Consider the following 114416-nt stretch of genomic DNA (forward strand, 5'->3'; position numbering starts at 1 on the left):
TGCTTTCATTGCCAAGGATTGAGTTTTATTCTTTGCAAAAAGGCAAGCCACTGGAAGACCTGAAAAACCTGCCGCCCGACATGACTCTCCATAATCTGGGCGACGACTGCAAAGACTTCGCCGATACCGCTGCAGCCATCAGCGCACTGGATCTAGTCATCAGCGTCGACACCTCGGTGGTCCACCTGGCCGGGGCCCTCGGCCACCCCACCTGGACGCTACTGGCGTACACCCCCGACTGGCGCTGGCTAATGGATCGGGAAGACTCCCCTTGGTATCCAAGCATGCGATTATTCCGCCAACCGGCAGCCGGCGACTGGGATTCCGTCATGCAAAAAATGGCTGGCGAATTACTTGCCTTGCAAAAACAAAAAGAAAGTTAATAAAAAAGAAACCCACTCCAATCCATGAAGCTGCTTACCTACGTATGCGGCTTCATTTTTTTGTCCAACATTTTCCTCATAACAATAAAAAATCTCTAAAGTTTTCTTAAATAGGGTCGAAAAAGGATTTGCTTGGATTTTCAAAGCACGTAGTTTTAGTTCGGAAAGCCTTGAAAAAGATTTTTTGCGACAGCCCTAAACTTTTTCCAAGACTGCCCGATAACGCATACAACAGAGGTTGAAACGCCTGGGGCTCATGGGTAGAAGACCAAAGTTAAGCACTGAAACTCGGATCATCGGTCTCAAATCTTAGGAGAATTAACATGGCATCAGTCATCAATACCAACATTGCGTCGCTTAACACGCAACGCAATTTGAACATGTCGCAGTCGTCGTTGAACACCTCGATCCAGCGCCTGTCTTCCGGCCTGCGCGTCAACAGCGCCAAGGACGACGCCGCCGGCCTGGCAATTGCCGACCGCATGAACGCCCAGGTCAAGGGCCTGGCAGTCGCGCAACGCAACGCCAACGACGGTATCTCGATGGCGCAAACCGCTGAAGGCGCACTGTCGACCGTGACCGACAACCTGCAGCGTATGCGTGAACTGGCTGTGCAGGCCGCCAACGGCACCAACAGCGCCCAGGACCGCAAGACCCTGAACGACGAATACTCGCAACTGTCGCAAGAAGTCTTCCGCGTGCTGAACGGCACCAACTTCAACGGCCAAAACCTGTTCACTGGCGTTGGCCAAGGCGCATCGGCCGGTGTCGGCTCGAGCTCCGCCAACGTTTCGGCTTCGCTGACCTTGTCGTTCCAGGTTGGCGCCAACGTCGTCGACAACAAGCTCAACGACCAGATCACCATCACCCTGGATGACCTGTCGAACAACAGCACCATTGCCAACGTGATCGGCACCAGCGCCAAGGGCCTGATCGGCCTGGGCGACACCACCGGTGTGACCACTGCTCAAAACGCCTATACTTCGGCCAAGGCTGCCCTGGACAACCTGTTCGCTACAGGCTCGACCCTGAGCGCCTCGGCCCTGGCATCGTCGGCCGTGAGCCTGCAAGCAACCATCGACAGCGCCAAGCTGACCCTGGATGCAGCCGTTGCCAACCCGACCGCTCAAAGCGATGCGCAAAACGCGATCAAGAACCTGGATACCGCTATCAGCCTGATCTCGTCCAAGCGCGCCGAGTTCGGTGCGGTTCAGAACCGCTTCAGCGCCGTCATCAGCAACCTGCAAGTGTCGAGCGAGAACATCACCGCGTCGCGCAGCCGTATCATGGACACCGACTATGCTTCGGAAACTGCAAACCTGACCCGTGCGCAGATCCTGCAACAAGCCGGTACCGCGATGCTGTCGCAAGCGAACTCCTCGCCGCAAAGCGTCCTGTCGCTGTTGAAGTAAGCTTAAGAGCTAGGTAGGATGACGTGCGGAGGATAGGCAATATTCTCCGCACGTCCATTTAGGAAGGGAGTAACACCATGTCGATTGCCCCACTCAATATTACGGCCGCTGGCGATTCCGGTGCTGCATACGTGCTGCCGCAGGCTGCCTCAAAACCAGACCCAGTGGTGTCGACCGTTGCACCTGCTGCAACCCCGGAAGCGCGCCGCGCGACAGAAAGCGAAGTAGATCAGGCCGTCGGCAAGCTCAATGATTTCGCCGCCGCCAATGCCTCTGCCCTGAATTTTTCCAAGGACCAGGACACCGGCAAGACCATCATCAAGGTTGTCGATACGGCAACGGACACCGTAATTCGCCAGATTCCCAGCGAAGAAGCGATCTCGATTGCGAAATCGATCGACAAGATGCAAGGCCTGCTGATCAACCACAAGGTTTGAGTCCGGTACGAACTGCAGTGGCACGCAAGGCATCACTGGTCAATAAAGCCACGTTGGCGTGATAATTTCGTACACATCAGTTCATAACGGATTCATGTATTTACCCGCACAGCGTCAATACTGCACCGACGCCGTACTTGAGAGCCAGTGATCGTCCTCTTGACTGCGTCGTAGCCCGCGCGATGCCGTGCACAACGCCCAAGATTCAGGAGTGAACAATGGCGACTTCCACCGGCACCATTTCCACCTCGGCAGGCCCTCTCGACGTTTCCACGCTGGTCAGCCAGTTGATTGCCGCCGAAAGCCAATCGCAACTGACGCCGCTGACCACCCAGGCCAGCAGCTACAACACCCTCATTTCCGCCTACGGCAACCTCAAGGGCGCGTTGTCGACTTACCAAAACGCCATCAAGGCCCTGACCTCGGCCAGTTTCAGCGCGCAGAAAAGCTCGGTCAGCAATGCGGGCACCGGCGCCAACCTCACCACCGATCCGTTCACCGCAGACATCAACTCCGACGCCTCGACCAAGGCTCTCGCCCAACGGATCCAGTCGGCTGGCTTTGCCAGCGGGACGACCTTCAACGCCGGCGATACGATCGCAATCAAGATCGGCGCCAACTCGCCGACTTTCGTCACGCTTCAGGCCAATGCCACCCTGGCCGGCGTGCGCGACGCCATCAACGCCGCCAAGACCGGTGCGACCGCCTCCATCGTCACCGACGGCAGCGGCGACCACCTGATACTGGAGTCCAATACCGCCGGTACCGCCAACACGCTCAAGGTCACCGCCAACAACAGCCTGTCCAGCCTGGCTTACGACCCCTCAAGCTCGACGCCCAGCACAGTGACCCAGATTCAAGCCCCTCGCGATGCCACCCAAGCCGCTTCGGGTACCTATAACGTCGCCATTTCCCAACTGGCGCAGACCCAGAAAGTCAGTTCAGCCAGCATCGCTCCGAGCAGCACCTTCAGCAGCGGCATTCTGGCGATCAAAACCGGCACCGGTTCGACCACCATCATCCAGCCGACCACCAATAGCCTGGCCGGCGTGCGCGATGCCATTAATGCCAGCAGTGCCGGCGTGAATGCGACCATCGTCAGCGACGGCACCAACAATCACCTAGTCATCACCACCAAGGACAGCGGCGCAACCAATACGTTGCGCATCACCGGCACCGGCGACTACTCGGTATTCTCATTCGACCCCAGCGGCACCGTCATCTCGCCCAATGTCGCCACCGGCCAGACCTATGCGTCCGGCGCCCTGAGCCTGAAGGTCGGCGACAACACCGTCGCCATTACCCCGACCGACCTCAACAGCAGCGGCGCGATCGATCTCAACGACGTCATGACGTCGATCAACAACGCCAATGCCGGCGTCACCGCCAGCATCACCAATGACGGCACCAACGATCATCTGGTGCTCACTCCCACCGGCGCCAACGCCACCAGCGCCGTTTCGCTGACCGGAAGCGGCGACTATGCCGGCCTGACCAGCAGCGGCATGGGACAATTGCTCAAGGCGCAAGACGCCAAGCTGTCGATCGACGGCGTCACCGTCACCAGCCCCAGCAACAAGGTCGAAAACGTGATTTCCGGGGTAACACTGAACCTGGCCAAAGTCACCACTTCGGCGGACAGCTTCAACCTGAACATCAACAACGACACCAGCGGCGTCACCTCGGCCGCCAACAGCTTCGTTTCGGCCTACAATACCCTGGCCAAGGCGATCGCCGGCATGACCCAGCAAACCCCGTCGACCACACTGGGAAAAGCGACGACATCCTCTCCGCTGGCCAGCGAATCGTCGGTGCAAAACATCATGAGCCAGTTGCGCAGCACGCTGTTCTCTTCGGTCGACGGCGGCAACGGCATCAGCACCCTGTCCGACATCGGCATTTCCTTCCAAAAGGACGGTACGCTGGCGCTTAACGCCACCAAGCTATCGACGGCGACCACCAACAATTTTGCCGGGATTGCCAACCTTTTCAACGCTACCGATCCGGACCCCACCAACACCACCTCGTCCAAAAATGGTATCGTCACCAAGTTGCAAGGTCTCTTGACCGGCATCCTGGGCGACAACGGCATCATCGCCAGCAAGACCAATGGCCTGCAGGCCAGCCTGAAAATCAACCAGGATCGCCAGACAGCGGTGCAGACCCGCCTGTCGAACCTGAAGGATGCCTATACCAACCAGTTCAACCAGCTCAACATTACCCTGGCCAGCATGTCGGCGACGCAAAGCTACCTGACCCAGCAACTGGCGAACCTGCCCAAGGTTGGCTGACACAGCGAACAGAGGAGAACGTCATGTTCGGAAGCATGAAACGCGGGGCCAATGCCTACGCCAATATCGGCATGGAAACCGGCGTAGTCGCCGCCAGCCCGCACAAACTCATCAGCATGCTGTTCGATGGCGCGCTGGTGGCTATTGCGATGGCCAAGAAGTACATGGCCGAAGGCGATATCAAGAACAAGGGCGAGTCCATCACCAAAGCCATCCTGATCATCGACAACGGCCTGCGCGCCAGCCTGAACAAGAATGTCGGCGGCGACCTGGTGCTGAACCTGGACGCGCTGTACGAATACATGAGCCGCCGCCTGTTCGAAGCCAATACCAGCAACAACCAGGCCATCCTGAGCGAAGTCCACACGCTGCTTGACGAGATCCGCTCAGCCTGGGAACAGATTGGACCGGAAGCGGCCGGCAATGCCGCACCGCAGATGCCGGCGGCTTATGACGCCGGCGCTTCCCACAACAGCTTTGCGAAAGCCTGAACCTATGAACGGTGACCATGTCATCGCCATCTATGAGTCGATCGCCGGATTGACCGACGAGATGCTGGCCGCCGCGCGCGCCAGCGACTGGGAATTGCTGGCCTCGCTCGAGACCCGGTGCGGCAAGCACATTGCCACCCTCAAGGACTTCGAAGACACCGTCACCCTTTCCGAGCAGCACCGCAACCGCAAGATCGACATCATCCGCAAGATCCTGGAGGATGACCGCGATATCCGCAACCTGACGGAGCCGGGCCTGCGCCGCTTGTCGGCGCTGATTCAAAGCAACCAGACCGAACAAAAACTGATCAACACCTACGGCATAGGTAGCTGACCATGCTGCCGCGGGCCGACATCGCCAGCGCCGTCCAGCCTGTCCAGCCCGTCGAGGCTGCGACCGCCATCATTGCGGTCGCGGATACCAAGCAGGAAGCCTTCAGCCGCCTGGCGCAAATCGCCATCGGGCAGCAGATGCCGGGGCGCATCCTTTCCAATTTCAATGACGGCACCTACCTGGTGCGCATCGCCAACACGGCCGCGCGCATGGTGCTGCCCGTCAATGCGCGCACAGGCGATTCGCTGATCCTGACGCTGGTCTCCAAGGATCCGCGCCCCACCTTCGCTATCAAGGAAGACAGCTTCCATGCCGACGAAGAGAGCGCGGCCGTCACGCTCAGCACCGCCGGGCGCGCCATGCAGAAAGACCTGCAATCGCTGCAAGCGGTCACCCGCGACGGGGCCGGCCAGGTCGCCGAAAACGAGGAAATCCCGCTCAATGCAGATGCCAAGGGCGGCCGCCAGGCGCAATCCAATGCCCCGGCCAGCAGCACGACCACCCTCAGCAGCGCCGGCAAACTGATCGACAGCCTGCTCCAGGCATCGCAGCAAGGCAGCGTCGCCAACCATGTGTCGTCTCCCGCCCCTCTGGTAGCGCAAGCCGGGGCGCCTCCGGGCCAGGTCGCAACGGCGCTGCACGACGCCATCGCCTACAGCGGCGTATTCTACGAATCCCATGTTTCGGCCTGGGCCGAAGGCCGGCGGCCGGCGGAAGAACTGCTCAAGGAGCCCCAGTCCCAAGTCGCCCTCCAGAACGCCGGCGACGTCAAGCTGCTTAGCCAGAACGACCCCGCCCAAAGCCAACTGGGCCAGATCATCAACCAGCAGCTCAACGCCCTGGAACAGCAGCGCGTCGTCTGGCATGGCGAAGTCTGGCCGGGACAGCACATGGAATGGGAAATCAACCAGGAACATCAGGGCGACAATGCCCAGCAGCAAGACGGGAAAGCGGAAACGCCCAGCTGGCACAGCATGGTGCGCTTCAATTTCGCGCACCTGGGCGGCGTGTCCGCATCGATCCGCCTGATCGGCGAGCAGATCCACGTGCAGGTCAAGACCGACAACGCGCAGACGGCCGCCGCCCTGCGCAGCAACAGCGCCATGTTCGCCGACGCGATGTCGGCCGCCGGCACCTCCCTGGACTCCCTGGTCGTCAAGCAAGATGGAGAAGCCTAATATCCCCCTGCAAAATGCGGTCGCGCTCGCCTATAACGCCAGCAAGGCCGCTCCCACCGTCGTCGCCAAGGGCAGCGGGCTGGTGGCCGAGGCGATCATCGCCCGCGCCCGCGAGAGCGGCGTCTATGTCCACGAATCCAAAGAACTGGTTTCGCTGCTGATGCAGGTCGAGCTGGACCAGCAAATTCCTCCGGCGTTATATCGCACCGTCGCCGAACTGCTGGCGTGGTTATATCGTCTTGAAAATATGCAATTAAATGGGTCAGTGATGTATGATACGGGGTTGATTTATACCGAAAATACCCCAGGGGAAGGCGATCCCATTCGCTGAATCCAGACGTACAAGACGCACAGATGGCCAACAACGACGAGATCGATGACGACAGCCCATACCGGGTTCACTCACGGAGGGAGATCGTTTCCCTTCTCAACAGCATGCTGGAAAAAAACCAGCTATTGAGCCTGCTGATCAAAGGCGGGTCGGAGTCCATCATCACATCGATACTCGAGATCGATGAAGATGCCGATGCCTTGATCATCGACGCCGCCCCCAGCGCATCGCTCAATGAAAGTATCGTTTCCAGCAACCGCATCGGGTTCGAAGCGCTCTACAACAGCATCCGCATCACCTTCACCGTCGACAAGGCTTCCCGCGTCGAATACCAGAACCGGCCGGCGCTGAAAATCGGCATCCCGACCAGCCTGGTGCGCCTGCAGCGCCGCGAATATTTCCGCATCGCAACCCCGATCGCAAAACCGCTGCGCTGCACCTTCCGCGTCACCCAGCCGGACGGCAACTTCACCACCGTCGTCACCCTGCTCAACAACATCAGCGCGGGCGGCGTGGGCATCACTGATGAGAAAAAGATCCTGCCGACCGCCATCGGCGCGACCTATGAAGACTGCCAGCTGGAACTGGCCGACAACACACTGGTTTCGGTCAAGCTGCAAATCCGCGACTGCAAGGAGTTCAAGCTGACCACCGGCAAGACGGTCAACCGTTTCGGCTGCGAATTCGTCAGCCTCTCGCGCGCGGTCGAAGCCGCAATCCAACGCTTCATCACCAAGCTGGAACGCGAACAGAACGCCAAGGCATCCGGCATGATATGAAGATTGGCACAAATGCCGCCCAATAAAAAAAACCCGCATCTGCGGGTTTTTTTATTGCAGTTACAGCAACAAACTTGTTTGACGGAAAAGCCGGACGCCAATAGAAACAAATCCTTCACACCTGCATCGTCATGATATCGCGGTAAGCCGACACCAGCTTGTTACGCACCTGGATGCTGGTCTGGAACGAAATGCTGGCCTTCTGCGAGGCGATCATGACATCGGACAGGTTGACATTATCGTCGCCCAGCGCGAATGCCTGGGACATCTTGGCAGCCTGCTGCTGCGAATCGTTGACCTGGTCGATCGCGCCCTTGAGCACCTCGGAAAAATCCACGCGCGGCGCGGCTTTTTCGGCCTTGACGACGGATTCCACCGGCGCCACGGCGCCCTGCGCCCGGGCCGCGGCCGCCTTCAGTTGGGCCACCATCGCCTCAATCCTGCTGGTATCAATTACACTATCGACTGCCATATCCCACCTCGCGGTTTCAATCTTTACCTTTGCTTCGGGCACCCTGCCCGCAATGCGGCTTTCTATACCAGCACCTTAACATCATTGCATTTACAACTCGCAACAATAAGCGGGGAATTTGCCATTCTGTTCGGGCGATCAAATTCCGGCGCGCAACGGACAATCCAGACTAAGCAAAAATCCTATTCAAGGACACATAAGCAGTGAACAAAGTCATTATCAACCCGGCAACCAAGGGAACGCCAGAGGGGAAATCATGGCGGTAGCAGCCGATGGTACGATGACCAACGACGCAAACACCCCGGCAGACGAACACGGCGCCGCAGGCAGCGCCCTGCCCGACCAGCCTGCCGCCGGCACGGGCGGCGTGCTGGGCTATGCGCGCTCGCAGCAAGGCAAGCGGGTATTGCTGATCGTCGCCGCGGCCGCCACCGTCGCCCTGATGATCGGCATCTGGATGTGGAGCCAGAAAGTCGAATACCGGGTCCTGTTCTCCAACTTCAATGACCGCGACGGCGGTGCCATCGTGGCCTCGCTGCAGCAGATGAATGTGCCCTACAAATATTCAGAAGGCGGCACGGCCATCCTCGTCCCCGAAAACATGGTGCATGACGCGCGCCTGAAACTGGCGTCGCAAGGCCTGCCCAAGGGCGGCAACGTCGGCTTCGAGCTGATGGAAAACCAGAAGCTCGGCATCTCCCAATTCCTCGAACAGGTCAACTTCCAGCGCGCCCTCGAGGGCGAGCTGGCGCGTTCGGTGCAGTCGCTGTCGTCGGTGCAGACCGCCCGCGTCCACCTGGCGCTGCCCAAGGCGTCGGTCTTCGTGCGCGACCAGCAAAAGCCGACCGCCTCGATCGTCCTGAGCCTGTATCCCGGCCGTTTCCTGGACGAGCAGCAAGTCAGCGCCATCGTCCACCTGGTGGCCAGCAGCGTGCCGGAACTCTCGCCCAAGGCCGTCACCATCGTCGACCAGAACGGCAACCTGCTCTCCGACACCAGCAAGAAAGCGCAAAACAACACCCTGGACCCGACCCAGCTGAAATACGTCCAGGATCTGCAGCAAGATATCGTCAAGCGCGTCGAATCGATCATCTCCCCCATCGTCGGCAACGGCAACGTGCGTGCCGAAGCGACCGCGGACGTCGATTTCTCGCGCAGCGAACAGGCTTCCGAAGCCTACAAGCCCAACCAGACGCAAGACACGGCGGCGGTGCGCAGCAAGCAAAGCAGCGAAGCCAACAACTCTTCCACCGGCACCTCCGGCGTCCCGGGCGCGCTGACCAACCAGCCCCCGGCCCCGGCCACCGCCCAGATCGTCAATCCGGCCGCCGGCCAGGCCGGCGCCGCCACGCCCAACGGCGCGGCCCCCGCTCCGGCCGCCACCGGCAATTCGCGCAAGGACGAGACGGTCAACTACGAAGTCGACAAGACAGTCCGCTATACCCAGCAGCCCATGGGCGGCATACGCCGCCTGACTGTGGCCGTCGTGGTCAACTACCGGCGCGCCGTGGACAATACCGGCAAGATCGTCATGCGCCCGCTGACCGAAGCCGAGCGCAACCAGATCAGCGACCTGGTCAAGGAGGCGATGGGCTACAACAAGGATCGAGGCGACTCGCTCAACGTGGTCAACACCCAGTTCAACGCCAACCTGGAACAGGAAACCCCGCTGTGGAAACAGCCGGACATGATCAACCTGGCCAAGGAAATCGGCAAGTACGTCCTGCTGGGCGCCGTGCTGCTGTACCTCTACTTCGGCGTGCTGCGCCCGATCATCTGGAAGCTGTCGGGCCGCGAGGAACGCGAACGCCTGGCCAAGGAAAAGGCCGAGGCGGAAGCCGCCGCGGCGGCAGCGGCGGCTGCCGCCAGCTTCGATCCGGACGATCCGGACGCCATCGTCAGCCTCTCGGGCGAAGAAGCCGAAATCGATGAGCGCGCCCAGTACAAGGCCAACCTCGAAACCGCCAAGCAGTGGGCCAAGAATGATCCCAAACTGGTGGCAAGCATCATTAAGGGCTGGGTGAACAATGAGTAACGACGGCGTTCAAAAAGGTGCCATCCTGATGCTGGCGCTGGGCGAAGACGAGGCGGCCGAAGTCATGAAGTACCTCGGCCCCAAGGAAGTTCAGAAGCTGGGCGCGGCCATGTCCGCCCTGAAAAACGTCAGCTTCGAGGATATCAACGAAGTGCTGGAAGCGTTCGTGGCCGAAACCGGTCAGGCCTCCTCGCTGGGCCTGGATTCGGATGAATACATCCGCAGCGTGCTGACCAAGGCGCTGGGCGACGACAAGGCGACCTCCCTGCTCAACCGCATCCTGGGCGGGCGCGATGCCTCCGGCATCGAAGCCCTCAAGTGGATGGATTCGCAGTCGGTGGCCGAACTCATCCGCAACGAACACCCGCAGATCATCGCCACCATCCTGGTGCACCTGGAGCGCGACCAGGCTTGCGGCATCCTCAACAACTTCACGGAGCGCCTGCGCAACGACGTGATCCTGCGTATTGCCACCCTGGACGGCGTGCAGCCGGCGGCGCTGCGCGAACTGAACGACGTGCTGACCAAGCTGCTGACCGGCAACGAAAGCCTGAAGAAGCAGCAGATGGGCGGCATCCGCACCGCGGCCGAGATCCTGAACTTCATGTCCGGCGAGAATGAGACCTCGGTCATGAACAACCTGCGCTCCTACGACGAGGACATGGCGCAGAAGATCATGGACGAGATGTTCGTCTTCGAGAACATCATCGACATCGACGGCCGCGGCATCCAGCTGCTGCTGCGCGAAGTGCAGTCGGAATCGCTCATCGTGGCGCTCAAAGGCGCCTCGCAAGGCCTGCGCGACAAGATTTTCGCCAATATGTCGCAACGCGCCGCCGAGATGATGAAGGAAGACCTGGAATCCAAGGGCCCCGTGCGCCTGTCCGAAGTGGATGCGCAGCAAAAGGCGATCCTGCAGATCGTGCGCCGCCTGGCCGACGAAGGCCAGATCGTGCTGGGCGCCAAGGGCGAGGATGCGTTCATCTGATGCGGTTTGGCCAGTTGTCGCACCGCCCCGGCTGCCGGTTTGATTTGGAGTTAATGTAAAGCCATGCGTGCGAAGATCATTCCCAAGGAAGAAATGACGCCCTACCAGCGCTGGGAGCTGGCGTCTTTCGAGCCGCAACCCGAGCCGGAGCCCGAACCCGAGCCGGAACCCTACGAGGATCCGCTCGACGAAGAGCCTCCCCCGCCGCCGCAACTGACCGCCGAGCAGCTCGACGCCATCCGTGAGGCGGCCCGCCAGGAAGGCTTCGCCGAAGGCCGCCAGCACGGCCTGGAAGCGGGCCGCGCCGAAGGCTACATGGCCGGCCTGCAGCAAGGCCAGAAAGAGATCAACGAAGTCATCCAGCACTTCCGCCAGATCGCCGTGAACTTCGGCACCGAAGTCGCGCAATGCAGCGAAAGCATGGCGCCGGAACTGCTCGACCTGGCGCTGGACCTGTCCAAGGCGATACTCAAGACCGCGCTCAACGTGCGCCCGGAACTGGTGCTGCCCACCATCAGCGCCGCCATCCATTCGCTGCCGGTGCTGCAACTGCCGGCCACGCTCACCCTCAACCCCGAAGATGCCGCGCTGGTGCGCGAACACATGGGCGACGAACTCGCCAAGCACCAGTGGAAGATCGAGGAAGACGCCGACATCGAGCGCGGCGGCTGCCGCGTCGAGACCCGCAGCAACCAGATCGACGCCACCATGCAGACGCGCTGGAAACGCATCGCGGAGTCGCTCTCCAAGCAGCTTGACTGGCTGGATTGATGCCATGCCGCCCGTCCGCCCGGCCCGACTCGACCGTCTGCAAGGGGGATTCGCATGAATTCCCCGATGCCTTCCCACAGCAGCCTGTGGCAAGCCTACCTGCATAACTGCCGCAGCCTGGTCGGCATGGCCGAACCCACCCAGACCGCAGGGCGCATCACGCGCGTGGCCGGCCTGGTGATGGAAGCGGTCGGCCTGAAGCTGCCGGTCGGCAGCCCCTGCAACGTCCCGCTGCCCAACGGCACCATGATCGAAGCCGAAGTGGTCGGCTTCCAGGACGATCGCCTGTTCCTGATGCCGCAAAGCGATGTCGAAGGCATCGTGCCGGGCACCCGCGTCTTCCCCGTCGAGCCGGTCAATCCGCCGCCGCGCACCGGCCCCATCAGTTTCACGCCGCGCCGCATCGACGAGCACAGCCGCCGCCTGCCGGTCGGCAACGAACTGCTGGGCCGCGTGCTGGACGGCGCCGGCCGCCCGCTCGACAACCTCGGCCCCCTGCACACCGAACGCTCGGCGCCGCTCGCCGTGCGCGCAGCCAACCCGCTCAACCGTGCGCCTATCCGCGACATCCTGGACACCGGGGTACGCGCCATCAATACTATGCTCACCGTCGGCCGCGGCCAGCGCATGGGCCTGTTTGCGGGCTCAGGCGTAGGCAAGAGCGTCCTGCTGGGGATGATGGCGCGCTACACCAGCGCCGACGTGATCGTGGTCGGCCTGATCGGCGAACGCGGCCGCGAAGTCAAGGAATTCATCGAGCAGATCCTCGGCGCCGAAGGCTTGGCGCGCTCGGTGGTGGTGGCCGCCCCGGCCGACACCCCGCCGCTGATGCGCCTGCAAGGCGCCGCCTACTGCACCGCCATCGCCGAACATTTCCGCGACCAGGGCAAGGATGTGCTGCTGATCATGGACTCGCTCACGCGCTACGCGATGGCCCAGCGCGAGATCGCCCTGGCCATCGGCGAGCCGCCGGCCACCAAGGGCTATCCGCCCTCCGTGTTCGCCAAGCTGCCGGCCCTGGTCGAACGCGCCGGCAACGGCGAGGAAGGCGGCGGTTCGATCACCGCCTTCTACACCGTGCTGACCGAAGGCGACGACCAGCAGGATCCGATCGCCGACGCCGCGCGCGCCATCCTGGACGGCCACATCGTGCTCAACCGGCAACTGGCCGAGGCCGGGCATTACCCCGCCATCGATATCGAGCAATCGATCAGCCGGGCCATGCACAGCATCACCGGCGAAGACCACCAGCTCCGCGCACGCCACCTGAAGCAGCTGTACTCGCGCTACCAGCGCAACCGCGACCTTATCAGCGTGGGCGCCTATGCCTCCGGCAGCGACCCGGTCCTGGACGAAGCCATTGCCTTATTGCCAAGAATCGAAGCGTTTTTGCAGCAAGGGATTCAGGAGCGTGCCGATGTATCAGAGAGCTTGAGGCAACTTACCGCTCTATTCGGTTGATTGAGCGCGGGCCTGGAAAAATATAATCAGGGCTATCATGGCTACTCCCTCCGCACTCGAGACGCTGATCGAATTGGCGACCAAAGAGACCGACGAAGCGACCAAGCGCCTCGGTCGGGCGATTCGCGTGAGCGAGGAAGCGCAGCAGAAACTTGCCATCCTGCAACAATACCGCGACGACTACGCGGCGAGGTTCCAGGAGACCCTGACGACCGGCCTGACGGCGCTGAGCTACCGCAATTTCCAGCTCTTCATCGAAAAGATCGATACCGCCATCACCGGCCAGCAGGATGTGGTGCGCAGCACCCAGCAAAAGGTGGCCGATGCGCGGATGGCATGGCAAGCCTGCGAACGCAAGCGCATGTCCTACGACACGCTGGCGGCGCGCGCCAAGGAAAAGGAATTGCGGAAGGAAAACCGGCGCGACCAGAAGGCAATGGATGAGCATGCCTCGCGCATTACCTTCTACAAACGATAGAAGACGAACGACGAAACAACGATCAGCAAGTTACCGGACAGGCCTCCCATGAATACATCCCTGCCACTGTTGAATGTGATCACCGGCTCGCAAAGCGCCGCCACCGGTTCGCGTTCGTCCAATCCGGCCGACAGCTTCACGGCCGACGTCCCGTTCAACCAGGTGCTCAACAGCCAGGTCGGCAACCGCAATACCGACAGCCAGCAGCAAAGCCAGCCGCGCGCCGCCGCGCCCGCGCAGCCGAGCCAGCCCGCGCAATCCGCGGCCGCCGGCAATGGCGCCGCCGCGTCCTCCACAGCTTCCGCCGACAAGAAGTCCGATGCCGGCAAGGACGATGACCAGGCCGACGACAGCACCGCCCCCGCTTCGGCCGAGCTGCTGGCGCTGGTCGCCAACCTGGCGCAAAACGCGGTTCAACCGGTCGCCGGCGGCAAAGGCGACGGCGCCGATGCCAAGTCCAATGCCCAAGACGACCTTCTGACCCAATCCAAGCGCAGCGCGCCGGCCTTGTCCCTGCAGGACGACGACCATGCCCTGGCACAGCAAAACGGCAAGGATCAGAAAATCGACTTCGCCGCCCTGCAAGGCAGCATCACGGCCAACAACGGCAAGAAAGAAGCTGCCGCGGAATCCGCTCAAAACAACGCCGATGCCGGCGCGCACCGCGCCGCCAAGGACGACAAGCCGGCCATCGACCTGAACGCCAAGGCCGCGCCCAAGGACGATGCCGGCAGCGCATCGCGCGCCCAGGCCGCCAAGCTGGCGGCGGATGCGGCCTCGATGAAGCCGGACGCGCCGCAGGCTGCGCCGGCGCCCGTCGCGCTGCCGGCCATGCAGCAGGCGATCGCCGCGAACCAGCCGCAAGCCGTGTTCGGCGCCGCCTACACCGACAAGATCCAGCCCAATGTCGGCAGCGCCGGCTGGGACCAGGCGGTCGGCCAGAAAATCACCTGGATGGTCAGCGGCGGCATCCAAAGCGCATCGCTGACACTGAACCCGCCCGACCTCGGCCCGATGCAGGTGGTGCTGAACGTGCACAACGCGCAAGCCGACGCCACCTTCATCACCGCCCAGCCAGAAGTCAAGCAGGCGCTGGAAGCGGCAATGCCAAAACTGCGCGAAATGATGGACCAGGCCGGCATCCAGCTGGGCCAGGCCACGGTCAACACCGGCATGTCCAACCAGCAGCAAGGGGCGCACAGCCAGCAAGCGCGCAATGCCTCCTCTTCCGGCAGCTTCGGCAATGGGCAGGAGAGCGACGCGGTGGCCGCCGCAGGCAGTGCCGCCGTCAGCAGCGGCCTGGGCCTGGTAGACACCTTCGCCTGAGGCCAACCGCCGGAAAACAGGCAACATATACATGGCAGTACCGGGGGAATCGCATTATCGTCTGCGCCGGACTCAACAATAAGAATTCTTTGCCGATAAGCACACATCAAGCAATACGCGCTGACGACCAGAAAGGAAAGTAGATGGCGACAAAAGGAAAGGCCCCGGCCAAGGGCGCTGAAGCAGAAGCGGCTCCGGCGAAGTCCAGCAAGAAAATGCTGTTCATCATCGTCGGCGTCGTGCTGGTGGTGGTGATCGGCGCCGGCGCATTCTTCATGCTCGGCGGTAAGGGCAAGAAAGGCGAAGACCACGCCGAAGAGAAAGTCGAAGCCAAGACCCCGACCTTTGTGGTCATCGAACCTTTCGTCGTCAACCTGCAGCAGGAAAACGGCGATCACTACCTGCAAGTGGCCATGACCCTGCAAGTACCCAATGCCCCGACTGCCGAAATGCTCAAGCTGTACATGCCGCAAGTGCGCAGCCGCCTGCTGATGGTACTGTCGAGCAAGAAAGCATCCGAACTGCTTACCAACGAAGGCAAGCGCGCGCTGACCGACGAAATCATCGACCAGTTGGGCGAACCCTTCTCCGGCAGCGGCAAGGGTCCCGTGATCAACGACGTGTTCTACACGTCCTTCGTGATCCAACAGCAGTAAGAGCGTAAGAGAAGTCAAACACCATGGCCGAGCACTTTCTATCGCAGGAAGAAGTCGATGCCCTGTTGAAGGGCGTGACGGGAGATGAAGACGAAGAAAAAGTCGTCGAAGAAGCTCCTGGTACGGTACGTACCTACAACCTGGCAACGCAGGAACGCATCGTCCGCGGGCGCATGCCCACGCTCGAAATCATCAACGAGCGCTTCGCCCGCCTGTTCCGCATCGGCCTGTTCAACTTCATCCACCGCACCGCCGAGATCTCGGTCGGCCCGGTGAAGGTGTCCAAGTACAGCGAATTCATCCGCAATCTGGTGGTGCCGACCAACCTGAACCTGGTCCACATCAAGCCCTTCCGCGGGATCGGCCTGGTGGTGTTCGACCCGCAGTTCGTGTTCATGCTGGTGGACAACATGTTCGGCGGCGACGGCCGTTTCCACACCCGCATCGAAGGCCGCGAATTCACGCCCACCGAGCAGCGCATCATCATGCGCGTGCTGGAAATCACCTTCGAGAACTACGCCAAGTCGTGGGAACCGATCTACCCGATCGAATTCGAATTCATTCGCTCGGAAATGAACACCCAGTTCGCCAACATCGCCACGCCCAACGAAGTGGTCGTGTCCACCACCTTCACCATCGAACTTGGCCCGGTCAGCGGAGAAATCCATATCTGCACGCCCTACTCGATGATCGAGCCGGTGCGTGACCGCCTCACCAGCAGCATGCAAGGCGAAGCGCTGGAAGTCGACAAGCGCTGGATCCGCCTGATGAAGCAGCAGATCCAGACCGCGGAGGTCGAGCTGATCGCCAATTTCGGCACTGCCCGCCTCACCTTTACCGACCTGCTCAACATGCAGGTCGGCGATGTTATCGCGCTGCAAACCGCGCAGACCGTCAATGCAGAAGTCGACGGCGTGCCAGTGATGGAATGCAGCTACGGCCAATTTCATGGCCAATACGCCCTGCGCGTCGAAAAGCTGCTTTCCATCACCCAAAATGAACCACCGGAAAGCTTTCAAGGAGAGTAGCAATGGCTGATGAGAACGTAGAAGGTCAAACCGCGGCGGAGGACGATCCGTGGGGCGCGGCCATGGCCGAACAGTCGCAAGCCGAGGCAGAGCAGAAAAAAGGGCAGATGGAAGATGAAAAAGGTATCGATGCCCAGGCGGCAACGGCTACCGTGTTCAAGGACCTCAGCGCGGCCGACATCCAGACCAATACCCCCAACGACATCGATTTCATCCTCGATATCCCGGTTCAGCTGACGGTCGAACTGGGCCGCACCAAGATCGCCATCAAGAACCTGCTGCAACTGGCCCAGGGTTCGGTGGTCGAGCTCGACGGCATGGCCGGCGAGCCGATGGACGTGCTGGTCAACGGCTGCCTGATCGCCCAGGGCGAAGTGGTGGTGGTCAACGACAAATTCGGTATCCGCCTGACCGACATCATCACGCCGGCCGAACGCATCCGCAAGCTGAACCGCTAACGCCTTTCGATGAATCGCTTCTTCGCAGCATCCCCCACCCACTTTTCGCGTAGCCCGAGGCGGACTTCCAAAGGTTTCAAAACCTTGTCCGCCCGCTTCCTCCTGTGCGCCTGCAGCCTATTCCACCTCAGCCAGGCATGGGCCGACAACACCGGCACGGCAGGCGCAGGCGCGACCGTGCCGGCAGCGCCGCCGCTGCCGTCCTCCGGCGGCAGCGTGCTGACCATGCTGCTCGGCCTGATTGCAGTGCTGGCGCTGATGGCCGGCATCGCCTGGCTCTTCAAACGCTTCGGCCTGGCGCAGAACCTGGCCGGCAATGCGGCTGCCAGGGTAATCGGCGGCGTCAGCGTAGGCACGCGCGAACGGGTGATGGTGATCGAGGTGGGCGACCAGTGGATCGTGGTCGGCGTCGCCCCCGGCCGCGTCAATGCGCTGGCCACGATGCCGCGCCAGGAGCATGTCGCGGCCCAGCCCGCCAAGGCGAATGGCCCGGCCTTCTCTTCCTGGCTCAAGCAAACCATGGACAAACGTAACAACGGCCCCGCCAGCGGCGGCCGCACAGGCAATGATGGCAGCACAACCTGACCCGCAAGGGATCCGGTCCGGACACGCTTTCCGGCACCGCCCATGGATCGCCGGCGCAGCATCGCTGCTGCGCTCCGGCCGCTTCTGGATTCTTCTCCTGCTGTGCCTGCCGCTGGCGGCATCGGCCCAGCAAGGCATTCCCGCACTGAACAGCACCCCTGCGCCTGGCGGCGGCACGAATTACTCGCTGCCGATCCAGACGATGCTGCTGCTGACGTCGCTGTCGTTCATCCCGGCCGCGCTGCTGATGATGACGTGCTTCACCCGCATCGTGATCGTGCTGTCGCTGCTGCGCCAGGCCCTGGGCACGCAATCGACGCCGCCTACCCAGGTGCTGGTGGGCCTGTCGCTGTTCCTGACGTTCTTCGTCATGGGGCCGGTGTTCGACCGCATCTACACCGAGGCCTACCAGCCCTTCTCGGAAAACAAGATCCAGATGATGGAAGCGCTGGACAAGGGCGCCGCGCCGCTCAAGGAATTCATGCTCAAGCAGACCCGCCAGTCCGACCTGGCCCTGTACGTCAAGCTGTCGCGCGGCCCCGCGCTGCAAGGCCCGGAAGACGTGCCGCTGCGCCTGTTGATCCCGGCCTTCGTCACCAGCGAGCTCAAGACCGCATTCCAGATCGGCTTCGCCATCTTCATTCCCTTCCTCATCATCGACATGGTGGTGGCCAGTATCCTGATGTCCATGGGGATGATGATGATGTCGCCTGCCATCGTTTCATTGCCGTTCAAACTGATGCTGTTCGTGCTGGTCGACGGCTGGCAATTGCTGATCGGCTCCCTGGCCCAAAGTTTTTACTAGGATGAGGAGCGCCGCGATATGACTCCCGAAAGCGTCATGACCATGGGCCGCCAGGCCATCGAAGTTACCCTGCTGATCGCCGCGCCGATGCTGCTGACGTCGCTGATCATCGGTTTGTTCGTCAGCATCTTCCAGGCCGCCACCCAGATCAACGAGCAAACCTTGTCGTTCATTCCCAAGCTGGTCGGCGTATTCCTGGCGCTCATCATCGCCGGCCCGTGGATGCTCACCGTCATCCTGGACTATATGCGCACCATGTTCGGCGGCATTCCCGCCATGGTCCAGTAACGCCGCCGCGGCGCCCTTCTTTCGCGGGCGGCGTCGCGGCCGCCCTGCGGCACAGCTTCACATGATCAACTTCACCAGCCAGCAGCTCTATACGTGGGTCGCCATGTTCATCTGGCCGACTACCCGCATCCTCGGCCTGCTGGCGATCGCCCCGCCGTTCGGCAGCGCCAGCGTGCCGATGCTGGTCAAGGTCATGCTGGGCATCGCGATAGCGCTGCTGATCGCCCCCGACGTGCCGATACCGGCCGCGCTCGAGCCGATGTCGATGGCCGGGCTGCTGATCCTGGCGCAGCAACTGGTCATCGGCCTGTCGATGGGTTTTGCCATGCGCATCGTATTCGCCGCCGTCGAAGCGGCGGGCGAACTGACCAGTTCCACCATGGGCCTGTCATTCGCCGCCTTCTTCGATCCGCAGACCCAGGGCCGCACCTCGGCGGTCAGCCAGGTGTTCTCGCTGCTGGCGACCATGGTGTTCCTGAGCCTGAACGGCCACCTGATCCTGCTGTCGGTGATGGCCGAAAGCTTCCATACCCTGCCCATCACCGCCCTGCCCGTCACCGCCGAAGGCTTCCATGGCGTCGCGCTGTGGGGCGCGCGCGTGTTCAGCATGGGGCTGCAATTGTCGCTGCCGCTGCTGATCGCGCTGCTGATCACCAACTTCGCACTGGGCATCCTGACGCGTGCGGCGCCGCAGCTGAACCTGTTCGGCATCGGCTTTTCGATCACCATGCTGGCCGGCTTCATCCTGATCGGTGTCAGCCTGCCCTACATGCTCACGCCGCTGCAGCATTTCCTCTCGGACGGCATCGAGATGGTGCGCAAGCTGGGCAGCATGCCGACCATCGGCGCGCCGCCGCCCAAACCTTGACGGATGCGATGCGAGGAAAAGAAAAAGGCGAACCGCAGTTCGCCTTTTTCTTTGGTTGCGCGCCCGACAGGCGCCGCCCAATTGCCGTCTTGCCTTACTTGAGATAGTTCAGCAACGTCAGGCTGCTGGTCGACACGAACACCTTTTGCGCCGCCGACAGGTAGGTCTGCTTCAGCGTCAGGTCGCTGATCAGTTCGGACACGTCGGAAGTATTGCGGCCCAGCAGGTTGTTGACCGTCGCCGTGTAGTTCTCATTCTTGACCAGACCGGCAGCATCAAGGTTATCCAGTTCATTCTGGCGAGAGCCGACCGCTGCACTGACGGAGCCGACATTGTTGAGCATGGTGTCGAACTGGCCATTGAAACTAGCCAGTTGGCGCGTCAGGTAAGCTTGGCTACCGGTCACCGGGGTACGCGCCGCCTCGGCAGCATCAGCCTGTAATTTAGCCGCTGCGGTAGCGGCAAATTGGGCGGCATAGCCTGGATTGGAGGGATCCATTGCATCCAGCGCCGCCTGTGCATTTTTATAGTTCAAGATCGGTTTATTGCCTGAACCCGCTGGAACTTGATAGTTAAGCGCTGCGGTATTATCAGCCTGATTGGCAGCCTCTGTCACCGGCACCGACAACACACTGATCAGATTGGTCATGGACTGGAAGATGTCCTGGCCGTTGCCCTGGAAGATGGCTTGACCGGAGGCGCTGATCTCCATCTGGCGGGACGAGTCGACCTGCAAGGTCATCGTACCCTGGTCGCCGTTATAGATCACATTGCCGTTGCCATCCTGCGTGAATGGCTGGGTGGTACTCTTGAAGCCGGAGAACAGGTAGTTGCCCTGGCCATCCTTGGCATTGGCATAGCCCAGCACTTCCTGGAAGTTGCTTTTCAGTTCGGAAGCCAGGTTGGCGCGTTCGGCATTGCTGAATGACTGGTTGCCGGCCTTGATCACATCCGACTTCAGCTTGGTCAGCATGTCGGTGAAGCTGGTGAGCGTGCTGGAAACCTGCGCCAGCGCGCTGTTTGCGTTCTGGCGATTGATCTTGTACTGGTCGTTCAGCGCCTGGCTCTGGGACAGGTCCAGCGCGCGCGCGGAAGCCACCGGATCGTCCGACGGCACCAGTACCTTCTGGCCGGCCGAAACCTGCTGGTTCAGCTTGAGAAGCTGACCTTGCATGGTGGTCAGATCGTTATTGCTGATCTGATACAGCATCTGGGTGCTAATACGCATGTCAGTCGTCCTTCAACTCTTCGATTAATGGCCCAACGTGAACAGCACGTTGAGCATGTCGCTGGCCGCCTGGATGATCTTTGCCGCAGCCTGGTACTGCTGCTGGTTCTTGATCATGTTAGCCAGCTCTTCGTCCTGGTTCACCCCCGACTCCGATTGCAGCTCGGTCGTGATCGCTTGCAGGCGCGCCTTTTCGGCGGTATTGGTGACGTTGATCTCGTTGGTCTTGTTGCCGACAGTAGCCACCAGTTGCGAATACGATCCCTGGTAACTGGTATTTCCGATGGTGTTCTTGGTCTGCAGGCCTGCCAGCAGCAAGGCGTTGCGGTTGTCCGAGGCACCATTGGTATTGGGCGAGATAGTAAATTGGTCACCATTAGCCGGCTGCCCCGAGATGGCAAATGTCATACCACCAAAAGTGTACGAATCTCCTACGACATATGGCAAGCTGGTTGCACCGCCGGCGATCGGGGTCGTGGTGCCATCCTTATGCGTAATGACGCCACCAGTTGCTGGCACCGCTGGAGAAATAGCAAAACCAACCGGGGCCGTGGTCGAATAAGTCATCTTCATCGGAGCCGCCAGCGGTGCGGCCAGATAATTCGAGTCAACTGAACCCGCACTGATAGAGGCCGTCCCTTTGTTGCCCGCAACCGGGGCAAAGGCAAAATTGTCACCGACGGCCGGCGCTCCTGACAGCGTAAAGCTGATGCCACCACCACTGTAAGTTCCGCCTGCAACATACGGTATTGTCGTGAAAGGCGGATTGTAAGGAGTGGAAACGCCACTTGGATCTGTTATGGTAATCGACGGTGGAGGCGCCCCCGCATTGGTCCAATTCACCGATAAGGTCGTCGCGCTTGCAGCCGTCAATGTCAAGGAAGAACCTTGCTTGAAGATAGACGTATCCAGCGACGCATTGGAGACGATGCCGCTGCCTGTATTGCCGGTGGTAGTCAATCCGATAGAGTTGGCAGCATTGCCGCCGGTCACGATCGGCGCTGCTGCCGCGATCAATTGGGTATTGCTGATCGCCATCGTCAACTGCGCGGCGCCATCGACCGTCGGCTTGATCTTGAAACTGTCGCCGGCGGCCATCGTCACAGCGGAATACGACACCCCGTCCACCACCGGCGACGGCACGGCGGCCGGATTGATCACGGTCTTGGTATTGTCCGACAAGCGGGTGACGGTATAGTTGGTGCCGTCATACGACAAGGTGTAGTCGCTGGTGGTCAATGCCGAAGCATTGGTGATGGTCGCCGTCATCGCGGCGGTGGCGCTGTTGGTCGACTTGCCCGACACCGCCGGATTGGCGACGTTGAAGAAATTGGTGCCGGCAACGCCGTTCTGGTCCAGGCCGAGCTTTTGCTGGTCGTTGAAGGTGGAGCCGAGAATGGTGGCGATTCGCCCCAGCGAGTTCTGCGCCGGATCCAGGCTTTCGGTACGATATTTCAGCAACCCGCCCAGGCTGCCGCCTTCGTAGAAGAAGCTGTCCGGAATGATGGCGTTGCCCCCGTTGACCGGATAACCGATCTGCAGACGCGTCAGATCATCAGGAGAAGGCGTCGCCACCAGCGTAGTCACCTGGTCGCCAATCACCAGCGGTTGGCCGGAACCGATGAACACGCTGGACGAACCGTTGTCCTGCGGCACGATGCTGACCTTGGCGTATTTGTTGATGTTGGCGATCACCTGGTCGCGCTGGTCCAGCAGGTCATTCGGCGCCTGGCCGCCGCCGGCGCCCTGGGCCTTGACGATGGCCTTGTTCAGTTCGGCCAACTGGGTCGCGTACGAATTGAGCGTATCGACGGTCGATGTGATCTGGTTGTTGACGCTGGTGCGGCTTTGCGCCAACTGGTCGTTCAGGCTCTGGAAGCGCGCCACCAGGCTGGAACCCATCGACAGCACCGACTGCCGCGACGCATCGGTATTCGGGTTGGAGGCCAGGTTCTGGACGGCCTTGAAGAAATCCTGCAGAGCCGGCGACAGGCCGGCATCCTTATCGGCCAGCAGGTTGTCGATCTGGGAAATCTGCGAATAGTAAGAGTCCAGCGAGCTGGCCGACGTCTGCGACGCCAATTGCTGCTTGACCAGGAAATCGTTATAGACGCGCTTGATCTCGGCAACCTGGGTGCCCTGCCCGAGAAAACCGTAGCCGTAGTTGATGCCGCCGGCAGTGCTCTGCACGGCAACCTGGCGGTTGTAGCCGGGAGTGGTTGCATTCGAGATGTTGTGGCTGGTGGTGGCTTGCGCCGCCATCGCCGCCTGCAACGCGCTCTGACCGATGCTAAAGATATTGGTTGCCATGCTGGATCTGGATCTTCTTTAACGGAATAACCAAGTCTACGGCACGCTTTACAAAAACTTTAGATCGGGCCGGCCATTTTGTTTCCGGGCGGCACCGATCAGCTTGTGCATGCGTGCCGGGAACTTGCATTTTGGGCCCTGTCTGGAACCTGGCAGTTCCCGGCAAGGCAAACTGAACAGGCTCTTATGCCGACAAGGATTGGCGAATGATGCGGGAGAGCTTTTCCGCATAATGCGGGTCGGTCGCATAGCCTGCACGCTGCAGGCCGTAGGCGAACCCGTGGGCGTCTTGCGCGCTGGCTAGCACCTTCTCGTAGCGCGGATTGCTGCGCAGCAGGTTCGCATAGTCGCGGAACGCGTCGGCATACGAATCGTAGGCGCGGAATTTTTCCACGCGCTTTTGCGGCTTGCCGTTGATGTATTCGATCGTGGTCGCTTCGACAACCTTGCCGGTCCAGTTGCCGGTGGCCTTGATGCCGAACAGGTTGTGCGCCGAACGGCCGTCGCGGGTGACGATTTCCTTCTTGCCCCAGCCGGTCTCCAGCGCGGCCTGCGCCAGCATGAACTTGGCCGGAATACCGGTCATCTTGCTGGCGATTTCGGCATCGGCCTGCAAACGGTTCTGGAAGGCCTCGACGTGGGCCGGCTTGCTGGAGGAGGAGCGCCGCTGCTTGTTGCGCCCTTGCCCATCCGGATCGGCGGCCTGCTGGTTGGCGAAGCTCTGGATGAACTTGGCGCGGTCAGCCTCGCTCATTTCCCTGACCAGCGGGATGTTCATCGGCAAACCGTCCTCCAGCTGCTGTTGCTGCAGCTCCAGATCCTGCGCATCCGGCAGCTTCTTCGGCAACGAGGCGGACAATTGGCGCGTGAGCACATCGGCCAGGCCGATACCGCGCTGCGCCAGGTTCTGGCTCATCTGCTGGTCCAGCATGGAGGTGAACATCTTGGTCTGCTCGTTATCAAAGGGACTGTTGTGCGGCGTGGCGTCGCGCATGCTCTTCATCATCATGTTCAGGAACAGCGCCTCGAACTGCTTGGCCGCGCCCTTGATCGCCTCCGGCGAATTGCCGTTCTGGCGTGCGGCTTCGCGCAGGCTGTTCAGCCCATTCGCATCGACGGCCAGATTGTCGGTCGGATTGGATGGGTTGATCTTGTTGAGCATGAAATACCTTGGTTGGCGATCAGTTATTCTTTGGCCAGGCCGACCGCAGTTTCGGTCCCGGCGGCATAAACGCGGTTAAATCACTTCCAGCTCGGCGCGCAACGAACCGGCCGCCTTCATGGCCTGCAGGATCGCCAGCAGATCCTGCGGCGTCGCGCCGATGGCGTTGAGCGCCTTGACCACATCGGCCAGCGAGGCGCCGCCCTTGAGCAGCATCACCTTGCCGGGCTCCTTGTTGATCGAGATCTGCGCATTCTGGACCGCCGCCGTCTGGCCGCCGGCCAGGGCATTGGGCTGGCTGACGGCGTTGTCGGCCTGGATCACCACGGACAGGTTGCCGTGCGAGACGGCGCAGGTGTCCAGCATCACGCTCTGGTTCATCACCACCGAACCGGTGCGGGCGTTGAGGATGACCTTGGCCGACAGCTTGCCCGGCGTCACATCGATATTTTCCAGCGCGCCCAGGAAGGCCACGCGGTCGCCGCTGGAGATCGGCGCGCGGATCCGGATCACTCGGCCATCCTGCGCCACCGCGGTATCCATGCCGAAGCGCTTGTTGACCGCATCGACCACCCGGCTGGCAGTCGAGAAATCGTTGTCGTTGAGTTCCAGCATGACCATGTCGCCGCCGCCCAATGCGCTGGGCACCGAACGTTCCACCGTGGCGCCGCCGGAGATGCGGCCGGCCGAGAGCTGGTTGATGGTCGTGCTGCTGCCGGCAGCCGATGCGCCGGCGCCGCCGACGACGATGTTGCCCTGGGCGATCGCGTAGATCTGGCCGTCGGCGCCCTTGAGCGGCGCCATCAGCAGCGTGCCGCCACGGATGCTCTTGGCGTTGCCGATGGAAGACACGGTCACGTCGATCAGTTGGCCCGGCTGGGCGAAGGCCGGCAGGGTCGCCGTCACCATCGCCGCGGCCACGTTCTTCAACTGCATATTGTTGCTGGTGCCGGTGGGCACGTTCACGCCCAGTTGCTGCAGCATGCTGATCACGCTTTGCACGGTAAACGGCGTCTGTGTGGTCTGGTCGCCGCTGCCGTCGAGGCCGACCACGAGACCGTAGCCGACCAGCTGGTTCTGGCGCACGCCCTGGATGCTGGCGAGATCCTTCAAGCGCTCCGCCTGGGCCGGCATGGTTGCGGCCAGGCATACCCCGGCCGCAACCATCGCCGCCAGCGCCTTGCGCGTCAAATGCATCATGTCCATCGCGGTGAATCCTTTCCTAAACATTGCCCTGCTGCTCCATCAGAAAGGAGAAACGCTGAAGAAGAAACGCCCCAGCGAAGACATGAAATCGGCCATGTCGACACGGGTGTTGGTACGGTATTCGACCTTGGCATCGGCCACCAGGGTCGAGGAAACGGTGTTGCCGGTCTGGATATTGTCCGGGCTGACGGTCCCCGAGAAACGCACGTATTCCACGCCCTTGTCGAGCGAAATCTGTTTCTCGCCGCTGACCACCAGGTTGCCGTTGGGGAGCACTTCGATCACGGTCACGCCGATGGTGCCGGTGAAGGTGTTGCTGGAGGTTGTGGCGCCCTTGTCTTCGAACTTGTTGGACGAACTTCCGCTGGCGGACAGTTCCTTGATCGAGGTGCCGAAGAAGGTCGGCGCAGGCGAATTGACCGAACCGGTCTTGCTGGCCGAACTGCCGGCCGACTTGCCGGCGCTGGTCTTCTCGTTGATCACGATGGTGATGGTATCGCCGACCAGCCGCGCGCGGCGGTCTTCCAGCAGCGGACGATAGACGGCCGACTGGAAGATCGCACCGGAAGTCGGGGGCGCGTAGGAAGCTGGCTGCGGACGCGCCGTCGTCGGCCCCTTGACGATGGTGTCGGGCACCGTGGTGCAGCCGGCAACGGCGAATACACCCGCGATGGCGGCCAATTTCAGCAAGCTGTTCATATCTGCCCTGTCCTTCTTCAAACGCACACTGCGCACTGCCAATTCAAATACCCCACGCCAGCTTACAACTGCGAAATCTTGGCCAGCATCTGGTCGGACGTGGTGATCGCCTTGCTATTGATTTCATAGGCGCGCTGGGTCTGGATCATGTTGACCAGTTCTTCCACCACGTTCACGTTCGAGGTTTCCACATAGCCTTGCCACAGCGCGCCGGCGCCGTTGGTGCCCGGCGTGTTGGGGTTGGGCGTGCCCGAGGCGGAAGTTTCCACGTACAGGTTTTCGCCGCGGCTTTCCAGGCCGGCCGGATTGATGAAGGTCGCCACCTGGATCTGGCCGATCTGGGTGGTGGCGGTGGAACCGGCCTGCATGATCGACACGGTGCCGTCGCGGCCCACGGACAGCTTGGTGGTATTGAGGGGAATGGTGATGGGCGGCTGCAGCGTGTAGCCGCTGGAGGTCACCAGTTGGCCCTGGTTGTCGGTCTGGAAGGAGCCGTCGCGGGTATAGGCGGTGGTGCCGTCCGGCAGCAGGATCTGGAAGAAGCCCGCGCCCTGGATGGCCAGGTCCTTGTCATTGTTGGTCTGGTTGACGTTGCCCTGCGTGAAGATGCGCTCGGTCGCCACCGGACGCACGCCGGTGCCGATCTGCAGGCCCGACGGCAGCTGCGTCTGCTGCGACGATTGCGCGCCCGGCTGGCGCACGGTCTGGTACAGCAGGTCTTCGAACACGGCGCGCGAACGCTTGAAGCCATTGGTGCTGACGTTGGCAAGGTTGTTCGAAATCACGTCCAGTTGCGTCTGTTGCGCATCCAGGCCGGTCTTGGAAATCCACAGGGAACGAATCATTTATTTCTCCGGTAATCGGCGATTACATCAGTTGCATCGATCAGGACAGCGACAGGATCTGGGTCGCCTTGCTCGCATCGCTTTCGGCGGTCTGGATCATCTTCATGTTCATTTCGAACTGGCGCGAGAGGTTGATCATGTTGACCATCGCCTCCACCACGTTCACGTTGCTGCCCTCGACCGCGCCGCTGGCCAGGCGCACATTGGCGTCGGGCTGGGCGGCGCCGGTGATGGTTCGGAACATGCCGTCATCGCCGCGCTTCAGGTTCTTTTCGTCAGGATTGACCAGCTTGATGCGGCCCAGGATATTGACCGCATTAGGAATGCCATTGGTCGGGATCGACGACACCGTGCCGTCGGAAGCGATCGCCACCGTCACATCGGGCGGAATGGTGATCGGGCCGCCATCACCCAGCACCGGCTGGCCCGACTGGGTCTGCAGGATGCCGTTCTCGTTGATCTTGAAACTGCCGTTGCGGGTATAGGCCTCGCCACCATCGGCGGTCTGCACGGCGATCCAGCCCTTGCCCTGCACCGCCACGTCGAGCGCGCGACCGGTATCCTGGATCGGGCCTTGCGAAAAATCGTTGCCGGCCGTGGAATCGACCACGAAGGCGCGCGTGGGCAAGCCATCGCCGACCACCGGCGCCGAACGGAAAGTATTGAGCTGGGCGCGAAAGCCCGTCGTCGTGGCGTTGGCCAGGTTGTTGCTGGCGGTGGCCTGCTGCTCAAGCGTATGCTTGGCGCCCGACATCGCTGTGTAGACCAGACGATCCATAGAACCCCTCTGTGCGGCGCCGCCCTGCCGCGCCGCTGGTTGAAACCGGCCGCCGGCGACGCCGGCGGCCTTGAAGCATGCGCGCCTCGCGGCGCGCGCCCATCACGCGGTCAGCGCATGCTGACCAGGGTCTGCAGGACGGTGTCCTGCACCTTGATGGTTTGCGAGTTGGCCTGGTAGACGCGCTGGGCCACGATCATGTTGACCAGCTCGGCGGTCAGGTCGACGTTGGAGTCTTCCACCGCGCGCGCCTGCAACGTACCGAAAGTGCCGGTAGTCGGTTTGCCGAGCAGCGGCACGCCGGCGTCGGCACTAGCCTGGTACAGGTTGTTGCCCAGCGGCTGCAGGCCGTTCGGGTTGGCGAAGTTCACCAGCACGATGCTGCCCAGATTCTTGGTTTGCTGATTGCTGTAGGAACCGACGATAGTGCCGTCCTTGCTGATCGAGAAGCTCGACAGTGTGCCCGGCGCCATGCCGTTCTGCGATTGCGCCAGGTTGACGAAGGCCGAACCGGTCTGGGTGGAGCCGGCGTAGTCGACGGTCATGCTCGACAGGGTGCCGCCCGCCTTGGCGAAAGGAGTGCTGGTAGCGTTATTGTTCCCGGTAAGATTCAGGGTTATCGTCGTGGGAACGCTGATCAATGTACCGGTCGAACTAAACTGCATTGAACCGATCTTCAGGGGCGTAGTGCTGCCGGCCGCGGTAGTCACGGTCGTGCCATCGACGGTCGCATACACGTCCCAAGTAGTTGTCGGCGGCGGCCCGGCAACCGGAGCATTCTTGACGTAATAGGTCTGCACGCTGTACGGATTGCCCAGGCTGTCATAGACAGTGACGCCGGTGGAGTTGTTGTAGGACGTCGGATCGGCGGCGTTGAAGGGCGTAGTAGTTGGAACGCCGTTCGTCGGGAAGGCAGCGGTCGGCCGCGAATCCAGGTTGATCTTGGTGCTGATAGTGGTCGTCGAGGTCGCCGGCATGGCCGAAGTATTGATCTGCAACGGCACCGGATCACCGCCCGACACACCTGCGGCATACCCCATCAGGATGGCGCCGCCCATGCTGGGATTGACGATATAGCCATTTTTATCCAGCTGGAACTGGCCATTACGGCCATACAGCGGCGACTGGTTGGTCAGGCTGCCGGCCAGCTGGAAGAAACCGTCGCCGTTGATGGCGACATCCAGCGGATTGTTGGACGAAGTGATGTTGCCCTGGGTGAACGATTGGGACACATCGGCCACCGTCACGCCAATGCCGACCGGCGAATTGCCGGAACGGTTCATCGAATTGGCGTACATGTCGGCGAACTGCGCCTGCGACTGCTTGAAGCCGACCGTACTGGCGTTGGCCACGTTATTACCGATGACGTCCAGGCTCTTTGCTGCGCCGTTGATACCGCTCAGACCTTGTTGAAAACCCATGTGATACTCCCTTGACCCGATAGATGTCGGTAATGACGATTAAAGGATTTGCACAACGTCGGTCGGCTTGATGGTGCCGATGTTCGAGACGTTGAGCTTGATGCTGCCGTCGCTGGCGGTGCTGACGCTGGAAACGGTGCCGAATGCGAGTGCCGCCGCATTGACGGGCACGCCGGCGTTGGACGCGGTCACGGTAAAGGTATATTTGCCATCGGCAGCCTTGGTGCCGGCGTCGTTGGTGCCGTCCCAGATCACCGGCACGGCGCCGGCCGCTTGCGAGCCCAGATCCATCGTGCGCACCACGGCGCCGCTGGAATCCTTGACGGTGACGATGACCGAAGATGCCGTCGAGTCCAGTTGCACGCCGAACACTGCCTTTTGCGTGGTGGTTTCGGTGCCGTCTGCAGCCTTGGTCGTATCCGACGTCAGTTGGATATTGTTGCCCGGCGCCAGCACGCTGTGGCCGATCATGTTGGCCGACTGCAGCGCCTGCGAGGAATTCAGGTTGCCCATCAGGGTCGACAGCGTGGTGTTGAGCTGGGTGATGCCCGATACTGTCGACAGTTGCGCCATCTGCGTGGTCAGCTGCGAGTTGTCCATCGGATTGCTGGGATCCTGGTTCTTCATCTGCGCGATCAGCAGCGTCAGGAAGCGGTTCTGGATCGCATCGGCACTGTTGTTGTTGAGGCTGCTGGAGCTGCTGGCAGAGCTGGTGCCGCTCGTGCCGTTCATGGCCGTCAGCAGGTCGGAAGATACGGTGGTCATGAGCTAGGCTCCTATTGGCCGATGGTGAGGGTTTTGACCAGCATGGACTTGGCGGTATTCATCGTTTCCACGTTGGTCTGGTAAGAGCGCGAGGCGGAGATCATGTTGACCATTTCCTCGACCGGATTGACATTGGGCATCGCCACGTAGCCGTTGGCGTCGGCCATCGGGTGCTTGGGATCGTAGACCAGCTTGGGCGGTGCCTGGTCTTCGACCACGGCGGCCACCTTCACACCGCTGTCCTTGACGCCGCCCACAGGAATGGCCTGGAACACCACCTGCTTGGCTTTGTAAGGCTTGCCGTCGGGGCTGGTGGCGCTGTCGGCGTTGGCGATGTTGCTGGCGACCGTGTTCAGGCGCTGCGACTGCGCGCTCATGGCCGAACCGGCGACATTGAAGATATTGGAAAGGGACATGGCTTATCAACCCGGTTGGATAGCGTTAATCATGGCCTTGATCTGGCTGTTGACTGCGGTGACGCCGGCTTCGTAGCGGATGCCGTTGTCGACGAACTCGTTGCGCTCGACGTCCATGTCGACGGTGTTGCCGTCAACGCTGCCCTGGGTCACGGTGCGGTACAGCAGCGGCGAACCGGCAATGCTGCCCTCACCGGAACCGGCGGCCTCGCCGGTGACGTGCGCAGCTGCCGTACGCGCCAGCTGGAGCGGCGGCATGGCGGCCGTCTTGTTGTCCAGGGCGTTCTTGAGCGTATCGGCGAAATTGATGTCGCGCGCCTTGTAGTTCGGCGTGTCGGCATTGGCGATATTGGACGCCAGCAACTGCTGGCGCTGCGACCGCAGGTTCAGCGCCAGTTCATTGAAGCGGAAATAATCGTCGAGCTTTGAGACCATCGGGCCCTCCTGGAATACCGGCGCCGCTCAAGTTATCGCGGACTACGCCGATGATGGATTTACATAGGCTCGATCATACGTTTGGGCCCGGAAGTTTAATGGGCGATAAGCAGAGAAAAGCCTCTCTTGTTCCTGCTTTTGACCTCGCGCGCGCGAAGTAACATTGCTGCCAAGATTCGCCAGTTCCCCCGCCCGGGAAAAGTTTCAAAAAATGAAATATCCCTTTCGCGTATTGCGCCATGCCGCAGCCGCCCTTGCCTTGCTGGCATGCGGCCTGCAAGGCGCATCCGCCCAGACCGCACCGGATACCCCCCAGCGCCAGGACTTGCCGGCCTTGAAACAAGTCGCCGAGCAATTTCTCAAGACCCAGACTTCCGGCTTGCCCGGCAGCATTACCATCGATGTCGATCCGGTCGACTCCCGCCTCAGCCTGGCCGCCTGCGTGGAACCGCAAGCCTTCATGCCGAACGGCGCGCGCCTGTGGGGCAAGACGACCATCGGCATCAAATGCGTGGCCCCCTCGCCCTGGACGATTTACGTCCGCGCCAACGTCCAGGTGATCTCGGACTACCTGGTCGCGGCCGTGCCGCTGGCGCAAGGGCAAACCATCGGCGCAGCCGACGTTACGCGCGTACGCGGCGACCTGTCGGCATTGCCCAATGGCATCATCACCAACGAATCCCAGGCCGTGGGACGAGTGGCCGCCATGTCGGTACGCGCCGGCACCCCCTTGCGCATGGATAGCCTGCGCAACCAGCGCGTGGTGCAGCAAGGGCAACCGGTGCGCGTCATTTCCAACGGCCCCGGCTTCCAGATTTCGACCGAAGCGCGCGCGCTGACCAACGCCTCCGAAGGGCAAATGGCGCAAGCACGCACCGCCGCCGGGCAAGTCGTCAGCGGGATAGCCAAGGCCGGCGGAATTCTGGAAATCAACTATTAGCCCACTATATTTATATAGGGCAATTTATTTCCCCCGAGGAATTTACCTGGCCAGGTCAAAGAAAAATGGCGGCAGGACTGAAATCGCCTCCCCAAAGACTAAAGTTTGCGGGAAAATCACCGATAATCTAAGCGACAGGCGGGGCGAAAGCCCCCTCACCCTACAAGGAATACTGCCGTGAACGTTAATGACGCCCTGAAATCCGCCGCCGGACGCGCCACCGAACAAACCCAGGCCCAGCCTCGCCCGGGCGCGCAAGCCGGCAACAGCGCCGCCGCTACGGCAGCCGCGTCGGACAGCGTGCGCCTGTCGGCCACCTACCAGTCGCTGGAAACCAAGGTCGGCAACAGCGGCAGCTTCGACGCCAAGAAGGTCGCCGAGATCAAGGCCGCCATCGCCAACGGCACGTTCCAGGTGGATCCGGAAAAAGTCGCCAGCGGCCTGCTCGATACTGTCAAGACGCTGATCGGCGCCCGCAAGGCCTGATCAGATTCGCACACACCCATCGACAATGAGCAACCCGGCACAAAGTCTGGCACAGGAACAAGCGGCATTGGCCCGGCTGGTTGAAAAACTGCGCCAGGAACAGGCATTGCTGTCCGAGACCGCCTCGGAAGGCATGACCGACCTGATCGGCGAAAAAGCCGCCATCGTTGCCGAAATGACCACCCTCGCCGGCCACCGCCATCAGCACCTGGCCAGCCTCGGCTATGCCGACGATGAAGGCGGAATGCAACAGTGGATGGACGAACACGGCTCGGACGGCGACAAGGCAATCTGGGCCGCCCTATTCGACCTGGCGCAAGACGCCAAGGAATTGAACCGCCTCAACGGCATCCTGATCGGCAAGAAGCTGTCGGTCAACCAAAGCGCATTGACCATCCTGCAAGGCAAGACCAATTCCGGCAACTTCTACGGCCCGGATGGCCAGAGCAGCATCAAGTCGGTCGGCCGCCGTCTCGGCGTGGTGTAACCGGACGGGAATTCTCCCACAGCCCCATGAAAAAAGCCCGGCACTTGCCGGGCTTTGCTTTTGTCGGATCACCCGCCGCGCCCTGGTTCAGGACACGCCGGACCAGGAATGCTCGCGCAGGTAGGAACGCATGCGCGAGATCGCCTGGCTATGCAACTGGCAGACGCGCGACTCGGATACCCCCATGACGGCGCCAATTTCCTTGAGGTTCATTTCCTGCTCGTAATACAGGCCCATCAGGATCTGCTCGCGCTCGGGCAAGGCCCGGATCGAATCGACCACCGCCTCGCGGAAACCGCCGTTGATCAGGTTCTGCAACGGATCGTCGGTTTCGGTCGACTGGTAGCGGTCCAGGAAGTGCTCATGGCCGCTGTCGTCGTCGTGGAAGTCTTCGTAATAGATCAGCTGGTGGCCGCCGCAATCGGCCAACATGGACTGGTACTCCTCCAGGCTGATCTTCATGTGCCGCGCGACCTCGTTCTCTTGCGGCTGGCGCCCCAACTGCTGCAGCAACGCCTGCATCGCGTCTTCCACCTTGCGCGCATTCTGGCGGATGCTGCGCGGCAGCCAGTCGCTGTTGCGCAGCTCGTCGAGCATGGCGCCGCGGATGCGCTGCACGGCATAGGTCTCGAACTGCGCGCCGTGCGTTTCCTCATAACGGTTGACCGCGTCCAGCAGGCCTATCATGCCGGCCTGGATCAGGTCGTCCACTTCGACGCTAGGGGGCAACTTCGCCTTGAGCTGATGCGCCAGCTTCTTGACCAGCGGCGCATGCAGCTCCAGCAAACCATTCTTGCCTGTTTTTCCCTTGACGTTATACATGCACGTCACACTCCGAGACTCGCACCGTCGGTTGCCATGCCGTAAGCGCTCCTGGCCGCGTCCTGCTCGACAAACCGCTTGGCCAGGCGGTGGAAGGCCAGTGTCGCGCCGGCGAACGGAAACACGTCCATCACCGCCCGCCCTTGCCCGCAGGCCCGCCGGATATGGTCGTCGGCCGGGATCGCCCCGAGGAAGTTCAACTGCGCCGCCAGGTAGCGGCTGGCCGCCTGCGCCATGTTGGCGTAGACGGTCTGCGCTTCGGCATCGGTCGCATCGTTGACGATCAGGCTGAACGGACGGCGCCCGATCTTGTCGGTCAGGCTCTTCAACAGCACATAAGCGGACTTGATCGACGATGCCGTGGTCGACACCTGGATCACGATCTCGCCCATTTCCATGGTCGGCACCGGGAACGAGTGGTCCTCCGCCAGCACGCCGTTGACCAGCGTGATTTCAGCCTGTTCGATCAGGGTATCGAAGATTGCCGCCAACTGGCCGGCTTGCGGATGGCTGGCCGGGGGCACCGTGCGGCGCGCGATACGGGCCATCGAGAAACCTTCCGGCAACATGCGCATCGCCTCGCGCAACGGCCGTTCCTTCTGCGCGACTTCCTGCAGCGTGGCGACGTCGTGGCGCAGGCCGATGCGGGTCAGCAAACCCGACGAAGCGACGCCGCCGTCGATCAGCAACACGCTATGGCTGGCCTGGCTCAGCGATGCCGCCAGGTTGATCAGCATCGCGCTTTTCTCTTCTTCGCCCAACACCGAGAAAAAGGTAAACAGGCGCGGCACCGGACGCTCCAGCATCCGGCGCAATCCTGCCGCCTGGTCGACGTCGTAACTAGCCAAAGCTCACCTCGCGCAAGCCTTTGTCATTCATGGAAAGTGCCGTCGGCCCCACGACCACCGGTAACTCGCCCTCCTGGAATTCGAACGGCGCGGTCTCGCGCTTTTGCTTGAAGGCGCGGTCGGCCAGGTAGAGCTTGTTGGCCACGTGCAAGTCTTCCGGCACGCGCTGGCCGTTGGCCACATAGTGCAGGTTCAGCTTGTGGCGGATCACCACGTCGAGCACATTGCCGATGGTCGCCGCTTCGTCCAGCTTGGTGACGATGCAGCCCGCCAGGCCGGAGCCCGAGTAGGCATGCACCACTTCGTTCAGGGTACCGCCGGTGGCGGTGGCGTTCAGGCACAGCAGGCGCTTGATGTCGACGCCGGCGCCGGCCAGCATCGCCTCCTGCTCGGCCACCATCTGGTCGCGCTGGCCCACGCCGGCGGTATCGATCAGCACGGTATGCTTTCCCTTGAGTTCTTCCAGCGCAATGCGCAGGTCGGTTTCGTCCTTGACCGAGTGCACCATCACCCCCAGGATCTTGCCGTAGATACGCAGTTGTTCGTAGCCGCCGATACGGTAGCCGTCGGTCGTGATCAGCGCCAGCTTGCCGGAACCGTGGCGCATCACGCAACGCGCCGCCAACTTGGCGGTGGTGGTGGTCTTGCCCACGCCGGTCGGGCCGACCAGGGCGAACACGCCGCCGTTTTCCAGCAATTCGCTTTCGCTGGCCAGTGTATTCAGGTTGCGCGCCAGCACCGACTTGACCCAGTACATGATGTCCTGCGACTTGGAATTGCCGGGCAGGTTCTCGGTAATCAGGCGCGACAGGCTGGCGCTGAAACCGGCCGCCAGCATTTCCTTCATGACAATAGCCTTGAGCGGCTCGCGCTTTTGCGTGCCGCCCCAGGAGATCTCTGCCAGTTGCGTTTCCAGCACACCGCGCATGGAACGGATTTCGGTCATGACCTCAGACAGGATTTCATCATAGTCCTTGCCGTCGAATTCCGGTAGCGAAGAACGCGCACGCTGGTCCTGCTCGTGCGCTTGCGCCACAACGCGCTCGCGACGACCGTCCCGGTTATCGCTGCCGCGGCTGCGCCAGACGCGCGCATCGGCCTGCGCGGCCTGTTCAGCTTCCTTGGGCGCGGAACGGCCCGCCGGCTGCTGGTCCAGCAACGGGCCTGATTCGGTTCGCTGCACCCGCGGCGGCTGCTGCGCGATCGGCGAGGACAGCAAGGCCGGACGCTTGGACTGCGGCGCCGGCGGCAAGCCCGACTGCTGCTGCAGCGACGCCGCCTGGGGCCGCGCGACCGCTTTGCGCGCCGCGCCGGGGGCCACCAGCGTGGTCATGTCCTCATTGGCCATCGCCAGGATTTCCACCCCATCGGGAATGTTGCGGTTGGAGAGGATGACTGCGTCCGGACCCAATGCTTCACGCACCTGGCGCCACGCTTCGCGCGACGAATTGGCGATAAATTTCTTGACGTTCATGCTTGCCCTCCAACTAGGCTGGTAACTTTAATCGTTTTCGAATCAGGAATTTCAGAGTGAGACAGTACCCGCAACTGCGGCATGGCGCGCCGCAGGAAACGCGACAGCAATGCCCGCAGCGGCGCGGGGACCAGCAATACCGGCGTCAGGCCCATCTGCTCCTGGCGCTGCGCAGCCTGCTCGGTCTGCATGACCAGCGAATCGGCCAGGCCGGGCTCGATGCCGCCGCTGTCGCCGCCGGCCTGCAGGGCCTGCATCAACAGGCGCTCGAGCTTGGCGTCCAGGGTCATGACGGACAATTCGTTCTCGCCCGGGAAAATCTGCTGCACGATCGCGCGGCCCAGCGCGATGCGCACGATGGCGGTGAGCTCGTTGGGTTCCTGGGTGCGCGCCGCGTTCTCGGCCAGCGCTTCGATGATGGTGCGCATGTCGCGGATATGTACGCCTTCCAGCAGCAGGTTTTGCAGCACCTTCTGCAGGGTTCCCAGCGGCAGCATCTTCGGCACCAGGTCCTCCACCAGCTTGGGCGCTTCCTTGGCCAGGTGATCCAGCAGGCTTTGCACTTCCTGGCGCCCCAGCAACTCGGCCGCATGCGTGGTGATCAGGTGGTTCAGGTGGGTCGCCACCACGGTGCCGGCATCGACCACGGTGTAGCCCATCGTCGAAGCCTGCTCGCGCAGGCTGTTGTCGATCCACACCGCCGGCAGGCCGAACGCCGGGTCGGTGGTCATCATGCCGGGCAGCGGCCCGGTGACCATGCCGGGGTTGATCGCCAGGTATTGCCCGGCATGCGCCTCGCCCTTGCCCACGTCCACCCCCTTGAGGGTGATGCGGTAAGCCGAGGGCTTCAATTCCAGGTTGTCGCGGATATGGATCGGCGGCGACAGGAACCCGACTTCCTGCGCGAACTTCTTGCGGATGCCCTTGATGCGCTTGAGCAGTTCGCCGCCCTGCCCCTTGTCGACCAGCGGGATCAGGCGGTAACCGACTTCCAGGCCCAGCGTATCGACCGGCATGACGTCTTGCCAGGAGGCCTCTTCCATTTCCTGGGCCGGCGCCGTCGTCACCGATTCCGGCTGCGCGGCCGCCGTCTGGGCCTGCTCCTTGCGCTTGCTGATGGCGTAAGCGCCGCCGCCCATGGCGGCCGCCAGCAGGAGGAAGGCGATGTGCGGCATGCCCGGGATCAGGCCCATGCCGCCGATGATCACGGCGGTGATGTAGAGCACCTCCGGCTTGGCGAACAACTGGTTGATCAGCTGCCCGCCCACGTCCTGGTCGTTGGCCACGCGCGAGACCACCACGCCGGCCGCGGTCGAAATGATCAGTGAGGGAATCTGCGCCACCAGGCCGTCGCCGATGGCCAGCAGGGTGTAGTTCTTCAAGGCGGCGTCGAAGGCCAGGTCGTGCTGCACCATGCCCACCACCAGGCCGCCGACGATGTTGACCACCGTCACGATGATGCCGGCCACGGCGTCGCCGCGCACGTATTTGGAGGCACCGTCCATGGCGCCGTAGAACTCGGACTCCTGCGCCACTTCCTTGCGGCGGGCGCGGGCTTCCGGCTCGCCGATCAGGCCGGCGTTGAGGTCGGCGTCGATCGCCATCTGCTTGCCGGGCATCGCATCCAGGGTGAAGCGCGCGCCCACTTCGGCGATACGGCCGGCGCCCTTGGTCACCACCATGAAGTTGATGATGGTCAGGATGACGAACACGACGATACCGACCGTGTAATTGCCGCCGATCAGGAAGTGGCCGAAGGCTTCGATCACCTTGCCGGCCGCGTCAGGCCCGGTATGGCCTTCGGTCAGCACCACGCGGGTGGAGGCGACGTTGAGCGACAGGCGCAGCATGGTGGACACCAGCAACACCGCCGGGAAGGCGATGAAGTCCAGCGGCTTGACGGTATAGAGCGCCGTCATCAGCACGATCACCGACAACGAGATGTTGAAGCTGAACAGCAGGTCCAGCATGAACGCCGGCAGCGGCAGCACCATCATCGCCAGCATCATGACGATCAGGACCGGGGCGGCCATCGCGCGGGAGTTTTTCAGCGGCACCCAGGCCGGCAGCTTCATGGTATCGAGTTTCGCCATAGTTATTGCATCGTTCTACGCTGCGCCGCCCGCGACTTGGTCGCCGTGGCGGGATCCAGCTCCTTGGGCACCTGCAGCTCGGTCGGCTCGATCGGCCGCTGGCCGCCGAACTGGCCGTAGGTGCGCAATTGGAAGACATAGGCCAGCACTTCGGCCACGGCGGTATAGAGCGCTTCCGGAATCTCGTCGCCGATTTCGGTATGGGTGTGCAAGGCGCGTGCCAGCGGCGGCGCCTCCAGCAACGGCACCTTGTTCTCGCGCGCCAGCTCGCGGATCTTGGCGGCGATGTCGTCGGCGCCCTTGGCCACCACCTTGGGGGCGCCCATCTTGCCTTCGGTGTACTTCAGCGCGACCGCGTAGTGGGTCGGGTTGGTCACCACCACATCGGCGGTCGGCACTTCGGCCATCATCCGGCGGCGCGCCATAGCGCGCTGCATCGCCCGGATCTTGCCCTTGATGTGCGGATCGCCTTCCGATTCCTTGTGCTCCTGCTTGACCTCCTGGCGCGTCATGCGCAGCTTCTTGCCGTAGTTCCAGATCTGGTACGGCACGTCCAGGATGGCGATGAAAATCAGCGAGGACACGGTGATGATGAAGCTGGTCCACAACAGTTGCGCGGAATGCCGGCTGCTGGTCTTGAGCGACTCGAGGCCCAGCCCCATCACCGCGTCGATCTGGCTCTTGATCGCCAGCCAGGCGACGGTGCCGACCAGCAAGGTCTTGAGCACGGCCTTGAGCAGTTCGGCCAGCGAGTTGAGGGAAAACATGTTGGTGAAGCCGTTGACCGGGTTCAGCTTGCTGAACTTGGGCATCAGGGACTGGGTGTTGAACAGCCAGCCGCCGAGGATCAGCGGGGAAGCGACCGCCGCCAGGGTCATCAGGAAGGCGATCGGGATGATGGCGACGGCGATATCGAGGAAGTGCGCGCTGAGCAAGTTGAACAGCACGACTGGGTCATACGCGGCAGCGCGTTCGAAGGAAAACGTGGCGACCATGATGCGGTCCAGGCTGGTCACCAGCGGGCCACTGAACATCCACACGCAGCAACCGCCGACCAGCAACAGCACACACGTCGCCATTTCGCGCGAACGCGGCACATCGCCCTGCTCACGAGCACGCTCAAGGCGTTTACTCGTGGCGGGTTCGGTCCGCTCCATGTCGCTGTCGTCGGCCATCTGCCGAATCCCCCTGCATTAACTCCGTTCCCGATTAATAGACGGATTTCGAGAACAATAGGCAGAATTATTGGCGAGCCAAGGCCCGGATCATCAGGGGAATAGGGGCAAAAAGGACCCCCATTTCGGACTAGGCAAAAACGCAAGGCTCTGCCTGTCGCAAAACGAATCGTATCGAAAAGGAAAGAAAAAAATGATGAAAGCGACAATATCCGGCCAGGGGCGGCCGAATTTCCCACAGGCATCATGCCTCTTCAAACCAGCGCATTGAAGAAGCCCTTGCCGCATTGCCGTGCGGCTACGGAAAAACCAGCCATTGCCATTGCAGCAATAGCCGGCCGTATTTCTCAGAAACCGAGGCTTTCCAGCAGATCGTCCACCTGCCCCTGGTTGGCAATCACATCCTTGCCGGTCGGGTCGATCTGGGGCCCGTTCAACAGGCCGGTGTCTTCCCGCTTGGCGTCGCTTGGCGAATAATCCACCAGCAGCTGCACCAGTTGCGACTCCAGGTCATGCGCCAACTGGGTGACGCGCTTGATCACCTGCCCGGTCAGGTCCTGGAAATCCTGCGCCATCATGATATCCAGCAGTTGCTGCTTGGTAGCGTTGCTGTCCTCGCCGGCCTGCGCCAGGAAAGCCGACGTCTTCGCTCCCAAGGCCCGGTAATCGGCCTCGGAAAATCCCGATGCCGCGGCGGCATCCCACTGCGCCTTGAGCTCGGCGGCGCCGTCCTTGATGCGTTCCTGCAACGGGCTGGCCAGCTCGGTGGCGTTGAGCACGCGCTGCGCCGCCTGCTCGGTCATGCGCGCCACATACTCCAGGCGGTCGCGCGCATCCGGCATGTCGCTGGCGGCCCGCTCCAGCAAGCGGTCGAATCCCAAGCCGCGCAAGCTGTCGTGCAGATTGCGCGTCATGTGACCGATGCGGGACAGCACCTCCTCGTTGAGGACGCCGGCGGTTTCGGCGTTTGCGCCCCCGCTCACGTCAGCCACCTGCTGCCATCTTTTCGAAGATCTTGCCCAGCTTCTCGTCCAGCGTCGCCGCGGTGAAAGGCTTGACCACATAGCCGTTGGCGCCGGCCTGGGCTGCGGCCACGATGTTTTCCTTCTTGGCTTCGGCGGTGACCATCAGCACCGGCAGCTTGGACAGCGCCGGGTCCTTGCGGATTTCCTGCAGCATGGTCAGGCCGTCCATGTTGGGCATGTTCCAGTCGGAAACGACGAAATCGAACTGGTCGCTGCGCAGCTTTTGCAGCGCCTGCACGCCGTCTTCAGCCTCGTCCACGTTGGTGTAGCCCAATTCCTTGAGCAGGTTGCGCACGATGCGGCGCATAGTCGAAAAGTCGTCGACGACTAAGAACTTGGTATTGGGACCCGACATGCTAAGACTCCATCTAATCAATTGATTTCTTGGTTAACGGCCAGCCCGGATGCGAACTTGAACCGCCTCACCTTCTTATTTCGTACGCACGATACCCCGTCCATACGCCCCTGCAGCATCGCCACGGCATTGTAGTGCAGCGACCGCCAAAATGGCAGCGGAATTGGCGCTGCCGCCGTGTTTCACATACAACCCGTTACACGCGCAACGCCCGGCTGCCATGCTCGGCCAGCCATGCCAGCACCCGGCCCGGCATCGCCTGCAGCGACAGCACTTCATGGGCGGCGCCGATGGCGATGGCTTCGCGCGGCATGCCGAACACCACGCAGGAGGCTTCATCCTGGGCGAAATTGTAGGCGCCGGCCCCTTTCATCTCCAGCATGCCCTGTGCGCCGTCCTTGCCCATGCCGGTCAGGATCACGCCGACGGCATTCTTGCCGGCGCAAGCCGCAGCCGACTGGAACAGCACGTCCACCGACGGCCGGTGGCGGTTGACCGGCGGCCCCTGGTCGAGCTGGGTCATGTAGTTGGCGCCGCTGCGCACCAGTTTCAGGTGGGAATGCCCGGGGGCGATGTAGGCATGGCCGGGCAACACCCGTTCGTTTCCGGCGGCCTCGACCACCGAGATCTTGCACAGGTTGTTCAGGCGCTGTGCGAACGAGCGGGTAAAGCCTTCCGGCATGTGCTGGGTGATCAGGATGCCCGGGCAGTCCGAGGGCATGCGGATCAGGAATTCCTTGATGGCTTCGGTGCCGCCGGTGGAAGCGCCGATGATGATCAGTTTTTCGCTACTGGTCAGCGGATTGCGGATCTGCGGCAAGGCCTCGCCCGGCACGTGCCCCTGTTCCGCCGCGCGCGGCGCGCGGGCCTTCACGCGCGCCTTGGCGGCGGCGCGGATCTTGTCGGCGATCATGTCGGCATATTCCTGCATGCCGCTCTGGATCGAGATTTTCGGCTTGGTGACGAAATCGATCGCCCCCAGTTCTAGGGCGCGCAAGGTGATCTCCGAACCGCGCTCGGTCAGGGTCGACACCATCACCACCGGCATAGGCCGCAGGCGCATCAGCTTTTCCAGGAAATCCAGGCCATCCATGCGCGGCATTTCCACGTCCAGCGTCAGCACGTCGGGGTTGGTCTGCTTGATCAGTTCGCGGGCGATGATCGGATCGGGCGCTACGCCCACCACTTCCATGTCCGGCTGGCTGCCGATAATTTCGCGCATCACGCTGCGGATCAGCGCGGAGTCGTCGACGATAAGTACTTTGATTTTCATAACCCTATTTCCGTATTGCCCGCCGCGTCCCCTGCCTTACCAGGCGCGGCCACATCCAAATCAGAACAGATCGACCGCGCCGCCCACCGGCTTGGTGACCAGTTTGCTTGCGTAATCCTTTTCCCGCACCGCCAATGTATCGTTGTGCAGTTGCTTCAGTTTCTTGACCAGCACCTTGCCGGTCCGCGGAAAAAAATACACCTTGCGCGGCCAGACGTCGTTCAGGTCTTCCGCCACCACACGGATGTTTTCCGCCTTGAGATAGCGCCGCACGAATTCGGCATTGCGTTCGCCGACGTTGATGGCGGAAAACCCGCGCAACACGTTGCCGCCGCCGAACACCTTGGCCTCCAGGTTGTCGCGGCGCGCGCCGGCCTTGAGCACGTCGTTGATCAGCACTTCCATGGCATACGTGCCGTAGCGGGCCGAGGCCGACACCGGGCTGCCGTCGTCGCCGCCGCCATCGGGCAGCATGAAGTGGTTCATGCCGCCGATGCCCGATACCCGGTCACGGATACAGGCCGAGACGCAAGACCCCAGCACGGTGACGATCATCATGTCCTTATGGGTAAAGTAATACTCCCCCGGCAGGATCTTGGCCGCATCGCAATCGAAGGTGCGGTCGTAATATAAGTTGGTAGCAACCTGCTCCGGGGCTTGGCTCATGTCTTGTTCCTTGCGCCACGTTGCGCCGCATTCAGTTCATAGACCGTCTTGCCTTTGAGCTTGAGGGCGTCGGAAACGTACAGGAAGTTTTCCGAGTGTCCGGCAAACAGCAAGGCATGGGGCTTCATCAATGGCACAAACCTCGACAGGATCTTGCTCTGGGTCGGCTTGTCGAAGTAGATCATCACATTCCGGCAAAAAATGACATCGAACTGCCCGCTGATCGGCCAACCGTCGGCCAGCAGGTTCAGTTGCTTGAAGGTGATCAGCTTGCGCAGCTCCGGCCGCACGCGCACATAGCCTTCATGGCTGCCCTTGCCGCGCAGGAAAAACTTCTTCACCCGCTCCGGCGACAGCTTGTCGATGCGCTCCATCGGATAGACGCCGTTGGCGCCGGTGGCCAGCACATTGGTGTCGATGTCGGTGGCGATGATCTGCACCGGCGGCGTCAGCGTTCCGTAAGCCTCGCACACCGTCATGGCAATGGTATAGGGTTCTTCGCCGGTCGAAGCGGCGGAACACCATATGGTAGCCGGCTCTTTTAGCGTCTTGACAAAATCGGCGAGGATCGGGAAGTGGTGCGACTCCCGGAAAAACGAAGTCAGGTTGGTGGTCAGCGCATTGGTGAACGCCTCCCATTCGTCGGAGTCGTGGGTACGCTCGAGCATGTCGAGGTACTGGTTGAACGAGGTGATGCCGGTGGCGCGCAAGCGGCGCGCCAGGCGGCTATAGACCATCTCCTGCTTGCTGTCGGCCAAGGCGATGCCCGCACGCTGGTAGATAAGCCCACGGACACGCTCGAAATCGCGGCCGGTGAAATCGAACTCTTTCCCGGACTCGCCCTTGCTTGGCACAGTAGGCTTCACTGATTTTCCTTCACTGGCAAATCGCGCCTGCGGCGCGAATGCATATGCTCTCTACTCCCCGTCGTCTTACGGGCGGGGTACCCCTTGTCGAATAATCTATCAGCAGCCCAGCGGGGTCAAGCGAATCAGCCGTGGAAATGAAGTGGATTTACCCCCCTATTGCGCGAGGTCAAGCAGGCGCTCAAACCTTCGCAATCCTCGCGGTGCCGGCTTGCCGCGCCGGCGCCGCCTGGACTGCCGCCCCGGAAGATGCCGCCGCCGGCGCATGGCCGGAACGGTAGCCGACGCGGAAACCGCCCCAATGCTTGCCGTTGACATAGATCGGCACCGACAGGTCGTGCATCACCTCCCCGGTATCGCGCTTGTATGTCTGCAGCAGGAAAGGCTTGGTATTGGCCCCGCAGCGCTTGCCGGTACGGTCGCTGAAGATGCGTTTGGTGCGGTTGTTGACCAGGTCGATGTCATAGTTGCCCGTCAGCGGCTGCGAAAACTTCTTGTTATGCGTCGGGAAATAGCCGTTGTTGTCGACCGCGCCGGCATAGGCCAGTTGCGGCATCTGTTCCAGGAGGGCCTCCTGGATCTGCGGCAAGACACGGTCGGTAAAGCCGTCAAACTGCGTGGAATGCTTTTGCGGGGAGGTGTTCGGGATCGGCTTGTAAGTGCGGTCGAACAGCGCCGCTTCAGAGATGCGGCCGGCGGCGATCGACTCCTCGAACAGCCGCCCGACCCGATGCGCCCCGTCCGCCGCCGCGATACGGATCGCATCATGGACCGTTTGCGCGCCGCTCTCGGCGATCGCCTCGAACACGATTTCGGCGCGCTCAGACAATGCCATCGCCGACGCCGCCACGCGCGGCAGTTCGGCATCGGTTTGCAGCATGCCGTTGCGGATGGCCGAGATGGATTCGGCGATATTCTGCGTGGTCTGCACGTGCTCGCGCGAAGCCAGCGCGATCTCCTCGATCTGCTCCTGCGACTGGCCGGCCGAACGCTCGATGCCATTGAGCAGCGCATGCACCTTCTCGACATTCCGGGCCGCCTCGAGGACACGCCCGCTCAAGGCATTCATGCCCGACGCGGCGCGCTCGGCCTCTTCGTTGATGGCGCGCACCATCACGCCGATATCGTCGGTGGCCTCCTTGGTGCGCTGCGCCAGCTGGCGCACCTCGCCCGCCACCACGGCAAACCCCCGCCCCTGCTCCCCCGCGCGCGCGGCCTCGATGGCGGCATTGAGCGCCAGCAGGTTGGTGCGGGCTGCGATCTCGCTGATGACTTCGGTGATGCCATGGATGCGGCGCGACTTTTCCTGCAACTGCGCCATCATGCCGGACGCCGCCTGCGCATCGGTGCGCGCCTGGCCGATCTGTTGCAAGCCACGATCGACCTCGGTACGGCCGCTGACGCTTTCCGAGCGCACTTCGGCGGCGATGGCCGAAGCGCGTTCGGCATTGGCGGCGATCTGCTCGGTGGTGGCCGCATTCTGCTCGGCGCTGGCCGCGATGTTGTTGGCGGCGTCGACATCCTTGCTGATCTTGCCCTTGATGGAATCGACGAAGAAGGAAGTTTCGGCCGCGCCGATCATGATGTGGTCGATCTCGTTGCCGATCTTCTCGACCAGTTGCGCGCCGCCCGGCTGGCGCCGTCGCTGCGCGAGGGAAAAACATACCAGGGCAACGAATACCGCCAGGCAAGCCCGCAATGGAGCCCCGAGCGCCTCGCCGATACGCAATGCATCCAGCGCGAAAGCCAGTCCGCATCCGGCTACCAGCCCCGCCAGCCAGGGCAGCGATGCGATGCCCCAATACCTCACACGGCCCTCCGAGGCCCCAGCCTTCAACTTTGCCATCGATTGTCTCCCCGCGGATATTCCGCTTTTATATGCATGCCAGCTTCAAGGTCAAGGCGGGCATGGCTGCGCGCACAACGAGCCGCATTGTCCAAAATGTAGAGCGGATAACTTACGCATAGCTTATAAAGTACATGGCTGACCGGATGTTTTTTCAGGCGCCCGGAGGATTTTTCATTGCTGAAACGACATCATTCGTGGACTTGGAGATAACGAAAGAGGAAAAAGAGCATAAAAAAACAGCGGCGCTGGGCCGCTGTTTTTTACTATATCTCCGAGACTCCTGCCGTATCCTCAGCGCCAGCCCCGATGCCAGCCATACTGCGGATGGTGCCATCCCCACCCATAGTACGAATGGTATTGCCATACATAACCTGGGCCTGGAGATACATAGGTAGGTTCAACGTACACCACGCCGGGCGGCGCGACATAAGCCGGCCGCACGGTCGGCGGCGTCACGACGCAACCGCCCAGGGCGAATGCCGCGGCGACGGCCGGAATCAATGCGAGGATTTTCATTTTTGCGCTCCTGATCTTGTTTGGCGAATTTATTTTCCGGAGAGTCTGGCCCGGGTTCCACATATCATTCGTGGTGATCAGATAACGCCCAAGGCGGGAGCGATGTGGACGTGAAATTGTGTGTTTGTGTAACGCTTGCGGGAATGAAAAACCAAACGACCTAACGAAAAAGCCGTCGACAGAACATATCTGACGACGGCTTTTTTATTTGCATCAACTGCATGCAAACATTCATTTTTTGGTCGGGACGGAGTGATTCGAACACTCGACCCCTTGCACCCCATGCAAGTACGCTACCAGGCTGCGCTACGCCCCGACTGAGTCAGCAATTATAACAGGCCAAGTGTTTTCTGTTCAACTATTTCTCAAGGCCATCAATATTCTTTTGATGCGCACTTGGGAATCCGAAGCAAATCATCCCTTCCCCCGCAGGTTACCGCCCTAACGAACCCTGGAGCGGATGATGTGCATCTCCTCATCCTCTTCATACTCCAGGAAGCCTTGCGGAGTGCGGCGGAACACTTCCCTGCCGGCGCGCGTCAGGTTGAAGGCGCCGCCCAGGTTGGGAATGCCCAGCCCCTTGGAAATCACGCTCTTGACGATACGCCGCGGGACAATGCGAAATTCGCCTTTGAATACGCTGTACATCCAGCGCAATTCTTCACCAGTCAGTTCCATGTTCATGTGAATGCCCCCTTTGCCTTGCGGAAACAATATAAATCCTAGCATGAAACATTTTGATTTTCCGCAAGGAAACGTCCATTCCCCTCGAAAAGCCTTGCCATTCTTAGCACGGTATAAATGAAACGCTGGGGAAACGTTGGAATTTGGAGGAAGCTTGCCGTTACGCCATGCCTGGCAGGCAATGAAGAAAGCGGCCAGGGGGCTGCGCCGCCATGGCGGAATTCAGCCGCCGGTGCTGAAGAATTCCTTCATCAGGAATGCCTGCAGCCCTTTCGTGTCGGTCTGGCGCGCAGACAGCACGACCACCCGCCCCAGGCGCTGCGAATCCCAATTGAAATCGCCGGAATAGTATTTCCGGATCAGCGCGATCATGCTGTCCACCACCGCCAGCTCGACATTGCCGCCGGGGCCGGCATCGACCTCGATCAATTGCCGCTGGCTGTTGCGCTGGTCGGTGGTCCAGCCGCGGAAAGAATACTGGGCCACGCGCGGCCCCTTGCTGACGATCTCGAACACGCCGTTGGTGCCGCGTCCGCGCCGCTCCTGGAAAGCGATATTGGCCTTGGCGATATCGTTGGCGGAAGGGTTTTCCGCCGCGCGCGCCGCCGCGTTCTCCTTCGCCGCCGCATCCTCCAGCGCCTGCCTGCGCTCGCGGTTGCGGTTGATCATCGAACTGAAATCCATTTCAGGCGCCGTCTGCGCCACCGGCGGCGTCGTGCCCTCGGGAGTGGCCGGCGCCTGCGTGGCACGCGCCGGTTCAGTCTTGCGCGGGGCCGCCGCGCTGCGTTTGGGCGCGGCCTTGGACGCCTGTTTCTTCGGCGGCGCCGGGGTTTTCTGCGGTGGAGGCGATGCCGTCGGCGGTTCGGGCTTGGGGATTGGCGCGGGCGGCCTGAGGAAGGTCACTTGCAGCGGCGCATCCGGCTTGCCGGAAATGTCGGTGCGGGGAGGCTCATTCAGCTTTGCCCGCAGCACCATGAACACGCCGGCGTGGATCAGCACCGACAGCACGAGGCCGAGCACGGTTCGGCGCCGTGCGCGAGAAGCTGTGTCGGTATCGGTGAACGGACTGAAAAAACTCATACCTTGCGGCAGCGGTTCCTGATATTCGGTGCAATGGAGGCAAAAACGGCAACGGGCTCGGACTGGAGCCGGCCCGCAGCGCCCCACGCGCCATCAGCCATGTGCCATTTTGAAGACGCAATATTTTAACGTTTTGTGCGTCCCAATGCGCCCGGGTTCCTTGCTTTTTTCAGTGCCGGAACCGCAAGGCGCCGCCAGCTCATCAGTGGCGCCAATGTCCCCGGCCGCCCCATCCGCTGCTGTAACCGAAGTAGATGGATGTCGAGGGATAGGAATAGTAATACGGATACGGCGCCTCATACACCGGCTGCGCCGGATAAGCATAATAAGAATCGTATGGCACCGCCACACAGCCGCTCAGCAGCAACATGGCGAGTGCCGCAAGCAGGTAAAGAAAACGCTTCATGGCTGTACTCCTCCGGCACGCAAAGCCGGTAACTGATCCAATATGCCGCAGCAGCCCAGCGGCATCCATTGCCTTTACCTTTTGTTACGCAGCCCTTGCACCGGCCGGCATTTCCCGCGAGAAAACCGCATCTGCACTCTCTAGTGCTTATACCCTGGGTTCAATAATCGGATACGGCTCTGCTTATATAATTGCCCGGTATGCCGCACGCTTGCCATCCGGGCCAACCCGCTGCGACACGCAACCAGAACAAACAGAGAGACTCCCGCAATCCAGGCAACCGCGACGGCAACGCCGCCATGGGGCCGTTTTCAAACAAGACATCATGACCACCAGCACATCGCCACGCCCCCCCATCGTCGTCATCGCCCCCGATTCCTTCAAAGGATCGCTGAGCGCTGAAGAGGTCGCAGCCGCCATCGGCGCCGGCATACAGGCCGCCATTCCCGGCGCGCAGGTACGCCTGAAACCGATCGCCGACGGCGGCGAAGGCACGCTGGATGCGCTGATGCATGCCGGCGGCGAACGCCTGGCCGTCGCCTGCCGCAACGCGGCGGGACAAGTGGCCGACAGCCCGGTCGGCATCCTCAAGGACGGCAGCGCGGTGATCGAATCGGCCGCCATCGTCGGCCTGACCGATGCCGCGGGCGTCGCCGTACCGGTGGAACAGCGCAGCACGCTGGGTGTGGGCGATGCCATGCTCAAGCTGCTGGACCGCGGCGCGCGCCATTTCCTGGTCGCCCTGGGCGGCAGCAGCACCAACGACGGCGGCGCCGGCCTGTTGTGCGCGCTCGGCCTCAAGCTCTACGATGCGGCCGGCGAAGCCGTGCCGCCGGTGCCGGCGCAATTGCACAAGGTCGCGCGCATCGATGCCTCCGGTATCGACGCCCGCGTCAGGGAGGCGAAGATCGTCGCCATGTCCGACGTCGACAATCCCTTGTGCGGAGAGGAAGGCGCCACCGCGGTGTTCGGCCCGCAAAAAGGCGTCACGCCGGAACAAGTCGGCGTGCTGGATCGCGCGCTGGGCCACTTCGCCGCGGTGCTGGAACAGGCGCTGGGACGTTCGGCCAGCGGCAACCCCGGCGCCGGCGCGGCCGGCGGCCTGGGCTACGCGTTGCTGATGCTGGGCGCGGAATTCCGCTCCGGCGCCGAAACGGTGGCCGACCACATCGGCCTGGACGAAGCGCTGGCCGGCGCCGACTGGCTCATCACCGGCGAAGGACGCAGCGACGCGCAGACCCTGCACGGCAAGGCCCCCTTCATCGCCAGCCAGCGGGCGCGCAGCAAAGGCGTGCCGACCACGCTGCTCTCCGGCGGCATCGACCGCAAATCGCTGGGCGAACTCCAGGGCAGCTTCTCGGGATGCTTCTCGATCGTCTTCGGCCCCGGCTCCCTGCAGGAGGCGATCGCCAACGCCCCGCATCTGCTGCAAGACAGCGCCGGGCAAATCGCCCGGCTCTGGCAAACCGCCGCCGGCGCGAAGCGATAGGCGCGAGCAAGCATCTTGCATTTCCCACAGGCGGGGTTCCCTTTAGCCGTTGCCGCCAAAGTTGTTCACACAATTCGGGGACAGGCCTGTGGAAAAGCTGAGGAAAATTCACCCAAGCCATTGATTGGCAAACGTTTTCCCACAGCGGCGCAAAGGCGTGCAAAACGCCGGTTGCGCCATCCGCCGCAATCGAAAATGCCTCCTCCGGCAGCCTCTTGCGGCAATTTTCCCCTCCTGTAGCCGCTTCCCTCCACTTATCCCCAGAAAATGGGGGCAAGCCTGTGGAAAACTTTTGGAAGAGCAACTTAAGCGATTGATATCAATCGTTTTTCTGTTTCTGTACGCAGTGCATGCATCAATGCGGCGAACAGGCGGATTACTCAAAGGCAAGAAGGTCGCCGCCAGCTGAATTTCTACACGCGCCGGAAATTTTCCCGAGCGATACCGGTCTGTCCATGAGCCCCTGTGCAATACGGCCAAGACCGTGCCGGCACACAGGAAACCTCTTCCAACCATAAGGCTGATGCATGACGATCCTGTACTACCCCTCGGTCGAGGGTAATCCTTATTGGGAAATGATCCGCTCCCGCATGGAAGCGCGAGGACATGAAACACGCCTGTGGAATCCCTGGGATTTCCCGCAACAGGCGCAACCGATCCTGCATCTGCACTGGATCGAATCCATCGGCATGGACCGCCTGACCCGGCGCAGCCTGCTGGCGACCCGCCTCGCCTTCTGGCGCCTGGAAAACCAGATCAGGCTGGTGCAGCGCGCCGGCGGCAAAGTGCTCTGGACCGCCCACAACGCCCAGCCGCATGAGCAGCGCAGCGACCCGCGCAGCCGGCTCGTGGCGGACTGGATCGCGCGCATCGTCGGGCAGGTGGATGTGATCGTCAGCCTCTCGGCCATCGGCGTGGACGCCGTCCATCGCGCGCAGCCCAAGGCCCGGGCCCCGGTCGTGGTCATCCCGCACCAGAACTATATCGGCCAATATCCGGCTGGCGATGGCGCAGCCTATCGTCAGTCCATAAGCATCCCGGCCGATGCCAAAGTGATGGGCATGATCGGCCTGATCCGCCCCTACAAGGAAATCGAGCGCGGCATCGCGCTCTTTCAGGAAGTCGCTGATGACAACGCCTGGCTGCTGGTGGCCGGCAATTGCTTCGATCCCGCCTTGCGCGAGCGCCTGGCCCAGCTCGCGGCGTGCACGCCGCGCGTGGTGCTGGCGGTGAGCCACCTGAGCGACCGGCAATTCGCCGATGCCCATGCCGCCTGCGACCTGATCCTCGTGGCCCAGCGCAAGATGCTCAACTCCGGTTCCGTGATCTCGGCCTTGTCATTGGGCGCGCCGGTGCTGTCCAGCCCGATCGGAGCCTTGCCCGAACTGCAGGAAATGGTGGGCGGCGAGTGGCTGGCATTGAAGGACGACATCACCGCCGGCGATATCGCCGGCCTGCTTGAACGGGGACGCCCGGCAGGCGCGCCCGACCTCTCGGCGCTGGACATCGACCGCATCGTCGATGCCCACCTCGATGCCTACGGACTGGCGCGGTAAACAATAACGGCCCGCGCTCCGCAAAGGAGCACGAGCCGCAGCCTTGCAGGCGATTCAGACGCGCTTGTAGATATCCTCGAAGCGCACGATGTCATCTTCCCCCAGATAGCTGCCCGACTGCACCTCGATCAGGTGCAGCGGCAACTTGCCCGGATTTTCCAGGCGATGGGTAATGCCGACGGGCAGGTAGACCGATTCGTTTTCGCTCAGCAGCTTGGTCTCTTCCCCGCGCGTCACCAAGGCGGTGCCGCTGACCACCACCCAGTGCTCGGCGCGGTGATGGTGCATCTGCAGCGAGAGTTTTTCGCCCGGCTTGACGATGATGCGCTTGACCTGGAAACGATCGCCCTCGGCCACGCTCTCATAACTGCCCCACGGGCGGAACACGCGCTTGTGGTGGAGGTGCTCGCTGCGCCCGGACGACTTCAGGGTATCGACGATCTTCTTGACGTCCTGCACCTTGTCCTTGTGCGCGACCAGCACCGCGTCGTCGGTCTCGACGATGATCAGGTCTTCCACACCCAGCGCGGCCACCATGCGGCTTTCCGCGCGCACCAGGGTATTGGAGACATCCTGCAGCAGCACGTCGCCGCGCGCCACGTTGCCGTTGCCGTCGCTTTCCTGCACGGCCCACAGCGCGCTCCATGAGCCGACGTCGCTCCAGCCGATATCGGCCAGCACGACCACCGCCTTGCGGGTCTTTTCCATGACCGCGTAGTCGATCGATTCGGAAGGCGTGGCTTCGAAGCTGGCCTGGTCCAGGCGGCAGAAATCGAGGTCTTCGTAGCCTTTGGCGACCGCCTGTTCGACCGGCGCGGCGATATCCGGGCGATGCGCCTTCAGTTCTTCCAGGTAATCGGCGGCCTTGAACAGGAACATGCCGCTGTTCCAGGAATAGCTGCCCTCTTCCAGGAAGCCCCTTGCGGTGGCCAGGTCCGGCTTCTCGACGAATTTGTCCACCACGAAGGCGTCGCCGACGCCGGCCACCGGCTTGCCCCGGCGGATATAGCCGTAGCCGGTCTCGGGCACGGAAGGCAGGATGCCGAACGTCGCCAGGGCGCCCCCGGCGACCGCTTCCGAGGCACGCGACACGGCATCCTGGAAGGCTTCGACGTCATTGATCACATGGTCGGCCGGCAACACCAGCATGACGGCATCCGGATCTTGCCTGAGCAGCAGATGGGCCGCGGCGGCCACCGCCGGCGCAGTGTTCTTGCCGACCGGTTCGAGCATGATGCCCAGCGGCTTGACGCCGATCTCGCGCATCTGCTCCGCCACCATGAAGCGGTGGTCGTTGCCGCACACGAACAGCGGCGGCATGATCTCCGGCCAGCCGCTCACGCGGGCCACGGTGTCCTGCAGCATGGTGCGCTGGCCCACCACCGATATCAGTTGCTTGGGCAAGGCCGCGCGCGACAAGGGCCACAGACGGGTGCCGGAACCGCCGGAAAGGATGACGGGATAAATTTTCATAACGTCCTCATAAAATCAGGTGTTGCACGCTTGTTTCCGTAGCTCGGGCACAGGTTGCGGCGTCGTTCCAATGGTCATTGGCGCCAATACTACACCGGCCCTTCGATTCCAAACCGACAATATCAACGGCGGCCGATGGCAAAGTATTCGATCCCGCGCTTGCGCATCTGCTCCGGCGCATACAGGTTGCGGCCGTCGAAAATCACCGGGCGCCTGAGGCTGCGCTTGATCGCATCGAAATTGGGCACGCGGAATTCCTTCCACTCCGTCACGATCACCAGGGCGTCCGCCCCTGACAAGGCCTCCTGCGGCGAGCCGGCATAAGACAGCCGGTCATCGTTGCCATAGATGCGGCGCGCCTCGTCCATCGCCACCGGGTCGTAGGCGCGCACGCGCGCGCCCATCCGCCACAGCCCTTCGATCACGACCCGGCTCGATGCCTCGCGCATATCGTCGGTATTGGGCTTGAACGCCAGGCCCCAGAGCGCGAAGGTCTTGCCGCCAAGGTCACTGCCGAACTGCGCACGGATCTTGTCCAGCAGGACATGCTTCTGCGCCGCGTTGGCCTCCTCCACCGCATGCAGCACCTTCAGCTTGCGCCCGCCTTCGTCGGCCGTGCGGATCAGCGCCTGCACATCCTTGGGAAAGCAGGAGCCGCCATAGCCGCAGCCCGGATACAGGAAATGGAAACCGATGCGCGGGTCCGAACCGATGCCGATGCGGATCTGCTCGATGTCTGCCCCCAGGTCGTCGGCCAGATTGGCCAGTTCGTTCATGAAAGAGATGCGCGTGGCCAGCATGGCGTTGGCCGCATACTTGGTCAATTCCGCCGAACGCACATCCATCACGATCACGCGGTCGTGGTTGCGGATGAACGGCGCGTAAAGCTCGCGCATGATGCCGATGGCCCGGTCGCTGTCGGCGCCGATGACAATGCGGTCGGGACGCATGAAGTCTTCCACCGCCGCCCCCTCCTTCAGGAATTCGGGATTCGACACCACGTCGAACGGCATCGACGACACCTCCAGGCCGCGCCCGGCCAGCTCCTCGCGGATCGCCGCACGCACCTTGTCGCCGGTACCCACCGGCACGGTCGACTTGTCGATTACCACCTTGTAACCGTCCATGTGCCGGCCGATATTGCGCGCCGCCGACAGCACGTACTGGAGGTCGGCCGAACCGTCCTCGTCCGGCGGCGTGCCGACGGCGATGAACTGCAGTTCGCCGAAAGCCACCGAGGCCTCGATGTCGGTGGTGAAATTCAGGCGACCGGATGCGACATTGCGTTGCACCATCACCTGCAAGCCGGGTTCATGGATGGGAATGCCGCCCTCGCGCAGGATGCGGATCTTGCCTTCATCCAGATCGAGGCAAAGCACGTCGTTGCCCATTTCCGCCAGGCATGCGCCGGTGACCAAGCCGACATAACCGGTACCGATAACAGTAATCTTCATTCACTTTCCTTCATCAACATAAATTGTGTTCGCCGGCGCAATCCCGTCGGGGACGTCCTTGCACCGGAACGCCGCCCCCCACAGGATCGCCGCCAGCAGGAATTGGGCGAATACGAAGGCGCCGATCAGCCCCGGCACGCCCTTGAGCCAGACGCCCGCCACCAGCACGAAACCGAAACCGACCGCCGCCACGCCGTAAATGACGGCGCGTATGCCTTGCCGGCCGGCGCCGGTCAACGCATCGGCCGCCGGATACTGCAAGGCGATGAACGGCAAGGACAAGGCCAGCCCGGCGGTCACCTCCACGCTGCCGGCGAAATCGCGGCCCAGCACATGCGGCGCCAGCAAGGCCGCGCAGGCGACCATGGCGCCGGACAGCACGCCGGCGCCGAACAAGGCTGGCGCCACGCGCAGTGCATACGCCCGGCTGGCGGCCATGCCGTTGGCGCCGTGCTGGAAAAATTTCGGATAGAAAATGCGCGTCATCACCTGCATCGGGAACAAGCCCAACTGCAGGATGCGGGATGCGGCGCCGTACACGCCCAGGGAATAGGCATCGGCGAAGCGCGACAGCACCATCCGGTCCAGGTTGCTTTGCATCGCGCGCGCGCCCTGGTTGGCGCAGAACAGGAAACCGCTCTTCATTTCCCCTCCAAGCAGGACCCAGCGCGGCGCGCCGTACAAGCGCGCCCCCAGCCAGGCATAGAACGCCATCATCGCCACCGACTGCACCGACAGGCAGACGATCCACTCGTCCAGCGCATGGCGTTCCAATACGATGAAAAACAGCAGCGCCGCCACCAGGCGTGCCACCACGGTAGCCACCCGCACCCAGCCGGCGCGCGCGGTCTGCGCATGCGCCACCATCGCCAGCTCGGTCGATGCCGACACGCGCGCCAGGCCGATCTCCGCGAACAGTGCCAGCGCGATGAACGGCAGCGCCACCTCCACCCGCAGGATGCCGGCGGCCACCAGCGTGCCGGCCAGCACCGCGACCGGCAAGGTGAGGGCGATGCCGAGCAGCATGTTGCCGTAATAGGTGCCGAACGCTTCCTTGTTGCGCGATACCGCCCGCACCAGCAGGTCGGCGCCGCCCATGCCGATCGCTTCGACGCCGACCGCCACCACCGCCAGCAAGGCGGTGTAGCGGCCGAACTGTTCCACGCCCAGGCCGCGCGCGGTCAGCGCGAAGGTGACCAGTTGCAGGCCCAGCGCCCCCATGGTCGGCACCATGGTCGACGCGATGGTCCAGATCCTGAAACGGCTCTCCAGCCCGGAGAGCCGGGATGCCAGGACGGCCGGCATTAGCGGCATGTCTTTTGCCCCGGCTCTTCCGGGCGCGCGTATTCGACGAATACATCGCCGAAATGCGAAGCCCAGCGTCCGCGCACCTTGTCGTATTCCAGCAGCCAGCCGACCAGGGGCGATTCCGGTTCGCGCCGGAACAAGGGATAGAACGGCAGGCGTGCCGTGATGCCCAGCGTCTTGACGAAGGAGCGCGCCGACTTGCCGCCGATGCTTTCCCAGCGCACCGCATGGTTGCCGACACGGTAGCGGCGCTGGCGCATCCACTTGAAACCGGCGCGCGATTGCGGCACTTCCTCGTTGATCCAGGCGGCATCCGACCATGCCATCGGATGGCCACGATAGAACAGCTTGCGGAAAAACACCGTATCGCCGCCGCCGGACAAGCCGAATTTGTCATCGAACAAGGGGCGCGGTTCCCCGGCGATTGCCTGCATGTCGATCAGGAAATTGCAGGAGCAAAACACGAACGGCTTGCCCTCCAGGAACTGCTTCTCCACCGACCAGTAGCGCGCATATTTCTGCAGGTGCCGGGCCTCGTCCGGAAACACCGGCCGCACCGGCCCGCCCACCACGGCGGCCTGCTGCGCGGCCTGGGTCTTGAGCAGCTCGGCCAGCCATTGCGGCGACGGCCATTCGTCGTCGTCGATCATCGCCATGAAGCGCACGCCCAGGCGGGCCGCCTCATCGAACACCGCGTTGCGCGCGGCGGAAATGCCGGGCGTGGTTTCGACCAGGTAGCTGGCGGCGATGCCGCTCCTGGCGGAAAAGGCCGCCACCGACTTACCGACCTCGGGATCGCTGCCGTCGTTGTCGGCGACGATGACCGTCGCCGGCCGCCCCAGCGCGGCGACGGAAATCGCAATATGTTCAAGCAGGCGCTCCAGCGACGGGCGGCGCTTGTAGGTGCACAGGCCAATGGCCAGCGAGGCACTGGGATTCGTGTTGTGGACCGTCGTCATGATCAGTCATCTCCATTGGAAAATGGTTGAAGGAAGGATGGGGAGGATTGCGGCCGGTGGCCGCGCTTACCTCTTCATCACCGTTGCGCGATGAGCTTGCGCGGCGCGCTTCCCCTTCCCGGCTGCAGCATCGGCTGCAATACCGGCTGCGGCGCTCTCTTCTTCCTGCTTCATCGAGAGCGCGCGCAGGAAGATCATCAGGAACCAGCCGAAGCCCGCGATGAACACCTCGTGCGTTTCGACCAGGCCGTGCGCCATGTTGAAAAATGCGATCCCGGCGCACACCAGGGTCATGCGGTCCTGCCTCAGGAAAGGCGAGACGATGCCCAGATAGATCAGCACGCCGGCAAAGGCGAAGACGCCGAAGATCCCGCCATCCCCGAATGCGCCCAGGAAGGCGTTGTGGGGCGTGACGATCGCCCCCAGTTCGGTGAGCCGTATCGCCATCGGCGTCGTCAGTTCCGACAAGGCCGTATAGGCGCCCGGCCCTTCCCCGAGGAAAGGGGTGTTGAGCATCGAATTGAAGTACAGGGACCAGACGAACGTGCGCCCGGTAAAGGTGGCATCGCGCCCCAGGGCGGCCAGGATCTCGGGCATCACGAAAAACCCGAATACCAGCATGCAGCCCAGCGCCAGCAGCACCGTCGTCACCCCCAGGGCGGGCGTGACCTTCGAGCGCAGCAGTTTCACCAGCCCCAGGTAGCCCAGGGTGAGGATGCCGGCCACCAGCGCGCCTTTCGAACCGGATTTCCAGACGCAGACCGCGGACAGGAGAATCATCAGCACCGGCCACACCCAGTTCTTCCTGGTGCACATCCCGGCGGAGACCAGGAGGATCAGCGTGGCGATCCATCCCAATTGGTTCTTGTTGGTGAATACGCCTCGCCAGACCGAGCCTGTCGTCCCGTAATCGACCGCGCCGATCTTGGGCACCAGCACCGACAGCAACACCGACAGCACGATCAGGATGACCGACATGCGGAACAGCCACTTCACCGATTGCCGCGCCGGCAGTTCAAACGGGATCACCGCGGCGGCCAATGCGCAAAACGTCCACAGGATCAGGCTGCGGATCGACGTGAACGGCGCGATGCCCAGCACGGAAGCGAACAAGCCGACCAGGAAGAACGGCAGGAAAGGCAGCAGCGCCTTGGCCAGGAAGTCGAAACCGGCCCGCGCGACATGCAGGCACAAGGCCAGCAGCACCAGCAGCCACAACAGGTACTGGAACGGGATGCCCATGGCCTTTTCGTTGATCATGGTGTCGACGCCGCCGAAGGTGCTGGCCGGATACAGCCATGCCGAGGAGAACTGCACGATCGACATGACCAGCAGCAAGGTCCAGAACGGCCCTCTGCCGCGGCTGTGCGTGGCCGCAGCCCGCTCGCGCCGGGGCTTGGCGGCATTGATGGTCTCTGTATGGCTCATTGTCCCTGGCATGTCATCACTCCATTGGCCGCCGTAGTGCAGGCGGCCGGGTCACCCATCGTGTAGGCGGCGATATGCTTCACGTCGAACTTGACCGGCATCGGCGCATCGGGCGTCGCCATGCCGACCCAACTGCCGCCGACGGCCAGATTGACGATCATGTACATCGGCCGGTCGAATCCCGGCGGCGTGGAAATCTGCGCCACCGGCTTGCGGTCGATGTAGTACACGATGCGCTCCGGCGTCCACAGCGCGCCATAGGTATGGAATTCGTTGCCGAACCCGGCCAGCGCGGTGCGGCAGCCGGATGCCTTCAACTGGCCGCCGGGTTCCTTCCAGTGGACGGTCGAGACGATCTTGTCCGGCACATGGCCGGGCGCTTCCATGATGTCCAGTTCAGGCGGCCAGCTCTTGTCCCAGGGGAGCATCCAGAAGGCGGGCAGCAGGTTCTTTCCTTCCGGGACCTTGCCGCGCATTTCGAAATACCCGTACAGCTGCAGGAAGGATTTGCGCGTGGTCAGCAAGCCCGACGTAAACAGGAACCCCGGCAAGGCATTGGCCAGCTCCGCCGGGACGCGGTCGGCCGTGATGGTCAAGCCGTTGCCGGCGCGGAAAGGATTCAGGCGCAACGGGATGGGGGCCGTCCCCTTGTAATTCTGGTCGACATAGATCTGCTGCTCGTGCGCAGCCGGCGCGGTGCGCTTGACCACCCAGTCGTAACCCAGCCAGCGCTGGTTCGCGTCGTCATAGCCACCGTCGTAATGGGGAGTCCAGCGGCCCGAGTCCAGGTCCAGTTTGGCGAAATCGTCGAAGAAGGTGCGCCGCAGCGACACCGTCGCGCCGCCTGTTGCGGACACGGGGACGCAGCCCGGTACGGCGGCCTGGGTCGGCACCGGCAGGCTGATGGCTTGCTGCGCCTGGCCGGGAGCGGCCTCGAACAAGGCGACGCATGCCGCGAATGCGGTGCCGGCAGGATGCATACGGAAGAAAAGGGTAAATGGTTTCATGGAAAAGTCCGTCCATTCATGGCGCTTCATGTTGATCTTGTCTGATCGCCGCCTGCCGGCGGATTTGCCCGCCCTGCCGCTGCGTCAGCCTTCGGTTTAGATATCGGGTCATCGGTTTTTCAATCAAAACGTGAGTTGCGCAACCGACGAGCAAAGAAAAGACGCAACTCAGTGCCACATAGAGATAAGGATCGCCAAGCCCGCTCCGCTTCCAGAACACCGCCACCAGGTTCAGCGCAAAAGGGTGAGAGAGATACAGGGCATACGAGGCATCGCCCAGGAACACCAGCGGCTTGCCGATTCCTGTCGCATGCGGCGGCTGTTCGGGCAATACCGCGCCGGCGCAGATCGCCAGCGCCGGCAGCCCCATCCACAGGAAACGCACCGCCCAGTGGTGGTTGGCGATGCCCATTTGCATCAGCGCGAACATGGCCGCGAACCCCGCGGCGATGAGCGCGACCGAGGCCGCCGTGGAACAACGCGCGCCCTTTTCCCGCGCCATCGCCAGGCCGATGCCGAGCAGGAATTCCAGCATGATCGGATTGCTCCAGAACGACATCGGCAGGCTGGCAAACGTATCGAACAGACCGAGGACGGCAAGGCCGCCGATGGCCACCGCCACGAACAGCAGGCCGGCCCTGCGCGAAAACAGCAAGGCCAGCGCGAACACCACATAGAAGAAGAATTCGTAATTCAGGGTCCAGCCCAGCATCAGCATTGGATAAGGCTTGCCATACGGATTGGCGTACGGCAGGAACACCAGCGAAGCCAGGATATGGTCCAGCGACATCAGCGGATGCTGGATATGGTCCGAAAAAATGAAGGCGGCCACCACCATGGCCGCGGTAAACAGCCAGTACGGCGGGACGATGCGCACCAGGCGCCGGGTGAAGAACTTCCCGGCGGCGCCGGCGCGGCCGAAGTCGCCGCTGGAGATGGAATACATGATGAAGCCGCTGATGACGAAGAAGATATCCACCCCGCCCGCCAGGTAAATGCCGTTCCAGGGAACGTAATCCGCGCCGACGAAGCGCATGTTCCCCGCCTGGTGCTGCACATGGCTGAGCAGCACCATGGCGGCGGCAAGGAAACGCAGGATTTGCAGGTTGGGAAGCATCGTCTTCATTTGCATCGCTTTCGGTATCGGCTCAGGCTCGCGCCACGGCATCGCTTCGTTTCATCAGCCAGCGGCGGGCCGGTTCTTCCAGCCAGCGCCAGGCGACATATCCCAACGCCAGCGCCAGCACGACGCCGGCCAGCCACAAGCCGAAGGAGACGGCCAGCCCGGCGTTGAGTTCGGCATGCAGGTAGCGGGACGCCGCGCGCAGCGTCGCCTCCACGAAAAACATCTCCACCAGGGCATGCGTCATGTACAGGCTGTACGAGATCTTTCCCAGGAACAGCAGCGGCTTGCTGCGCAGGAGCGACTGGAACCAGTTCTTCGACAAGGCCGACAGCACCAGGCAAGGCGCCAGCAGCACCGCCGCCGGCGCCGCATCGGAGCACAGCAGCGCGACGGTGGCCGCCACGCACACGGCCGCCGCGCCGCCGCGCCACCGGATACGGTTCAGGTGGTGCAGGCGGTACAGCAGCATGCCGCCGAAGAACAGGGGAATCGCCCGCGCCAGTAGGACGACTCCATTGGTCGGGTAACGCTCCGACGGGGCATCCATCAGATACACGGCGAACGGGATCAAGGTGCAGCACGCCAGCAGCAGTACCGCCCTGGCTCCCGCGGCGCGGCGCGCGAGCAGCCACATCGCCGGGAACAGCAGGTAGGCGTGCCATTCCGCGCTGATCGACCAGGCCGGATAATTCCATGAGCGGTATTCCACCCAGGGACCGTGCAGCATCAGCAGCGATGCCGCGAATGCGCCGAGGCTGTACCGACCGTGCCAGGAAAACAGCCCGGCCGTATGCGCAAGAAACGGCAGCATCACGATCAGCATGAGCGTCAGCGCCGCCAGATGGACCGGATACAACCTGGCGAAGCGGGCCCGCATGAACAGCCGGAACGTGGCCAGCGATGGCCGCTCCTCGAAGGTTTTCCCGTAGACGTGCATCATCACGAATCCGCTCATCAGGAAAAACACATCCACCGCATACCACGCCTGGGTGAGGATCGCCGCATGCCCGGCAAATGCCGCATGCACCAGCGGCAGCGGCCCATACATGTGGTACGAGACCACCAGCAAGGCAAGGATGCCGCGCAGCCCGTCCAGCTCATGCAGGCGCATCACCGACGGATGCGCGGCCATCGGCGCCGCCAGACGGCCGCTAACGGAACGCATCGCCACCTGGGGCTGAACCTGTTCCATCACTGCCCTCCTTCGATAACCGGGGCAATGGCGCGACGCCAGAGCGGCTTCATCAGGATCGCCCCGGAACGCGACAGGTGGTTGTCGTCGGCATACATCAGCACGCCGTCGCGCGCCACGGCGCAGGACTTGTCGCCGCACATGGCCGCACCGACATCGATGACCTCGAACGCGGCCGGCGACACTTGCGCCAGGCGCCGGAAAGCCTCGCGCAAGTCGCGCTGGCGGCGCTCGTGCTCGTCCCGCGCCAGTTCCACTGAACGCGGCCAGCCGAAGGTGCGTTGCAGCGCCATCGCCCGCGGGACGTCATAGCGCTGCTCGGGAATGTAGGCCAGCACGGTGATGCGGCGGCCCTCCAGGGCATGCAAGGTACGCAGCATTCCGCGCTGGAATACCTGGCGGTTTTCCGCATACCCGGTCTGCCGCGTTTCGTCGTCGCGCAGGAACCAGCCATCCTGCGCGAATTGGCCGAAGCGCGTGCCCAGCAAGGCCGAGGTCCAGCGCGCGGCGATCACCACATTCCCGATCTCGGGATGCCGGGCGAGCAGCTTCAGCGTCGCATCGGCCACGCCGTCGCAGGAATGGTTGTCGGACTGCCGCACGCCGGCCAGCGGGAAGCAGCCGCTGTGCGTGAGCAGCAGGCCACGTTTGCCGGCATCCCTGGCTGCCTGGTCGACGCCAGCCGCCAACGCATCGCCGAAACTGTCGCCCAGCAAGGCGAACGACAACGGCGCATCGGGCGCGCCGATGGTGCATGCGTCGCCTGCCGCCAAGCGTTGGCGCGAAGGGCTGTCGCAACGGCTGCGCATGGGGTTGGTATCGAATGCGACGGCCGCATATTGCTGCGCCTCGGGGGAGAAACGCCCCGGCATGCCGTCCATGACATGGATGCCCACGGCGAAAGCGATGCCTGCCGCGGTGACGCCCGCCGTCACGCCAAAAATCCGGGAACGGCTCAGGGCGATAAGCTTGGCGTCGCGCCAGGGCTGTTCGATCCATTTCCAGCTGGCCCAGGCCAGGACATAGGCAAGTGCAAGGTAAAGCGGCACTTCCCAGCCACGCAGCTTGCGCAGCAGCACATACTGCGCCACCACGATCAGCGGCCAGTGCCACAGGTAAAGCGAATAGGAAATGCGGCCGGTGAACACCATCGGGCGGGTCGACAGCAAAGCGTTGGCGCCCGCACTGCCGCCCTGCCCGGCATGAATCAGCAGCGCCGCCCCCAGGCATGGCAGGAGCGCCCGCTCGCCGGGGAACACGTCATGCGGCGAAAACAGGAAGACCGCCGCCAGCATCGCGGCCAAGCCGACGCAACCGAGCAGCGTGCGCAATGCCGCGCTGCGCGCCGGCGGCACCGCGCCCGATGCCAGCAAGGCTCCGGCCAGCAATTCCCATACCCGGTCGAACGGCAGGTAGAACGCCGCGGTCGGGGCCGCGCGCGCCTGCCACACCGAAAACGCGAAAGATGCCAACGCCAGCGCCGCCAGCACGCCCGCCAGATGGCGCCGCGCATGGCGCCACAGCAATAGCGCCAGCAAGGGGAACAACAGGTAATACTGCTCCTCCACCGCCAGCGACCAGGTATGCAGCAACGGCTTGGTCTCCGCCAGCGGGTCGAAATAGCCGCTCTTCAGATAGAAATAAATGTTCGACGAAAACAGCACCGTCGCCCCCACGCTCTGCGCGAAGAGCTTGAAATCCATCGGCACGAAGGCCACCGCGCAAAGCCCCGCCGTCAGGAGCGCCATGACGACCAGCGCCGGCTGGATACGGCGGATGCGGCGCTCATAGAAGCGGCCCAGCGAAAACTTCCCGGTTTCCAGGTCGTGGAAAATGATGGTCGAGATCAGGTAGCCGGAAATCACGAAAAAGATATCCACCCCGACGAATCCGCCCGGCACCGCGCCGATACCCGCGTGGTAAAGCACCACCGACAGCACGGCGACCGCGCGCAAGCCATCGATGTCGCGGCGATAGGCCAGCGGCTTCACCTGCGTTGCGACCGGAATCGGCTGATGGAGGTTGTCGAAAGGCATGCTTCATGCCTCCCAGGTCTTGGTGAACGTATGCTTGTCGTCCTCGGCCCGCGCCTTGATGACGCGGGCCGGCACGCCGCCGACGATGACCCGGTCGTCCGGGATGCGCTTGGTGACCACCGCGCCCATGGCCACGATCACCTTGTCCCCCACGCCGCTGCCCGGCGCGAAACGCACCGCCGACCCGAGGAAGGATTCGCCGCCGATGGCGATATCGCGGTTCATGGTGCCGGCGCCGTGGGTCAGGAACTGGGAGCCGAAGCCGGCCACCCAGGTGTCGTCGCCGATCCGGATCTCGCCCAGCACATCGAACAGGTGTGATTCGTTGATCAGGCAGTCGTTGCCGACGATGAAGCGCCGGGCGTAGTTCATATGGCTGACGTTGCCATGCGCGGCGCCGTCGCCGCATTCGATCTTGTTGTAGCGGCCGATGAAGGCGCGGTCGCCCAGGCGCACCGAGATCGGACCGATGAAGGTGGTGCCGCGCCGGATCGTCACACCGGCGCCGGCCTCGAAGCTGTCGACGGCGATCTGCACCTGCCATCCCAGGCGCGTCCCGGCGCCGAAGCGGTAGCCCAGCAGCCACACATAACCCAGCTTGCGCCAGCCGCCCAGCGGCAGGTGCGCGATAGCCAGGGCCAGCAGGCGACGCAGCCTGACATTGCCTACCCGCGCCGGGCGCGCTTGCTCCCGGGTGAAAACCAGGTCCTGTTCGCTCCTCATGCCCGCGCCCCTTGCATCCGGATCACCTGCGCCAGCGTCTGCTTGCGCTTGTCCAGGCTCATCGGAATGGTTGACTGGATATGCAGGGCGACATGCTGCGGCAGGACATTGCCGGCCATCGCTTCGGCCTTGAAGCCGGCCTCCGGGGTCCAGTACGAGCAGGTCAGGCCGGCCGGATCGAATGCGTGGCGATGTTCCTGCCGCGACAGCAGGGTTTCGACGAAGACGCCGTAGAGGATGTATTCGGAAATGTCGCGCTTGCGCGCCAGCGCCAGCATCCAGTGCTCGCCGGCGACTTCGGTGATGCGTTCCTGCAGCCTGGCCAGGACGTCGCGCCGCCAGCAGATCAGTTGCCCGATGTAATTGGACAAGGCGCCGTCGAAACCCCTGGCGCCGATCAGCTCTAGGGCATTGCGGTGCCAGGCGATGTGCGAAGCCATGCCCGCATGGATGGGCTTTTGCGTCAGCTTCAGGGCGCCGTCGATGTACAGGTCGCCGGCGGCCAGCTCGCGGAACAGGAACACGTCGCTGTCGACGAACACCATCACCTCGGCATCCGTATAGTCGGGCGCGGCCAGCTTGACCAGTTGCTGCACCAGCCAGCCGCTCAGGCGGCCGACGCCGGGCTTGTACCACTGCTCCTTGAAGCGGCGGTCGACCAGGCCGGGGATATGCAGCCGCTTGGGCAGCGGCAGCCTGAAGAAGCCGTGCGGCTTGAGCACGGATTCCTTGGACATGACGATGCGCCGTCCCGAGCTCAGCACCGAGAACATCTCCAGGTCGGACTCCGGCACGATCAGGATGTGCCGGAACGGGATCGAGCAATGCGCATCGAGGCTCGTGCTGAGGTCCTTGACGTATTCAAAGTCGTTACGGTAGGACGGCGTAACGATGGCAATGGATGGATGGGACATCGGATGCGGCCCTCTGGTAAGAAAAATGGATAGGCTGGTTCCGGATCGGCCGGCCCTGCTTCACTGCGCCAGCGCCGCCAGCAAGGCCTGCCCGCGGTCGCTCCAGCGGAACAGGCTGCGCGCCGCATCGAAGGCGGCGTTTTGCATGCGCTCCAGCGCGGCGACATCGTCGATGCCGCGCACCACCGCCTGCGCCAATGCGGCGTGGTCGGGCGACTGGATCATCTGCGCGCGCAACTGCGCCGGCAGGCCGGCCACCGCGTCGGCCAGCGTCGCCACCGGCAGGCGCTGGAAAACGTAGTCGAGGAATTTCAGCTTGAAGCCGCCGCCGATCGCTTCCGGTACCAGGGCGATGCGCGCGCGCTCGTAGATCGGGCTCGGGTCGTCGACAAAACCGTGCAGCACGGTGGCCTTCAGGCCGGGTTCCAGTTCCTTGCGCAGCGCGGCGGGCATGTCGCCCACCACGTCGAACACGATGCCGGCGTCGGCAAAGGCGCGGTCGGCGATCCTCAGGAACTGGCGCAGGTTCTCCTGCTTGGCGGCCCAGCGGAAAGACCCCACCATGATCACGTGGCGCGGCCCGGCGGCGTCGATGCGGCGGCTTTCGCTGACCTTGCCGTTGTAACCCGGCGTGAGCACCAGCGTTTTCACTCCGGGGCTTTGCGCGGTGAAACCGGCCGCATCCTCGGCGGTGATGGCGGTGACCACATCCACCGTCTCCACCATGTAGCGCTCCATCGACTTGACCTTCAGGTAGTTCTGCCAGAAGCCGGCGCGCTTGATCAGGCCGGCATCCGATTCGGCGGCGACCGCGCGCAGCACCTTCTCTTCATGGTTGTGCGCGATATAGGCCAGGCGCGGCCGGAGTGACGGCTTCTTCTGCATGAACTCGCGCAGCGCCCAGCCCGAGGCGTAGTGGTCGAACACGATCGCGTCCCAGTGCTGCGCGTACAAGGCGCTCAGTTCGGCGCGGTAACGCCCGGTCGCATGCATGGCGGCCACCAGCGGCATGGTGCTCAGCAGCGAACGCGCGGTGCCGTAACGGCCGCCGCCGACGCTCTTCCATTGCATGCCGGCGCCGGCGGGAGCCGGCCGGGTGTGCTGGTCGGCGATGCCGATGAAGGTCAGGTCGCCGTTGGCATGGGCGAACGATTGCGAGAGCTGGGCGGTATAGATCCGGTCGCCGCTGTCGGCCGGGAACGGGATCTCACGGGCTATCCATAAGCATTTCATTTGCATCCTGCCTTTACTTTTCTTTTATCTTGCGCACGCTGCCCGGCGGTTCCCACACCTGGTAGCGCGCGCCGGTGATCGATTGCCATACGCCCAAGCCGGCGCCGGCGAAAGCCATGAGGATGTTGGCGATGGTGGAAAAAGGCTTGATCTTGAGCTTGAAGCCCAGCAGCAGGCCCAGCGAAGTGAGCACCAGCAAGGCCAGCGCCAGCCAGCCGTAATCGGCGCTGAGCAGGCTCGCTTCGGCAAAGAGCCAGCCCAGCGCCAGGAACAGGATGCCGAACCAGCGGATGAACTTGTGCGACAGGTACATGTACAGCGTCAGCGGCTGCATCCGGCGCAGCACCGGCCACAGGGCCCGGTGCGCGTTGAAACCCTGGCAGGCGATGCGGATCTTGCGGCGCATTTCCTCGCCATCGTCGGTCACGGAAGGCTCCCGCGACCTGGCCTCCTGCGACTGGACCACGCGGTAGCCGCCGACCATGACCATGAAGGGGATGAAGAAATCGTCGACGATGTCTTCCGGCGGCGCATGGCGCAGCGGCTTGCGCAATGCGTAGAGCGAACCGTCCAGCGTCATGATGGAACCGACATCGCTTTCCAGCTTCTTGATCTTTTCTTCGATGCGCCAATACAGCGCGTTGGAGGCGGCGTTGACCGAACCGTTGTGGTCGGTGAACACCTGCTTGCCGCACACGGCGCCGACCTCCGGGTCGGCGAAATGCCGGCGGAAATGGGCGAACGCGCCGGGATCGATCTCGACGCTGGCATCGGTGAAGCACAGGATGTCGGCCTTGGACAATGCCACCAGGCGGTTCATGCCTTCGGTCTTGCCGCGGCGGCGCTCGGCCACCAGCAGCACGGTCAGTTCCGATTCGAACTGGCGCGCGATCTCGGCGGTACGGTCGGTGCAATAGTCCACGTGCACCAGGATTTCCAGATCGGGCTCGGCCTCGCGCAACGCGATCAGGCGCCGCAGCGTCTGTGCGATGACCGTTTCCTCGTTATAGGCACACACGCAAATGCCGAAGCGCATCTTGTCGGGATCGGCGAACGGCAGCAGCGTCCCATGCGGCACATGCCAGTCGAACACCCCGATGGCGCGCAGCAACACCAGCGACAACGGATAAGTGACGAAGGGATGGGCCGCCAGCAGGAAACATGCTGCCGACATGGCGATCAGGAAGGTCGTCATTTTTCTTCTCCGGTATGGGTATCTGCATGGGCCATGGCCACGGTGTTCTTTCCGGCGCCGCCGGTCAGCAACAGCGCCCTGGCTTGCGGGCCAAGCCCGCCGACGAAATCCTTGAGGAAGTCCTGTTGCAGGGCATAGGCCGCTTCGGCCTGCGCGGAGTCGTCCACCAGGCTGGAAGCGCGCACCAGGATGCCGTCCGGCACCTTGCCGCCGAGGCCGTCACGGAACAATTTCACCCGCGTCTGCCAGCCGCCGCGCGGGAAGGCGTCGCCGATGCGGATCCAGTAGCTGACGGCTTCGAGGCGATCCTTGTTTCGCATCAGGAAACGCTCGCCGGAGACAGCCGCCACCGGGACTGCGGCGGCCATCGGAAAATCCGCCCGGTCATGGGCCAGTTGCACGAATCCTTGCGCCGTGTAGCACACCTCCGGCCGGTGGATCTTGACCTCCTGCCGCTGCTCCCGGGCGTAGGCCAAGGCCAGCATCACCTGGCGGCCGGCGGCGTTGCGATAGGTTTTCATCAGCACCGCGTCGTACGGCTGCTCGCTGCTGGCGGCTCCTTCCTCGCCCACCGCCAGGTCCACTTGCAAATAAGGCGACGGTACTTCGGTCCATTGGCCGAAGCGGTGCGGAACCAGCGACTCGAAACGGGGGACGTCGCCGGCCACCGCAGGCGACGGCATGAGCGCCATGGAAACCGCCTGCGCGGTAGCCATCGACACCGCCAGCACGGCGGCGGCCTTGCCGCCGATCCTGAACAAGCCGATATTTTTTCGCCACAGGACAGCCTGCCGCTCCTTCTCCGGCCGCACCAGGACAGGCGCGGCCGGCTTGCGCGAGCGCTCGCGGCGTTCCACCAGCCAGACCAGGGCATTGTCGATCGTCATGATCAGGCCCAGCGCCGTCAGGAACAGCAGCATCCCCGCGAAACCGTGCAGGAAGCCCTGCCCGGCCGCGTCGCCGAGATAGTAGGTAACCAAGGCCAGGACCGTCACGCGCACCGTATTGGAGGCGAATGAAATCGGCACGATTAGCATGGCCAGGATGGTGTTGCGCAATACCGAGCGATGCCGCACCAGGTTCATGTACAGCAACCCCAGCGCCTCCAGCGTGAACAGCGAATTCAGGCCGGCGCAGGCGTCGGCCACCAGCAGCTGGTACTGGCCGATCACCAGGATCACGCCGTCGCGCGCCACCGGATACCCCAGCCCGTGCAAGATCGCCTGCGTGACCGCCGACACGGCGATCTTCATCGGCAGCGTGACCGTGTCGACGAAGGTGGTCGGCAACGGGATCATGAACAGCATGAAAAAGAACGCGAACCACATGCGGCGGCAGGTTTGCCAGCCATAGAAAAAGATCACGGTCGCGGCCAGCACCGGAATCAGCGAGCCGACCTCGAACAGCAGGATCGCTTGCGAGCGCCCCAGCACGAACAGGAACAGGCCGGCCAGCAGCACCGCGATGCCGGCCACGGGATTGGGCGCACGCTGCAATTGGCCGGCGCGCAGCAACTGGCGTATGCGCAGGTAGAAAAACCCGGCCGACACCACCAGCACGATCGGCCCATGCGCATTGCGCTCGCTGCCCCAGGGGCCACGCAACAGGTCGATGGCGCTGGGCATGTACAGCACCAGCACCCCGCCCAGCACCAGCAGCCAGGGCAGCAATACCCGCTGCCCGCCTGCGGTCGCGCGGCCGGCTTGCGGCGCGGCGCCCGGCTGGTCGGCAAGCGGCATGTCCTGCCGCTTCGAAATGGGAAATTCCATGTCTGTCATCTGATGTGGAAACCGGTCAATGCGCTACACAACACTTTTCGCAGGGCGCAACTCTCCGGAGATACCCGTCCAGGTATCTCTCCTTGCTGGTTGCCCCCGTGGATTTCTTAGAATTCGTTCAGGATCGATCCGACTACCGTCACGCCGGACTCGGAGAACTGTTCGCTCAGTCCGCGCACCGCCGCGATATGGCTGAGATTCTTGCGGACGACGATCATGGCCGATCCCGCGCGCACCGCTACGGTCTGGCCATCGGCGTATTCGGTGCCGGCCGGCGTATCGATCAGGATCACGTCGAAATTGGGCGCCAGTTGGGCCAGCAATTGCTTGAAGGCGGGACGCCCCAGCAACTCCTGCGGGTTCGGCGCCTTCGGCCCCGACGTCAGCACCGACAAGCCCACCAATGCCGGGATGCGATGCACCGCGTCTTCGCCGCGGCCGGCCAGCAAGGATGACAGGCCGGTGTTGTTCTTCAGTCCGAACAGCTCATGCTGGCGCGGGTGGCGCATGTCGGCGTCGATCAGCAAGGTACGCTCGCCTAGCTGCGAAAACACCACCGCCAGGTTGGCCGCCAGGAAGCTGCGCCCTTCGCCGCGTCCGGGACTGGCCACCGCCATGATCTTGCGGTTGGCTTCGGCATCGAACCAGCGCAGCATCAGTTGGCTGCGCAAGGCGCGCAGCGCCTCGACCTGGGCATCGAAGGGATCGTAGGCAGCGATCAGTTCGGCGCTGACATTGCTCTGCCCTTTGCGCAGGTAGGGATAATCGAACTGGTTCGACAGGGCGAAATCGATGTCTTCCTGGCTCAACAGGCGCAGCTCCACCGCGGCATCGCCGAAGCGCAGGCCGCGCTCCTTTTGCAGCCGCAAGACCTGTTCCGCGTCCTCTTGGGTGAGCAATCCGCTGTCGACCAAGATGGCGCCGATCGATCGGTCAGGCGGCATCTTGTCTTTCGGGAAAGGAGTAGTGTTGGATGGAAGTTGTAAGGTCGTCATATTGTTTCGGCTCCGGGGTAAGAAGGCTCGGTTCCTGGCCGCCTGGCCTCATGGTCAGGCGGTTATCGCTTTCCTGCGCTGCCAGATCCGGCGCCGGCCGGGCGCCTTGCGCCCGCGCTCGATCACGCCCAGCACGGGGCCGCCCACCAGGCTCTGCAGATCGGCCAGCGAACGTACACGGCGGTTCATCAGCTCCAGCACCAGGGCGGTCATGATGCCGAGGAACGTGCCGACGAACAGGGACAGCACAATGTTCAGCGGCAGCTTCGGCACCCACGGTTCCACCGGCGGATACGCCACTGCCAGCACGCCGATGTCGGATTGGACGGCGGACATGTCCATGCTCACCTGCGTGGCGCGCTGGGTGATGGTCTTGTAGGCGTCTTGCGCGCTGTCGAGTTCGCGCTGCAAGGCGGACAGCTCGTCACGCTTGCGGTTGAGCTCCAGCACCTTGGTTTTCTGGGCCGTGACGGCGGCGCGCAGTTCCGCTTCGCGCTTGGCGAAGACGGCGGCATTGTTGCTCACGGCATTGGAGGCGATGCCGATCTGGCGGTTCAATTCCGTGCGCAGGTTGTCCACATCCGCCTTGGCGGCGAGATAGTCGGGGTGATGCACGCCCAGGCGCTGCGACAGTTGCGCCAGTTTCGATTCGGACGCGCTCAGGTTGGCCTTGAGCGTCTGGATCAGCGTGTTGCTGGCCACATCCGGCGACTCGCCGGCCTTCGCGCCGCGGGCCTGGGCGCTGCGCGAACTGGCTTCCATCGCTTGCGACTGCGCCAGCACCAGTTGCGTCGACAGGTCGCCAAGGCGGGCGTTTTCCACGTCGTAGTGGTTGTCGGTGTTGACGATGCCGTTCTCTTCCTGGTACTTGGACATCTTGCGCTGGGCTTCGTCGTAGGCGTCGCGGCGGCGCTTGATTTCGTTGGCGAAATAGCTGGAGGCCTGCTGCGAAGGCGCCACCTTCAAGTCAATGCTGACTTGCTGGTAGGCGGTCGCAAAGGCATTGGCCACCGCCGCCGCAAAGGCCGGGTCGGAATTCTTGTAGGTGATGTCGAGCACGTTGCTGTCGCGCGACAGCACCACATCCACCTTCTTCAGCAGCAACTGCGCCAACCAGTCGCGGAAGTCGCCGGCGCCGCCGGTATCATCCTCGAACAACTGGCGCGCGTCGCTGCTTTGCGCCAGCTTGAGCGCATCCACCACTTTCAAGGCCACCGCCTTGCTGTTGATGATGTCGACCTGGGTCGGCATGTAGCCGGGCGTGAGCTGGGCCGGCAACGCCACCCCGGTCAGGGCGTCGACGCCCTTGAAGTTGACCACCACGCTGGTTCTGGCCTTGTAAGTCTTGGGCATGGCCAGGCTGACCAGCACGGTCAGCAGCACAACGCTGAACAGCACCTTGAAGATGATGCCTTTGCGCGCTCGCAGGATGAGCAATAACTGGGTGAAATTCATAGTCGCAATCTCGGTTGGGGTCTCGGTCGGTTTGGCGGTTCAGGCTGGCCCGGCATCCGGGCGAAGTCGCTCCGCCTTCAGAACCAGCTTTCCTTGATGTACACAATGTCGTCCGGCTGCACCATGGTTTCACCGTCCACTTTCATTTCAGTGAGCTTGCCGCTGCTGTCGCGGCGCTTGATCTTCATGCCCCTTTCGGTGCCGCGCAGGGTCAGGCCGCCGCCGGCCGACAGCGCCTGCAGCACCGACATGCCATGTTCGAGGCGATACATGCCCGGGCGCTGGACTTCGCCATAGATGAAGAATTTCTGGGCGCGTTCGACGACCAGCACATCATCCTTGCCCAGCACGACGTTCTTGGATGTGTCGCCGCCGTTGCTCAGTTCCCAGAGGTTGATCTGGTCGCGCTTGGTCACGCCGTCGGCGGTGCGCACCAGGGTGACGATGTCGCCGCCGTCGGGCGTGACGCCGCCGGCGATGGCGATCATGTCGGTGACGGTACGCGGCCCATCCAGCACATAGCGGCCCGGCTTGGCGACCTGCCCGAGCACGGCCACCTGCTGGCTCGCCGCGGTGGTCACCAGCACGTTGACCTGCGGATCCTTCATGAATCCCTTGTCGCGCAACTGGCGCGCGATCTTTTGTTCAGCCTCGGCCGTGGACAATCCCGTCACGCGCACTTCGCCGACCAGCGGCACCGTGATGTTCCCGGCCTCGGTGACCCGCGTGTCGGTGGGCGGATTGGTATCGCCATAGATCGTGACGCGCACCACGTCTCCCGGCCCGAGCGGCACCTCGGCCGCATGGGCCATGCCCAATGCCAATACGAACATCGCGAACGTCGTCGCCAGGCTCAAGAAATTTGCTAACTTTTTCATCTTTTCCACCTCGGTTTCAAAGCGTTTTCAATCTCGTCGCGTCCGGATACCGCGGATACCGCAATTCCCGACGCCTTGTCTTATTTCATACTCGCGATGCCACGCTGGATGTGGCCGTCGTCGCCGGAGGCCACTTCGCCTTGCGATGGCGGCTTGACAGGCTGGGCCTGCTGCGGCGCGGCTTTCATGATCGCCTCGCCGCGCGCCAGGTATTCGATCCTGGCCGCTTCCTTGAGCGGCTTGATTTGCGCATTGACCAGCTCGGTATATTTCCTCGCCGTCAGCAACTGGCGTATCTGCGGCGTGGACTCGGCCAGGCTGAGCGGCGCCGACCTGGCGCTTTGCAACGACACCAGCAGCGTCTGGTCGTTTTCCTTGACGACGAAGACCGTGCCCGGCTCCATCGTGCGCAGGCTCTCGGACATCGTCGTCGGCAGCTCCGTGCTGAAACGGCTCGCCGATTCGCGCCGATACGGCACATGTTCGCCGTCCAGGAAAGAGCCAATCTCATCTATGCTCTTCTTGCCGACCATGAAGCCTTCGATCTTGGCGCTCATGTCCTTGGGATCGATGATGGCTTCGCCGAATTCGTACTGGCGGCGCTGCGCGAAGCTATCCGGCGAATCCTTGTAGAACTGCGCGATTTCCTGCTCTGTCGGCGGCGCGATGGGGCCGACGCGGCGGTTCACATAGGCCTGGGCCAGCACGGTGTCCCGCACTTTCTGCAATTCGGCCAGCACCGCCGGGTCCTCATCGATCTTGGCCTTCCTGGCCGCATCGACCAGCAATTGCCGGTTCACCAGCGCTTCCAGCAAAGTCGCCGGCGGCGACCCCGGAAAACTCTTCACTTCGGCATTGAGCTGATGGACGGTGATTTCCTCACCATTCACCTGCGCCAGCGACTGGCCCGATGGCTTCGCCTTTTCGCAACCGGCCAGCGCCAGCACGGCCACTGCCAATAAAACGGCGCCGGGCATCCCGGACTTTCGCACTTGAATATCCATGTTCTTCTGTCAGTTAAAGCCAAACCTGCCTGCCGCGCATGCCGGTGCCGAGCGGCAATCGGCCGTGGCGCGCATGCGTGGACAGAATCTGCAATGGCAGCGGAAAACAGCAAGCTGCCCGACAAGCAACCGCTCAATAGGCGTTGTCGCGTTTCAATACGATCCGCACCGTCTGGAAAATGATCTTCAGGTCGAATATGAGGGACCAGCGGCGCAGGTATTCCAGGTCGAACTCGATACGCGCCCGCATCTTGTCCAGCGTTTCGGTTTCGCCGCGCAGGCCGTTGACCTGCGCCCATCCGGTGATGCCGGGCTTGACCTTGTGGCGCAGCATGTAGCCCTTGATCTGCTTGCGGTACAGCTCGTTGTGCGCGATCGCATGCGGGCGCGGCCCGACGATGCTCATGCGCCCCTGCAGGACATTGAAGAACTGCGGCAACTCATCCAGCGAGGTCTTGCGCAGGAAACCGCCGATCCTGGTCAGGCGCATGTCGCCCTTGGTGGCCTGCTGCACCTTGCCGCCGTCTTCCATCACGGTCATGGAGCGGAATTTGTAGACCACGATTTCTTCGCCGTCGAGGCCATAGCGGCGCTGCTTGAAGATGACCGGCCCGGGCGAAGTGGCCTTGACGCAGATGGCGATGACCAGCATCACCGGCAGCAGCATCAACTGGATCACCGTGGCCAGCACGATGTCGCTGGCGCGCTTGATGAAGTTGTTCATGCCGGTGAACGGCGTCTCGCATATCGCCATCACCGCCATGCCGCCCACGTAGTCGAAGCGCGCCTGGATCAGGTTGAAGATATAGATGTCGGGGATGAAGTAGATCGAGGCGGTGGTGTCCTGCAGCTCATCGATCACTTGCAGCACCCGCGGCTGGGCCGAGATCGGCATGCTGATATAGACGCTGTTGATGCCGTGTTCGCGCACATAGGCCGCGACATCCGACATGGAGCCCAGCAGCGGCGTGTAGGTGCCTTCCGGCTGGCGGCCGACGGACCGGTCATCGAAGAAGCCGACCAGGTTGATCATCAGCGTGGGATAGTCGTTCAAGCGCTCCGCCAGTTTCAGCGCGGTCGGGTTGACGCCGATGATGATCGCCTTGTGGATGTCGCCCTTAGTGCGCAAGTCGCTCATCACGCGCAGTTGCACATGCTGGGCCGCCAACAGGCCGATCGGCGCGCCCACCGCCCAGGGGACGAGCACGCGCATGGAGAACTGGCTGTAGAACTCGCACACGTAGCCCAGCACCAGCAGGATACCCATCACCACGCCCCAGTCGACGAAGATCGGCGCGACCAGTTTCACGCTCCTGGGATCCTTGCGCAGGCGCCGCTCATGCAACTCGCCGAACACATAGGAGCTGACGAAGAAAGTCATGATCGACAGCACCCAGTAGTCGCCGGTGAAAGGCAGGCGCTCGATTTTCGTGATCAGCCACAGGCCGACCACAACCAGCGCCGGTTCAAGGATGCGCTTGAACAACATCGCCAGTGAATGCGGCTTGATGTTGGCCAGAGGCAGGTGATCATGCATCTCGTTCATTTCAGCCCTCAGAATTCATAGCGTGCCGTGAGGACAACGCCGTTGGAGACATAGCCAAAATTGTCGATGTTCGACTGCAGTTTTTCACGAAAGATCGAGGCCATCAGTGACCAGGAAGGAAGCGGCATGTAGGTGACGCTGAACGCAGCCCGTCCGTACTTGTCGCGGCGTCCTGATGGGGTGACGCCGGTGATGACGGTGGCGCCGTTGTAGTTGCGCTTTTCATAGTCGACCAGGCCGTCGAGCTTGAGCTTGTCGGATGCCTTGGTCGTGGCGGCCAGGCTGACGCCGTTGGTCAATGCATAGTTCGCATCGACATCGTTGAGACCGCCGATCTCGCGCCAAAGATTCATCGTCAGCGAAGTTTGCCCGGTGGCGGCCCAGTCGCCGATCAGGCGCGCGTTGAATCCGGAAAAATTCACATCGTTGGCCGACTGGCGCTTGCGCTCGACCAGGCCGCCGAGGAACTGCAGGCGCGTCTTGCCGCTGTAGAGCCACAACACCTTGGCCTTGATCTCATCCTGCTTGAAGGAGTTGTTGATTTCTTCCCCGTCGATGATCGTCGGATTCGGGTAATTGCCATTGGTATGGCGCAACTGGATCCCGGCGATACTCCCGCTGCGGGCGGTGTAATCCAATCCCACCTCGGAGATGTCCTGCGTAAACGTATTGATCTGCTGCGAAGCCAGGCTGTAGTCCAGGCCCAGGCGCGTGAATTGCGCGCGCAAGGTCCAGTCTGGATGCATGCGCCACGCGGCCGAGGCATACTGGGTCTTTTGCGTGCGCAGGTTTTTCTCGAACACGCGGAAGTTCTGGAAAGGCGTCAGCGCTTCCGAGTAGATGTAGCCGATGTTCCCTGAGAAGTAGTTGCCGATCGCCCAGCCCCAATCTCCTTTGGCATCCTTGCCGGTATTGTCGAATTGCCTGAAATGGTCAAAGTCGGTACGGTTCAGGCTGGCATCCAGGGTAAGGTGCTGCCGGCTGATCATCTTGTCGATGCGAATCCCGCCTACCGCCGTACGATAGGTATCGGACATCTGGTCCGTACCCAATATCGACCGCGCCTGCTCTGCATCTTTCAGGCGCAGCACGTTGTCGTCATAGGTCATCGAATATTGCACGTATGGCGTGACGACTTGCCCGTTGTTGTTGCTGTTGTTGCCAGCATTGCCGGAAGTTTGCGCATACGTAGCACTACTGGCCAGCAGTGCGGCAATCCCTTGGGTAAGCCGGGCTGAAAAACAGAAATTGCGCCGTAACATCATTCGCTCTATCCAAGCCTTTCTTTTGCAAAACAGCAACTAAATAAGGATTTTTGCCCTTATTGCTGCGTCGCAACACAAAAATATAGTCTCAATCATGCATCATTTTCGATTTTTAGGCAAAAAAATATTGAAATTATCTTGTGTAATAGAAATTTATGTGCTAGCAATTTTCAAACTGAAAAATAGTCAATCAGCCGATATCTGCTGTGCCTGTAGGAACAAAGGAAAAATCTGAATTTATGTGGACTTTTATTACTTTTTTTGGCGACAGCAATTTCACTTTGCCCGGCGCAGCTCTGCTGTTCCTATGGCTAGTTTGCAACAGCCGATGGCAGCAAGCGCTGCGTTGGGGATGGTGGTTCGGCCTGGCGATGCTGCTCGTGGCGGTCAGCAAAATCCTGTTCATGGCATGGAATATCGCTCCGCCTTTGCTGAACTTCACCGGCATCAGCGGCCATAGCGCATCGGCGGCGATGCTGTATTTAGGAATGGCCCTGCTGCTCTCGCAGGAGCATGGCGCGGGGCGGCGCTTGTTCTATTTATCCTTGGCCGCACTGCTGGTCGTGGCAATCGCCATGTCGCGGCTGATACTCGGCGCGCATTCGATGTCGGAAGTCATTGCCGGCGTGGGCATTGGCGCCTTTGCGGTTTTTCTGTTCAACGCGTCTCTCGCATCGCCCGATCCGCAACCCGATACGGCGCCGATGAAAGGGAAATCGCTGATGGCGGCATCGCTGTTGTTGCTGTTGCTGCTCACCGACGGCAGGCCGGCCCCGACCCAAACCATCCTCGAAGAGATCGCGCAGGCGCTGTCGGGCCAAAGCCGGACTTATGATCGCGCCGTCCCGCTACAGGAAGCCGCTCCCGCTCCTGAAAAGCAAAAGCGCCCGGTTTGATTGATGCCGGGCGCTTTTCATATTGGATGGGTGACGTCAAACGTTGGATGCAGGCGCAACCATGCTCATGTAGACGGCTCCCTCGCCATAGCTGCGCAAGTATTCACGCAACTGCCGCGCTTCATTTTGCCAGGGCTCGAAACCGAAATTGCGCCAGTATCCCATTGAGCCATGGACTGCGACCAGGGCGGCATGCGGCAGCTTTTCTTCCCGCATGACGGTGCGCATGAAATCGACCGCGCCACGCCCCAGCCCCGCGCCCCTGGTGGCCGGCAACAGCGCGATGTCATGCAGGTGCAGGCAATCCACGGCCGCGCAAGCATCTCCCAGCAAACGATTGAGCGCCGGCGGCTGGCCCAGATGCCAGGGGTGCATGATGGCGTATCCGCAAGCGGCCCCATCGCGCGCCACCGCCATCCGGCAACCGCGGGGAAAGCGCGCCAGGCGTTCGGCAAAGACCTCTTCCGCTTCGAAATAACCGACATGCACCCGCTCCGCGATCGCCATCACTTGCGGCAGGTCGGTAACGGCCATTGGCCTCCATAGGTATTGCATCCATCGCTCCGATGTGATCGGCGCAGGCATTTGCGCGCCGATCATTGTGGACGCCCCCGATCGCAGGGGCAATAAAAAACCGCGGCACGCCGCGGTTTTTGAAGGATAAGGCACTAAAGGCCGGCAACGCATTCAAAGCGCTGCATTGGGCTTGAGCACCTGCAGTACCGCGAGCAGTTCCGCCCGCACATTTTCAATGCCCTCTTCATTCAGGCTCAATGCCGGCGGCGCCATCGCCTCCATCTGCTCGACCTCGTTGCTGCCGTCAAGCTTGTTGCGCGCGCCGCTGATGGTGAACCCCTGCTCGTACAGCAACTCGCGGATACGACGGATCAGCAACACTTCATGGTGCTGGTAATAACGGCGATTGCCGCGGCGCTTGACCGGCTTCAACTGGGTGAACTCCTGCTCCCAGTAGCGCAGCACGTGCGGCTTCACGCCGCACAATTCGCTGACTTCGCCGATCGTGAAATAGCGCTTGGCGGGAATCGGCGGCAACACGATTGCCGCAGGTTTGGTGACACGATCGTTCATAGATTAGACGGACAATTCAACGGAGTTGCCGCTGGAGAGTTCCACCATTTCCTTCAATTTCTGGCTGGCGTGGAAAGTGACCACGCGCCGCGCCGTGATAGGGATTTCTTCACCGGTCTTGGGATTGCGGCCCGGCCGCTGGGGCTTGTCGCGCAACTGGAAGTTGCCGAAGCCGGACAGCTTGACCGCCTCGCCGCGCTCAAGCGCGTTGCGAATCTCATCGAAGAAGGTTTCCACCATGTCCTTCGCTTCGCGCTTGTTCAGACCGACCTGTTCGAACAAAAGTTCGGCCAGCTCCGCCTTGGTCAGCGTGGGCAGATTCTTCTCGGCCTGCGAGCGCGCCTGGGATTCCAGCACGGCGCGCTGCAGGTCGGCATCCAGCACGGATTGAAATTCGTTTGAATTCACGTTGTTCATGACGATGAATGGCTTGGCCTGTCTTACCGGCTCCGATCCGTATTTATTTTTCGGGGACTTGTTCTTGCATCAGGCACGCAATCTGGCGCCAAGCTTTGCGCTCGCCGCCGTCACCAGTGCACTCATCGCAACGTCGACCTTGTCATCCTGAAGGGTGTTTTGAGTATCTTGCATGGTGAATCGGAACGCAAGGCTTTTTTCGTCATTTTCCAGGCCCTTGCCTTGATATTCATCAAATAAAACAATGGCTTGGATGATACCGCATACCGGATTGCCCTGCTTCTCGGCCGCGAAAACGTCCAGCAATTGCTGGGCTGCCACCGGCTGCTTGACGACCAGTGCGAGGTCGCGGCTGACGGCCGGGAACTTGGAGATTTCCGCATAGGAAGGCAAGTCGCGCTGCTGCAGTGCATCAGCGCTTACCTCGAACACCACCGGCGACAATGGCAGGTCGTACTTCTGCTGCCACTTCGGATGCAGTTCGCCGATCACGCCGATCACTTCCTCGCCCAACATCACGCTGGCCGAACGGCCCGGATGCAAGGCCGGATGTTCGGTCTTGGCGAAGCGCAGCGTACGCGGCGCGAACAGCGCCTCCAGGTCGGCCTTGACGTCGAAGAAGTCGACATTGCGGGCGGGCTGGCCCCACTGCTCTTCAGCCACCGGCCCATAGGCCAGCGCGCCGACACGCTTGGGTTGCGCAAAGCCGGACACCGACAGCGGGCCGTCGGCAACCGATGCGTCCTTGGCAAACACGGCGCCCACTTCGAACACGCGGATACGCGAAGCCTTGCGGTTAAGGTTGTAGCGCGCATTGGCGACCAGGCCGGCGATCAGCGACGAGCGCATCACGCCCATCTGGCTGGCGATCGGGTTGAGCAGCTTGATCGGATCGGCGTTGCCGGAGAAATCGGCTTCCCATGCGGTTTCGACGAAGCTGAAGTTGACCACTTCCTGGTAGTCCTGGTCCGCCAGCAGGCGGCGGATGGCGAACAGGGAGCGCGTATTTTCCGGCGCGATGCGCATAGCGTTGGCGGCCACCGGCGGCAGCGCCGGGATGTTTTCGAAGCCGTAGACGCGCGCGACTTCTTCGATCAGGTCTTCCTCGATCTCTATGTCGAAACGGTAGGACGGCGGCGTCACCGAGAACAGGCCGGGCTCTTGCGTGAATTGCAAACCGAGACGCTTGAAGATGTCGGCCACCATGTCGTCGGTGATTTCAACACCGATCACCTTGGCCGCGCGCGCGGTGCGCAGTTGCACCGGATTACGCTTGGGCAGGTTGACGATCTGGTCGTCGACCGCGCCGATCTTCGTGTCGGGCGTACCGCAGATTTCGACCAGCAGCGCGGTGATGCGCTCGATGTGCTCGACCACGGTGGCGAAGTCGACACCGCGTTCGAAGCGGTGCGCGGCATCGGTCGAGAAATTGTAGCGACGGGCGCGGCCCTGAATCGCCTGCGGGAACCAGAACGCGGCTTCCAGGTAGATGTTGGTGGTGTCCAGCGACACGGCGGTGGAATCGCCACCCATGATGCCCGCCAGCGATTCGATTTCCTTATCGTCGGAAATGACGCCGACCCATTCGTCGACTTCGATGGTATTGCCGTTCAAGAGCTTGAGCGATTCGCCCGTCTTGCCCCAGCGCACATCCAGGCCGCCGTGGATCTTGTCCAGGTCGAACACGTGCGAGGGACGGCCCAGTTCCAGCATGACGTAGTTGGAGATATCCACCAGGGCCGAGATCGGACGCTGGCCGCTGCGCTCCAGGCGCTGCTTCATCCATTGCGGGGTCGGCGCCTTGGCGTTGAGGCCGCGGATCACGCGGCCGGCGAAGCGGCCGCACAGGTCGGGCGCGGAAATGCGCACCGGCAGCTTCTCATCCAGGTTGGCGGCCACCGGCTGGAATGCCGGCGCCTTCAGCGGCGTGCCGGTCAGGGCCGACACTTCGCGCGCCACGCCCAGCACCGACAGGCAGTCGGCCTTGTTGGGGGTGAGCTTGATGGTGAACTTGAGGTCGTTCAGTTGCAGGTAGTCGCGGAAATTCTGGCCGACCGGCGCATCGTCGGGCAGCTCCATCAGGCCGCCGTGGTCTTCCGACAGCTTCAGTTCGCGCGCCGAGCACAGCATGCCCTGCGACTCCACGCCGCGCAGCTTGCCGACCTTGATCTCGAAAGGCTTGCCGTCCGCGCCCGGCGGCAGCACCGCGCCGACCATGGCGCATGGCACCTTCAATCCGGGGCGCACGTTGGGCGCGCCGCACACGATATTGAGGATGGTGCCGGTATGGACGTTGACGCGGCATACGTTGAGGCGATCGGCGTCGGGATGCTTGGCCACTTCCAGCACTTCGCCCACCACCACGTTGGTGAAGGGCGGCGCGACCGGCTCCACCTCTTCCACTTCCAGGCCGGACATCGTCAGCAAATGCGAGAGTTCATCCGAAGTCATCTTCGGATTGACCATCGTGCGCAACCAGTTTTCGGAGAATTGCATGATTCAGACTTTCAGCTATCAGCCGGACGTGCGCCGCCCGCGCGGGCGGCGCCGCTCGTTATCGATTTAATTGAATTGCTTGAGGAAACGCAGGTCGCCTTCGTAGAACAGGCGCAGGTCGTTGATCCCGTAGCGCAGCATGGTCAGGCGCTCCAGGCCGGAGCCGAACGCGAAGCCGATGTATTGCTCGGGATCCAGGCCCATGTTGCGCACCACGGTCGGGTGCACCTGGCCGGCGCCGGAGACTTCCAGCCAACGGCCCTTCAGCGGACCGCTGCCGAAGGCGATGTCGATCTCGGCCGAAGGCTCGGTGAACGGGAAGTAGGAAGGACGGAAGCGCACCTGCAGGTCGTCGGTCTCGAAGAAGGCCTTGACGAAGTTGAGGTAGACGCCCTTCAGGTCGGCGAAGCTGATGTCCTCGGCGATCCACAGGCCTTCGACCTGGTGGAACATCGGCGAGTGGGTGGCGTCGCTGTCGACGCGGTAGGTGCGGCCCGGCGCGATCACCTTGATCGGCGGCTTGTTCATGCGCGCGTAGCGCACCTGCATCGGGCTGGTGTGGGTACGCAGCAGCAAGGGCTTGCCCTGCGTGTCATTGCCTTCGATGTAGAAGGTATCCTGCATCGAACGCGCCGGGTGGTTTTCCGGGCTGTTCAGTGCGGTGAAATTGGTCCAGTCGGTTTCGATCTCGGGGCCGTCGGCCACGTCGAAGCCAATCGAGCGGAAGATTTCCTCGACGCGCTGCCACGAGCGCATCACCGGATGGATGCCGCCCACGCCGCGGCCTCGGCCCGGCAGCGTGACGTCGATGGCTTCCGCATTCAGGCGCGCCTGCATCTGCGCGTTGGCCAGTTCGTCACGGCGTGCGGTCAGCGCGTTTTCGATCTGTTCCTTGGCGACGTTGATGATCGCCCCTTGCGCCTTGCGCTCCTCGGGGGCCAGCTTGCCCAGTCCCTTCATCTGCTCGGTGATCTGGCCGGTCTTGCCGAGGTACTTGGCCTTGGCGTTTTCCAGTGCGGCAGCGTCAGCGGCGGCGGTGAAATCAGCCTGCGCCTGCGCGACGATTTGGTCTAGGGGATTCATGCGGTAAGTCTCGCTCCAATCGAAAATCCGACGACGAAGTCGAAAAGAAAAAGATCCGCGCACATGGCGGGATCAGAAAATCGGTGGATCAAAAACATACGGGGCATCGGTATTTCACCTTTGCCCCGCAGGATTGCAGCGCCGGCTGCTTTACTTGATGACGTAGAAGCGGCCGGCGGCCGCAAACACGCTGACGATTTAGGCGGCAGCGATGTTGGCCTTCACCTGGTTGACGATGGCGGCGAATGCAGCCTTGTCGGTGACAGCCATGTCGGCCAGAACCTTGCGGTCCAGTTCGATCGAAGCCTTCTTCAGGCCGTTCATGAACACGCTGTAGGTCACGCCGTGCGAACGGGCAGCGGCGTTGATACGGGCGATCCACAGGGCACGGAAGACGCGCTTCTTGTTACGACGGTCACGGTACGCGTATTGGCCAGCGCGCATGACTGCTTGCTTGGCGATACGGTAGACGTTTTTGCGGCGACCGCGGTAACCCTTGGCGAGGGCGAGGACTTTCTTGTGACGGGCACGCGCTGTTACCCCACGTTTGACTCTAGGCATGGTAGCTCCTTAGATATGATGTGAGGTTAAGCGAACGGCAGCATTGCGCGAACGGAATTCAGGTTCGTCTCATGGACGCCCTCGGTACCGCGCAGTTGACGCTTGTTCTTGGTGGTCTTCTTGGTCAGGATGTGACGCTTGAAGGCTTGACCGCGCTTGACGGTACCGCCCGGGCGCACGCGAAAACGCTTCTTCGCGCTGCTCTTCGATTTCATCTTAGGCATAGCAACTCTGTCCTTCCGGACAGCTCCATTTTTTGATGATTGCAGGTGGCAGCAATGCTCGCTGCTCTTTGATGCCTGCTCTCACTTATTTGACAGCGGCCGGGTATTTCACCCCTCCGCTGCTTTTGCCCGCTGCATTGATACTGCGGGCAAAACCTTTGTCGGCCCTACACTGCGCCGCTTTCGCAACGCGGGAGGCATCTGCGGACGCCATCCCGATACGGCTATTCGACTTACTTCTTTTTCTTCGGCGCCAGCACCATGATCATCTGGCGGCCTTCCATCTTGGGAAACTGCTCGACCTGGCCGAACGGTTCCAGGTCAGCCTTCAAGCGCTCCAGCATGCGCATGCCGATTTCCTGGTGCGCCATCTCACGGCCGCGGAAACGCAGCGTGATCTTGGTCTTGTCGCCGTCTTCCAGGAACTTGGTCAGGTTGCGCAGCTTGATGTTGTAATCGCCGTCATCGGTACCAGGACGGAATTTGACTTCCTTGACCTGGATGACCTTCTGCTTGAGCTTGGCTTCGTGAGCTTTCTTCTGCTCCTGGTACTTGAACTTGCCGTAGTCCATCAAGCGGCAGACCGGAGGCTGCGCGGTTGGTGCGATTTCGACCAGATCCACTTCAGCCTCTTCCGACAAGCGCAAGGCTTCAGCCAAACTGACGATGCCCAGCGGCTCGTTATTGACGCCCGATAAGCGCACTTCCGGCGCTGTGATTTCGCGATTCAGGCGATGCGACTTGTCAGTAGCTATTGCAGTTTCCTTTTTAAATCCAATAAATTAAGCCGTGCGGTTGCGCTGGGAGGGAAGCCTCCGCTTCCCTGTTCAGGCTTTGGTGTCGACCTCAGTCTTGAGGCGCTCCACCAAGGTGTCGATGGACATCACGCCCAGATCGACATTGCCCCGCGCACGCACGGCCACTGTGTTTGCATCACGTTCTTTATCGCCGACAACCAATATATAGGGCGGCTTCTGAATCGAATGCTGCCGTATTTTATAGGTAATCTTTTCGTTACGCAAATCGGTCTCTACCCTAAACCCTTGTTTTTTCAGCGTTTGTGCAACGTTCTTGACGTAATCGGCTTGCGCGTCGGAAATATTCAGGATGACAACTTGCACAGGTGCCAACCACAGCGGCATCGCGCCGGCATGGTTTTCGATCAGGATCGCGATGAAACGCTCCAGCGAACCGACGATCGCCCGGTGCAGCATGACCGGCACCTTGCGGCCGTTGTCTTCCGTGACATATTCCGCGCCCAGGCGGGCCGGCATCGAGAAGTCGACCTGCATGGTGCCGCACTGCCAGGAACGGCCGATCGAGTCCTTCAGGTGGTATTCGATCTTGGGACCGTAGAAGGCGCCCTCGCCCGGCAGCTCTTCCCACTCCGAACCGGAGGCGCGGATGGCTTCGCGCAGGGCGTTTTCCGCCTTGTCCCAAACCTCCTCTGCGCCGATGCGCTTTTCCGGGCGCAGCGCCAGCTTCACGGCGACATCCTTGAAGCCGAAGCAGTCGTAGACCTCGCGCACCACCTTGTTGAAGGCGGCGACTTCCTCCTGGATCTGGTCTTCGGTACAGAAGATGTGGCCGTCATCCTGGGTGAAGCCGCGTACGCGCATCATGCCGTGCAGCGCACCGGACGGCTCGTTGCGGTGGCACTGGCCGAATTCGCCGTAGCGCAGCGGCAGGTCGCGGTAGCTGTGCAGGCCGGAATTGAATATCTGGATATGGCCCGGGCAATTCATCGGTTTCAGCGCATAGGCGCGGCTTTCCGACTCGGTCGTGAACATGTTTTCACGATAATTTTCCCAGTGGCCGGTCTTTTCCCACAGCGAGCGATCGAGGATCTGCGGCGCCTTCACTTCCTGGTAGCCGTTGTCCTGGTAGACGCGGCGCATGTATTGCTCGACCTGTTGCCAGATCGACCAGCCCTTGGGGTGCCAGAAGATCAGGCCCGGCGCCTCGTCCTGGAAGTGGAACAGGTCCAGCGCGCGGCCCAGCTTGCGGTGATCGCGCTTCTCGGCCTCTTCCAGCATGTGCAGGTAGGCTTCCTGGTCTTCCTTCTTGGCCCAGGCGGTGCCGTAGACCCGCTGCAGCATCTCGTTGTTGGAGTCGCCGCGCCAGTAGGCGCCGGCCAGCTTCATCAGCTTGAACACCTTGAGCTTGCCGGTGGACGGCACGTGCGGGCCGCGACACAGGTCGGTGAAGCTGCCCTCGGTGTACAGCGACACGTCCTCGTTTTGCGGGATCGAGGCGATGATTTCGGCCTTGTAGTCCTCGCCGATCGACTTGAAGTAAGCCACGGCCTCGTCGCGCGGCAGCACCTTGCGGGTGACCGGCTCATCCTTCTTGGCCAGCTCGGCCATCTTCTTTTCGATGGCTTCCAGGTCGTCCGGAGTAAAGGGGCGCTTGTACGAGAAGTCGTAATAGAAACCGTTGTCGATCACCGGGCCGATGGTCACCTGGGCGTCGGGGAACAGCTCCTTGACCGCGTAAGCCAGCAAGTGGGCGGTCGAATGGCGGATCACTTCCAGGCCGTCCGCATCCTTGTCGGTCACGATGGCGAGGTCGGAATCCTTGTCGATCAGGAACGAGGTATCGACCAGCTTGCCGTCAACACGGCCGGCCAATGCGGCCTTGGCCAGGCCGGCGCCGATATTGGCGGCGACTTGCGCTACCGTGACCGGACCGTCGAATTGGCGTTGCGAACCATCGGGAAGACGAACTGAAACCATTTTGCACTCCATGTCGGCAGCCATGCTGCCTTGCCTGATTTGGGTAGATGTCCAAGAATGAAGGACGAAAAAAAACGCGGGCCAGCCGCGCTTTTCCAGAAGACGAAAAAGAACCCGACTAGCGTCGCTCGAAAACCTCGGTGGTAGTTCGCGGTGTCATAACCGGTTTGCCTTTCTCGCTCTTACAGAATATGGTGAACTTGCTGCGCCGCCCGTTGCCGTCCTTCCAAGGCAGCATCCAGCTAGCACAAGCGTCGATTATAGCAAATTAATCAGCTGCTCCGGCGCAGAGCAGGACAACCCTTCAAAAATCTTCATCGTTTACAGTTGCAAATACGCTGTTCGAGACACGACGACCATCAACTTATTCCATCGCCCATGCTAGGATGAAGACTGATTATGGAGAAGCGCACCATGCCAGGCGAACACAATTGCATCGAACATCCGACCGTCATCAACAACGTCGAATACACTCTTCAGAGCCGTACGGTGGAACTGGACAACGGCGAACACCAGCAGGAATACCGGGTACTGCTCGACGGCAAGGAAATCAAATCGTGGACGCGCGGCGACCTCCTGCCCTACTTCGGCCTCAGCCATAACTGACGCGGCTGCTCGCCACGGGGAGCATCCCCAAAAAGAAAACGGCATCCAACTGGATGCCGTTTGCATTTTCCGCCACGAAAAGCGCTATGCCGCTTACGCCTTTTCCAGATGGGCGCGCCGCGCCAGGATTTTCTCGATCTTTTCCTTCAGGGTGGCCGCATTGAAAGGCTTGACGATATAGCCGTCCGCGCCCGACTGCGCCGCCTCGACAATATTCTCCTTCTTGGCCTCGGCCGTGATCATCAGCACCGGCAGGTGGCTCAGGGACGGCGTCGAACGGATCTTCTTGAGCAGCGTCAGACCATCCATCACCGGCATGTTCCAGTCGGTCAGCACGAAAGTCACCGGCAAGGCGCCCGCCTCCAGCACCTTCAAGGCCGAAGAGCCGTCGTCCGCCTCGACAATCTTGTTGTACTCCAACTCTTTCAACAGGCCGCTAACGATGCGCCGCATTGTCGAAAAGTCATCAACCACGAGGAAATACTGGTCATCTGCTGCCATGGGTAATCGAACGCCTGTCTATAAAGATGAAGCTTGGAAAGAAAAAAACGGAAAAAATTCGACGCTAAGTTTAAAACATTTTTAAAAAGTTTCCGCGCGACAGCAAAATATAATCACCGATATTCACGCCGCCATTGACCGGAAGCACGTCGAACCAAAATAAATTTCATGCGCCCGCCGATATCAGGCGCCAGCCCACGTGCAGCCCAAGCGTTTTCACGCCAATACCCACACCCTTCCCAAAAGAGGAAATGCGAACCTGACTCACAAGCATGGGGAAATAAAAACGAAGGGCGGAAAACAAAAATGGAAGCCGCGAATGCGCTTCCATTTCAGTTTGACTTCGCTATCCAACTCCACTAAACCATCAGAAGAATTGGTAGGCACGATTGGACTCGAACCAACGACCCCTACCATGTCAAGGTAGTGCTCTAACCAGCTGAGCTACGCGCCTAACGAAGAAGCGAGATTATAGGAGGCTTTTTCAATTTTGCAAAGGGGTAAAAGAAAAAATATGAAATATTTTTTAATCCCGCCTTTTCTCCCGCATCACGGTCATTGAAACAGCCGGCACTGCCGCCGCCGGCAATCCTCCCATATCCCCTTCCTTACTGCCGCTTTACTTCAATGACCCCTTTGACTTCCCGGATCACCGTCAGGGCTTTCTGCAATTGCTCGGTCGATGCGATTTCGGCGGTAAAGGCCATGCGCGCATGGCCGCGCGCACTCTGCGTGCTCACCCCGATCACATTGATCTTGTCGCGCAAGAAGATGTCGGAGATATCGCGCAGCAAGCCCTGCCGGTCATTGGCCAGCACGAAGATATCGACCGGATAGACGGTATCCTTGGCCGGCGTGCCCCAGGTCGTCTGGATCACCCGTTCGGGCGCATGGGAACTCATCTCGGCGAAGTTCTTGCAGTTCGCGCGGTGGATCGACACACCCTTGCCGCGCGTGACGAAACCGGCGATCGGATCCGGCGGCGCCGGCTTGCAGCAGCGCGCCAGTTGCGTAAGCAGGCCGTCGGTGCCGACCACCAGCACGCCGGACTTGGCGCCCTGCACGATGCTCGATGCGCGGCTCTTGCGGGTAATCGCCGCTTCGTCGTCGATCTCGGGCTTCTTGACCTCGGCATCGTGCAGCGCCTGCTCCACGTGGCGCAGGCTGAACTCGTCCTTGCCCAGCGACAGGCACAGGTCGTCCACCTTGGCGAAGCCCAGCTTCTGGGCCAGCTCTTCCAGGTTGACCGCGGTCTTGCCTTCGCGCTGCAGGGTCTTTTCCAGCAAGCCGCGGCCCGCCGACAGCGTTTCCTGCTGTTCGATCGCGTTGAACCAGGCGCGCACCTTGGAACGGGTGCGCGAACTCGCCGCATAGCCCGGACTCAGCCAGTCGCGCGACGGCCCCACGCCGGGACCGCTCTTGACGGTGATGATCTCCACCGTCTGGCCGTTCTTCAAGGGCGTATTCAACGGCACCATCACACCGTCCACCCGCGCGCCGCGGCAGCGATGGCCGACGTCGCTGTGCAAATGGTAGGCGAAATCGATGGGCGTGGCGCCGCTGGGCAACTCGATCACCCGCGCCTGCGGCGTGAGCACATAGATGCGCTCGTCCAGCGTGGCTGCCTTGAGCTTTTCCACCCAATCGCGTCGCACGTCGTCCTGGTCGACGACGGCGTCGGTGACCTCGGACTTCCAGGCCAGCAGCTGGCGCAGCCAGGCGATCTTCTCATCGTACTTTTGCGCGGCGAAGTTGGAACCGCCGCTTTCCTTGTAGCGCCAGTGCGCCGCCACGCCGTATTCGGCGAAATGGTGCATCTCGCGCGTGCGGATCTGCACTTCCAGCGCCCGGCCGTCCTCGGCCACCACCACCGTGTGCAAAGACTGGTAGCCGTTCTGTTTGGGCCGGGAAATATAGTCGTCGAACTCCTCGGGAATCGGGGTCCAGATATCGTGCACGATGCCCAGCACCGTGTAGCAGGTCTTGACGTCGTCGACGATCACCCGGAAGGCGCGCACGTCATAGAGCTCGGAAAAGTCGAGCGCCTTGCCGCGCATCTTGTTCCAGATGCTGTAGATATGCTTGGGCCGGCCGCTGACTTCAGCCTTGATGTCTTGCGCGGCGAGTTCGGAACGCAAGCGCGCAATCGCATTGGCCACGAACTGCTCGCGCTCAAGGCGCTTCTCTTCCAGCATCTTGGCAATGCGCTTGTAGGTCGCGGGTTCGAGGAAACGGAATGACAAGTCCTCCAGTTCCCACTTCAGCTGCCAGATTCCCAGGCGGTTGGCCAGCGGCGCATAAAGGTCGAAGGTCTCGCGCGCGTATTGTCGGCTGACCTCGTCTTCCTGCTTGGTTTCGGCGAAATAGCGCAAGGCCGCCACGCGCGAAGCCAGCCGCACCAGCACGGCGCGCATGTCGGAAGCCATCGCCAGCAGCATCTTGCGCAGCGTCTCGACCTGGGCCGCCGCCTGCTGCGCCGCGTTCTTGCCGCGCAGGACTTCCTGCGGCTGCAAGGTCAGGCTGTGGAAGCGCATGAGCTGGCGCACGCTACCCAGCAGATCGGCGGTTTCCTTGCCGAACAGCCCTTCCCATTTTTCTTCCAGCTCGGGATGCAGCAGCTGCGCCTCGAACAGCAAGCCGGCGATGCGCGTTTGCGCATCCGCGTTCAATGCGGTCAGCACCGAGGCGACCGAAAGCACGAACTGCAGCGCGTTCTGCCCCGAACTGAGCGGCTGATCCGCATACAAGGGCTCGACCTCGGCCAGCGCCTTTTCCACGCGCGCGGCATCGTCCGCCCCCAGGCCGGCGGTGATCGCCGCCAGGCCTTCACCCTGTATGGTTGCTACCGAAACCATAAGCGCTTACTTCTGGGCTGCGACGATGATGATTTCCACCAGCAGTTCGGGACGGGCCAGCTTGGCTTCGACCGTGGCGCGCGGCGGCGCGTTGCCTTGCGCGACCCACTCGTCCCAGACCGCGTTCATGCCGGCGAAGTCCTTCACGTCGGAGAGGAATATCTGGCACGACAGGATCTTGCTCTTGTCGCTGCCGGCCTCGGCCAGCAGGCGGTCGATATGGCCCAGCACCTCGCGGGTCTGGCCTTCGATGTTCTGGGTGGTGTCTTCGGCGATCTGGCCGGCCAGGTAGACGGTGCCGTTATGGATGGCAACTTCGGAAAGGCGCTTTCCGACATGCAGGCGTTGTACTGACATTTGACTTCCTTTATTCGTGATTGTCGTTACTAATAAATAGGTGCCGCGCCGGGGTTATCCCAGCAGAAATTGCTTGGCGACTTCGATCTGGTCCGCATGCATGAAGGTCGGCGCATGGCCGACTCCAGGCAGCTCCACCAGCCGGGCCTTCGGCCCGCGCTGCGTCATGGCCTGTGCCACCTCCGGCAACAGCAGGTCGGAATGCTCCCCGCGCACCAGCAGGGTCGGGCAACGGATGGCATCGTACGCGGCCCACAGCATCTGCTCGGCCACGGTGGCGGCCTCGGGCGTGGTCAGCTTGAACGGCACCGCCAGCGACAAGTCGTAATGGCGCACCCATTTGCCGTCTTCGTTCCGGCGCAGCACGTCGCTGGCCAGCTTGTGCCATTCTTCCTCGCTGTGCGGACCGAAACTGGCCGAGATGGTGCGAATGTATTGCGCCGCCTCGTCGAAACTGTCGAAGCGCACATCCTGGCCGATGTAGTCGCCGATGCGCGCCAGCGCGGCGCCATTGATGGAGGGGCCGATATCGTTGAGCACCAGGCGGCGGATCGGATTGTCAGGCAAGGACGCCAGGCCCATGCCGATCAGGCCGCCCATCGAGGTACCGAACCAGTCGACGATCTCGGCATCCAGGCGCGCCAGCAAGGTCACCATGTCGCTGACGTATTGCGGCACCGTGTAGTACTGCGGATTGCGCAGGCGCCCGGAGCGGCCGCGCCCGACCACGTCCGGGCAAACGACCCGGTAGGTGTCGCACAGTTCGCGCGCCATGCGGTCGAAGTCATCCGAGACGCGCGTGACGCCGTGCACGCAAACCAGCACATTGGGATTGCGGGCGTCGCCCCACTCCTTGTAGGCCATCGTATGCAGCCCGCCTGGGGAAATGCACTGCACCGTCTTCACTACTGCTTCTGTCATCGTCGCGGCTCTCTGGATTCGTGATGAATTAAGGCCACATTTTACTCTCTCGCCGCGGTTTGTCGGAGGCGGCGCTTGGCGATGAAACCAAAGACGGTCGGCGCCCCGCTCGCCCGGCGGCGGCGTCAGACAAAGGAGAAAAGGAAGGCTTGGAATCCCGTTGGACGGGTTGCGGAGCAATGCCGCATTGGTGCCTGAGACCGGAATCGAACCGGTACGCCCCCTCGCGGGTAAGCGGCGGATTTTAAGTCCGCTGTGTCTACCAATTTCACCACTCAGGCGTGTGGAAACGGCGCTGGCCGCCGAAAAAGGATCGCATTATAGCAGCGACTTAATGCGCTGCTGCGGATTGTTTTGCCGATGCAGGAACTGCTACCGGCAAATGCCGCCAACATTGCCGAACCGGAGAGCATTCAACCAACGAAAAACCCGTGTTCGACGATGTGGCAATCAGCGTTTGAGCAACTCCAGGGCATCTTCGGCCACGCTGCGCAAATTGGTGATGGTGGCGTTGAGATCGGCGAGTTCGGCTGCGGTAGGAGGCTGGTCCATGCCGTTTTCGACAAGGGAGGCCTTGATGATGGTCGCCGCCATTTGCCAGGCGGCCTTGTTGTGCGCATCAACCAACTCCTTCTGGATGCGCTCCAATTCCACTTTCTGATTTTTATCCATTGCTATCTTTAACAAGGCTGTTGTTCGAATCCGGCCGGGCCTCAAGCGGATTCACGATAGTTCTGATGGAAAACGATACCATTAAATCATTAAATTTTACTTACAGCGTAGTAATTTCACCAACAATTTTACTGATGCAAATCAATATTCGGCAAGACGTTCAGATTTTCCCGCTAAATGGTAATTTTCTCCCGCTTCCGATAAAAGACTGATGCGGCACTGAGCGCATCAACGGCCTGCCATGCGAAACCCGGCCACCAGTTCCCGCGTCAGCTCCGCCGCAGGAATTTCCTTGCATCCGTCCGGATTCTGTCCCGCCCACATCGAAGTGAAGTCGTCGCGTCCGGCGGCCTCGGCCTTGGCGCGCAATGGAGCGATCCCCGACGTCGCCAGCGGGAATGCCGGCGCCAGCGGACTGATCGGCCCCAGCTCACGCATCGCGCGGTTGACGATGCCGCGCGCAGGACGTCCGGTAAACAGATTGGTCAACGCCGTATGGCGCGCGCGTTCGCTCTTCAGCGCGGCGCGATGCAGCGGGCTGGTGGTCGCCTCCGGGCACAGCATATAGGCAGTGCCGACCTGCACGCCGGCGGCGCCAAGCGCCATGGCCGCCGCCACGCCATTGGCGTCGGCAATGCCGCCGGCGGCAATCACAGGCAGCTTCACGGCGCGGGCGATCTGCGGCACCAGGGAAAACGTCCCGACCTGGGTCGTGAGGTCGTCGGAAAGGAAAATCCCGCGATGGCCGCCGGCTTCCACGCCCTGGGCAATGATGGCGTCGACGCCGCGTTCGGCCAGCCACTTCGCTTCCTCCACCGTGGTGGCGGAAGCGATGATGCGTGTGCCCCAGCCGCGCATGCGTTGCATCATCTCCGGCGCCGGCAGCCCGAAATGGAAACTGACCACCTTGGGCTTGAACTCTTCCAGCAAATCGGCCACCGCGGGACTGAACGGCTGGCGTCCAGGGCCGGCGGGAATGGACGCCGCATCGATGCCGAATTCCGCGTAATACGGAGACAATGCCAGGCGCCAGGCATCTTCACGGGCGGCATCCGGCTCAGGATTGGTGTGGGCGAAAAAATTGACGTTATAAGGCTTGTCCGTCGCCGCACGCAGCTTGCCGAGTTCCTCCTTCAGCGCCGCCGGTGCCAGCAAGGCAGCGGGCAAGGAACCGAGCGCACCGGCGTTGGACACGGCCGCCGCCAGCCCATGCAATTGAACGCCGGCCATCGGCGCCTGGATCAGGGGATGGTCGATGCCGAAGAGTGTTTGCAGTGAAGTCATGTGGTTCGCCTGAAGATGGTTTCGGCAAACCCCGGACATACACACTTGCCCGGCGTGCCGAAAAACGTGATGGCGAACAGGATAGCAGGCCTCGCGCGGGAACGCTGGCCCAAGCGCAACCGCCAGCGACCACAAGCCGTTAGAAGCGCGCATATGCAGGGCCGTTCGCCATCGTTCCCGCCGGTTACGGCGCCGTTACCGATATTTACGAACTCTTCGAACCCACCACGTATCGAATCACTTACAATTCACGCCACCAGAATGTTGTCGTCGGAGATTTGCCGCATGCCACGCCCGCGCTTTACCTATCCCCAGCTCCTTGTCGCCGTACTTTCGCTGGGCCTGTCGGCCTGCTCCACCAACCAGGCGGCGTTCTACCACCAGGAAGAATTCAGCGACACCAGCGCCTTTTCGCGCAGCTTCCCCGGCACCGAGAAAGCGGTCTGTGAAGCCGCGCGGCGGGCACTGCTGGGCCAGGGCTATGTGATCAACAAGACTACCGAGAACACCCTGGACGGCAACAAGAGCTTCCAGCCGGCCAACGACAAGCATATGGAAATCTCCTTCCATGTCGTCTGCGCATCCAACGGCAACGGCAAAAGCTCGACCATGTTCGTCAGCGCCACCCAGGACGGCTTCGCCCTGAAGAAAAGCAACACTTCGGCCAGCCTTGGCGTGGGCGTGCTGGGTTCGGTCTCGATGCCGTTCGGCTCCAGCGACGACTCTCTGGTGCGGGTCTCCAGCGAAACCATCCGCTCGCCGGATTTCTATGACCGGTTCTTCGGCGCGGCCGAGCGTTATCTCCTGGTCGATACCGAGGAAGACGGCACCGCGGCCTCGAAAAAATAATGCATCAGGCGCCCGCGATCAGAAGCTCCCTCGGCAGGAAAAATAAAAATGGCGGCCCAGGCCGCCATTTGTTCATGCGCCGGGACATTCCTGCCCCGGTCGCCCTGCAACTTCTTAACGCTCCCAATACGGCCGCGGATGGTGCCAATGGCGGTGCCGGCGATAATAATCGCGCTCCACATACACCGGTGCCGGATTGACGTAGTAGACCGGCGCCGGCCGCACATAAACCGGGGGCGGCGCGACATAGACCGGCGCAGGCTGGACATAAACCGGCGGCGGAGGCATGTAGTAAGGGCCCGGAACGCCGATGTTCACGCCGACCGAGACATGCCCTGCCATGGCCGGCGCGGCGGACAGGCCGGCCAATGCTGCGATGGCAAACATGCCGGCAATCATGGGGATCGACTTTTTCACGATAGCTCCTTTATTTGTTCTGGAATGCGTACCGTGAATATATGCTCCGGCGCGCTGCCCGGCTAGGGGAAAGGCGTAATGTTTGTAAGCAAATGCTTCACAGGCATCAAGAATATTGATGCCTTATCGATGCCTGCAAAGCTGATCCGGCATGAAGCGACTTTCCGTCTCATGCCTTCTCCCGTAACCCAAGCGGATCAAGCCGCATTCAATGCCGGCCTGGCGCCTTGCCCCGCCCTGGCTTCGGCCAGCTTGGCGACGGTCGTCGCGCAGGCATGGGCGGCCTCTCGGCCCTTGACCAGGAAATGCTCATGGAAAAAGGCCTGGTGCTCGCCGTGCGAATGGAAATGATGCGGCGTCAATACGGCCGAAAAGACCGGCACTTCAGTCTCGAGCTGGACCTGCATCAGCGCCGAGACCACCGCTTGCGCGACGAAGTCATGGCGATAGATGCCGCCGTCGACCACCAGCGCGCTGGCGACCACGCCGGCATATTTGCCGCTCTTGGCAAGCACCTTCGCATGCAAGGGGATTTCGAACGCCCCCGGCAGCTCGAAGAAATCGATGCTGTCGGCGGGCCAGCCCAGCTTGGCCATTTCATCGGTGAAGGCAATGCGGCACTGGTCGACGATCTCCTTGTGCCAGCAGGCCTGGACAAAGGCGATGCGCCTGCCGTGGCCGGCCGCGGAAAGATGCTGGTGGGGAAATGCGGATTGGGAAGTGATTTGAGACACGGTTCAGGACTCCTGTTCGATGAATAAACAGGGCGTGGGAATGCGCGGCTGCGCGCGCATTGCACATGCGCGCTGCCAGCATCCCGTTCTCTTTCATCCGGACTATGACCGTCGGCCCCGGGATCCCACCGGGTCTGCTGACCCCGGCGCCGAAAGGAATCGGCATGCCGGGCGCTCGCGGGCTGCATGCCGGCGCCGGACTAGCGCGCCGCATGATTACCGCCGGTGGGGAATTTCACCCCGCCCCGAGAACTTGTTGCCGCGCATCGGACGCGAGATCCATCAGCACGGCAGACAGGACTTTAGCACGGCCTAAAAAATGCTGCAGGGCGCAATGGATAGGGCGACGCGGCTCCTATCCGTACCGCCAATCCGCTCAGGCGCCCTGCCCGAGCGCGCCCAGCATGCCGCGGGCGATCTCGCGTTCGCCCATGATCACATGATGGGCGCCATGCTTTTCCAGATGCTCGATTTCGGCATCGGAATGGGCCCGCGCCACGATCTGCAGGTTGGGATTGGCCGCGCGCGCATGCTCGATCAACTGCCCCGCCTCGAAGACTTCGGGAATCGCCACCAGCAGCCAGCGCGCACGCCCGATGGCGGCGGCCGTCAGCAGGTCGGTCTGCGCCCCGTTGCCGTACAGTACCGGGATGCCCTCGGCGCGCAAGGCCTCGACGCTTTCGATCTGCGCCTCCAGCACCACGAAAGGCGTCCCCTGGCGACGCAATTGCTCGCCGATGCCGCGCCCCACCCGGCCATAGCCGACCAGCACCACGTGCCCTTCCAGGTCGACCTCCTGCTGCGCCACTTCGACCGGGGCTTCGCTGCCCTCGCGGGCTTCGATCCACGGCTTGCAGCGGTCCAGCAGGGAGAACAGCAAGGGATTGATCAGGATGGAAAGGATCGCGCCGCCCAGGATCAGGTCGCGCGCCACCGGCGACAACAGGTCCAGCGAAATGCCGAGCGTAGCCAGGATGAAGGAGAATTCGCCGATCTGCGCCAGGCTGGCCGAAATGGTCAGCGCGGTCGACATCGGATAGCCGAACATGCGCACGATCAGCCAGGCCGCCAGCGACTTGCCGACCACGATGATCAGTACCGTGGCCAGCACCAGCAGCGGCTCGCGCACCAATATCGAGGGGTCGAACAACATGCCCACCGATACGAAGAACAGCACCGCGAAGGCATCGCGCAGCGGCAAGGATTCCTCCGCGGCGCGATGGCTCAGTTCCGACTCGGACAAGATCATGCCGGCGAAGAAGGCGCCCAGCGCGAACGACACGCCGAACACATACGCCGACCCCAGCGCAAACCCGAGCGCGATCGCCAGCACCGCCAGGCGGAACAGCTCGCGCGAGCCGGTATCGGCGATGCGCTCAAGGATCCACGGAATCATGCGGCGCCCGACGATCAACATCACCGCCACGAAGGCCACCACCTTGCCCAGCGTCATGCCCAGCGTCAGCAGCACGGCATTGCCGCTCATCGCATCGCCCTTGCCGCCGAGCAGGCCGGAGAGCGCCGGGATCAGCACCAGCGCCAGCACCATTGCGATATCTTCCACGATCAGCCAGCCGACGGCGATGCGCCCGCGATTGGTTTCCACCAGGCGCCGCTCCTGCAGCGCCGTCAGCAGCACCACCGTACTGGCCACCGACAAGGCCAGGCCGAACAGGAAACCTTCTCCCATCGGCCATCCCAGCGCCCAGCCCAGCCCCATGCCAAGCAGGGTGGCGATGGCGATCTGCGCCACGGCGCCGGGGATGGCGATACTTTTGACCGAGAGCAGGTCCTTCAGCGAAAAATGCAGGCCGACGCCGAACATCAGCAGGATGACGCCGATCTCGGCCAGTTCCTGCGCCAGGTTGGAATCTCCGACAAAGCCCGGGGTGAACGGGCCCATGGCGATGCCGGCGACCAGGTAGCCGATCAGCGGCGGCATCTTGAAACGGTTGGCCAGGGTGCCGAAAATGAACGCCAGCACCAGGCCACCGACAATGGTGGCGATAAGCGGGGTGTGATGGGGCATCGGTCAGTAGTCCTTTCGAAGTGGATGATTGGAATTGTTTTGGGAGCGACTGCGGCAACGGCAGAGACTGCACCGACGGCGCCGTAAAGACTATCACGTACGCCGCCGGCCGTCCGCTGCGGCGCATGGCGCGGCGCCGTGGCGGACTGGCGGGCGCGCCCTGGTCAGCGGCGCGCCTGCAGCGCGGCGATGCGCGACTCCAGCGGCGGATGGCTGGAGAACAGGCCCAGCCAAGACTCGCGGCCGGAGATCCCGGATGCCTGCAGGTTCTGCGGCAAGCCGTCCGGCTGCATGCCGCCCAGGCGGCGCAAGGCATTGATCATCGGCGCATTCGATCCCATCAGCGCGGCGGCGCCGGCATCGGCGCGGAATTCGCGCTGGCGCGAGAAATACATGACGATGACGCTGGCCAGGATGCCGAACACGATCTCGCACACGACCACCGTCACCATGTAGCCGATGCCCGGCCCCGACTGCTCGCTGTTGCGGCGCAAGGCAGCATCGACGAAATACCCGACCACGCGGGCGATGAACATGACGAAGGTGTTGACCACGCCCTGGATCAGCGTGAGCGTCACCATGTCGCCGTTGGCGATGTGCGCCACTTCGTGCGCCAGCACCGCCTCGACTTCTTCCTTGGTCATCCCCTGCAGCAGGCCGCTGGAAACCGCCACCAGCGAATTGCTCTTGCTGGCGCCGGTGGCGAAGGCGTTGGGCGGGCCATCGTAGACCGCCACTTCCGGCATCGGAAGCTGGGCGCGGGTGGCCAGGCCCTGGACGGTGTTGAGCAACCACAGTTCAGTGGAATTCTGCGGCTGTTCGATCACGCGCGCGCCGGTCGACCACTTGGCGATGGTCTTGGACATCAGCAGCGAGATGAAGGAGCCACCGAAACCGATCAGGGCGCAGAAGGCCAGCAGCATGCCGAAATTCATGCCGTTGGCGGTCAGGTAGCGGTTGATGCCGAGCAGGCTGGCGGTAAAGCTCAGCACCAGCATCACGGCAAGGTTGGTTACTAAGAACAGGATGATGCGTTTCATGGTTTTCCCCGATTGAATGGTGATCTACCCGCTCCCCCTTCGAGAGGATGGGCGGCAGCAAGCGACGTCATGCGCGGGCGCGGGCAAAGCGATGCCCGCATGCCGTGTCAGCGCACGAAAAAGGGAGTCAGGCTAATGGAGGCGGACGCAACAGGTCGCGTATGGAGGACGGCCAGATCAACGGGGCCGCAAAAAGATGCGGGAAAGGCTGCCAGGCTGCATCCAGCGTGGCGATGCGGGCCGGAATGGCATGCTCTTCGCATTCCGCCTGGGAGCTCGGGAAGTTGCTGTCGTCATTTTCCGCCGGCTGGTCGGAGGCGGCTACCGCCGTCGACGACAACTCCGCCTCGATCGCGGCGTTGATCGGAACGGCGTTTTTTTCTCCCGCCGCCTCGCCGGCCCGCGCCATCTCGGCAGGCCCGGTGGCAACGCCGGAGAAAACCGCCGCTCCCCGGTTCCCCGGCCCTGTGCCCGACGGCAGGTCGCCCACCGTCGCCGCCAGCAATTGCAGCGGGAGCAGGAAGGCCAACAGCAGTAATAGCAGTCGTCGCATCGTTTCGTTAGTGACAGGGAGATAGAGTGGCGCCGGCAAATCAGCAAATCGGTAAATCCGCGGCAGCCCGGCATTATACGCAAATGCATGCGGCTGCCGGCCGATGCTGCGGCGCCCCTTGGATAAAAAGTTACTCACAGAAGCTGTGAACAAGTCTGTGGACAAGCCCTTGCCGGTTATCGGACATCCTTTCGCCACAAGGGTTTCCAATAAATTGCCCGCAATTTGGACAGGCCGGCCGACCGTAGGCCAGGCGGCCTCGCCAGGCCCTATCCGGCGGGCATGGCATGGAATGCTTGTTGACGACGAGCAATAAAAAAGGAGGCCCAAGGCCTCCTTTTTTGTGCGACGCAATGTGGATATCAGCAACAGCGCCCTACCCGTCCCTTGCCGCCGTAGCGCGCTTCCTGCCGTTCGCGGAAGAACTCCTCGTAGCTCATCACGCAATGGTCGGGATGGGCATGCTTCATATGGGCGACGTAATTGTCGTACTCCGGCATGCCGACCATCAGGTTCAGCGTGCGGCCGGCCTGGCGGCGCCAGGCCAGCAGTTGCGCGAGCGCGCCTGACATTTTCATGGCCCGGCTCCCGTCACTGTTGCACGGCGGCGGCCGGCAGCGCTTCATACGGCGCTTCCCGCACGCTGGGCTGGTTGGCGGCGCGCGCCTTGAGCACGGTGCGGATGCCGAACACCAGCACGCTCACCACCACCAGCATGAACATTGCCGCCAGGCCGGCATCGATGTAGTCGTTGAAGATCACCTGATGCATCTGCTCCATCGACTTGGCCGGGGCCAACAGCTTGCCTTCGTCCAGCGCGGCTTTGTACTTGGCCGCATGCGCCAGGAAGCCGACGCGCGGATTGGCGTCGAACACCTTCTGCCAGCCGGCCGTCAGGGTGCAGACCAGCAGCCAGGCAGTCGGCGCCACCGTCACCCAGGCGAAACGGTCGCGCTTCATCTTGAACAGCACGCAGGTCGCCAGAATCAGCGCGATGCCGGCCAGCATCTGGTTGGAGATGCCGAACAGCGGCCACAGGGTATTGATGCCGCCCAGCGGATCGACCACGCCCTGATACAGGAAGTAGCCCCAGCCGGCCACGCACAGGCCGGTGGCGGTCAGGCTGGCGGCCCAGGAATCGGTGCGCTTCATCGGCGGGATGAAGGCGCCCAGCAAGTCCTGCAGCATGAAGCGGCCGGCCCGTGTGCCCGCATCCACCGCGGTCAGGATGAACAGCGCCTCGAACAGGATGGCGAAGTGGTACCAGAAGGCCATCATCGCCTCGCCGGTCACGCCGGAGAGGATCTGCGCCATGCCCACCGCCAGCGTCGGCGCGCCGCCCGCGCGCGAGATGATGGTGTGCTCGCCAACCGCCTGCGCGGTATGGGTCAGCATCTCGGGCGTGATGTGGAAGCCCCACTGTGAGATGACCTGGGCGACGTTGTCCGGCGTGGTGCCGATCAGCGCGGCCGGGCTGTTCATCGCGAAGTAGATGCCCGGCTCGATGCAGGAGGCGGCGATCAGCGCCATGATGGCGACGAAGGATTCCATCAGCATCGCGCCGTAACCGATGAAGCGCGCATGCTTTTCATTTTCCAGCAGCTTGGGCGTGGTGCCCGACGAAATCAGCGCATGGAAGCCCGACACCGCGCCGCAGGCGATGGTGATGAACAGGAACGGGAACAGCGAACCCGACCACACCGGGCCGCTGCCGTCGATGAAGCGCGTGACCGCGTGCATCTTCAGGTGCGGGGCGATGAACACGATCCCCAGCGCCAGCGCCACGATGGTGCCGATCTTGAGGAAAGTGGAGAGGTAGTCGCGCGGCGCCAGCAGCAGCCATACCGGCAGCACCGAGGCGACGAAGCCGTAGCCGATCAGCATCCAGGTCAGTTGCTTGCCGTCGAAGGTGAACATCTGGCCCAGCGCCGGATGCTCCTGCACATACTGGCCGCCGACGATGGCCAGCATCAGCAGCACGAAGCCGATCCACGACACCTCGCCGATGCGGCCCGGGCGGATGTAGCGCGAATACACGCCCATGAACAGCGCGATGGGAATGGTCGCCGCCACGGTGAAGGTACCCCAGGGCGATTCGGCCAGCGCCTTGACCACGATCAGCGCCAGCACCGCCAGGATGATCACCATGATCATGAAGGCGCCGAACAGCGCGATCACGCCCGGCACCTGGCCCAGCTCAGACTTGATCAGGTCGCCCAGCGAACGGCCGTCGCGGCGGCTGGAGATGAACAGCACCATGAAGTCCTGCACCGCGCCGGCGAACACCACGCCGGCCAGGATCCACAGCATGCCCGGCAGGTAGCCCATCTGCGCGGCCAGCACCGGGCCGACCAGCGGGCCGGCGCCGGCGATGGCGGCGAAATGGTGGCCGAACAGCACATACTTGTTGGTCGGCACGTAATCCAGGCCGTCGTTGAACTTGTAGGCCGGCGTCATGCGCTGGCCGTCCAGCCCGAGCACGCGGTCGGCGATGAACTTGCTGTAGAAGCGGTAGGCGATCAGGTAGACGCACACCGACGCCACCACCAGCCATACCGCGTTGATCGATTCGCCGCGCTGCAACGCGACGTAGGCGCATGCAAATGCGCCCGCCAGGGCCAGCGCGAGCCAGCCCAGCCTGGGAATAATCCGGTTCATTGTTCTCCTCCCGAGCAGGGAATCTTGATAATAGGAATGTTTTATTGTTTGTTTGCCTTGGCGCACCCCGTTCTCGAACGGGCGTTTCCCCGGCCTGTGCAGGCTCAAAAAATATTCGAGAAACGGGCAGTAGTATTCGATATCGGGCGCTACGCCCACAAGCGCAGGACTACGCAGAACCTCTACGTAGAACTACTGAGAATGGCGCAAACCCTTGCCAATCCCTGCCTGCAAGCGAGACAAATGCGCCATCTTTCCAGCGAATATGAAAAGGCATTCGGTAGAATCGCGTCATGAAACTGCGCCAGAAAATCATCTTCCTCGCCATCGTTCCGCTGTGCCTGGCCATCGCCGCCATCGCGCTGGTGGTGCGGCACCAGGCGGTGGAACTGGGGCGCCAGCAGCGCGCCTCGATTGAAGCGGCCTACCTCGCCAGCAAGAACGCTGAACTCAAGCACTATGTGGACCTGGCCATCCATGCGGTCAGCCATCTCTACAACTCCGGCCGCAGCGACGAAGCGGTCCGCGACGAAGCCCGGCGCATCCTGGCCGACCTCGAATTCAGCGACGACGGCTATTTCTTCGTCTACGACCAGAACGGCCGCAACGTGATGCATCCGCGCCAGCCCGAACTGGTCGGCACCGAGATGTGGGACTGGCGCGATGCATCCGGCAGCCTGACCATCCAGCACCTTATCGAGCGCGCCAACCAGGGCGGCGGCTACGAACGCTACCTGTGGCAGAAGCCATCGAGCAAGAACGTCGCACCCAAGCTCGGCTATGTAGCGGGCTTGCCGCGCTGGGGCTGGGTGATCGGCACCGGCATCTATCTCGACGATGTCGACGCCGCGCTGTCCAAGATCGACAACCAGATCTCCGGACACGTCCGCCAGACCATGCTGATGATCGCCGTCATCGCGGTCCTGAGCGCGCTGGCGGTGGCCTTGTCCGGCCTGCTGCTCAACATCAGCGAACACCGCGTGGCCGATGCCAAGCTGCGGCAACTGGCGCAGCGGGTGGTGCGTTCGCAGGAAGACGAGCGCGCCCGCCTCTCGCGCGACCTGCACGACGGCATCAGCCAGTGGCTGGTCTCGATCAAGCTGCAGATCGAAGCGGCGCTGATCCGCCTCAACGGCACGCCGGAGCAGGTGCAGGCCGCGCGCGGCGCGTTTGAAAAGACCGCCGTCCAGATCAACGGCGTGCTGGCCGAAGTGCGGCGCATCTCGCACGACCTGCGCCCGGCCATCCTGGACGACCTGGGGCTGGCGGCCGCGCTGGAACACCTGTGCGGGGAATGGCGCGAAACCGCCGGCGCCGGCACAGCCATCCATTTCGAAACCGAGGGCGAAACCGGCCCGCTGCCGGACGTGGTCAATACCGTGCTGTTTCGCGTGACGCAGGAAGCGCTGACCAATATCGCGCGCCATGCCGGCGCCACCGAGATCACGGTGCGCCTGCACAGCGGGAAAACCTTCGTGATGCTGCAGGTGCGCGACAACGGCTCCGGCTTCAATGTCGACCAGGTCGACGACCACCCGCGGCGCGGCATCGGCCTGCGCAACATGCAGGAACGCATGGAAGCCGTAGGCGGCGAACTCGATCTGGACTCCTCCCCGGCCGGCACGCAAGTCACCGCGCTGGTTCCCCGCCAATCCTCCTTTGCCCATTCCCATGCCTGATACCCAAAACCCCACTACCCGCGTGATGCTGATCGACGACCACCCGCTGGTGCGCGACGGCTTGCGCGCCCGGCTGGAAACGGTGCCCGGCCTGGCGGTCGTGGCCGAAGCCGGCAATGCGGAAGAGGCGCTGGCGGAGGCCGCCCGGCAGGAAGTCGATCTGGCGCTGATGGATATCAACATGCGCGGCACCAACGGCATTGAGCTGACCGCGCAATTCCACGCCCGCCATCCCGAGATCGCGGTGCTGATCCTGAGTATGCATGACAAGGGCGAATACGTGATGCAGTCGATCCAGGCCGGGGCCCGCGGCTACGTGCTCAAGGACGCGCCCAGCCAGGACATCGTGCAAGCCATCGAAACCGTGAAATCGGGCGGGATCTACTACAGCGCCGCCCTGGCGCGCCAGCTGACCCAGCCGCTGCCGGAACGCGAACTGCTGACGCTGCGCGAGCGCGAAGTGCTCAAGCACATCGCCAACGGCGAATCCAACAAGCAGATCGCGCGCGAACTCGACCTGAGCGTGCGCACCGTGGAAACCCACCGGCTCAACATCAAGCGCAAGCTCAATATCGACGGCCAGGCCGAACTGATCAAGTTCGCGGTGGAATCGCTGCGGCTGGAAGGGAAAATCTGAAATCAGCCCGGTTTGCCGGGCAAGGCATCGGCCTCAAGAGTAACAACCTCGCCGAATCCGATCTCGCACCGGTCGGCCGCGGCCTGCAAGGCGATCGCCTCCATCGCGCCGGCATCGGGAAGCGCGCCGGCGTCGCGCCCGGCATGCCATGCCGCGCAGGCGCGCAGCATGCGGATCGAGCCGCCGTGGCATATCACGATGGCTTGCTCATCGCCGCCGCGGCGCAAGCTATCGAAGACGGCCCACACGCGTTGCGCGACCGTCACTAGCGTCTCGCCTCCGCCAGGCGCGTAGTGCAACAAGTCGCTGTTCCAGGCTTCGACCTCATTCCAGGCGATATCGTCCCAGGCGCGCAGCTCCCAACTGCCGAAGTCCATTTCCTGCAAGCCGCTCTCGAAGGTGGGTTCTTCGCTATCCAACGTCTGCGCCAAAACCTTAGCCAGACCGGCGCAGCGCTGCAAGGGACTGGAAACGATCGGCACGCCCTGCGGCAACGAGGGGCTTACGCGCGCGCAGCACGATGCCAATTCGGCAGGGGCCACTGCAACATCGCTGCTGCCGTAGCAATAGGCTTGGCCGAGGATGGTCGCGGGATGGCGAACCAGATGCAGGCGCATCGATCAGTGCCCGAGAAAACCGGGAGCCGCCGCCAGCGCCCCCAGGTAGAAAGCTGCCTCGCTCAGTTGCTGGACCGCCCCCAGGCAATCGCCGGTATAGCCGCCCAAACGCCGGCTGAACTTGCGCGCCAGCCAGGCAGCCGCCAGCGCGGCCAGGACCAGGCCGGCCGCGATGCGCTGCCACGACATCAGCCCCCAGTACGCCACGCCAATGACGGGCAAGGCCGCGAAAACGGTCGCCAGCAGGAATTCGCCGCCGCCCATGTGCTGCGCCAGCGGCTTGGCCTTGCCCTCTTCGCGCACGTAATCCATATTCCGGATCAGGCAAGTCGCCAGCCAGCGCGACAGCGGATGGGCGATGCCCAGCGCGGCCAGCACCTGCAACGGCAGCAAGGCGTTGAGCGCCACCAGCTTCAATGCCAGCAGCATGGCGATGCCGATCGCGCCATAGGCGCCCACGCGCGAATCGCGCATGATCTCCAGCGCGCGCTCGCGGGTGACGCCGCCGCCAAGGCCGTCGCATACATCGGCGAAACCGTCCTCATGGAAAGCGCCGGTCAGCCAGATGCCGGCAACGGTGGACAACAGCACCGCCACGGCATGCGGCCAGAACTGGGCCGCCAGCACATATGCCAGCGCCGTCACCCAGGCCACGATCCAGCCGACCAGCGGGAAATAACGCGTGCAGCGCTGCAGCCAATCAGGATGGAATCCGACCCAGCGGGGAATCGGCAGCCGCGTGAAAAATTGCAGCGCGATGAAAAACAGCCGCAGCTGATGCGCCGCGCCACGGCTGGAAGTTGGGTGTTCAGCCATTTTTCCCGTTGACGCCGGCCGATGAAAAAGTCGCCATGCGCTCCAGAAAATTCACCGCCGCGCGCAACAGCGGCAGTGCCAGCGCGCTGCCGGTTCCCTCCCCCAGGCGCAGGTCGAGCTGCATCAGCGGGCGGGCCTTGAGGTAGTCCAGCATGCGGCGATGGCCGGCCTCGTCCGAGCAATGCGAGAACACGCAGTACTCCAGCACCGCGGGCTGCAAGGCTGCCGCCGCCAGCAAGGCGGCGGTGACGATGAAACCGTCCACCAGCAAGACCATGCGCCGTTGCGCGCCCCGCAGCATGGCGCCGGCGATGAAGGCGATCTCGAAGCCGCCGAAGGCCGCCAGCACGTCCAGCGGCGCCTTGGCGCCGGCATGCAGGCGCAAGGCCCGCTCGATGACCGCGCGCTTGTGCGCGATCCCCGCCGCATCCAGCCCGGTGCCGGCGCCCACGCAATCGGCCGCGGCAATCCCCGTGAAGGCGGCCATCAGCGCCGCAGCCGAAGTGGTGTTGCCGATGCCCATTTCGCCAAAGCCCAGCACATCGCAGTCCAGTCCATCGACGAAACGCATTCCGGCCTCCAGCGCGCGTGCGCACTCGTCCTCGCGCATCGCCGCCTGCTCGCAGAAATTGCGGGTACCGGGAGCCACCTTGCAGTCGACCAGGCCGGCGCGCGCGCCGAAGTCGTGGTTCACGCCGGCATCGACGATATGCAGCGCGCAATCGTTCTGCCGGGCGAAGACATTGATGGCGGCGCCGCCGGCCAGGAAATTCTCGACCATCTGCCAGGTCACGCTTGGCGGATAGGCGGAGATCCCTTCCGCGGTCACCCCATGGTCGCCGGCGCAGACGACGATGGCCGGCCTGGCGATCGCCGGATGCTCGCTGCGCTGGATCAGCCCGATCTGGCGCGCCAGCCGCTCCAGCACGCCGAGGCTGCCTTGCGGTTTGGTCTTGTCGTCGATACGGGCATCGAGCCGCGCAGCCAGTTCGGGATCGTGGATCGATGGGATGGCGGGAATCGGCATGGATACTGGGCGCGGCGTAGTGGAAAGAGCGACAGTATAAGAGATCGATGTCCGTCGAGGGAGTAGCTGCCAACGGGCAGTCCGGCAGGCCGATATCCCCCGGCAAAGAAAAAGAGCCCGGATGGGCTCTTTTCCGTTAGCGGCCAAACGGCCCTTGCATCCCCGGGGACATCAGTTCTGCGCGCGCTCCATCACGCCGAAAATCGTCTCGGCCAGTTCATTGGCCTCGAACTTGCCGACATAGGCGTCCGCTCCCACGCTCTTGACATGTTCCTCATTGGTCGAGCCCGACAACGAAGAGTGGATGATCACCGGGATATTTTTCAGGAACTCATCGCGCTTGATGTTGCGGGTCAGGGTGAAGCCATCCATCTCCGGCATTTCCAGGTCGGTCAGCACGAAGGCAATCCGGTCCGAGATCGGCACGCCTGCGCTGCGCGCTTCCTGCGCCATTTTCTGGATCTTGAGCCAGGCCTCGGCGCCGGTGATATGCATCTCGAAGGGAATCTCCATGGCGCGCAGCCCCTGCTCGATCAACGAGCGCGCGACCTTGGAGTCGTCCGCGGCAATGGCGACGGCGCCGGGCTTGATGCCGTACTTGTTGCCCCGGCCCAGGTTTTCCATTTTCATGTCGCGGTCGCTCGGCATGATTTCGTACAGGATCTGTTCGACGTCGAGCACCTGCGCCAGCCTGCTGGTGTCCTTGTCGGCATCCAGGCGCGCGATGCTGGTGACGAAGTTGCCGCCGGTCCTGGATTCGGCCGACAACACCTGGCTCCACTCCAGGCGCACGATCTCGTCCACCGATTCCACCGCGAAGGCTTGCGTGCTGCGCGCGTATTCGGTCACCAGCAGGATATTGAGGCCGGTCTTGGGCACACAGCCGACCACTGCCGGCAAGTCGATCACCGAAATGATCTGGCCGCGGATATTGACCATGCCCAGCATCGGCGACTGCGTGCCGGCCGCCTTGGTGACGGGCGGCATCGGGACGATTTCGCGGATCTTGAACACATTGATGCCGAACAGTTCGGAGCGCTCCCCATACGCATCCGTCCCCAGGCGGAACAGCAGGAGCTCGAACTTGTTGGATGCCGTGAGATTGGTTCTTTCATCAATCTCTTTTTGAAAACTGTCCATTTTTCCCCCGAATCATATGGATAGACAGGCAACAAGCCTGAGTTTGTCAATGTAGATGGGAAACCTGGCAATAGCAATCGGGGCTATCCACCCAAGGCAAAATATATTTCTTTTCGTTGTTTGCGCTCAAACAAGATTTCCATCCAGTAATTCCCACCTTGTTTGAGCCGGCCGCTCCGGCATCCCGGAAATAGCTTAAAAAATATAAAACAATAGGATTATCCCTTCGCATGGCGATGCGAAATGAATGCATGAAAACGGGGGGATGGGGAAAAACCGGGGTTCGGCAAGAAATCGGCATCAGCGGAAGCGAATGCAGAAATGACAAGAGGAAGCCCTCAGGCTTCCTCTTGTTCAATTTGGAGCGGGAGAAGAGTCTCGAACTCTCGACCTATACCTTGGCAAGGTATCGCTCTACCAACTGAGCTACTCCCGCATGGGACCTTACTTGCTGCTACTGCCGGAAGAAGCTGCGCTTCCTCCTTGAAACTGGAGCGGGAGAAGAGTCTCGAACTCTCGACCTATACCTTGGCAAGGTATCGCTCTACCAACTGAGCTACTCCCGCATGGAGTGTTTTGGAGGCGGGGGTCGGGATCGAACCGGCGTAGACGGCTTTGCAGGCCGCTGCATAACCACTTTGCTACCCCGCCTTGGGGACACGCATACTACCTAAAACGCGCGTTGTTTGCAAACAGCTTTCTTGCAAACATTTTATCGACTGATCCAACCTTCGCTGCAACTGCACCGCTGATGCGTGCGCGCCTCGTACAATAAAAAAAGGAAGCTTTGTTAGGCTTCCTTTTTTCCAAGTAACCTGGAGCGGGAGAAGAGTCTCGAACTCTCGACCTATACCTTGGCAAGGTATCGCTCTACCAACTGAGCTACTCCCGCATCGACAACAGAACGCTATTATAGGACGCGCTCAGAAATTGTCAACTATCAATTGCTATTTTCCTGCACCTTCTTGATGAGCGGCATCGCGCGGCGCAGATAGTAAAGCATCGACCATACCGTCAGCACCGCGGCCACGAACAGCAGGACCGCGCCCCACAGGCGCGTATCGACCACGCCCAGCAGCGTGTCGTAGTAGAGCAGCATGGGAATGGCGATCATCTGCGCGGTGGTCTTGATCTTGCCCAGCGAGCTCACCGCCACCGACTTGGAGGCGCCGATCTGCGCCATCCATTCGCGCAGCGCCGAGATCGCGATCTCGCGGCCGATGATGATGAAGGCGATGATGGGATGCACGCGGCCCAGATGCACCAGCACCAGCAAGGCGCCGGTGACCATCAGCTTGTCGGCCACCGGATCGAGGAAGGCGCCGAACGCCGAGGTCTGGTTCCAGCGGCGCGCCAGGAAACCGTCGAACCAGTCGGTCAGCGCGGCGACGATGAACACGATGGTGGAGGCGATGCCCTGTTCGAAGCGGCTCAGGCCGATTTCCGGCAGGTAGAACACGCCGACGACCAGCGGGATCAGCGCGACCCGCAGCCAGGTCAGCAAAATGGGAATATTGAAAGGCATACGTCTTGTTGGTTTGAAAGCGGCGTACACAAAAAATTTTACCGAATAGTAGCAGAGTAGCCCTGTATGCGGCTCCTAGTGCAACTGGCGGTAGATCTCTTCGGCTAGTTGGCGCGAGATGCCGTCCACCGACGCCAGCTCGTCGACGCTGGCGTCAGCCACCCCGCGCAGGCCGCCGAAACGCGCCAGCAAGCGCTGCCGCCGCTTGGCGCCGACGCCTTCGATCTCTTCCAGGCGCGAGGTCTGGCGCGCCTTGGCGCGCTTGGCGCGCATGCCGGTGATGGCGAAGCGGTGGGCCTCGTCGCGGATCTGCGCGATCAGCATCAGCGCGGCCGACTCCTTGCCCAGCTCCTTGGGTTCGCGGCCGTCGACGAACACCAGCGTTTCCAGGCCGACCTTGCGCCCTTCTCCCTTGGCCACGCCGACGATCAAGCCGATGTCCAGGCCCAATTCGGTAAATACCTGGCGCGCCATCTCCACCTGGCCGCGGCCGCCGTCGATGAGCACGATGTCGGGCATCACGCCTTCGCCGTTGGCGACCTTCTCATAGCGGCGCATCAGCACCTGGCGCATGGCGGCATAGTCGTCGCCGGGGGTGATGTCGTTGATGTTGTAGCGGCGGTACTCGCCGTTCTGCATCGCATGATGGTGGAACACCACGCACGAAGCCTGGGTGGCTTCGCCTTGCGTGTGGCTGATGTCGAAGCATTCGGCGCGCAGGTTTTCCAGGTCTTCGCCCTCCAGCCCCAGCACTTCGGCCAACGCGCGCGTGCGCGATTGCTGCGAACCCTGCTCCGACAGCAGCCGCGCCAGCGACAGCTCGGCGCCCTTGGCCGCCATCTCCAGCCATTGGCGGCGCTGGCCCTGCGGCTGGAAGGTCAGCGCGATGCGGTGGCCGCACTGCTCCATCAGCGCCATCATCAGCGCCGGATCGTCGAATTCGGTGCTGACGATCAACGAGGCGGGAATGAACTTGTCGATGTAGTGCTGAGCCAGGAAAGCCTTGAGCACTTCGACTTCGATGCTCTCTTCGCCGGTAGCGAGCGCATCGTCCACCTGCGTCGGGAAATACGCGCGGTCGCCCAGGTGGCGGCCGCCGCGCACCATCGCCAGGTTGACGCAGGCGCGCCCGCCCTGCACCACCACGGCGATGATGTCGATGTCGGCGTCGCTTACCGTTTCCATGCTCTGCTGGTGCAGCACCGAGGACAACGACGAAATCTGGTCGCGCACCGCCGCCGCCTGCTCGAACTTGAGGTCGGCCGCGAAGGCGTGCATCTTTTGCTCCAGCGCCTGCATCACCTCGGTCTGGCGCCCACGTAGGAATTTCGAGGCGTTCTCGACATCGATGGCGTAGTCCTCGGCGCTGATCAGCTTCACGCACGGCCCGCTGCAGCGGTGGATCTGGTGCAGCAGGCAGGGCCGCGTACGGTTGGTGAAGACGCTGTCTTCGCAGGTGCGCAGCAGGAATACCTTCTGCAAAATCTGGATCGATTCCTTCACCGCGCCGGCATTCGGGAACGGGCCGAAGTACTGGCTGCGCTTGTCGACCGCGCCGCGGTAGTAGGCCATGCGCGGATAGGTGTGGCCGGTGAGCTTCAGGTAGGGATAGGACTTGTCGTCGCGGAACAGGATGTTGAAGCGCGGACGCAGGGTCTTGATCAGGTTGTTTTCCAGCAGCAGCGCCTCGGCCTCGCTACGCGTGACGGTAGTTTCAAGGCGCGCGATGCGCTCCACCATCATGGCGATGCGCGGGCTGGTCAGGGTCTTCTGGAAATAGCTGGAAACACGCTTCTTCAGGTCGCGCGCCTTGCCGACGTAGAGCACGTTGTCCTGCGCATCGAAGTAGCGGTAGACGCCGGGCAGGTGCGGCAGCCGCGCCACCGTCTCCAGCACGAGTTCGCGCGGATCGGGAAGCTGGGTGTCGGTAGGTTCGGGCATGGCGGCTGGACGGTAAAGCGTACGGCAGTTACAGCGACAATACCAGCTCGCGCGCGGCCAGGTAGCGCGGGTCGGCCTGCAGCGCATCCCAGTCCAGGGCGGCCGATGTCGGGACCAGCGCCGCGCGGCGCGCCGTCGAGGCGGCATCGGTGCCGCCCTTGAGGCCGTTGAGGATCTGCCAGGCCTTGTCCGGCGAATTGCAGATCAGCGCGACGTCGCAGCCGGCGTCGATGGCCGCCTGCGCCGCGTCGAGCGCGCTGCCGGCGACACTGGCGCCGTGCATGCTGAGGTCGTCGCTGAAGATGACGCCCTGGAAGGCGAAGCGCTTGCGCAGCATGCCCAGCCACTTCTTCGAGAAGCCGGCGGGATGCTTGTCCACCTTCGGATAGATCACGTGCGCCGGCATCACTGCCGCCAGGCTCATGCCGAGCCAGTCGTAAGGCGTCGCATCCTCGCCGAGGATGGTGTCGAGCTCGCGCTCGTCCACGGGAATGGCCACATGCGAATCGGCTTCGACGAAACCGTGGCCGGGGAAATGCTTGCCGCAATTGGCCATGCCCGCCAGCGCCAGGCCATGGTTCAGGCTCTTGGCCAGCAGCGTGACCACGCGCGGATCGCGGTGGAAGGCGCGCGCGCCGATCACCGTGGAGACGCCATAGTCGAGGTCCAGCACCGGCGTGAACGACAGGTCGATGCCACAGGCGCGCAATTCGGAAGCCAGCACGAAGCCGGTCGCCGTGGCCAGCTTGGCGGCGTGCAGCACGTCCTTGTCCCAGGCCTCGCCCAGCTTGCCCATGGCGGGCAGGAGCGTAAAGCCGTCGGTACGGAAACGCTGTACCCGGCCGCCTTCGTGGTCGACCGCGATCAGCACGCCGGGGCGGGCACGGCGGATGGCCGCGGTCAATTCGGTCAGCTGGGTGCGGTTCTCGTAATTCCGGGTGAACAGGATGACGCCGCCGGTCAGCGGGTGCTGGATGCGCTTGATATCGTCCGCGTCCAGGCGCGTGCCGACCACGTCCAGCATGACCGGCCCCAGGGCCTTGCCTGTATTGCTCATGACTTCTCCACAATGACAAATGCGACGGCGTATTCCGCCTCGTCGGTAATCGAAACCTGGGCCGACAGGCCCTGTTGCTCCATCCACTCCTGCAGCGCGCCGCTGCACACCGCCACCGGCTTGCCGCTGGGCGCGTTCAGCACCTGCATGGCGCGCCAGGTCATGGGCATGCGCATGCCCATGCCGATGGCCTTGGAAAAGGCTTCCTTGGCGGCAAAGCGGGTGGCCAGGAAACGGATGCCACGCGCCTCGACCTTGGCCTTGCGCCGCAGGTATTTCTGCATTTCCTCCGGCCCCAGGATCTTTTCGGCGAAACGATCGCCGTGACGACCCAGCGCGGCTTGCACGCGCGAGATCTGGAGGATGTCGGTGCCGATGCCGTAGATCATGCCTTGCCAATGGCAGCCAGGCGCGCCTTGACCATGATCGCCTTCATCTCGGAAACGGCATTGCGCCAGCCGGCGAACACCGCATGCGCCACGATCGCGTGGCCGATATTGAGCTCGGCGATTTGCGGGATGGCCGCGATCGCCTGCACGTTGGTGTAGTGCAGGCCGTGGCCGGCATTGACCTTGAGGCCCTGCCTGACGCCTTCCAGCACGCTGCCCTGGATGCGTTCCAGCTCGGCCTGCTGCTCCTGCGCGCTGGTGGCGTCGGCGTAGCGGCCGGTATGCAGTTCGATCACCGGCGCGCCGGCTTCGGCGGCGGCCTTGATCTGCTGCGGATCGGGATCAATGAACAGCGAAACGCGGATGCCTTCCTGCTGCAACTGGCGAATCGCGGCTTGCACATCAGAGAAATGGCCGATCACGTCGAGGCCGCCTTCGGTGGTCACCTCGGTGCGCTTCTCCGGCACCAGGCAGACATCCTGCGGCTTAATGGCGCAGGCGAAATCGATCATCTCGCGCGTCACCGCCGCTTCCAGGTTCATACGCGTCTTGAGCAGCGGACGGATCGCCTTCACGTCGGCATCGCGGATGTGGCGACGGTCTTCGCGCAGGTGCAGCGTGATGGCGTCGGCACCGGCTTCTTCCGCTTCCAGCGCGGCCTTGATCGGATCGGGATAGGTCGTGCCGCGGGCATTGCGCAAAGTGGCGACGTGGTCGATGTTGATGCCCAGTTCAATGGATGGGCCGGCAGGCTGCAGGAAGCTCATGGCGTCTCGAATCGTGTGTGCGGGGTTCTGTGGAGGCGGCGCCTGCGCGGCGCCGGAAACCGGTGATTTTATCCATATCGGCGGGCGCCCGGTTGATCTGCCGCCAACTTTGCAGCGCTGTACGATGCAAAGTTGGCGCCGGATCAGAGCTGCATCAGGTCGATCAGGATCTGGCGCGTATTGAGCTGGGCGCCGCCGAGATGGTGGGCCAGCAGGTAACGCATCAAGAATTTGCTTTGCAGCTGGGTGGTCGGGTCGCTATAGTCTTCGCGCTCCATGTCCAGCAAGGTCTTGCCGGACACTTTCGGCGCCCGGTCGGACAGGCGCTCGGGACGGGTGCCCTGCTCCGGGTCGACCACGTACACGCCATCCGGCTGCACCGCCTTGCCGCTGACCGTGCACAGGCCCCAGTTGCCGGCCACGCCGGTCTGCTTCAACAGGATGCGTTCGAACTGGCGCAGCACGATGGGCGCATTCTCGCCGTGGGCCAGTTTGTTCAGGGTTGCCACGTAGTGGTCGAACAGCGCCGGGTGCGCATCTTCGCGCGCCAGCAGCTTGACCAGCAATTCGTTGAGGTAGAAGCCGCACAGCAGCGCCGATTTCTCCAGCGGCAGCAGGCCGCCTACCCATTCGGCTTCGGTCAGCGTGCGCACTTCGGACTTGCCGCTCCACGACAGCGAGAGCGGCTGGAAAGTCTGCAGCGCGCCGCGCAGCTTGGAATGCGGACGCTTGGCGCCCTTGGCCACCAACGCCACCCGGCCATGGTCGCGCGAGAAGACGTCGACGATCAGGCTGGTTTCCTTATACGGATAGCTGTGCAGGATGAAGCCCGGCTGCGCCTGCACCCGGTGCTCTTTTTCCGGGACGGCGCGGCTGCGCGCCGGCGCGCGCGCGGGCTTTTTGGCCTCGCTCCTGGCCGGTGCGGAAACCGCTGCGGCGGCGCCTTCGGCCTGGCCGGCAAGCTGGGATTCGGAAAGCACGGTAGTCATCGATATCCGTCCTGAATGCGTTGTGCAGCGTCCGGCGAGATGCCGGGATTACTCGTAACCGTAGGCGCGCAAGCCGGCTTCGTTGTCGGCCCAGCCGGATTTGACCTTGACCCAGATTTCCAGGTAGACCGGGCCGCCGAACAGGCGCTCCATGTCGAGCCGGGCCTGGGTCGAGATTTCCTTCAGGCGCGCGCCTTTCTGGCCGATCACCATGGCCTTGTGGTTGTCGCGCTCGACCAGGATGGCGGCGAACACGCGGCGCAGGTTGCCTTCCTGCTCGAACTTCTCGACCAGCACGGTGCTGGTGTAGGGCAGCTCTTCGCCGACGAAGCGGAACACCTTCTCGCGCACGATTTCGGAGGCCAGGAATTTCTCGCTGCGGTCGGTGATGTCGTCCTCATCGAACATCGGCGGGTTGTGCGGCAGCAGCTTGCGAATCTCCTCCTGCAAGGCGTCCAGCTGGAAGCGCTGCTTGGCCGACACCGGCACCACCGCGGCGAAATCGCGGTGCGAAGCGACCTCCTGCGCGAACGGCATCAGCGTGGCCTTGTCCTTGTTGCGGTCGGACTTGTTGAGCACCAGGATGCACGGCACGTTGGCCGGCAGCAGGTCCATCACCTGCTTGTCGGCCGGGCCGAAGGTGCCGGCCTCGATCACGAACAGGATCACGTCGGCC

At 62.5% G+C, this 114416-nt stretch carries 112 protein-coding genes, 7 tRNA genes and 1 riboswitch (2 of these 120 running past the window's edge); of the genes, 32 read left to right on the forward strand and 87 right to left on the reverse strand.

Going from position 1 to position 114416, the window contains the following annotated elements:
- From J7548_RS04095 to J7548_RS04135, 9 genes are all read left to right on the forward strand, one after another.
- Nucleotides 1–383 carry the end of a tetratricopeptide repeat protein gene (locus tag J7548_RS04095; RefSeq protein WP_290970701.1) on the forward strand. 1594 nt of this gene lie to the left of the window's left edge, so 383 of the gene's 1977 nt are visible here — the last part of the coding sequence; the start codon falls outside the window, past its left edge; its stop codon occupies nt 381–383.
- Nucleotides 384–706: 323 nt separating this feature from the next.
- Nucleotides 707–1795, forward strand: a complete 1089-nt coding sequence (locus J7548_RS04100) for a flagellin (protein ID WP_290970704.1) — start codon at nt 707–709, stop codon at nt 1793–1795.
- A gap of 77 nt (nt 1796–1872) precedes the next feature.
- Nucleotides 1873–2232, forward strand: a complete 360-nt coding sequence (locus J7548_RS04105; protein ID WP_290970707.1) for a flagellar protein FlaG — start codon at nt 1873–1875, stop codon at nt 2230–2232.
- 218 nt (nt 2233–2450) lie between these two features.
- Nucleotides 2451–4523, forward strand: a complete 2073-nt coding sequence (gene fliD / locus J7548_RS04110; protein WP_290970710.1) for a flagellar filament capping protein FliD — start codon at nt 2451–2453, stop codon at nt 4521–4523.
- 23 nt (nt 4524–4546) lie between these two features.
- Nucleotides 4547–5014 (forward strand): flagellar export chaperone FliS, encoded by a 468-nt coding sequence (fliS, locus tag J7548_RS04115; RefSeq protein WP_290970712.1) that lies wholly within the window; start codon nt 4547–4549, stop codon nt 5012–5014.
- A 4-nt stretch (nt 5015–5018) separates the two neighbouring features.
- Nucleotides 5019–5348 carry a flagellar protein FliT gene (locus J7548_RS04120; protein WP_290970715.1) on the forward strand — a complete coding sequence of 110 codons (330 nt, stop codon included), beginning with the start codon at nt 5019–5021 and terminating at the stop codon, nt 5346–5348.
- Nucleotides 5349–5350: 2 nt separating this feature from the next.
- Complete coding sequence (locus J7548_RS04125; protein WP_290970718.1) at nt 5351–6526, forward strand: flagellar hook-length control protein FliK; 1176 nt, start codon at nt 5351–5353, stop codon at nt 6524–6526.
- Nucleotides 6513–6857: an EscU/YscU/HrcU family type III secretion system export apparatus switch protein gene (locus J7548_RS04130; RefSeq protein WP_290970721.1), complete on the forward strand. Its 345-nt coding sequence runs from the start codon at nt 6513–6515 to the stop codon at nt 6855–6857. The genes J7548_RS04125 and J7548_RS04130 overlap by 14 nt, the downstream gene beginning before the upstream one ends.
- A 23-nt stretch (nt 6858–6880) precedes the next feature.
- Nucleotides 6881–7636 (forward strand): flagellar brake protein, encoded by a 756-nt coding sequence (locus J7548_RS04135; protein WP_290970724.1) that lies wholly within the window; start codon nt 6881–6883, stop codon nt 7634–7636.
- A gap of 115 nt (nt 7637–7751) precedes the next feature.
- Here J7548_RS04135 and fliE read toward each other — a convergent pair whose 3' ends face one another.
- Nucleotides 7752–8108: a flagellar hook-basal body complex protein FliE gene (gene fliE, locus J7548_RS04140; RefSeq protein WP_290970727.1), complete on the reverse strand. Its 357-nt coding sequence runs from the start codon at nt 8106–8108 to the stop codon at nt 7752–7754.
- A gap of 256 nt (nt 8109–8364) precedes the next feature.
- On the opposite strand from fliE, the gene fliF reads away from it, so the two are divergent.
- The 13 genes from fliF to fliR all read left to right on the forward strand — a co-directional run bounded on the left by fliF (nt 8365) and on the right by fliR (nt 19855).
- Nucleotides 8365–10143: a flagellar basal-body MS-ring/collar protein FliF gene (gene fliF / locus J7548_RS04145; RefSeq protein WP_290970729.1), complete on the forward strand. Its 1779-nt coding sequence runs from the start codon at nt 8365–8367 to the stop codon at nt 10141–10143.
- Nucleotides 10136–11131, forward strand: a complete 996-nt coding sequence (gene fliG / locus J7548_RS04150) for a flagellar motor switch protein FliG (RefSeq protein ID WP_290970732.1) — start codon at nt 10136–10138, stop codon at nt 11129–11131. The genes fliF and fliG overlap by 8 nt, the downstream gene beginning before the upstream one ends.
- Nucleotides 11132–11194: 63 nt before the next feature.
- Nucleotides 11195–11902 (forward strand): flagellar assembly protein FliH, encoded by a 708-nt coding sequence (fliH, locus tag J7548_RS04155; protein WP_290970735.1) that lies wholly within the window; start codon nt 11195–11197, stop codon nt 11900–11902.
- A 54-nt stretch (nt 11903–11956) separates the two neighbouring features.
- Nucleotides 11957–13363: a flagellar protein export ATPase FliI gene (gene fliI / locus J7548_RS04160; protein WP_290970738.1), complete on the forward strand. Its 1407-nt coding sequence runs from the start codon at nt 11957–11959 to the stop codon at nt 13361–13363.
- 37 nt (nt 13364–13400) lie between these two features.
- Nucleotides 13401–13841, forward strand: coding sequence for a flagellar export protein FliJ (gene fliJ, locus J7548_RS04165; RefSeq protein WP_290970741.1), 441 nt, complete (start codon nt 13401–13403; stop codon nt 13839–13841).
- Nucleotides 13842–13889: 48 nt separating this feature from the next.
- On the forward strand, nt 13890–15167 hold the full coding sequence (locus J7548_RS04170; RefSeq protein ID WP_290970743.1) for a flagellar hook-length control protein FliK: 1278 nt from the start codon (nt 13890–13892) through the stop codon (nt 15165–15167).
- Between the two features lie 143 nt (nt 15168–15310).
- On the forward strand, nt 15311–15823 hold the full coding sequence (gene fliL, locus J7548_RS04175; protein ID WP_290970746.1) for a flagellar basal body-associated protein FliL: 513 nt from the start codon (nt 15311–15313) through the stop codon (nt 15821–15823).
- Nucleotides 15824–15846: 23 nt separating this feature from the next.
- The gene (fliM, locus tag J7548_RS04180) at nt 15847–16851 is read left to right on the forward strand and encodes a flagellar motor switch protein FliM (RefSeq protein WP_290970749.1); all 1005 of its coding nucleotides are present in this window, start codon (nt 15847–15849) and stop codon (nt 16849–16851) included.
- 2 nt (nt 16852–16853) lie between these two features.
- Nucleotides 16854–17309, forward strand: a complete 456-nt coding sequence (gene fliN, locus J7548_RS04185; protein WP_290970752.1) for a flagellar motor switch protein FliN — start codon at nt 16854–16856, stop codon at nt 17307–17309.
- Between the two features lie 84 nt (nt 17310–17393).
- Nucleotides 17394–17894, forward strand: coding sequence for a flagellar biosynthetic protein FliO (gene fliO / locus J7548_RS04190; protein ID WP_290970754.1), 501 nt, complete (start codon nt 17394–17396; stop codon nt 17892–17894).
- Between the two features lie 67 nt (nt 17895–17961).
- On the forward strand, nt 17962–18699 hold the full coding sequence (fliP, locus tag J7548_RS04195; protein ID WP_290971609.1) for a flagellar type III secretion system pore protein FliP: 738 nt from the start codon (nt 17962–17964) through the stop codon (nt 18697–18699).
- Nucleotides 18700–18717: 18 nt separating this feature from the next.
- Complete coding sequence (fliQ, locus tag J7548_RS04200; protein WP_290970756.1) at nt 18718–18987, forward strand: flagellar biosynthesis protein FliQ; 270 nt, start codon at nt 18718–18720, stop codon at nt 18985–18987.
- A 61-nt stretch (nt 18988–19048) separates the two neighbouring features.
- Entirely contained in the window at nt 19049–19855 is an 807-nt protein-coding gene (gene fliR / locus J7548_RS04205; RefSeq protein ID WP_290970759.1) for a flagellar biosynthetic protein FliR, read from the forward strand.
- Between the two features lie 94 nt (nt 19856–19949).
- On the opposite strand, the gene flgL is transcribed toward fliR, so the two are convergent.
- The 11 genes from flgL to flgB form a co-directional block, all read right to left on the reverse strand.
- Nucleotides 19950–21083 (reverse strand): flagellar hook-associated protein FlgL, encoded by a 1134-nt coding sequence (gene flgL / locus J7548_RS04210; RefSeq protein WP_290970762.1) that lies wholly within the window; start codon nt 21081–21083, stop codon nt 19950–19952.
- 24 nt (nt 21084–21107) lie between these two features.
- Entirely contained in the window at nt 21108–23393 is a 2286-nt protein-coding gene (gene flgK / locus J7548_RS04215) for a flagellar hook-associated protein FlgK (protein ID WP_290970765.1), read from the reverse strand.
- Nucleotides 23394–23577: 184 nt separating this feature from the next.
- Nucleotides 23578–24555: a flagellar assembly peptidoglycan hydrolase FlgJ gene (gene flgJ / locus J7548_RS04220; RefSeq protein WP_290970768.1), complete on the reverse strand. Its 978-nt coding sequence runs from the start codon at nt 24553–24555 to the stop codon at nt 23578–23580.
- A 75-nt stretch (nt 24556–24630) separates the two neighbouring features.
- On the reverse strand, nt 24631–25761 hold the full coding sequence (locus tag J7548_RS04225) for a flagellar basal body P-ring protein FlgI (RefSeq protein WP_290971611.1): 1131 nt from the start codon (nt 25759–25761) through the stop codon (nt 24631–24633).
- A gap of 39 nt (nt 25762–25800) precedes the next feature.
- Nucleotides 25801–26460, reverse strand: a complete 660-nt coding sequence (locus tag J7548_RS04230) for a flagellar basal body L-ring protein FlgH (RefSeq protein ID WP_290970771.1) — start codon at nt 26458–26460, stop codon at nt 25801–25803.
- 62 nt (nt 26461–26522) lie between these two features.
- A complete protein-coding gene (flgG, locus tag J7548_RS04235; protein WP_290970774.1) occupies nt 26523–27305 on the reverse strand; it encodes a flagellar basal-body rod protein FlgG in 783 nt (260 codons plus the stop codon).
- 40 nt (nt 27306–27345) lie between these two features.
- Nucleotides 27346–28083, reverse strand: coding sequence for a flagellar basal-body rod protein FlgF (gene flgF / locus J7548_RS04240; RefSeq protein ID WP_290970777.1), 738 nt, complete (start codon nt 28081–28083; stop codon nt 27346–27348).
- Nucleotides 28084–28193: 110 nt separating this feature from the next.
- Nucleotides 28194–29504 carry a flagellar hook protein FlgE gene (flgE, locus tag J7548_RS04245; protein WP_290970779.1) on the reverse strand — a complete coding sequence of 437 codons (1311 nt, stop codon included), beginning with the start codon at nt 29502–29504 and terminating at the stop codon, nt 28194–28196.
- Between the two features lie 39 nt (nt 29505–29543).
- A complete protein-coding gene (locus J7548_RS04250) occupies nt 29544–30269 on the reverse strand; it encodes a flagellar hook assembly protein FlgD (RefSeq protein WP_290970782.1) in 726 nt (241 codons plus the stop codon).
- An 11-nt stretch (nt 30270–30280) separates the two neighbouring features.
- Nucleotides 30281–30685, reverse strand: a complete 405-nt coding sequence (gene flgC, locus J7548_RS04255; RefSeq protein ID WP_290970784.1) for a flagellar basal body rod protein FlgC — start codon at nt 30683–30685, stop codon at nt 30281–30283.
- Between the two features lie 6 nt (nt 30686–30691).
- The gene (flgB, locus tag J7548_RS04260) at nt 30692–31120 is read right to left on the reverse strand and encodes a flagellar basal body rod protein FlgB (protein ID WP_290970787.1); all 429 of its coding nucleotides are present in this window, start codon (nt 31118–31120) and stop codon (nt 30692–30694) included.
- Between the two features lie 211 nt (nt 31121–31331).
- Between flgB and flgA the strand changes: the two genes are divergently transcribed.
- The 3 genes from flgA (at nt 31332) to J7548_RS04275 (ending at nt 33033) form a co-directional block, all read left to right on the forward strand.
- Entirely contained in the window at nt 31332–32060 is a 729-nt protein-coding gene (gene flgA / locus J7548_RS04265; RefSeq protein WP_290970790.1) for a flagellar basal body P-ring formation chaperone FlgA, read from the forward strand.
- 177 nt (nt 32061–32237) lie between these two features.
- Nucleotides 32238–32546, forward strand: coding sequence for a flagellar biosynthesis anti-sigma factor FlgM (gene flgM, locus J7548_RS04270; protein ID WP_290970793.1), 309 nt, complete (start codon nt 32238–32240; stop codon nt 32544–32546).
- Between the two features lie 25 nt (nt 32547–32571).
- Entirely contained in the window at nt 32572–33033 is a 462-nt protein-coding gene (locus J7548_RS04275) for a flagellar protein FlgN (protein WP_290970796.1), read from the forward strand.
- An 87-nt stretch (nt 33034–33120) separates the two neighbouring features.
- Here J7548_RS04275 and J7548_RS04280 read toward each other — a convergent pair whose 3' ends face one another.
- The 16 genes from J7548_RS04280 to J7548_RS04355 form a co-directional block, all read right to left on the reverse strand.
- A complete protein-coding gene (locus tag J7548_RS04280; RefSeq protein WP_290970799.1) occupies nt 33121–33855 on the reverse strand; it encodes an RNA polymerase sigma factor FliA in 735 nt (244 codons plus the stop codon).
- Nucleotides 33856–33860: 5 nt separating this feature from the next.
- On the reverse strand, nt 33861–34661 hold the full coding sequence (locus J7548_RS04285) for an antiactivator of flagellar biosynthesis FleN protein (RefSeq protein ID WP_343586420.1): 801 nt from the start codon (nt 34659–34661) through the stop codon (nt 33861–33863).
- A gap of 34 nt (nt 34662–34695) precedes the next feature.
- A complete protein-coding gene (gene flhF, locus J7548_RS04290) occupies nt 34696–36177 on the reverse strand; it encodes a flagellar biosynthesis protein FlhF (RefSeq protein ID WP_290970804.1) in 1482 nt (493 codons plus the stop codon).
- Nucleotides 36174–38270, reverse strand: coding sequence for a flagellar biosynthesis protein FlhA (gene flhA / locus J7548_RS04295; RefSeq protein WP_290970807.1), 2097 nt, complete (start codon nt 38268–38270; stop codon nt 36174–36176). The genes flhF and flhA overlap by 4 nt, the downstream gene beginning before the upstream one ends.
- Nucleotides 38271–38272: 2 nt before the next feature.
- Entirely contained in the window at nt 38273–39445 is a 1173-nt protein-coding gene (flhB, locus tag J7548_RS04300; RefSeq protein WP_290970810.1) for a flagellar biosynthesis protein FlhB, read from the reverse strand.
- A gap of 347 nt (nt 39446–39792) precedes the next feature.
- Nucleotides 39793–40428: a protein phosphatase CheZ gene (gene cheZ, locus J7548_RS04305; RefSeq protein ID WP_290970813.1), complete on the reverse strand. Its 636-nt coding sequence runs from the start codon at nt 40426–40428 to the stop codon at nt 39793–39795.
- Nucleotide 40429: 1 nt separating this feature from the next.
- A complete protein-coding gene (cheY, locus tag J7548_RS04310) occupies nt 40430–40825 on the reverse strand; it encodes a chemotaxis response regulator CheY (RefSeq protein ID WP_006712751.1) in 396 nt (131 codons plus the stop codon).
- Between the two features lie 196 nt (nt 40826–41021).
- Complete coding sequence (locus J7548_RS04315; protein ID WP_290970822.1) at nt 41022–42098, reverse strand: chemotaxis response regulator protein-glutamate methylesterase; 1077 nt, start codon at nt 42096–42098, stop codon at nt 41022–41024.
- A gap of 60 nt (nt 42099–42158) precedes the next feature.
- The gene (gene cheD / locus J7548_RS04320) at nt 42159–42764 is read right to left on the reverse strand and encodes a chemoreceptor glutamine deamidase CheD (RefSeq protein ID WP_290970824.1); all 606 of its coding nucleotides are present in this window, start codon (nt 42762–42764) and stop codon (nt 42159–42161) included.
- Nucleotides 42761–43630, reverse strand: coding sequence for a CheR family methyltransferase (locus J7548_RS04325; RefSeq protein WP_290970827.1), 870 nt, complete (start codon nt 43628–43630; stop codon nt 42761–42763). The genes cheD and J7548_RS04325 overlap by 4 nt, the downstream gene beginning before the upstream one ends.
- Nucleotides 43631–43811: 181 nt before the next feature.
- The gene (locus J7548_RS04330) at nt 43812–45476 is read right to left on the reverse strand and encodes a methyl-accepting chemotaxis protein (protein WP_290970830.1); all 1665 of its coding nucleotides are present in this window, start codon (nt 45474–45476) and stop codon (nt 43812–43814) included.
- A 294-nt stretch (nt 45477–45770) separates the two neighbouring features.
- Nucleotides 45771–45995, reverse strand: a complete 225-nt coding sequence (locus J7548_RS04335) for a hypothetical protein (RefSeq protein WP_290970833.1) — start codon at nt 45993–45995, stop codon at nt 45771–45773.
- A gap of 239 nt (nt 45996–46234) precedes the next feature.
- A tRNA-Pro gene (locus J7548_RS04340) sits at nt 46235–46311 on the reverse strand.
- A 125-nt stretch (nt 46312–46436) separates the two neighbouring features.
- Nucleotides 46437–46679, reverse strand: a complete 243-nt coding sequence (locus tag J7548_RS04345; protein WP_290970835.1) for a hypothetical protein — start codon at nt 46677–46679, stop codon at nt 46437–46439.
- Between the two features lie 222 nt (nt 46680–46901).
- Nucleotides 46902–47699, reverse strand: coding sequence for a hypothetical protein (locus tag J7548_RS04350; protein ID WP_290970838.1), 798 nt, complete (start codon nt 47697–47699; stop codon nt 46902–46904).
- Nucleotides 47700–47961: 262 nt separating this feature from the next.
- Nucleotides 47962–48165: a hypothetical protein gene (locus J7548_RS04355; RefSeq protein WP_290970841.1), complete on the reverse strand. Its 204-nt coding sequence runs from the start codon at nt 48163–48165 to the stop codon at nt 47962–47964.
- 325 nt (nt 48166–48490) lie between these two features.
- Here J7548_RS04355 and J7548_RS04360 point away from each other — a divergent pair, with 325 nt between their 5' ends.
- Together J7548_RS04360 and J7548_RS04365 are read left to right on the forward strand one after the other, a co-directional pair.
- A complete protein-coding gene (locus J7548_RS04360) occupies nt 48491–49654 on the forward strand; it encodes a glycerate kinase (protein ID WP_290970844.1) in 1164 nt (387 codons plus the stop codon).
- A gap of 527 nt (nt 49655–50181) precedes the next feature.
- A complete protein-coding gene (locus J7548_RS04365; protein WP_290970845.1) occupies nt 50182–51210 on the forward strand; it encodes a hypothetical protein in 1029 nt (342 codons plus the stop codon).
- A 54-nt stretch (nt 51211–51264) separates the two neighbouring features.
- Here the strand turns inward: J7548_RS04365 and J7548_RS04370 are convergent, their stop codons facing one another.
- The 20 genes from J7548_RS04370 to epsL all read right to left on the reverse strand — a co-directional run bounded on the left by J7548_RS04370 (nt 51265) and on the right by epsL (nt 76179).
- Nucleotides 51265–52683 (reverse strand): mannose-1-phosphate guanylyltransferase/mannose-6-phosphate isomerase, encoded by a 1419-nt coding sequence (locus tag J7548_RS04370; protein ID WP_290970848.1) that lies wholly within the window; start codon nt 52681–52683, stop codon nt 51265–51267.
- 122 nt (nt 52684–52805) lie between these two features.
- Entirely contained in the window at nt 52806–54137 is a 1332-nt protein-coding gene (locus J7548_RS04375; protein WP_290970851.1) for a UDP-glucose/GDP-mannose dehydrogenase family protein, read from the reverse strand.
- Nucleotides 54138–55451: a lipopolysaccharide biosynthesis protein gene (locus J7548_RS04380; protein ID WP_290970854.1), complete on the reverse strand. Its 1314-nt coding sequence runs from the start codon at nt 55449–55451 to the stop codon at nt 54138–54140.
- Nucleotides 55442–56404, reverse strand: coding sequence for a glycosyltransferase family 2 protein (locus tag J7548_RS04385; RefSeq protein WP_290970857.1), 963 nt, complete (start codon nt 56402–56404; stop codon nt 55442–55444). The genes J7548_RS04380 and J7548_RS04385 overlap by 10 nt, the downstream gene beginning before the upstream one ends.
- Before the next feature lie 66 nt (nt 56405–56470).
- Nucleotides 56471–57832, reverse strand: a complete 1362-nt coding sequence (locus tag J7548_RS04390; RefSeq protein WP_290970860.1) for an O-antigen ligase family protein — start codon at nt 57830–57832, stop codon at nt 56471–56473.
- On the reverse strand, nt 57829–58839 hold the full coding sequence (locus J7548_RS04395; protein ID WP_290970862.1) for a glycoside hydrolase family 16 protein: 1011 nt from the start codon (nt 58837–58839) through the stop codon (nt 57829–57831). Before J7548_RS04395 ends, J7548_RS04390 begins: the two co-directional genes overlap by 4 nt.
- Nucleotides 58840–58855: 16 nt before the next feature.
- Complete coding sequence (locus tag J7548_RS04400) at nt 58856–59965, reverse strand: acyltransferase (RefSeq protein ID WP_290970864.1); 1110 nt, start codon at nt 59963–59965, stop codon at nt 58856–58858.
- Between the two features lie 22 nt (nt 59966–59987).
- A complete protein-coding gene (locus tag J7548_RS04405) occupies nt 59988–61157 on the reverse strand; it encodes an acyltransferase (RefSeq protein ID WP_290970866.1) in 1170 nt (389 codons plus the stop codon).
- Nucleotides 61157–63193, reverse strand: a complete 2037-nt coding sequence (locus J7548_RS04410; RefSeq protein ID WP_290970867.1) for an acyltransferase family protein — start codon at nt 63191–63193, stop codon at nt 61157–61159. The genes J7548_RS04405 and J7548_RS04410 overlap by 1 nt, the downstream gene beginning before the upstream one ends.
- Before the next feature lie 3 nt (nt 63194–63196).
- Nucleotides 63197–63916, reverse strand: a complete 720-nt coding sequence (locus J7548_RS04415) for a hypothetical protein (RefSeq protein WP_290970869.1) — start codon at nt 63914–63916, stop codon at nt 63197–63199.
- The gene (locus tag J7548_RS04420) at nt 63913–64830 is read right to left on the reverse strand and encodes a DUF6492 family protein (RefSeq protein WP_290970872.1); all 918 of its coding nucleotides are present in this window, start codon (nt 64828–64830) and stop codon (nt 63913–63915) included. The genes J7548_RS04415 and J7548_RS04420 overlap by 4 nt, the downstream gene beginning before the upstream one ends.
- 60 nt (nt 64831–64890) lie before the next feature.
- Nucleotides 64891–66063, reverse strand: coding sequence for a glycosyltransferase (locus J7548_RS04425; RefSeq protein WP_290970874.1), 1173 nt, complete (start codon nt 66061–66063; stop codon nt 64891–64893).
- Between the two features lie 13 nt (nt 66064–66076).
- Complete coding sequence (locus J7548_RS04430; RefSeq protein ID WP_290970877.1) at nt 66077–67258, reverse strand: glycosyltransferase; 1182 nt, start codon at nt 67256–67258, stop codon at nt 66077–66079.
- Nucleotides 67255–69027 (reverse strand): exosortase B, encoded by a 1773-nt coding sequence (xrtB, locus tag J7548_RS04435; protein WP_290970880.1) that lies wholly within the window; start codon nt 69025–69027, stop codon nt 67255–67257. Before xrtB ends, J7548_RS04430 begins: the two co-directional genes overlap by 4 nt.
- A gap of 116 nt (nt 69028–69143) precedes the next feature.
- Complete coding sequence (gene epsG / locus J7548_RS04440) at nt 69144–69980, reverse strand: chain length determinant protein tyrosine kinase EpsG (RefSeq protein ID WP_290970883.1); 837 nt, start codon at nt 69978–69980, stop codon at nt 69144–69146.
- 105 nt (nt 69981–70085) lie between these two features.
- A complete protein-coding gene (epsF, locus tag J7548_RS04445) occupies nt 70086–71486 on the reverse strand; it encodes a chain length determinant protein EpsF (RefSeq protein WP_290970885.1) in 1401 nt (466 codons plus the stop codon).
- A gap of 77 nt (nt 71487–71563) precedes the next feature.
- Nucleotides 71564–72364: a polysaccharide export protein EpsE gene (gene epsE, locus J7548_RS04450; RefSeq protein WP_290970888.1), complete on the reverse strand. Its 801-nt coding sequence runs from the start codon at nt 72362–72364 to the stop codon at nt 71564–71566.
- An 80-nt stretch (nt 72365–72444) separates the two neighbouring features.
- The gene (locus tag J7548_RS04455) at nt 72445–73356 is read right to left on the reverse strand and encodes an EpsD family peptidyl-prolyl cis-trans isomerase (protein WP_290970891.1); all 912 of its coding nucleotides are present in this window, start codon (nt 73354–73356) and stop codon (nt 72445–72447) included.
- Nucleotides 73357–73501: 145 nt separating this feature from the next.
- Entirely contained in the window at nt 73502–74914 is a 1413-nt protein-coding gene (locus J7548_RS04460; protein WP_290970894.1) for an undecaprenyl-phosphate glucose phosphotransferase, read from the reverse strand.
- 8 nt (nt 74915–74922) lie between these two features.
- Entirely contained in the window at nt 74923–76179 is a 1257-nt protein-coding gene (gene epsL / locus J7548_RS04465; protein ID WP_290970897.1) for an XrtB/PEP-CTERM-associated polysaccharide biosynthesis outer membrane protein EpsL, read from the reverse strand.
- 239 nt (nt 76180–76418) lie between these two features.
- On the opposite strand from epsL, the gene J7548_RS04470 reads away from it, so the two are divergent.
- The gene (locus tag J7548_RS04470) at nt 76419–77075 is read left to right on the forward strand and encodes a phosphatase PAP2 family protein (protein WP_290970900.1); all 657 of its coding nucleotides are present in this window, start codon (nt 76419–76421) and stop codon (nt 77073–77075) included.
- A 36-nt stretch (nt 77076–77111) separates the two neighbouring features.
- Here the strand turns inward: J7548_RS04470 and J7548_RS04475 are convergent, their stop codons facing one another.
- From J7548_RS04475 to thrS, 9 genes are all read right to left on the reverse strand, one after another.
- Nucleotides 77112–77609, reverse strand: a complete 498-nt coding sequence (locus tag J7548_RS04475; protein WP_290970903.1) for a GNAT family N-acetyltransferase — start codon at nt 77607–77609, stop codon at nt 77112–77114.
- 153 nt (nt 77610–77762) lie between these two features.
- Nucleotides 77763–78164, reverse strand: a complete 402-nt coding sequence (locus J7548_RS04480) for a MerR family transcriptional regulator (RefSeq protein ID WP_290970906.1) — start codon at nt 78162–78164, stop codon at nt 77763–77765.
- Nucleotides 78165–78167: 3 nt separating this feature from the next.
- Nucleotides 78168–78581: an integration host factor subunit alpha gene (locus J7548_RS04485; RefSeq protein ID WP_141915830.1), complete on the reverse strand. Its 414-nt coding sequence runs from the start codon at nt 78579–78581 to the stop codon at nt 78168–78170.
- Nucleotides 78582–78650: 69 nt separating this feature from the next.
- Entirely contained in the window at nt 78651–81077 is a 2427-nt protein-coding gene (gene pheT / locus J7548_RS04490) for a phenylalanine--tRNA ligase subunit beta (RefSeq protein WP_290970913.1), read from the reverse strand.
- A 66-nt stretch (nt 81078–81143) separates the two neighbouring features.
- Nucleotides 81144–82160 carry a phenylalanine--tRNA ligase subunit alpha gene (gene pheS, locus J7548_RS04495; RefSeq protein WP_290970916.1) on the reverse strand — a complete coding sequence of 339 codons (1017 nt, stop codon included), beginning with the start codon at nt 82158–82160 and terminating at the stop codon, nt 81144–81146.
- A gap of 198 nt (nt 82161–82358) precedes the next feature.
- On the reverse strand, nt 82359–82721 hold the full coding sequence (gene rplT / locus J7548_RS04500; RefSeq protein ID WP_290970919.1) for a 50S ribosomal protein L20: 363 nt from the start codon (nt 82719–82721) through the stop codon (nt 82359–82361).
- A gap of 26 nt (nt 82722–82747) precedes the next feature.
- Nucleotides 82748–82945, reverse strand: a complete 198-nt coding sequence (gene rpmI / locus J7548_RS04505) for a 50S ribosomal protein L35 (protein WP_006712688.1) — start codon at nt 82943–82945, stop codon at nt 82748–82750.
- 233 nt (nt 82946–83178) lie between these two features.
- Complete coding sequence (infC, locus tag J7548_RS04510; protein WP_290971614.1) at nt 83179–83724, reverse strand: translation initiation factor IF-3; 546 nt, start codon at nt 83722–83724, stop codon at nt 83179–83181.
- Between the two features lie 48 nt (nt 83725–83772).
- Nucleotides 83773–85680 (reverse strand): threonine--tRNA ligase, encoded by a 1908-nt coding sequence (gene thrS / locus J7548_RS04515; protein ID WP_290970927.1) that lies wholly within the window; start codon nt 85678–85680, stop codon nt 83773–83775.
- A gap of 414 nt (nt 85681–86094) precedes the next feature.
- On the opposite strand from thrS, the gene J7548_RS04520 reads away from it, so the two are divergent.
- On the forward strand, nt 86095–86286 hold the full coding sequence (locus J7548_RS04520; RefSeq protein ID WP_290970930.1) for a hypothetical protein: 192 nt from the start codon (nt 86095–86097) through the stop codon (nt 86284–86286).
- Between the two features lie 93 nt (nt 86287–86379).
- Here J7548_RS04520 and J7548_RS04525 read toward each other — a convergent pair whose 3' ends face one another.
- From J7548_RS04525 to J7548_RS04560, 8 genes are all read right to left on the reverse strand, one after another.
- Nucleotides 86380–86787, reverse strand: coding sequence for a response regulator (locus J7548_RS04525; protein ID WP_290970932.1), 408 nt, complete (start codon nt 86785–86787; stop codon nt 86380–86382).
- 377 nt (nt 86788–87164) lie between these two features.
- Nucleotides 87165–87241 (reverse strand) — tRNA-Val (locus tag J7548_RS04530).
- Nucleotides 87242–87395: 154 nt separating this feature from the next.
- Complete coding sequence (locus J7548_RS04535) at nt 87396–89642, reverse strand: bifunctional (p)ppGpp synthetase/guanosine-3',5'-bis(diphosphate) 3'-pyrophosphohydrolase (protein ID WP_290970934.1); 2247 nt, start codon at nt 89640–89642, stop codon at nt 87396–87398.
- A 6-nt stretch (nt 89643–89648) separates the two neighbouring features.
- The gene (locus J7548_RS04540) at nt 89649–89999 is read right to left on the reverse strand and encodes a RidA family protein (protein ID WP_290970936.1); all 351 of its coding nucleotides are present in this window, start codon (nt 89997–89999) and stop codon (nt 89649–89651) included.
- Nucleotides 90000–90053: 54 nt separating this feature from the next.
- Entirely contained in the window at nt 90054–90920 is an 867-nt protein-coding gene (locus J7548_RS04545; RefSeq protein WP_290970940.1) for an alpha/beta hydrolase, read from the reverse strand.
- 188 nt (nt 90921–91108) lie between these two features.
- Nucleotides 91109–91201, reverse strand: a tRNA-Leu gene (locus J7548_RS04550).
- Nucleotides 91202–91370: 169 nt separating this feature from the next.
- Nucleotides 91371–91592, reverse strand: a complete 222-nt coding sequence (locus tag J7548_RS04555) for a hypothetical protein (RefSeq protein WP_290970943.1) — start codon at nt 91590–91592, stop codon at nt 91371–91373.
- A gap of 228 nt (nt 91593–91820) precedes the next feature.
- Complete coding sequence (locus J7548_RS04560) at nt 91821–92876, reverse strand: nitronate monooxygenase family protein (protein WP_290970946.1); 1056 nt, start codon at nt 92874–92876, stop codon at nt 91821–91823.
- Nucleotides 92877–93161: 285 nt separating this feature from the next.
- Here J7548_RS04560 and J7548_RS04565 point away from each other — a divergent pair, with 285 nt between their 5' ends.
- Nucleotides 93162–93725: a DUF2242 domain-containing protein gene (locus tag J7548_RS04565; RefSeq protein WP_290970948.1), complete on the forward strand. Its 564-nt coding sequence runs from the start codon at nt 93162–93164 to the stop codon at nt 93723–93725.
- A gap of 114 nt (nt 93726–93839) precedes the next feature.
- Here J7548_RS04565 and J7548_RS04570 read toward each other — a convergent pair whose 3' ends face one another.
- The 7 genes from J7548_RS04570 to J7548_RS04600 all read right to left on the reverse strand — a co-directional run bounded on the left by J7548_RS04570 (nt 93840) and on the right by J7548_RS04600 (nt 101156).
- Nucleotides 93840–94142: a hypothetical protein gene (locus J7548_RS04570; RefSeq protein ID WP_290970950.1), complete on the reverse strand. Its 303-nt coding sequence runs from the start codon at nt 94140–94142 to the stop codon at nt 93840–93842.
- 197 nt (nt 94143–94339) lie between these two features.
- Nucleotides 94340–94867: a 6,7-dimethyl-8-ribityllumazine synthase gene (locus J7548_RS04575; protein WP_290971617.1), complete on the reverse strand. Its 528-nt coding sequence runs from the start codon at nt 94865–94867 to the stop codon at nt 94340–94342.
- Between the two features lie 90 nt (nt 94868–94957).
- Nucleotides 94958–95133, reverse strand: a riboswitch (FMN riboswitch).
- Nucleotides 95134–95252: 119 nt separating this feature from the next.
- A complete protein-coding gene (gene ybaL, locus J7548_RS04580; protein ID WP_290970953.1) occupies nt 95253–96905 on the reverse strand; it encodes a YbaL family putative K(+) efflux transporter in 1653 nt (550 codons plus the stop codon).
- A gap of 164 nt (nt 96906–97069) precedes the next feature.
- Nucleotides 97070–97945, reverse strand: a complete 876-nt coding sequence (gene htpX, locus J7548_RS04585; RefSeq protein ID WP_290970956.1) for a protease HtpX — start codon at nt 97943–97945, stop codon at nt 97070–97072.
- Between the two features lie 127 nt (nt 97946–98072).
- Nucleotides 98073–98663: a hypothetical protein gene (locus tag J7548_RS04590; protein ID WP_290970959.1), complete on the reverse strand. Its 591-nt coding sequence runs from the start codon at nt 98661–98663 to the stop codon at nt 98073–98075.
- Between the two features lie 197 nt (nt 98664–98860).
- On the reverse strand, nt 98861–99076 hold the full coding sequence (locus J7548_RS04595; protein ID WP_290970961.1) for a YbdD/YjiX family protein: 216 nt from the start codon (nt 99074–99076) through the stop codon (nt 98861–98863).
- 13 nt (nt 99077–99089) lie between these two features.
- A complete protein-coding gene (locus tag J7548_RS04600; RefSeq protein ID WP_290970963.1) occupies nt 99090–101156 on the reverse strand; it encodes a carbon starvation CstA family protein in 2067 nt (688 codons plus the stop codon).
- Nucleotides 101157–101449: 293 nt separating this feature from the next.
- On the opposite strand from J7548_RS04600, the gene J7548_RS04605 reads away from it, so the two are divergent.
- Both J7548_RS04605 and J7548_RS04610 read left to right on the forward strand, forming a co-directional pair.
- Nucleotides 101450–102835 (forward strand): cache domain-containing protein, encoded by a 1386-nt coding sequence (locus J7548_RS04605; protein WP_290970966.1) that lies wholly within the window; start codon nt 101450–101452, stop codon nt 102833–102835.
- Nucleotides 102828–103472, forward strand: coding sequence for a response regulator transcription factor (locus J7548_RS04610; protein ID WP_290970969.1), 645 nt, complete (start codon nt 102828–102830; stop codon nt 103470–103472). The genes J7548_RS04605 and J7548_RS04610 overlap by 8 nt, the downstream gene beginning before the upstream one ends.
- Before the next feature lie 2 nt (nt 103473–103474).
- Here J7548_RS04610 and J7548_RS04615 read toward each other — a convergent pair whose 3' ends face one another.
- The 15 genes from J7548_RS04615 to era all read right to left on the reverse strand — a co-directional run.
- Nucleotides 103475–104089 carry a histidine phosphatase family protein gene (locus J7548_RS04615; RefSeq protein ID WP_290970972.1) on the reverse strand — a complete coding sequence of 205 codons (615 nt, stop codon included), beginning with the start codon at nt 104087–104089 and terminating at the stop codon, nt 103475–103477.
- 3 nt (nt 104090–104092) lie between these two features.
- Nucleotides 104093–104905, reverse strand: coding sequence for an adenosylcobinamide-GDP ribazoletransferase (locus tag J7548_RS04620; RefSeq protein ID WP_290970975.1), 813 nt, complete (start codon nt 104903–104905; stop codon nt 104093–104095).
- The gene (gene cobT, locus J7548_RS04625) at nt 104898–105932 is read right to left on the reverse strand and encodes a nicotinate-nucleotide--dimethylbenzimidazole phosphoribosyltransferase (protein WP_290970977.1); all 1035 of its coding nucleotides are present in this window, start codon (nt 105930–105932) and stop codon (nt 104898–104900) included. Before cobT ends, J7548_RS04620 begins: the two co-directional genes overlap by 8 nt.
- Nucleotides 105933–106103: 171 nt before the next feature.
- Nucleotides 106104–107072, reverse strand: coding sequence for a chemotaxis protein (locus J7548_RS04630; protein ID WP_290970979.1), 969 nt, complete (start codon nt 107070–107072; stop codon nt 106104–106106).
- Nucleotides 107073–107432: 360 nt separating this feature from the next.
- Nucleotides 107433–107508, reverse strand: a tRNA-Gly gene (locus J7548_RS04635).
- Nucleotides 107509–107562: 54 nt separating this feature from the next.
- Nucleotides 107563–107638, reverse strand: a tRNA-Gly gene (locus J7548_RS04640).
- 11 nt (nt 107639–107649) lie between these two features.
- A tRNA-Cys gene (locus J7548_RS04645) sits at nt 107650–107723 on the reverse strand.
- 165 nt (nt 107724–107888) lie between these two features.
- A tRNA-Gly gene (locus tag J7548_RS04650) sits at nt 107889–107964 on the reverse strand.
- Between the two features lie 48 nt (nt 107965–108012).
- Nucleotides 108013–108597 (reverse strand): CDP-diacylglycerol--glycerol-3-phosphate 3-phosphatidyltransferase, encoded by a 585-nt coding sequence (gene pgsA / locus J7548_RS04655; RefSeq protein WP_290970981.1) that lies wholly within the window; start codon nt 108595–108597, stop codon nt 108013–108015.
- A gap of 75 nt (nt 108598–108672) precedes the next feature.
- On the reverse strand, nt 108673–110538 hold the full coding sequence (gene uvrC / locus J7548_RS04660; protein WP_290970983.1) for an excinuclease ABC subunit UvrC: 1866 nt from the start codon (nt 110536–110538) through the stop codon (nt 108673–108675).
- 28 nt (nt 110539–110566) lie between these two features.
- On the reverse strand, nt 110567–111595 hold the full coding sequence (nagZ, locus tag J7548_RS04665; RefSeq protein WP_290970985.1) for a beta-N-acetylhexosaminidase: 1029 nt from the start codon (nt 111593–111595) through the stop codon (nt 110567–110569).
- The gene (gene acpS, locus J7548_RS04670; protein WP_290970987.1) at nt 111592–111984 is read right to left on the reverse strand and encodes a holo-ACP synthase; all 393 of its coding nucleotides are present in this window, start codon (nt 111982–111984) and stop codon (nt 111592–111594) included. Before acpS ends, nagZ begins: the two co-directional genes overlap by 4 nt.
- Nucleotides 111981–112751 carry a pyridoxine 5'-phosphate synthase gene (gene pdxJ, locus J7548_RS04675; RefSeq protein ID WP_290970989.1) on the reverse strand — a complete coding sequence of 257 codons (771 nt, stop codon included), beginning with the start codon at nt 112749–112751 and terminating at the stop codon, nt 111981–111983. Before pdxJ ends, acpS begins: the two co-directional genes overlap by 4 nt.
- 143 nt (nt 112752–112894) lie before the next feature.
- Entirely contained in the window at nt 112895–113740 is an 846-nt protein-coding gene (gene recO, locus J7548_RS04680; RefSeq protein ID WP_290970991.1) for a DNA repair protein RecO, read from the reverse strand.
- 48 nt (nt 113741–113788) lie between these two features.
- A protein-coding gene (gene era, locus J7548_RS04685; protein ID WP_290970994.1) for a GTPase Era crosses the window boundary here: on the reverse strand, nt 113789–114416 show its 3' portion. 299 nt of this gene lie beyond the right edge of the window; the window shows 628 of its 927 coding nt (coding positions 300–927); the start codon falls outside the window, past its right edge — the gene reads right to left on this strand; it ends in the stop codon at nt 113789–113791.

This window comes from Herbaspirillum sp. (genome assembly GCF_017744395.1).
GTDB lineage: Bacteria > Pseudomonadota > Gammaproteobacteria > Burkholderiales > Burkholderiaceae_D > Herbaspirillum.

Coding starts and splice junctions, on each gene's coding strand:
- J7548_RS04385 (WP_290970857.1), bottom strand. CDS start 56,404: ATGACGACGGTCCACAACACGAATCCCAGTGCCTCGCTGGCCATTGGC.
- epsG (WP_290970883.1), bottom strand. CDS start 69,980: ATGCCGCCTGACCGATCGATCGGCGCCATCTTGGTCGACAGCGGATTG.
- J7548_RS04275 (WP_290970796.1), top strand. CDS start 32,572: ATGAGCAACCCGGCACAAAGTCTGGCACAGGAACAAGCGGCATTGGCC.
- fliM (WP_290970749.1), top strand. CDS start 15,847: ATGGCCGAGCACTTTCTATCGCAGGAAGAAGTCGATGCCCTGTTGAAG.
- J7548_RS04425 (WP_290970874.1), bottom strand. CDS start 66,063: ATGAAATGCTTATGGATAGCCCGTGAGATCCCGTTCCCGGCCGACAGC.
- J7548_RS04375 (WP_290970851.1), bottom strand. CDS start 54,137: ATGAAGATTACTGTTATCGGTACCGGTTATGTCGGCTTGGTCACCGGC.
- J7548_RS04420 (WP_290970872.1), bottom strand. CDS start 64,830: ATGTCCCATCCATCCATTGCCATCGTTACGCCGTCCTACCGTAACGAC.
- J7548_RS04485 (WP_141915830.1), bottom strand. CDS start 78,581: ATGAACAACGTGAATTCAAACGAATTTCAATCCGTGCTGGATGCCGAC.
- fliS (WP_290970712.1), top strand. CDS start 4,547: ATGTTCGGAAGCATGAAACGCGGGGCCAATGCCTACGCCAATATCGGC.
- J7548_RS04560 (WP_290970946.1), bottom strand. CDS start 92,876: ATGACTTCACTGCAAACACTCTTCGGCATCGACCATCCCCTGATCCAG.
- J7548_RS04535 (WP_290970934.1), bottom strand. CDS start 89,642: ATGGTTTCGGTAGCAACCATACAGGGTGAAGGCCTGGCGGCGATCACC.
- J7548_RS04415 (WP_290970869.1), bottom strand. CDS start 63,916: ATGAGGAGCGAACAGGACCTGGTTTTCACCCGGGAGCAAGCGCGCCCG.
- J7548_RS04225 (WP_290971611.1), bottom strand. CDS start 25,761: ATGGACATGATGCATTTGACGCGCAAGGCGCTGGCGGCGATGGTTGCG.
- nagZ (WP_290970985.1), bottom strand. CDS start 111,595: ATGAGCAATACAGGCAAGGCCCTGGGGCCGGTCATGCTGGACGTGGTC.
- J7548_RS04605 (WP_290970966.1), top strand. CDS start 101,450: ATGAAACTGCGCCAGAAAATCATCTTCCTCGCCATCGTTCCGCTGTGC.
- fliI (WP_290970738.1), top strand. CDS start 11,957: ATGAATTCCCCGATGCCTTCCCACAGCAGCCTGTGGCAAGCCTACCTG.
- fliD (WP_290970710.1), top strand. CDS start 2,451: ATGGCGACTTCCACCGGCACCATTTCCACCTCGGCAGGCCCTCTCGAC.
- fliH (WP_290970735.1), top strand. CDS start 11,195: ATGCGTGCGAAGATCATTCCCAAGGAAGAAATGACGCCCTACCAGCGC.
- J7548_RS04470 (WP_290970900.1), top strand. CDS start 76,419: ATGTGGACTTTTATTACTTTTTTTGGCGACAGCAATTTCACTTTGCCC.
- rpmI (WP_006712688.1), bottom strand. CDS start 82,945: ATGCCTAAGATGAAATCGAAGAGCAGCGCGAAGAAGCGTTTTCGCGTG.
- htpX (WP_290970956.1), bottom strand. CDS start 97,945: ATGAAACGCATCATCCTGTTCTTAGTAACCAACCTTGCCGTGATGCTG.
- ybaL (WP_290970953.1), bottom strand. CDS start 96,905: ATGCCCCATCACACCCCGCTTATCGCCACCATTGTCGGTGGCCTGGTG.
- J7548_RS04395 (WP_290970862.1), bottom strand. CDS start 58,839: ATGAAACCATTTACCCTTTTCTTCCGTATGCATCCTGCCGGCACCGCA.
- J7548_RS04130 (WP_290970721.1), top strand. CDS start 6,513: ATGGAGAAGCCTAATATCCCCCTGCAAAATGCGGTCGCGCTCGCCTAT.
- uvrC (WP_290970983.1), bottom strand. CDS start 110,538: ATGCCCGAACCTACCGACACCCAGCTTCCCGATCCGCGCGAACTCGTG.
- pdxJ (WP_290970989.1), bottom strand. CDS start 112,751: ATGAGCTTCCTGCAGCCTGCCGGCCCATCCATTGAACTGGGCATCAAC.
- J7548_RS04120 (WP_290970715.1), top strand. CDS start 5,019: ATGAACGGTGACCATGTCATCGCCATCTATGAGTCGATCGCCGGATTG.
- flhF (WP_290970804.1), bottom strand. CDS start 36,177: ATGAACGTCAAGAAATTTATCGCCAATTCGTCGCGCGAAGCGTGGCGC.
- J7548_RS04125 (WP_290970718.1), top strand. CDS start 5,351: ATGCTGCCGCGGGCCGACATCGCCAGCGCCGTCCAGCCTGTCCAGCCC.
- flhA (WP_290970807.1), bottom strand. CDS start 38,270: ATGGCGAAACTCGATACCATGAAGCTGCCGGCCTGGGTGCCGCTGAAA.
- J7548_RS04520 (WP_290970930.1), top strand. CDS start 86,095: ATGCCAGGCGAACACAATTGCATCGAACATCCGACCGTCATCAACAAC.
- flgA (WP_290970790.1), top strand. CDS start 31,332: ATGAAATATCCCTTTCGCGTATTGCGCCATGCCGCAGCCGCCCTTGCC.
- J7548_RS04540 (WP_290970936.1), bottom strand. CDS start 89,999: ATGTCAGTACAACGCCTGCATGTCGGAAAGCGCCTTTCCGAAGTTGCC.
- J7548_RS04460 (WP_290970894.1), bottom strand. CDS start 74,914: ATGAACGAGATGCATGATCACCTGCCTCTGGCCAACATCAAGCCGCAT.
- flgK (WP_290970765.1), bottom strand. CDS start 23,393: ATGGCAACCAATATCTTTAGCATCGGTCAGAGCGCGTTGCAGGCGGCG.
- flgL (WP_290970762.1), bottom strand. CDS start 21,083: ATGCGTATTAGCACCCAGATGCTGTATCAGATCAGCAATAACGATCTG.
- pheS (WP_290970916.1), bottom strand. CDS start 82,160: ATGAATCCCCTAGACCAAATCGTCGCGCAGGCGCAGGCTGATTTCACC.
- rplT (WP_290970919.1), bottom strand. CDS start 82,721: ATGCCTAGAGTCAAACGTGGGGTAACAGCGCGTGCCCGTCACAAGAAA.
- epsF (WP_290970885.1), bottom strand. CDS start 71,486: ATGAATTTCACCCAGTTATTGCTCATCCTGCGAGCGCGCAAAGGCATC.
- J7548_RS04365 (WP_290970845.1), top strand. CDS start 50,182: ATGACGATCCTGTACTACCCCTCGGTCGAGGGTAATCCTTATTGGGAA.
- J7548_RS04475 (WP_290970903.1), bottom strand. CDS start 77,609: ATGGCCGTTACCGACCTGCCGCAAGTGATGGCGATCGCGGAGCGGGTG.
- pheT (WP_290970913.1), bottom strand. CDS start 81,077: ATGCAATTCTCCGAAAACTGGTTGCGCACGATGGTCAATCCGAAGATG.
- J7548_RS04610 (WP_290970969.1), top strand. CDS start 102,828: ATGCCTGATACCCAAAACCCCACTACCCGCGTGATGCTGATCGACGAC.
- J7548_RS04525 (WP_290970932.1), bottom strand. CDS start 86,787: ATGGCAGCAGATGACCAGTATTTCCTCGTGGTTGATGACTTTTCGACA.
- flgG (WP_290970774.1), bottom strand. CDS start 27,305: ATGATTCGTTCCCTGTGGATTTCCAAGACCGGCCTGGATGCGCAACAG.
- flgC (WP_290970784.1), bottom strand. CDS start 30,685: ATGTCCCTTTCCAATATCTTCAATGTCGCCGGTTCGGCCATGAGCGCG.
- fliQ (WP_290970756.1), top strand. CDS start 18,718: ATGACTCCCGAAAGCGTCATGACCATGGGCCGCCAGGCCATCGAAGTT.
- recO (WP_290970991.1), bottom strand. CDS start 113,740: ATGACTACCGTGCTTTCCGAATCCCAGCTTGCCGGCCAGGCCGAAGGC.
- J7548_RS04330 (WP_290970830.1), bottom strand. CDS start 45,476: ATGGCAAAGTTGAAGGCTGGGGCCTCGGAGGGCCGTGTGAGGTATTGG.
- fliJ (WP_290970741.1), top strand. CDS start 13,401: ATGGCTACTCCCTCCGCACTCGAGACGCTGATCGAATTGGCGACCAAA.
- cheY (WP_006712751.1), bottom strand. CDS start 40,825: ATGTCGGGTCCCAATACCAAGTTCTTAGTCGTCGACGACTTTTCGACT.
- fliR (WP_290970759.1), top strand. CDS start 19,049: ATGATCAACTTCACCAGCCAGCAGCTCTATACGTGGGTCGCCATGTTC.
- J7548_RS04480 (WP_290970906.1), bottom strand. CDS start 78,164: ATGAACGATCGTGTCACCAAACCTGCGGCAATCGTGTTGCCGCCGATT.
- J7548_RS04280 (WP_290970799.1), bottom strand. CDS start 33,855: ATGTATAACGTCAAGGGAAAAACAGGCAAGAATGGTTTGCTGGAGCTG.
- J7548_RS04250 (WP_290970782.1), bottom strand. CDS start 30,269: ATGACCACCGTATCTTCCGACCTGCTGACGGCCATGAACGGCACGAGC.
- J7548_RS04620 (WP_290970975.1), bottom strand. CDS start 104,905: ATGGCTGAACACCCAACTTCCAGCCGTGGCGCGGCGCATCAGCTGCGG.
- J7548_RS04170 (WP_290970743.1), top strand. CDS start 13,890: ATGAATACATCCCTGCCACTGTTGAATGTGATCACCGGCTCGCAAAGC.
- fliN (WP_290970752.1), top strand. CDS start 16,854: ATGGCTGATGAGAACGTAGAAGGTCAAACCGCGGCGGAGGACGATCCG.
- flgB (WP_290970787.1), bottom strand. CDS start 31,120: ATGGTCTCAAAGCTCGACGATTATTTCCGCTTCAATGAACTGGCGCTG.
- J7548_RS04545 (WP_290970940.1), bottom strand. CDS start 90,920: ATGACAGAAGCAGTAGTGAAGACGGTGCAGTGCATTTCCCCAGGCGGG.
- xrtB (WP_290970880.1), bottom strand. CDS start 69,027: ATGGAATTTCCCATTTCGAAGCGGCAGGACATGCCGCTTGCCGACCAG.
- J7548_RS04105 (WP_290970707.1), top strand. CDS start 1,873: ATGTCGATTGCCCCACTCAATATTACGGCCGCTGGCGATTCCGGTGCT.
- thrS (WP_290970927.1), bottom strand. CDS start 85,680: ATGGTTTCAGTTCGTCTTCCCGATGGTTCGCAACGCCAATTCGACGGT.
- J7548_RS04405 (WP_290970866.1), bottom strand. CDS start 61,157: ATGGAACAGGTTCAGCCCCAGGTGGCGATGCGTTCCGTTAGCGGCCGT.
- J7548_RS04600 (WP_290970963.1), bottom strand. CDS start 101,156: ATGAACCGGATTATTCCCAGGCTGGGCTGGCTCGCGCTGGCCCTGGCG.
- cobT (WP_290970977.1), bottom strand. CDS start 105,932: ATGCCGATTCCCGCCATCCCATCGATCCACGATCCCGAACTGGCTGCG.
- epsE (WP_290970888.1), bottom strand. CDS start 72,364: ATGAAAAAGTTAGCAAATTTCTTGAGCCTGGCGACGACGTTCGCGATG.
- flgF (WP_290970777.1), bottom strand. CDS start 28,083: ATGGATCGTCTGGTCTACACAGCGATGTCGGGCGCCAAGCATACGCTT.
- J7548_RS04595 (WP_290970961.1), bottom strand. CDS start 99,076: ATGAAAATGTCAGGCGCGCTCGCGCAACTGCTGGCCTGGCGCCGCCAG.
- J7548_RS04360 (WP_290970844.1), top strand. CDS start 48,491: ATGACCACCAGCACATCGCCACGCCCCCCCATCGTCGTCATCGCCCCC.
- J7548_RS04400 (WP_290970864.1), bottom strand. CDS start 59,965: ATGAAGACGATGCTTCCCAACCTGCAAATCCTGCGTTTCCTTGCCGCC.
- J7548_RS04410 (WP_290970867.1), bottom strand. CDS start 63,193: ATGCCTTTCGACAACCTCCATCAGCCGATTCCGGTCGCAACGCAGGTG.
- fliF (WP_290970729.1), top strand. CDS start 8,365: ATGGCGGTAGCAGCCGATGGTACGATGACCAACGACGCAAACACCCCG.
- J7548_RS04565 (WP_290970948.1), top strand. CDS start 93,162: ATGCCACGCCCGCGCTTTACCTATCCCCAGCTCCTTGTCGCCGTACTT.
- J7548_RS04390 (WP_290970860.1), bottom strand. CDS start 57,832: ATGAGCCATACAGAGACCATCAATGCCGCCAAGCCCCGGCGCGAGCGG.
- pgsA (WP_290970981.1), bottom strand. CDS start 108,597: ATGCCTTTCAATATTCCCATTTTGCTGACCTGGCTGCGGGTCGCGCTG.
- cheD (WP_290970824.1), bottom strand. CDS start 42,764: ATGAGCCAAGCCCCGGAGCAGGTTGCTACCAACTTATATTACGACCGC.
- fliL (WP_290970746.1), top strand. CDS start 15,311: ATGGCGACAAAAGGAAAGGCCCCGGCCAAGGGCGCTGAAGCAGAAGCG.
- J7548_RS04630 (WP_290970979.1), bottom strand. CDS start 107,072: ATGGACAGTTTTCAAAAAGAGATTGATGAAAGAACCAATCTCACGGCA.
- J7548_RS04380 (WP_290970854.1), bottom strand. CDS start 55,451: ATGCCGCTAATGCCGGCCGTCCTGGCATCCCGGCTCTCCGGGCTGGAG.
- flgE (WP_290970779.1), bottom strand. CDS start 29,504: ATGGGTTTTCAACAAGGTCTGAGCGGTATCAACGGCGCAGCAAAGAGC.
- flgJ (WP_290970768.1), bottom strand. CDS start 24,555: ATGCTCAACAAGATCAACCCATCCAATCCGACCGACAATCTGGCCGTC.
- J7548_RS04370 (WP_290970848.1), bottom strand. CDS start 52,683: ATGAAAATTTATCCCGTCATCCTTTCCGGCGGTTCCGGCACCCGTCTG.
- flhB (WP_290970810.1), bottom strand. CDS start 39,445: ATGGCCGACGACAGCGACATGGAGCGGACCGAACCCGCCACGAGTAAA.
- J7548_RS04100 (WP_290970704.1), top strand. CDS start 707: ATGGCATCAGTCATCAATACCAACATTGCGTCGCTTAACACGCAACGC.
- J7548_RS04315 (WP_290970822.1), bottom strand. CDS start 42,098: ATGAAAATCAAAGTACTTATCGTCGACGACTCCGCGCTGATCCGCAGC.
- J7548_RS04345 (WP_290970835.1), bottom strand. CDS start 46,679: ATGAACATGGAACTGACTGGTGAAGAATTGCGCTGGATGTACAGCGTA.
- J7548_RS04230 (WP_290970771.1), bottom strand. CDS start 26,460: ATGAACAGCTTGCTGAAATTGGCCGCCATCGCGGGTGTATTCGCCGTT.
- J7548_RS04335 (WP_290970833.1), bottom strand. CDS start 45,995: ATGAAAATCCTCGCATTGATTCCGGCCGTCGCCGCGGCATTCGCCCTG.
- epsL (WP_290970897.1), bottom strand. CDS start 76,179: ATGATGTTACGGCGCAATTTCTGTTTTTCAGCCCGGCTTACCCAAGGG.
- J7548_RS04135 (WP_290970724.1), top strand. CDS start 6,881: ATGGCCAACAACGACGAGATCGATGACGACAGCCCATACCGGGTTCAC.
- fliG (WP_290970732.1), top strand. CDS start 10,136: ATGAGTAACGACGGCGTTCAAAAAGGTGCCATCCTGATGCTGGCGCTG.
- J7548_RS04355 (WP_290970841.1), bottom strand. CDS start 48,165: ATGAAGCGTTTTCTTTACCTGCTTGCGGCACTCGCCATGTTGCTGCTG.
- J7548_RS04555 (WP_290970943.1), bottom strand. CDS start 91,592: ATGGATAAAAATCAGAAAGTGGAATTGGAGCGCATCCAGAAGGAGTTG.
- J7548_RS04285 (WP_343586420.1), bottom strand. CDS start 34,661: ATGCTGGAGCGTCCGGTGCCGCGCCTGTTTACCTTTTTCTCGGTGTTG.
- fliE (WP_290970727.1), bottom strand. CDS start 8,108: ATGGCAGTCGATAGTGTAATTGATACCAGCAGGATTGAGGCGATGGTG.
- J7548_RS04615 (WP_290970972.1), bottom strand. CDS start 104,089: ATGCGCCTGCATCTGGTTCGCCATCCCGCGACCATCCTCGGCCAAGCC.
- J7548_RS04430 (WP_290970877.1), bottom strand. CDS start 67,258: ATGACGACCTTCCTGATCGCCATGTCGGCAGCATGTTTCCTGCTGGCG.
- acpS (WP_290970987.1), bottom strand. CDS start 111,984: ATGATCTACGGCATCGGCACCGACATCCTCCAGATCTCGCGCGTGCAA.